Below are 111,925 nucleotides of genomic sequence, written 5' to 3' on the forward strand. Positions count from 1 at the left end.
CGCGCCGGAGTGACGCCGCGCGGGACCGGCCGGGTCCGGCGGCGGTTCACTCCAGTCCGTACCGCCGGGCCGACTCCTCCTCCTGGGCCAGCCGGTGCAGCGCCTTCAGCACCGGCTGGAACAGGATGGTCGCCGCCACGGCGGTCTCGGCCTTCTCCGCCTCCGTGGCGAAGGTCTCGACGAAGTCCAGGTCCCGTACGGCCACTTGGTGCATCAGGCGCGCGTACGGGGCCATGAGCGCGGCGTCCCACGAGTAGCCGAGCCGCGTCAGCGTGGCCACCGCCGACACGAGCGAACGGTGAACCGGGGAGAACTCCCCCAACTCCCGTGCGGTGGACCAGCCCAGCGTCCTCAGCAGCTGGTCGACCTCGGCGCGCGCGGCGGCCGTGGCCTCGTCCTCGCCGCCGTCGCCGCCCCCACCGTCGCCCCCGCCGCCTTCGCCGTCGGCCGGTTCGGGCTCGTGGGGCAGGGCCCACAGGGCCGCGCCCAGGCGCATCGTCCGGCCCAGGGACTCGTCGTCCACGTGCCCGAGCACCATCCGGACCCGGGCCACCGGCACCTGGCCGACCTGGATCATCGCGCGCACCAGCCGGAGTCTGCGCAGATGGCCCTCGTCGTAGTCGGCGGTCGTCGCGCTGACGCGCCGCCCCGGCGGCAACAGGCCTTCGCGCAGGTAGTACTTGATGGTGGCGATGGAAACGCCGCTCCGCTCACTCAGTTCCGCGAGCCGCAATCTCTTGAACCTCCCCTTGGCGAGTGTCACTATCCAATCATGTGACGGTTGGACAGCAGTGCTATCCAACAAGGCGATCGGGAGGTCGTGCATGTTCGCGAAACCCTTACCGGGCCGCACCACCGCAGCCGCCGAGGGGGACGTCGTCGTCCTGCTCATCGGAATGCGCATCAACCACTTCTGGGCCGTGCACCACTGGGTCCCGGTGATCACGGCCATGCCGCGCATGCTGCGGGAGCTCGCCAAGGATCCCGCCCGGGGGCTGCTCGGCCACGTCCTGCTCACCGCCTCGCCCCGCACGTACTACGTGGTCCAGTACTGGGAGTCCAAGGAGAAGCTCTACGCGTACGCCGCGGCCCCGGACATGCTCCACCACAAGGCCTGGTCGATCATCAACCGCAAGGACCGCGCGGGGCAGTTGCGCCGGCACGTGGGGCTCTGGCACGAGTCCTACATCGTGCCCGAGGGCTCGTACGAGTCGATCTACTTCGACATGCCGCCCTTCGGGCTGGCCGCGGCCACCGGGGTACTTCCCCTGGAGAGCCGCGGGCGGCGCGCGGCCGACCGGTTCGCGCACCGCCCGTCCGCGGCCGGGCCGGATCGGTGAACGGGGCCCGCGGTCAGCTCACCGCCGGGGCCGGGTCGCGACGGTGGCCGCGACGGTGACGGTCCGGGTGCACGTACCGTCGGGGTAGTGGTCCCGCAGGGCCCGGCGCAGCTCGGACTCGAAGGCGTCCTTCCGGTCGCCGAACAGGGCCGGGCCGGAGCAGGCGCGGGAGAACTGCAGGCCGATCACCTGGTCCGGCGTGCAGCGCGTGGACCGCTCCCACGTGGTGGTCACGACGCGGGAGAACGCCGACTTCGCGAGATGGTCCTCCACGTCCCGCGCCTCCTCCATTTCCGCCGGTCCGTCCGCCGGCCGCGTCGCCGCTGCGCGCGCCGCCGTGCCGCGGTCGGGTCCGAGGAAGCGCTCGCGCACCTCGTCGACGACGGCCGGCCAGGCCGCCGCCAGGGAGGTGACGACGGCGATCCCGCCGCGTGGTGCCAGCATGGCGTCCAGGTCGGCCGGCACCCGCGTCCGGTCCATCCGGTGGAACGCCCCGCCGATGACGCACAGGTCGATCCGGGGCAGGCACAGCCGGCCGATGCCGGCGGCGTCGCCGCGCAGCCAGGAGATGTTCCGGTGGCCGTGCTCCTCGGCGAGTGCGCACCCTTCGGCGAGCATGGCCGGCTCCGGGTCGACGGCGTAGACGTGCTCGGCCAGCGGCGCCAGCGGCAGGCTCAGCGTGCCCGGTCCGGCGCCGAGGTCCAGTACGGTCTGGGAGCCGTCGAGCGCGAACCGGTCCACGAGGAGCGCGTAGAGCTCCGCCGGATACGGCGGCCGGTAGCGGGCGTAGTAGGGGGCGGCGGACGCGTACGGGGTGCTCATGGGGTCCTCCCTGGCCGGGGTCGCATCCGCCGATGGTGGAGCACAACCCGGCCCTCGGCAGCTACTGACCCCGCAAATCCCCCGTACGGATGCCTGCCGTTCACGTACGACGCGGTGTCCGATCAGTTCCGCGGGGTCAGCCGCTCCCACAGGAAGGTGTGGACGAGGGCCTCGTTGAAGGCCGTCTGCCGGTGGTCGGTGGCGCCGGCGTGGCCGCCCCCGAGGTGCTCGTGGAAGAGGACGGGATGCCCGTGCTCGCGCAGCCGCGCGGCCATTTTGCGGGCGTGGCCCGGATGTACCCGGTCGTCGCGGGTCGAGGTGAGCAGGAGCAGCGGCGGGTACGCGGGCCCGTCCGTCCGGATCCGGTGGTACGGGGAGATCCGCTCCAGGTGCGGCCGGTCGGCCGGGCTGTCGGGATCCCCGTACTCGGCGATCCAGCTGGCCCCGGCCAGCAGCTTGTGGAAGCGCAGCATGTCCAGCAGCGGCACGTGCGCGACGACCGCGCCGAACAGCTCCGGGTCGCGGGTGAGCATGGCGCCCATGAGCAGCCCGCCGTTGCTGCCGCCCTCGATGCCCAGCTGGGCGGGGGTGGTGATGTCCCGGGCGGTGAGGTCCCGGGCGACCGCCGCGAAGTCCTCGTAGGCCCGGACCCGGTTCGCGCCGAGGGCCGCCTTGTGCCAGCCGGGCCCGTACTCGTGCCCGCCCCGGATGCCGGCGACGACGTACGTGCCGCCGCGTGCGAGCCAGGCCCGTCCGGTGACCGCGCTGTACTGCGGGACCATGGAGATCTCGAAGCCGCCGTACCCGTAGAGCAGGGTGGGGCCGGGTCCCGGGCGGTCCTCGGGTCCGACGACGAAGTACGGCACCCTCGTGCCGTCCGCGGAGGTCGCGAAGTACTGGCGTACGGCGAGACCGGCGGTGTCGAAGAGCGCCGGGCTCTGCTTGAGGCTCTCGCTCTCGCCGTCGTCGCCGGCCGTGCCCCGGTAGAGGGTGGCGGGCTGGAGGAAACCGGAGACCTGGTGGAAGTACTCGTCGCCGACGTCCGGGTCCGTGTCGGTGACCGAGGCGGTGGACAGCGGCGGCAGGCCCGGCAGCGGTGCGCGGTGCCAGCCGCCCTCGCCCGGGGTGAGCAGCTCCATCCGGGAGGAGACGTCGGCGCGGGTGCTGAGGATGAGGTGGTTGCGGGTCCAGCTGTACCCGGCGAGCGCGGTGCGCTCGTCCGGTGTGAACAGCACCTCGGCCTCGCGCTCCCCCGCCAGGAAGGCGTCGAGGTCGAAGGCGAGCAGACTGCCCGCGCCATGGCCGAGCCACGGCGACTTGGTGGTGACGGTCAGCCACCGGCGGTGGACGGAGGCGCCGGCGTCGTCCGGGACGTCGATCTTCAGCGGCGGGCCGGCGGCGTCCTCCCGGAGCAGGAAGAGCTCCTGGTTCCAGAAGTCGATCTGCCGGTGGACGAAGTCCCGTTCGAAGCCGGGGGTGTCGTCGTGCCATCCGGAGGCGGACAGGTCCGTCGGCCGGCCCTCGTAGACCAGCTCGGCGTCCGCGAGGGGCGTGCCGCGCCGCCAGCGGCGTACCTGGAGGGGGTAGCCGGACGCGGACATCGAGCCGGCGCCGAAGTCCGTGCCGATCCAGACCCGGTCGTGGTCGATCCACCCGATCCGGGTCTTGGCCTCGGCGACGGTGAACCCGTCCTCGACGAATTCCAGGGTCTCCAGGTCGAACTCGCGCACCACGCAGGCGTCCGCGCCGTCCCGGGACAGCAGGACGAGGGCGTGCCGGTGTTCGGGGGCCAGGACCCGGCTGCCGGCCCAGGCCCACTTCTCGCCCTCGGCCTCGGCGAGCGCGTCGAGGTCCAGGAGCACCTCCCAGGCCGGCCGGTCCGTCCGGTACTCCTCCAGCGTGGTCCGCCGCCACAGTCCGCGTACGTGGTCGGCGTCCTGCCAGAAGTTGTAGAGGTGGCCGCCCCGGCGGACGGTGTAGGGGATCCGGCCGTCGTCGTCCAGCACCTCGCGCATCTCCTGCTCGAGGACCTTGAACCCGGGTGAACCGGTCAGCTCGTCCACGGTCTCGGCATTGCGCTCCCGCACCCAGGCGAGGGCGGCGTCGCCGGATACGTCTTCCAGCCACAGGTAGGGATCTACTACATCGCTCATCAGGCGATTGTGCAGGAAGCGGGGGCGGGTGTCCGCCGTCCGGCCCCTCTCAGCCGTCGTCGGCCGCGCCGCCGTCGCCGGACGTCGGGCCGTCGGCCGTGCGGCGGGCGTCGCGCAGTGCCGAGTGCACCGACCAGGTCACCGAGACCAGCGGGACCGCGACCACCGCGCCGACCACCCCGGCGGCGATGGCTCCCGCGACCACCGAGATCGCCACCACCAGCGGGTGCAGACTCACCGCCCGGCTCATCACCAGCGGGTGCAGCAGATGGCCCTCGATCTGGCCGATGACCACGATCAGCGCGACCACCAGGGCCGCAACGAACGGCCCCTTCGCGGCCAGCGCGACCACCGCGGCGACCGCCAGCGCGACCGGCGATCCGACGAGCGGGATGAATGCGGCGAAGAACTCCAGCAGGGCCAGCGGCACGGCCAGCGGGACCCCGAGGAAGTACAGCGCCAGCCCGACCAGGACCGCGTTGGTCGCCGCGACGAGGACGATCCCGCGGGTGTAGCCGGTGAACGTGCGCCAGGCCGCGCCGCCGGCGATGCCCACGCGGGCGCGCACCGACGGGGGCAGCTGCGCACAGAACCAGGACCACTGCCGGTCACCGCCGTGCAGGAAGAAGAAGGAGGAGAAGGCCGCGAGGGCGAGCACGGTCAGAACCTGCACCAGCCGCCCGGCTCCGCTGAGCGCCTGGCTGAGCAGCGTGGCGCGGTGGCTCGACAGGTACTTGCCGAGGCGGGACTGGAGGTCGGTGAGCGCGTTCGGGTTCAGCCGGAAGGGTGGTCGCTCCAGGTACTCCTCGATGCTGCCGAGTCCCTCGCGGAACTCCCGGGCCAAGGTGGTGCTCTCCCCGGCCACCGCCGTGCCGACCAGGGCCAGCACGCCCAGCAGGAGCAGCGCGCTGCCGAGGAGGGTGACGGCGACGGCGACCGACCGGGGCAGGACGCGCGCGAGGCGCCGGGTGGGCCACCACAGCAGGGCTGTGACGACGAGCCCGAGGAAGAGTGCCACGGTGATCTCATGGAAGCGGCCGAGCACGGCGAAGACCGCATAGACGGCGGCGCCGACCACCAGCAGGCGCCAGGCGTACGACGCTGCCGTACGCAGGAACGCTGACACCGGCGGCATGACCCATGGGTGCCACACCGGGCCCGGGAAGCCACGCGCCGGACCCCGGATTCGCCCGTCCGTGATCGATGGTCCGTGATCGATACGGGGCCGATGCGAGGAAAATCCGTTGCCCCGGCCGGGACGTCCACGGACGATGGCCTCTCGTGAGCACTTCCCGATGGACCGCCGTACTGCCCGATTTCGGCCCGTTCCGTTCCGGGCGTGACTTCAGGCTGCTCTTCTACCAGGGCACGGTGACGTACTTCGGCTCGTTCATGGCGATGATCGCGCTGCCGCTGCAGATCAAGCACCTGACGGGCTCGCCGCTGGCGGTCGGTGCGATGGGGGCGGTGGAGCTCGTTCCGCTGGTGGTCTTCGGGCTGTACGGGGGCGCCCTCGCCGACGCGGTCGACCGGCGGCGGATGATCCTGCTGACCGAGGCCGGGCTCGGGGTGCTCGCCCTGGTGCTCCTGGTGAACGCGCTGCTGCCGGATCCGCTGCTGTGGCCGCTGTACGTGGTCGCGGCGGGGGTGTCGGCCCTGAGCGGGCTCCAGCGGCCGGCCCTGGACTCGCTGATGGCGCGGATCGTGCCGCACGAGCAGCTGGCGGCCGCCGCCGCGCTGGGCGGGCTGCGCTACCAGTTCGGGGCGATCGCCGGTCCGGCGCTGGCCGGTGTGGTCGTCGCGTTCGCCGGTCACGCGGCGGCCTACTCCGTGACCGTGCTCGGGTTCCTCGCCTCCGTGCTGCTGTGCCTGCGGCTCAGTCCGGCGCCCCCGGTGAAGGGGGCCGAGCGTCCGTCGCTGCGCGGGATCGCCGAGGGCGCGCGCTACGCGTGGAGCCGGCCCGTACTGCTGGGGACGTACGCCGTGGACCTGGCCGCGATGTTCTTCGCCTTCCCGAACGCGATCTACCCCTTCCTCGCGGACGAGCTCGACGCGGTCTGGGCGCTGGGGCTGATGTACGCGGCGGGGGCGGTGGGCTCGCTGGTGCTCGGCATGACCAGCGGCTGGACGTCCCGGATACGCCGGCACGGGCTGCTGGTGGTGTTCGGTGCGGCGGTGTGGGGCCTGGCGATCGCCGGGGCGGGCGCGTCCTCCGGCATCTGGCTCGTGCTGCTGTGCCTCGCGGTGGCGGGCGCCGGCGACATGGCGAGCGGGCTGGGCCGGGCGACGATCTGGAACCAGACGATCCCGGAGGAGCTGCGGGGCCGGCTCGCGGGCATCGAGGTGCTCTCGTACAGCGTGGGCCCGCAGCTCGGGCAGGTCCGGGCGGGCACGATGGCCGGCTGGACCGGTACCCGTTCGGCCTTCTGGGGCGGCGGGCTGGCCTGTGTGGCGTCGGTGGCGGTGCTGGCGGCCCTGCTGCCGAAGCTGATCTCCTACGACGCCGACACCGACGAGGACGCGCTGCGCCGCCGGGCGGCCCGGGAGGCGGAGCGGGCCGGCGCGCCGGCCTGAGTCCGGGACCGGTTCAGACCCCGCTGGTGGCGGTGATCCTCCCGTCGGCGACGGCGGCGGTCAGCAGCGCGTGATCGGCGCGGGTCCGGTCCGCGTAGCGGAGCGCGAAGGCGGCCACGGCGCGGTCGAAGGTGTCGGAGCCGCCGAGGTAGCCCGCGATGGCGATGCGGTCGCCGGTGCGGGCGTGGGCGCGGGCCAGGGCCCGGCCGCACAGCTCGGCGTACCGGTCGAGCAGGCCCGGAGGCATGCCGGCGACATCGGCCGACCCCTTCATGTCGCGCAGCTGCCGCCCGTAGAAGTGGCGCCCGGCAGGTCCGGTCGTCCAGCCGAGGAAGATGTCGCTCGCGGCCTGCATACGACGCTGGCCCGCGACCACCCGGTGCCCCTGGTGCCCGTACCCGTCGTCCGGGAGGTGGTCCTGCAGGACGGACGGCACGGCTTCCTTGATCTGCAGGAAGAGCGGGTCGTCGGCATCGCGCCCGAGGAGCAGCACGATGAAGCAGCGGGTCCCCACGCTCCCGACGCCGACCACCTTGCGCGCCGCGTCGGCGAATCGGAAGCGGTCCAGCAGGAGGCGGCGTTCCTCGGGGAGGGTGCTGCGGTACTTGGCGAAGATCTGGTCGACCTCCCGTGAGTCCGCCCGGGCGAGCGGCTCCAGCAGCGGCGGATCGTGGATGATCCGCCGGCGCCCGCCCTGGACCTCGGTGAGTTTGTCGAGCGCGCGCAGGCTGGTACGGCGGCGGGCGCGCGCCAGGTTGGCCTCCACCCGCTCGCGCAGTTCGCGCTTGCGGATGAGGGGCAGCAGCTCGGCGGTGTCGATCCGGTGGTACCAGACGTCCAGCTCGCGGTGTCCGGCGAGCTCCCGGATCGTCTGCCGGTAGGCCCGGGCCGCGCCGAGGGCCGCCCGCGCGGCGCGGTCGTCGCCGTGCCCGTTGTCGCGGGCGGCCACCGCGACGCTCGCGGCGAGCCGTTTGACGTCCCATTCGAAGGGGCCGGGGAAGGTCTCGTCGAAGTCGTTGAGGTCGAAGAGCAGGGCGCGTTCCGGGGAGGCGAACATGCCGAAGTTCAGCAGATGTGCGTCCCCGCACAGCTGGACGGTCAGCCCGGTCTGCGGTGCGGCGGCCAGGTCGGCGGCCATCACGGAGGCCGCGCCGCGCAGGAAGGCGAGCGGCGATGCCGCCATCCGGCCGTAGCGGATCGGCAGCAGCTCGGGCACGCGGTCGGTGCCCTGGCGCTGCAGTACCCCGATGGGGTCGGGCCGGTCCGGCGAAGCGGTCCACCGCCCGTGCGCGGCACGGCCGGTGATCTTGCGGACGGCCCGTCCGCGCCGGAGCCGCTCAGCTGGACTGGTCATGCGCCGCTCCTCCTCGCCGGTCCCTCCTCATCCTCGCCGCACGGGTCCGGTCCCGCATGTCGCCGTCCCCGGAGCGGTCCGGGACGGCTCGGTCAGCTCTCGTTCTCGGCGAGGATCCGGTCGGCCGCGTAGTGCGGGCAGTTGAGGACGTGCCAGGTCACCGAGAGTGACCCCGCTCCGGTCCGCAGGGTCCGCACCACTCCGTCGGCGGCGGTGGCCTTGCAGAAGGGGCACATGACGGTCTCCGGGCGCAGTAGATCGAACATGCCGTGTCCTTCCCGCAGCTTTCTCACACCGGACCAGTCCAGAACTATCAAATCCGGCGCCATTCGGCCGCAGTACCCACAAGTACGGATGGATATCCGGGGCCATGACCGCACGGAAAGTGCGGTGGGGCGGGAAACGGGAGGCATCCGCGGGCGGCCGCCCCGGTCGGCGAGGAGCCTTGTGGCGGACCGGAGTTCAGCCTCGGAGCGGGAGCGGGGCGGCCCGGTGCGCCGTCACCCCGGCGAGGCGGGTGAGTCGTACGGGTTGCGCGGGGCCGGGTCGGTGACGGGGCGCTGCGCGGTGGGTCAGCCGGATCCACCGCACGTCGGCGGGACCGATCACCGAGCCGAGCGCGTCGAGGAAGCCCCGGTCGGGCAGGCCGAGGCCGGTGTCGACGGCCACCGGCTGCGCCCGCGCGGGCGGCGGTGGCGGTGGCGGTACGGGCGCGACCGGCTCAGTTCGGGCAGTCCGTGTCCCGGGCCGGACGGCGGCCGCTCGTGAGGAACTCGGTGACGGCGCGGTCGCCGCACGCGTTGCCGTTGCCGAGGTAGAGCCCGTGGCCGCCCTGCTCGACGGTCACCAGCCGGGCCCGGTCGCCCAGCGCCTCGCGCATCTTCAGGCCTCCGGAGAGCGGGGTGGCCGGGTCCCGGCGGCTCTGGATCATGAGGATGTTGGACGGGCCGTCGTCGGTGATCCGGACCGGCTTCTGCGCGGGGGTCTGCCAGAAGGAGCAGGGCAGTACGTTCACCGGCATGCCGGCCGTGAGCGGGTACCGGGCGCGGTCCGCGTCGACCGCCCGCCGGTACGAGGCCGTGGACGTGTCCGGCCACGCCACGTCGTTGCAGATGACGCCGACCATGAGCGCGGCGTCCTCGTTCCGGATGGGCGCGGCGAGCTCCCTGGGGAGCACCGGGATGCCCGCCGGGTCCTGCGCCGCCCGTACGAGCCGGGCGAAGGAGGCGAAGGCGGCGTCGGCGTAGAGCGCGTTCTGCAGGGCCTGGCGCAGGCCGTTGCCGGTCAGCGGCACGCCGGGGGTCGTCGTCGTCTTCGGCTCGCGGTCCAGCCGGGCCGCGAGCGAGACGACGAGCGGCTCCACCTCCTGCGCCGCCGCGGCCAGTCGCAGGCCGTCCCGGTCCCGGTCGGGGTGGGTCGCCCAGGCCGCGAAGTCGGGGAAGCGGTCCGCCGCGCCCTGCGACATGTTCGCCAGCCAGCCGCGGGCGACCCGCTTCGGGTCGGGGTCGCCGCTGCTGTCGAGGACCCAGCGGTCGGTGTGCCGGGGGTACTTCTGCGCGTACACGGCGCCCACGTACGTCCCGTACGAGGTGCCCCAGGCGGAGAGCTTGCGCTCGCCGAGCGCCTCACGGAAGCGGTCCATGTCGCGGACCTGGTTGGCCGTGGTGAAACTGCGCAGCTCGGGGCCGCCGTTGCGGGCGCAGGCCGCGGCGATGCGCCGGGACCGGTCGATGTTCTCGGTGATCTCGCCGTTCGGGCCCGGCCAGGACCGCAGGCTGGTCAGGTACCGGTCCTCGGGGGCGAGGTCGCAGCTGGCGGTGGTACTGGCGCCCACTCCGCGCGGATCGAAGGCGACGAGGTCGTAGGCCCCGGCGAGTTCCCGCCGCAGGGCGTCGCCCTTCTGCGTCAGGCGCTGCACACCGGATCCGCCCGGTCCGCCGGGTATCACGACCAGCGTGCCGCGCCGGGCCTCGGGGCGGTCGCTGCGGATCCGGGAGACGGCGATGGTGAGCTGCCGGCCGTCGGGGTCGTCGTAGTCGAGCGGGACGGGCAGCTCGGCGCACTCCTGGGCGGCGAGCGCGTCCGGCTGGGTGCAGCGGTGCCAGTCGAGCCGCGGAGCGGCGGGGGCGGGCCGGGCCGCGGCCGGGGCGGCGGTGGCGGTGGCGGTCAGAGAGGCCGCCACGGTGGCCGTGGCGAGGGCGAGGAGCAGGGCCTTGTGCGGGTAAGTCGTCATGGCGCAAGCCTTGTTGATCTCACCTCGGGGTCCCATCCGGCTTGCCGGTCGGCCGCCGGTGGGGCTACCCCCCGCTCCCCGCCACGGCCTAGGCCGTGTCCGCAAAGTCCCGCCTGCCCCGCGACGCCTGGCACCGCACCTCGCCGCGTTGTCGGGCCGCCCGAGTACGTCCAGTACACGGGCGCCCCTCCGCCTTGCGATGCACGGCACCAGACGCCGCGGGGCCCGCCCTCCGGGCGGCCGGCGCTACTTTGCGGACACGGCCTAGGGCAGCGGCGCGCCCCGGGCCGTGATCCAGAGGTCGTACCACTCCTCGTGCGTGAGCTCGGGCTCGCGCAGCGCCGCGTCGCGGCAGGCGCGGATCCGCTCGGGGCGCGCGCTGCCGATGACCGGCGCGATGGCGGCGGGGTGCCGCATCAGCCACCACAGCAGGACCGACTCGGGCGTGGTGTCCTTCTGCCGGGCCAGCTCGGCCAGCAGCCTCGCGGTGGCCCGCTCGGCGGGCGTCTCCTCGCGGCCGGTGAAGCGGCCCTGCGCCAGCGCGCCCCAGGCCTGGAGGCGGATGCCGTGGTCGCGGCAGTGCTCCAGCGTGCCGAACGGGAACCCGTTCCGAGCGGATTCCGGTGTGTTGAGCAGGACTCCGGCCTCGACCCAGGCACGGCCGTGCAGGCTCATCTCCAGCTGGTTCGCCACCAGCGGTACGCCGAGCCGGGCCTGGAGGTGGGCGATCTGCGCGGCGCCCATGTTGGACACGCCGAAGCCCCGTACGAGGCCCTGGCGGTGCAGGGAGGTCAGCGCGGCGGCGATCGAGTCCACGTCCGCCAGCGGGTCGGGGCGGTGCAGCAGGAGGACGTCGATGACATCGGTCCGCAGCCGGGTCAGGCTCTCCTCGACGCGCCGCGTGATGCTCTCCCCGCGCAGGTCGTACATCCCCGGGCGGTCCTTGTCGCCCAGCCGGATCCCGCACTTGGTCTGGAGGGTGATGCGCTCGCGCAGCCCCGGGGCGCGGGCGAGCACCTCGCCGAAGACGGCCTCGGCCTTCCCGTGCCGGTAGATGTCTGCGTGGTCGAAGGCGGTGATGCCGATGTCGAGGGCGGCGGCGACCGCCGCCTCGGCGGCGTCGATGTCCGCGGGCCCGTACGGGTCGGGGTCCCAGCTCCCGCCCAGGCCCATGCACCCGTACAGCACCCGGTCGCCGCTCAAGCTCGTACTCGCGTTCGTCACCACCCCACCCTAGGGGGTGTCGCTCACGGCGTGCGGACGGTTCGCACCGGGCCCGATGCATGCTCTGACCGGCTCATACCCAATGATGTCCGAATGCAGAGACACACGGAGACCGGGCGGTGGTCGCGGCGGCGGTCGCTCCGCCGCCGGTTCGGCCGCACGGCGGCGGCCCTGAGCCTGTTGACCGCGGTGGCGTGCACGTCGGCGCAGACACCGGGTTCGGCCACGGGCGGCGGTCTGGGTGCCGGAAAGGCCGACGAGGTCTCCGTGGCCACCTGGAACATGTGCGGGGTGCGGCAGTGGGGCTGTGAGAAGACCGGGGGGCCGAAGGAGAAGCTCCAGCAGCTGCGCGCCCTGATCGGCGATTCCGGCGTCCAGGTCGTGCTCCTGCAGGAGGTGTGCTCCGAGGACCTGCAATCGTTCGCCCGCAGCCTCGGCCCGGAGTGGCACTCGGCCTTCGAACCGTACGCGGAGGTCGACTCGGCGGGCGGCCGCAAGCCGGTCGGCTGCACCGGCCAGGGCCGGGGCGAGGCGGGCTACGGCCTGCTGGCCGGCTCCCCGCTCACCGACGTGGAGGCGATACCGACCGAGCAGCCGACGGTGGGCCTGCACCGCGGGATCCTGTGCGCGCGGGTCCCGGCCCAGCGGCTGCGGGTGTGCAACGCGCACCTCTCGCTGCGGGAGAGCGACGACGAACACCCGGACTGGGATTTCCGGGACGACCAGCTGAGCTCGCTGGTCGCCGCCGCGTCGACGGACGCCGCCACGGTCTTCGGCGGGGACTTCAACACCCCGCCGCCGGTGGGCGACCGGAACACCTCCGCCTGGATCTGGCCCTCGGAGGCGTACACCACGTACCGCGAGTGCGACCAGAAGGGCAGCTCGAAGAAGGGGCGCGCCACCCTCGAGGACGGCACGAAGATCGACTACCTGTTCACCCAGCTCCCCCGCACCGCCTGCGAGGTGGTGGGCACCAAGGCGTCCGACCACCGGCCGCTGGTGTTGCGGGTGACCCGTCCCGAGGACCCGGCCACGATCAGTACCGTGCGTTGAAGTAGGCCTCCTGGGCGGGGACGGTGTAGGTGTTGACGACGGTGAAGGCGGCCGTGGTCCATGCGGCCGCGTTGCCCATGGCGTCCACCGCGACGGCATCGACCACGTGTGGGCCCTCGGGCCAGGCCCAGCCCGCGTCCCAGCTCCAGCTGCCGTCGGCCATCACCGCGGTCGCCCCCAGGCCGGTACCGTCCTTGTGGAACTCGACGCGCACGGCGCCGGGCGCATAGCCCATGAAGCCGACCGAGGGTCCCGCTACCTGCTGTTGCGGTGACGGCGCCGTCACCGTCAGCACAGTGGGCTGGACCGACACGGGCATCTGGGCCGGTCCCGATGTCGGCGCCTGCCCCGGTGCCGGTTCGTGCGCGGTACTCGCCTCCAAGGCCGTGAAAATCACTTCGGTGCGCTTGGAGTGGTAGTTGTTCGCATCCGCCGCGAAGAGCCTCACCACATGCCGCCCGCGGGCCCAGGGCTTCTCGCGCTGCCAGGTCCAACTGCCGTCGGCGGCGACGGGTGCCGCACCCTGGTACTTGCCGTCCTCCCAGACGCTGACCCGGACCGCGCCGACCGGAGCGGTCCCGACGAAACGGACGGCGTTCCGGGGCATCTGCGTGTTCGCTGCGGGGGCGACGACCACCGGTCGGGGGAAGGAGTCCCCCTTCACCTGTGAGGTGTCGGCGAGATAGGCGTCGATGGCGGAGGTGTTCCGGTCCGGCTGCTCGTAGCCGTTGCTGACCATGCCGATCCGGGGCGTGATTCCGTCGACGAGGAGGTTGAGCAGACCCGTCACGGCCGGCAGATTCCGCAGCGGCACCCTCCCGTGGGGAGCGATCAGGGGAGAGTCGTTGTAGACGAAGTTGAAGTTCTCGTACCCCTGGAACAGGCCGAGGAGCGGTTCCACCTGGCGCGTGTAGTGCTCGTCCCTGGGTGAGGAGATGAGATAGACGTTTGCCGGGCGGCGCGAGCCGCCGCGCACCACTTCCGGCAGGACCGAGTCGAGGGTGCGGATGTTCGACCCTGCCCGCTCAGCCTGCGGCAACCCGGTGGCGCCCAGCAGGTCCTGTCCGACGTGCGTGCCGGTCAGGAAGCGGGGCATGCTGGCGACGATGTTCTTGAACCCGTACTTCAGCCCGAAGTACAGGGCAGCGCCGGCTCCCCTCGAGGTACCGAACGCGGTGCAGTCGTCCGGAGTCAGGGACAGCGCGTTCACGATGCGTGAGATGAGGCCGGCAACCGACTCGTCGAGCGCGAAGTCCATCCCGTTGCACAGGTAGTGGCTGTTCTCCCCGTCGAACAGGTCGCGGACCCACAGGACGTTGGCCCGAAGATCGTGAAGTGGTCCGTTCGATCCGCCGTATTCACCGGGCACGGCATGGTTGGCGAAGACCACGATCAGATGACGGTTGCCGTTCTTCGCGTGCGAGAAGCGGTACTCGATGGGCACCGGACCGGAGGACTCCACGCCTGTGAAGACGCGGCGCGCTTTCTGGGCTGCCTCAGACATGCTCGGAATCCATTCTTCTCACCGGCTGGCCCGGCACCCGGCCGAGGGTGTTCGCCTGCCGGGACACCGACTGGCGCGCGATGTGGCTGTCGGCCCTGCCGACGGCCGGCGCCTGAGCATGCACCGGGTCGAGGTCCCCTCCGGCGATCAGGATGCGGTCGGTGAGCCTGGCCGAGGCGTAGCCGTCGTCGAGGTCGCAGAACTCCTGCTGGAACCAGCGGTAGCGGGCGGCGTAGCCGTGCTGGATGCGGTCGATGTTGCGGATCGCCCCGATCAGCTCCGGGGAGGAGTACACGAGCGGGCCGGGGGCGGACTGCTCGAAGTCGAAGTAGAAGCCGCGCAGGGTGTCGCGGTAGTGATCGAGGTCGTAGGTGAAGAAGAGGATCGGCCGCCCGGTGTTGACGAAGTCGAACATCAGGGAGGAGTAGTCCGTGATCATCACGTCCGCGATGAGCGAGAGGTCCGCCATGTCCGGGTAGTCGGACACGTCGAAGACGAAGCCGTCGCCGGCGCCCGGTACGGGGTCCACCACGTTGGGGTGGCGCCGCACGAGCAGGACGTGGTCGTGGCCCAGCTGCGCCTTGGCCTCGTCGAGGTCGATGCGGAAGTCGAGCTTGTACTTTCCGGGCGCGTAGAACTGGTCGTCGCGCCAGGTCGGCGCGTACATGATGGCCTTCTTGCCGGGCGGCAGGCCGATCCGGCGGCGCACTTCGGCCGCCCGCTGCCCGGAGTCCGCGCGGCGCAGGATGTCGTTGCGGGGATAGCCGCTCTCGACCATCTCGCCGGGGAACTGGAAGGCCCGCTTGAGAATCGGGGTGCTGAAGCTGTTCGGGGACACCAGCATGTCCCAGTTCTGCACCTCCTTCTCCACGCGCTCCAGGTACCGCTTGTCCGCGAAGTGCACGGCTTCGATGTCGTGTCCGATGCGCTTGAGCGGGGTGCCGTGCCAGGTCTGCACGACGATCTGCCCGTCGCGCTTCTCGAACCAGTCCGGCATGTGGTTGTTGGCCACGATGTACTTGGACCGGGCCATGGCCTCGTACCAGTCGGGGGACCACATGCGCACGGGACGCGCGGTGGGGGGAACCTCCACCTGGTCGTCGCGCACCACCCACAGGTGTTCGAGGTCCAGGCCCCGGCGGACCATCTCCTCGTGCAGCGCGCGCGGGCTGTCGGAGTACTGGGTCCCCTTGAAGGCGTCGAAGAGCACGGCTCTGTTCAGCGGCTGGCGGCGGGCGGCCGGGTACGCCTTGGTACGCATCAGCTTCTGCCGGTACGGGCCGCGTGCCTCGTCCGGCATCGCCGAGTGGACCAGGAGCGAGAGGCGGTCGTAGGCCTCCGCCTGGAGTTCGTAGCGCCGGTCGTTGCTCGTCATCTCGCTGGGGAAGGTGGGGATCAGACCCTGCGTCATCTTGACCATGAGGTCGCTGGACCGGTTCTCCCGGGTGACCGCGGAGGGGTCCTGGCGGCGAAGGAAGAAGTCCCAGCGGCCGGCGGCGAGCGGGATGTCCCCGGCGAGGGTCCGCACGGCTGCGGGCGAGATGACGAAACGGAACTCCCGGCCGTTCCAGGCGATGGGCACGACACGCTCTGCCCCGTGGGCACGGGAGCGCACGACGATGTGCGCGGCGGCGAACTCGGAAGCACTCAGGCGGTCTTCGGCCGCGTAGCTGACAGTGACTTCGAGAGAACCGTCCTGGAGCCAGGTGGTCGACGTCGCCATCGGAAGGGTGTCCCGCTCGAACAGCACCACGTATCCGGAACCGTTGCGGTGCACGAAGACCTCGCGGTCCGCGTCCTCGGTCTGCAGGACGGCCGGGAGCCGGTAGTGACCGTCCTCGGCTTCCTCCGCCATGACCGGGTAGATGGCCGCCTTGCGGCCCTCGACGTGGAAGGTGGTCTTCCAGCCGTTGCTGCCGGTGTTCCAGGTCTGCGGAACTCCGCCGTCAGCCGCTCCGCGGTGTCCCGGGACCAAGGCCTTGAGCGGAACCCGGGTGACGAAGGTGCACCAGCCCTCGCCGCCGTACTTGAAGTGGACCCAGGAGTCGTGGCGACCGGCACCGCCCATGCTGGTGACCCGGAACTTGCCCCACTCCGGGATCTTGTCACCGAGGTAGACGCCGCCGAGCTCGAGGTGGTCACCGACGACCCGGTGCCGGGTGATGCGGCAACGGACCCGCTCCACGCGGAGCTTGAGCTTGCCCTGCATGAAGAGCGGCACCACTCGGGTGTTCTTCTCCACGTAGCGGTAGGGCGGGTTGGCCGCGCTGCCGGCGCCGCCCCTGGCTATGCCCTTGTAGCGGAACAGGCCGCGGCTCAGGACACCGGCGGCGACGTCCCACGTGCCCTCGACCCACTCGCCCTTGTGCTTGAGCCGGCTGGTGTCGAAGCTGACCTGGAATCCGGACCAGTCGTAGCAATAGCGGTTCTGGTTGGAGTGCTCGGTGGCCTGCGGGTAGTAGGTGGTCTTCGCCTTGGCGACCACCACTCGGCCCTGCTTCTTGTTGCGCAGCGCGATCGCCTTCATCGACATGTGCCGCTTGTGCACGTTGATGAAGCGGACGTACGCGGACCCTTCCAGCATCAGGTGATCGGAGTCGCCCCACTGCGCCCGCATCAGCGAGCCGTGCAGCGAGAGTTCCTTGTCGAGCCGGTAGGCGCTCTTGTCGAGGCCGATCGAACGGTCGCCGAGGTAGGGGTAGTTGAGGTAGCGGCGGAAGCGGCGCTGAACGGGCATGGGCCCGCCCTTGCGCTCGAACTCGACGACGTCGAGCAGTTCCTTCAGGCGCCCCTCGCGAACCAGCAGCCACTTGACGCGGGCGTCGGCGGGAAGCTCCTGGATGATGTCCGCGTCGGCCTCGTCCAGGAACTCGTTCGCCCATTGCATGAAGGCGTCCTGGTACTCCTCGTCGGCGTCGGGCAGCACCTTCAGATGCAGCATCAGGTCCGACTTCAGGCAGGCCAGGTCGTACTTGCGCTTGTGGTCCGAGTAGGACCGCGCACGGTGGCCGGCGAGGAAACGGCTGACCGACTGGACCGCGGAGACACGGTCCTGGAGATTGCTGAACTCGGTGTGCCGCTGGGTGATGGAGGGGGCCGCGCCGCCTTCGCGCCGACGCCAGAAGTAGACGATGTCCGTGAGGATGTCGACCTTGGCGGCCCGGAAGTGGGCGAACATGTTGACCCAGGAGTCCTCGTACATGACCCCTTCGGGGAACGCGATGTAGTGGTAGTCCCAGAAGGACCGCCGAAACAGCTTGTTCCACACGGTGCGGTCGTAGATGAGGTCGGGCAACTTGGTGATGTGCGTGCCGCGCCTGCTCTTCTGCATGGGCGCCTTGTGCAGGGGGGACTGCCACCTCTTGGTGGAGTTCATCATCTGCACGTTGCCCGACACGAAATCGGAACCGGAGCTTTCGAGGGTCTGCACGAGCAGCTCGTAGGCGTACTCGGGTATGACGTCGTCGCCGTCGACGAACGCGAGGAATTCGGCCTGCGGATGAGCGGCTCGAATGCCGACATTGCGGGCATGCCCCGGCCCCATCGACTCCTGGCGCAGGAGCTTGAACCTGGGGTCGCGGCGGGCGAAGTCGGCGGCTATGGCCGTCGAGGAGTCGGTCGAGCCGTCATCGACCATGATCACTTCGAGCGCCGAGAACGTCTGCCTGGCTATCGATTCCAGACATTCCTGGAGGTATATCTCAACGTCCTGGAAGGGCACGACAACACTCAGGCGGGGCATACCTGCCACTCAGAAAGCTCCTCGATAGACACTCTTCTCACGGCACGCCGGAAGGTGCCGGGACACACCGCCAGACCCGCCCCTGAATCTGGTCACGCACCGCTCCCCGAACACTCGACCCGCCCCACCATCCTCGGCCGCACACTTATGCGACCTTGACAGCGCGTGAGCAGCGTAGGGCAATCACTTAATGGCGAGCAAGTGTTCACGAACGCTTCACCTGCTCAGGACTTCACGTATGCGAATGAGGGGCGACTTCCCGCACCTGTAGAGCGAGTCAACGCCCGGTAGGCCCAGGGGGCGACACACCGAAGCGTTGCTCCGTTCGCCACAGGAAGGGCATTCGGGTGAGGTGGATCACCCGACCCGACACCACGGGCCGAACGCGAGACCAGGGTCCGTCAGATCCTGCCGGGCGATGAGCAGGCCGCCATCCAAGTCGATCATCGCGATTGCGACCGAGCCCCGGGCGTCGAGCGAGAGGGCCGGGAGCCCCGCGCACCGGCTCCCCACCGGGGCCCACCAAGTGCCGTACTGCTCGCCCTCCGTCGGATACGCGGCGATTTCCGGGTAGCCCTCGGATCCCCGCTGCAGCAGGACGGTGCAGTCGTACCCGCCGATGCGCGTACGGGTGACATCCACCGGGCCGACCCCGCCCGCACCCCCCAGCGGCATGAGCACGGGCGAGGCGCCGGCGGGAGCCTGCGGGCGATGGGCGACGACACCGCCGTCCGCGGGGTGGCGCCAGAAATAGGTGCCGACGCCCGGGCCCGTTTCACAGGAGCTGTACGTTCCCTCGACAGCGTCGGCCTCGATGCGCCCGAGCCACCTGAAGTCGCTTCCCGGCGCGTCCTGACCCCAGTACGAGGCCCCGCCCCGGAAAGGAGCCAGGAATTCGGCCCGCCCCTGGGCCGTCACAAGGGGCACGACGGCCCCACGAACCCATTTGCCCTGATAGTCGACCCAATTGCCCCATTTACCGTCGGCGCGCCGGGTTCGGCCGCCGACTCCCGCACCGAACCGGGTGGCGAGGATGTGGAGCGACCCGGTGCCGTCGGGGAGCACGATCGGATCCCCCGGCGGGGGTGGGGGCTCCTCGCCCTCGCGCTTGCGCTCCGGGAACGGGTTGCCCACCGCGCGCCAGTCTCCGAGGGGGCGGCCGGTCTGGTACTGGGTGGCGATGATCAGCTCCCGGCCGCCCGGCGCACCGTCCCGGTAGCGGGTGCCGGCGAACCAGACGAACCCGTTGGAGTCCTGCGCGAGGGTGAAGCGCCCCGCCCATCCCTCGACGGGGAACAGCTCGGGGCCCTGCCAGATGTCGGAGCCGGGCGCGGACTCGGTCCAGCGCACCAGGCCTTCGGCGCAGCTCGCGTAGGCGGTGAGCCGGCCGTCCCGTCCCAGTCGGAGCCAGCCCCGGGCCGCGCTCCCGCCGTCGGCCGCCGCGGCTATCTCGGAGCCCGGCACCGCGGGCGCGGCGGAGGTGGCACCTCGGTCCGCTTCCATACGTCCGCGTCGTGCCATGTCCTGCTCACACCTGCCCCAACTCGTACCTTTTGCCCGGCCTTCCCCGCCGGGCCGTTGGACAATTTACGGCAGTGGGACAGCCGGCGGATGCCGGGGGCGGATGTCCACGACAGCCTCCGCTTCCGTGCAACCTAGCCTGATCCGCCCGCCTCCACCAGCCGCTGCCGGTCACACCCCGCCACCGGCCGGACCGTCGTCCGCGGGGCCGAAAAGTCGGGTACGGGTACTACGTGGGGAGTACGCCTGAAACGCTACGCCGGGGTGACGCGGGTGACGGGGGAGGCCGTCTAGCGTGGCTGTATGGAAGAGCTGCGCGAGCGCCCGGGTCCCCCGTGGCGGCGGTGGGTGGAGCGGACCGGGCGGGGCCCGGCCTGGCGCTCGGCGCTGCTCGTGGCCGTCTTCACCCAGATCGGCGCGGGGTGGGCCGCGCACGCGCAGAGCGGGCGGGCGGCACTGGACGGCTTCGCCCGGCTCCTGCTGCTGATCGGGCCCGCTCTGCTCGTGGTGCGGCACCGGTACCCGGTGGCCGTGGCGTACGGGGTCGCCGTCGTCACCCTGGTCTATGTGGGTGCCGGTTACCCGTACGGCCCGGTGTTCCTCAGTCTCGCCCTGGCCTGCTTCGCCGCCGTCGTCGCCGGACACCGGCGGGCCGCCTGGGGCGCCGTCGGCCTGTTCTGGGCCGGGCACCTGCTCATCGGGCACTGGCTCTACCGGTGGCTCCCGCCCGCCGGGGACGGCCCGACGCCCTGGGCGCAGGAGGTGGGCGTCACCGCTTGGGTGCTCGCGGTGCTCGCCGTCGCGGAGCTGGTGCGCGTACGGCGGGAGCAGTGGGCCCGGGACCGGGCCGAGCGGGCGGCGGCCGAGCGGCGCCGGGTGGACGAGGAGCGGCTGCGGATCGCGCGGGAACTGCACGACGTCCTCGCCCACAGCATCTCGGTGATCAACGTCCAGGCGGGAGTCGGACTGGCCCTGCTCGACTCCGATCCCGAGCAGGCCCGTACCGCGCTCGCCACCATCAAGGCGGCGAGCAAGGAGGCGCTGGGCGAGGTCCGGCAGGTCCTCGACACCCTGCGCTCCCCCGGCGAGGCGCCGCGCTCCCCCGCGCCGGGTCTGGACCGCCTCCCCGAGCTCGTGGAGCAGGCCGCGGCGGCCGGGTTGACCGTGGAGGTCTCGGCCGAGGGGGAGCCCAGGGCGCTGCCTCCCGGTGTGGACCTCGCCGCCTTCCGCATCCTGCAGGAGGCGCTGACCAATGTGATGCGCCACTCCGGATCGCGCACCGCCCGTATCCGCCTCACCTGGCGGCCGCACGCCCTGGAGCTAGGGGTGGACGACGACGGCCCTGCCACGGGCGGCGCGCCGGGCGGCAGCGGCAACGGCCTCGTCGGGATGCGCGAGCGGGCCTCGGCCCTGGGCGGCACCGTCGAGGCCGGACCGCGACCGGACGGCGGCTTCCGGGTGACCGCCGTACTCCCGCCGAAGGCCGACGCGTTCCAGGAGGACCCGTGATCCGCGTACTGCTCGCCGACGACCAGCTGCTGGTGCGGGCCGGGTTCCGGGCACTGCTCGACGCCCAGCCCGACATCGAGGTGGCGGGCGAGGCCGCCGACGGCGAGGAGGCGGTACGGCTGGTCCGGGAGCTGAGCCCCGACGTCGTGCTCATGGACATCCGGATGCCGGTGCTGGACGGACTCGCCGCGACCCGCCGGATCGGCGAGGACGGGTCCCTGGCCGCCGTGCGGGTGGTCATGCTCACCACCTTCGAGCTCGACGAGTACGTCTTCGAGGCGATCCGGTCGGGCGCCTCCGGCTTCCTGGTCAAGGACACCGAGCCGGAGGAACTGCTGCGGGCGGTCCGGGCGGTGGTCGCGGGTGACGCCCTCCTGTCCCCCGGTGTCACCCGCCGCCTGATCTCGGAGTTCGCGGCCCGTTCGAAACAGCCCGCCACGGCGGCCGGGCTGGGCCGGCTCACCGACCGGGAACGGGAGGTGATGGCCCTGGTCGGCATGGGCCTGTCCAACGAGGAGATCGCCCGCCGCCTGGTCGTCAGCCCCCTCACGGCCAAGACGCACGTCAGCCGCACCATGGTCAAACTGGGCGCCCGGGACCGCGCCCAACTGGTCGTCCTGGCCTACGAATCCGGCCTGGTCCGCCCGGGCTGGCTCGGCTGAGGCGGTCATGGCGTCGTCCAGTAGGGTCGGGGCCGTGGAGACCACACATCGGCCCGCCGTGCGGGTGATCTGCCTGGACGCCGCCCACCGCCTGCTCCTGCTGCACTGGCGTGACCCGTTCGACGGTGTGCTGCTCTGGGAGCCGCCTGGCGGCGGCATCGAGCCGGGCGAGACACCGCTGATCGCGGCCCGTCGGGAACTGGCCGAGGAGACCGGCCTGGACCCCGCCGCCGTCCTCGACCGCTCGGTGCCGGTCGAACGCGACGTCCGGTGGAACGGGAAGCGGTATGTCGGGGCGGAGGATTTCTTCGTGGCCCGATTCGCCGAGGAGCGGCCGGCTTTGAGTGCGACGGGGCTCCTCCCCGATGAGCGGGTCAACTTCCACGCATACGCGTGGATCGACTGGTCCGACCTGACCACGCTGCCGGATCGGGTCGAGCCGCCGGCGTTGATGTCCGTTCTCGCCGCCCTGGTACCGGACTGCCCCTGGCACGACCCGGATGCCTCGCCTGTTCTGAGTTCAGATCACTGGCGGGTTGCTTCGGCTCCCGGGAGGCTTCCGGCTGCTGCAGGAACGATCTGTGACGCGTGGTGATGTGACCGATGCCGATGGGAGTTGATCGAGCCGCATCTGCCGTTGGGCGAACGTGGGCCGATCCCTGACCTGCGCAGCTACCTGCTTCAATGCGGTGATGTGGAGGTTCCGTTCGGGGAGCCCCGGCACGACGTTCCGCGCCGGTACGGATGCTGGTCGACGATCTACGACCGGTTCCGGGTTCGAGAGGATTGACCTTCACGGTTCGACATCGAGGCGGGGCGACGTCAGCTGGTTGAGGGGGACCCTGCCGTCCAGTACGTCCAACGGTGTGGTGATCACGGGCAGGCGCCGGACGATGTCGTCGTTCAGCAACTGCGTCTGCGCGAGCACCGCCGTTTGATCCCAGTAGATGCGCTCGCTCCGCACACGCGGGCCTCGGAAGTCCACGACGGCGATGACGGGTATACGGACCTGCTGCCCGGTGGGTGCCAATCCAGGCAGAACCCAGGGCACCTCGATGTCGTGGGTGAACGACACGATCATTTCGTCTACGAGGCTGTCGTCTCCCACCGTGCGGGATATCGAACGCACAGTGAAATCGTCCGGGTTCCGTCCAATGAACCAGCGTGCGTAGAAGTCCTTGACGCCGTCGTACCCACTACCGCCCATGGCGGTCGGCACATGGACGACGATGGGGTCGTCGTCCATCGTGGCCATCGTAGCCTCCACGTCCTGCGCCACGAACTCGCCGGCGGTGTGGGCTTCCCAGACACGCTCCATCGTTGCGCGATCAGCCATGCCCGCTCCTGACAGTAGGCGTCTCGGCTGTGCGGGTGTCTCGGGTCTCGGGATAGCCATACGCCGCTGCCCATTGCGCCGCATCCCCTTCTTCTGGACGCGAGTAAGACACCGCAGATACAGGATAGGCAGGTGTGGGTCCGCGCGCACTCTTGGGCGTTTACCGGGATCACGAGTCTGGACGTTCTGCTGCCCTGGCTGGATCCGGGGCGGTAGACAGGCGGGATGGCTCGGGGTGATCTCACGGACGACGAGTGGGCGGTGATTGAGCCGTTGCTGCCGCTGGGCGAGCGCGGTCCGATTCCTGACCTGCGGCGACTGGTGAACGGCGTGATGTGGCGGTTCCGTACGGGCAGTCCGTGGCGGGACATGCCCCAGCAATACGGGTCCTGGTCCACCGTCTACGGGCGGTTCCACCTATGGGCCGGTGCGGGGGTCTTCCAGGCGCTGATGGAAGCGGTGATCGCTGAGGCGGCCGCCCGGGGGCAGGCGGAGCTCGGGCTGGTGAGCGTGGACCCCACGTCTGCCCGGGCTCACCACCACGCCGCCGGGATGATGCTGGACCCGGAACTGCTGGAGACGCTGGAGAACGCCGTCGCCGAGGAAAAGGGGCTTCTCCAAAGGGGCAAAACGCCTCGATAGTCGACCGGGACGAGGCCCGTGAGGAGCGTCGGCGTCTGCGCCGGCGTCGCAAGGCCCGTCTCCGCGCTGCCAAACCGGGCCGTTCCCGTGGCGGGTTGACCAGCAAGGTGCACCAGTCGGCGGACCGCCGCTGCCGTCCGCTGTCCTTCGTCCTCACGCCCGGCCAGGCCGCCGACAGTCCCCGTTTCACCGCCGTTCTGGAACGCATCAAGGTGCGCGGGCCGGTGGGCCGCCCCCGCACCCGCCCCGACGCGGTCGCCGCGGACAAGGCGTACTCGTCCCGCGCCAACCGCGCCTACCTGCGCCGACGCAAGATCCAGGCAGTGATCCCGGAGAAGACCGACCAGGCCGCCAACCGCAAGAAGCGCGGCTCACGTTGCGGACGCCCCGTCAGCCACGATGCGGCCTTGTACAAGGAGCGCAACACGGCCGAACGCTGCATCAACAAGATCAAGGAATGGCGCGGGCTCGCCACCCGCTACGACAAGACCCCGGCCAGCTACCTGGCCGGACTCCACTTACACGGAGCCGTCATCTGGCTCCGCAGCCTCCAGCCCGTCTAAAGATCTGAACTCGGCACACGCCCTAGCTCTTCTGCAGGGTGCGGGTGACACCGGCGATGACGGCGGTCGTCAGCACCCAGCCGAAGGCGATCAGCAGGTAGGCCAGCCACTGGAGGCCGCCTTGCGTCCAGTACCAGGCCGTGCGCTGGCCCAGGCCGCCGATGGGGATCAAGAGGTCCAGCGTGTAGACGAGGGGCTGGAACGGGGCACCTTCGTCCGGTTTGACCGGTTGGGGAGAGTGGGTTCCGAAGGCCAGGGTGCCCACCAGGGTCAGGGCAAGGAGCCAGACACCGGCCAGCCAGGGGCGGTATCCGTAGCCGACGGTCACGTCCAGCAGGTGCCCCCACACGCGCGCGGCCAGGGGCAGGGTCCGGCGGCGATGGCGGTGCTTGGCCAGGAGCACGCGGCGGGCGTCGTCGTCATGGCCGGCCTTCCGGTACCAGCCGGCCAACTGCTCGTAGGGCTGGGGGTTGTAGCCCGGGCTGCGTCGCAGCCACCCCACGCGGCGGGCCACGGAGTCCCGCCGTCCGCCCGCCTCGCCCGCCCCGCCCGCCTTGACGGAGCCGTAGACGAAACCGTCCAGCTCCACCACCTCCGGCCAGCTCCGGTCGCTGTCGTGGAGGTAGGACACCTGCGCGCCCCGCAGGTCCACCATGCCGGACGGTGGCCGGGCGAGGGTGAGGTCGAAGTCGACGGCGTGCATCAGCGGGGCGGCCAGGGCCGGGCCGCGGCCGTCCGCCGGCCCGTTCAGAACCGCCCCGTCGAAGGTCAGGTCGCCCGAGATCCGGGCTCCCCGCAGCCGTACGGTCCCGTTCGCCGTGAACCCGTCCGAGAAATCGAGTGTCGAGGCCACCGCATTGTCCAGGGCGAGCAGCACCCCGCGCGGACCGGGGCTCTCCAGCAGGGCGCCCCGCATGTGCAGCCCACCGGGCAGTTGCGCCCCCATCAGACGGACCTCGCCGTGGGCGACGAATCCGTCCAGGCAGTAGACACCGCCCTCCGCGACCAGTCCCCCGGCGGACACCGCCCATTCCCCGGGTGCGGTGATCTCGGCGGCGCTCAGGTTCACGGCGCCGCTCACATGGGCGTTGATCAGCGACAAGGCGGTGAGCCTGCGGTGGAAGGGCGAGGCAGGACCCTTCACCACGCGGGAACGCCGCAGGTCGAACCGTCCCTCGACCCGGATCAGGCCGGCCTCCACGCCCGGTACTCGGCAGCCCACGAGCCCGATCGACCGGGTCGACGCCCCGGAGAGGTCCACACCCTCCTCGAACCAGCAGTCCGTGAGCCGGAAGGCGTGGGCGATCTGGGCGCCCGCCAGGTCGAGGTGCCCCGATATCCGCGCCCCGGCAAGCCTCAGGCTCGCGATACCGCCTGGCTGCGCGGTATTCGCGCCCTGGAGCAGCGCCACGATCACCGCGGCCCGTACCGTCCGCTCGGGGCCCCACCGCCCGCCCTCGGCGACCGGGACGTCCTGCGCCGCGCCGGCGGCCAGGTCGACGCGGCCTCCCTCGGGGAACGCGTCCCACAACTCACGCTCCGGTGAGGTCAACTCGTCGTATGAGAGCACCCGTACAGAGTAGTGATCTTCCGCGTACGGCATGGGGTGTCAGGGACGGCGCGACGGCGCCCGTCCGATCGTCACGTCCGCCCCGGTGGCAGATGGTGGTGTCCGAGCGACAGCACCGGCACGCTGTTCCCGTTGAAGAACCACAGCGCACTCGTGTACCAGAGGACCACCACCACGACCACCAGTGCGCCCCCCGCCAGCGGCAGGGCCCAGCCCGGCAGGCGCCGGCTCCGCACCAGCAGGACCTTGGCGGCGAAGGCCCCGTAAAAGAAGCAGCCCGCGATCGAGTGCACTGCCGCACGCGAGCCGTTCAGCTGCACGCCGTACGCCTGGATGCAGTGCACCGTGATCGGGATGCTGAGGGCGAACAGGACCACGCCGACGATCCGGTGGGTGAGGGGCACCGGGCCCGGCACCCGGCGCACCCCGGGCAGCCTGCCGTACATCCACAGCGCCAGCACCAGCTGGAGGGCGGCCAGCGCCAGGACGCCGGTGGCGAGCTGTGCCTTGAGACGCATGGCATCGGTGTCCGCCTGGCCGAACAGGGTCGCGGTGTAGTCCGGCGTGTTCGCCCGGCCGACCAGGAAGACGGCGAAGAAGACCGCGACGGCCGCCGCGAACGCCAGTGCGAGAGCGAGTCCGGCTTCCGGGCGGCGCAGTGCGGGCCGGGCGTGCGACATGGTGCTCCTCGTCTCGGAACGCTGAGGACGTGCGCTTCGCCATCCCTTGTACCCGCCCGGTGCGGCGGATGGCGGCCGACGCGGCCGTAGCGGCCACGACTCCCTTCCCTCCATCCGGGTGTCTAGGGTGACGGCACTCCCAGAGGGCGGTGGAAGCGGACTTCCGGGAAACCTGCCGTGGGGCCGTCCAGCAGCCGGGGGTCCCGTCCTCGCAGGTGGGTGTCGACGAACGCCGTCACGTAGGTCCTGGTGATGGCGTCGGCGCGGTCACCGTCCAGTCGTTGGAGCGGCATGCCGAACTGCTTGGCCAGGGGCGCCAGGTCGGTGAAGGACAGGTGCCCGATGTCGTCGACGCTCAGCCAGCGCTTCCATCCGGTCAGTTCGTTCCAGGTCTCGTCCCAGGTCGGATCGATGCCGCCGGGTACGTGGCTGGGCTGGCCGAGCATCAGGAACGGGCGGTCCAGCGGGGTGTCGTTCGGGAACCGGAAGTTGCCGTCCATGTTGACCGCCGCCTTGACGCGCGGGTCGCGCAGCATGGCCGGGATCGTGCTGAAACCGCCGGCCGAGTGCCCCACGACGGCTACGCGGCCGGTGTCGACGGGTGCGCCGTGCTTCCAGGCCGACCGGGCGCCGGTGAGCTCGTCGAGCACGAAGGAGATGTCCTCGGCCCGGACGGCGCCGACCTTGGGGTAGTCCCTGTTCACGCACGCCACGCAGGAGGTGGTGCGCCCGTCGGGGAACGAGATGCCGTCCGCCTCGTAGTTGTGTCCGATGCCGGCTACGGCGTAGCCCCGGGCCGCTAACTCCTCGGCGAGGCCGGTGAGGGTGGCGCGAGGCATGCCGAAGCCCGGTGACAGGACGACCAGTGGCAGTCCGCCGCGGGCCTTCGCCGGCTTGGCGTCGACCGTCGAGTGGGTCCTCACGCCGGCGAACAGGTCGGCCGGCAGGTTCAGTCCGGTGGCTGCCGCGTACTGCCTGGATTCCTCTGCTGTCATATAGGGCGCGGGTGTGTCCGAAGGCCTGACGGCCGGGTACCAGAGGGAGACCATCAGCTCCCGCTGCTCCGAGGGGACCCAGGGGTCGGCCCGGCTCTCGTCCTTCAGGTGGACGACGGTCCTGCCGACCGGGTGGTGCCCGGACGGCGCGGGCAGCACGAGTGCGGTCCCGGGCGGCTCTACGGGGCGGGTGCCGGCCTGGGCGGTCGTGGTGGACAAGGTGCTCGCCAGAGCCGTGGCAACAGCGGCACCGACCAGGAACAAGCGTCGTCGCATCGAATCGTCTCCATCGATGTGTCTCGTGGCATACGGCCCGGTGCGGGCCGGCCTCGAACGCTATGCGGGGCGCGTGCGGCTGCCATCGGCCCGGGGATGTACCTCGACGGCACCCGTACATCCCCGGATTGACATCTCAAGCCGCGCCCAGCGCGCATCGGTCAACGGCACAACGAGAAGCGGGCCTAGCATCCCCCCGTGAACACAGTGATCTTGACCGTCGGCTTGGCCTTCGCCGGCTACCTGGCGACGTACCTCAATGGGCTGAGGCTCGCGCAGCGACAGGCCCGGCTCGCGCGGGTGAACCAGCAGCTGAGCGACTTCTACGGCCCGCTCTTCGCACTCATGGAGGCCAACAGCCGTGCCTACGAGGCATTTTGCCAGAGATATGTCCGCCCTGACGGGGTCCACCCCTTCGACCACGACATACCCCCCACCGAGGAGGAGATCGCCGAGTGGCGCACCTGGGCCACGACCGTCTTCCTACCCAACATCCGGACAATGCGCGACGTCGTCGTCACCAAGGCCGACCTCCTCATCGAGGAGGAGATGCCGCCGGTCCTGCTCGACCTGTGCGCCCACGTCTCCGGCTACGAGATCACCGCAGCGCGCTGGGCACGTGGCGAGTTCGGCGCGTACAAGTCCGTCATCCAGTTCCCGGGACCGGAGCTGAAGGAGTACACGACGACGCGCTTCGCGCGACTCAAGAAGGAGCAGGCCGCCCTTCTCGGCCGACGCCGGTGAAGCCCTCGCGAGGACCGGCCGGATTCAGCGGCCGATGACCTTGTCCGCGCGGTCCGATTGCGGTCCCAACTGCTTCAGTTCGGCCAGGAGTTCGCTCTGGCCCGTCAGGAGCTCGGTCAGGATGCGGCGCGCCGCGCGCAGGAGGTCGGCCACGTCGCCGCCGGCCAGGGCGTAGCTGACGGTCGCTCCGTCGCGGATGGAAACGACGATGCCGGACCGGCGCAGGACCGCCAACTGCTGGGAGAGGTTCGATGCCTCGACGTCGATCGCGGCGAGGAGGTCGCGTACCGGTACGGGGCCGTTCTGCAGGAGTTCCAGGACGCGGATGCGGACGGGGTGTCCGAGCATGCGGAAGAACTCGGCCTTCGCCTGGTAGAGGGGGACCTGCATTCCCATGAGTGCTCCTGCTGTTGCTTCAAACCTTGCTTGGGGGCGCGGGGCTTCCAGTCGACCGACCACCCATACATTCGTACGGACGGGCCCACGCACGCCCGGGGATTACCTGTTTCAGATGTGCCGAGTTGAAGAATTCTTCAACTCGTGGGCATGCGTGGGCGCAAAAATGCAGGACTCAGAGCTCCAGGGCGGCCTCGACTCGCTTGAGCTGGTGCCGGGCCATGGCCAGGTTGGACTGGGACTTGTCCAGTACGACGTACAGGAACAGCCCGCTGTGCCCCCGGCCCTTGAGCAGCCGGATCAGGTGGTACTGGCCGCCGAGGGTGATCAGGACGTCCTCGATCTCGTCCTTCAGGCCCAGCATCTCCATCGTGCGGACCTTCGCCCGGATCACGTCCGTGTTGCCCGCGGCGGCGACCGTGAGGTCCAGATCCTTGCCACCGCCGAGGGTCCCCAGCGCCATACCGCTGGTGTAGTCCACCAACGCGGCTCCCATCGCACCCTCGATCGAGGTCATCGTCTCCTTCAAAGAGACCTCAACGTTCGCCATAGGTATTCGCTCCCTTGCCTTCTGCAGACTGCGCCCGGTGCTCGGTTGCCGACGGCACCGGACTGCTTGTGATCCAGACGCTACCGAGCGTGCGCGTCGGCGTACGGGGAACGGGGGATTGCGTGAAATGTGCGCATTGCCCCCTGCTGTCCCACGCGTACCGGCTCGTGCGGCCGCACCCCGCGGGTACTCCCGCGGAAGTACTCGCGGTGCCGCCGGCCGTACGACGACCGGAGGGGGCTTTCCGAGGAGTCTCGGGATGAGACGAAACGTCCGTGCTTCCGAGGAGATGAATCGAGATGGACACCTTCACCACCCTGGCCTACGACGGGCCCGGCCCGTGGATCCTGTTCGTTCCGCTGATCTGGGCGGCGGTCGTCGTCGGTGTCGTCACCGTGCTGCGCCGTACCGTCCGGCACGGGCGCCGCGGGGCAGCGGCGTACGGTGAGCGGTCGCCGATCGCGATCCTGGGGCGGCGCTTCGCCGCCGGGGAGATCGACGAGGACGAGTACTGGCGGCGGCTGTCCGTCCTGGACGAGCAGTTCGGCCGGTCGTCCCTCAAGGACGGGACTGCGTGACCCCGCCGAGGCAGGCCGCGAGCCGGGCCGTGCCGAGCCGCACGGTCAGCAGGGTGTCCCGCCCGGTGATCGTCCCCGCTCCACGCCCGGGGTGTGGGCGACGAGGAGGGCCTCGGCGACGGCGGTGCGGGCATAGAGCACGGAGCGGCCGGCCCGGTGGGCGCTGACCAGGCCCGCCGCACGCAGCGCGGTCAGGTACTGGGACACTCCGGCGGCCGAGAGCCCCGTACGGCGGGCCAGTTCGGTGGTGGAGGCCGGGGATTCCAGCTCGGTCAGCAGCCGGGTGCGGGAGCGGCCGAGTACGGCGGCCAGGGCTTCGGTCCGGCCGGCGGGCCGGGGCTCCCACAGTGAGCCGGTACCGCGCGCCGGATAGGCGAGTTGCGGCGGTTCCGGGGGCGTCACCCGGGTGAAGGGGACCGGTCCGATGAAGACCGAGGGGATCAGAAGCAGCCCGGCGCCCGCCGTCCCGCGGGACAGCGGCCGACTCCGGCGGGACAGCCGAAGCGCGTCGTCGCCCCAGCTCACCGAGGGGTGGAGGTCGTTGAAGAGGCGGCCCGCGCCGTGCTCGGCGGCGTGCCGGGCCCGGTGGAAGACATCGGCGTCGAGCACCGCGCGGATCCGTGCCCAGTAGGGCGCCAGAGCCAGCTCCCAGTAGGTCCCGATCTCTTCCGCGACCTGGACCAGGCGGTCCCGCGGGTCGGCGTACAGGGTCCGGGTGCGCGGGCCGAGGCGTCCCTGTTCCTGCCGCAGCCGGTCGAGGTCCTGGCGGACCCGGGAGGCGGGCGCGGCCCGGATCCCGGCCAGTTCCTCCGTCAGGGAGGGAGCCGCACCGGCGGGCGCCGGGTTGAGGAAGTCGGGTACGTACCCCGAGGGAGGGATCAGTTCGGCCAGCCAGCCCCGGTCGAGGCCGGCGGCCGCCAGCCGCGGCCGCACCTGCCCGGTCCAGGGCCGGTGCACGGGGGACGCGGCTCCGGAGGCCAGCAGCCGGTAGCTGGGCCCGACCTCCCACATCGGTGAGACGGCGAACCGCATCTGCGCGAGATCGCTCACGGAGAACGCCAGCTCCGCCTGCACGGCCGCTCCAAGGATTCAGTCATGCCTTAATCAATGGCCTGGCAGCCTACCGGGTGGCGATCATCCGGGCATGACCTCACAGACGACGCCCGCGGACGCGGCGGGCACGTGGAACCTCGGCGACCTGAAGATCAACCGGATCGGCTTCGGCGCGATGCGCCTGCCCCAGACGGGCGAGGCCTTCGCGGACGACGCCGTGCCCCGGGACCGCGGCCGGGCGATCGGCGTGCTGCGCCGGGCGATCGAGCTCGGGGTGAACCACATCGACACGGCCGCGTTCTACTTCTCGCCGCTGCGCTCCGCCAACGAGCTGATCAACACCGCGCTGTCCCCCTACCCCGAGGACCTCGTGATCACCACCAAGGTCGGACCGGGCCGGGACCCGTCCGGGGCGTGGAGCCACGCCACCCCGGAGCGGCTGCGCGGCCAGGTCGAGGAGAACCTGCGCCAGCTCGGCCGCGACCACCTCGACGTGGTGAACCTGCGGATCGTCGGGACCGATTCCATCGCCGAGCGCTTCGGCGCGCTGGCCGAACTCCGCACGGCGGGCCTCATCCGCCACCTCGGCATCTCCAACGTCACCCCCGAGCACCTCGCCGAGGCCCGGGCCATCGCGCCGGTGGTCTGCGTGCAGAACATGTACGGGATCGGGGTGCGGCCCGAGCACGACGGGTTCGTGCGCGCCTGCGGTGAGCAGGGCATCGCGTTCGTCCCCTTCTACTCCATCGCCGGGACCGGACGGCAGGCCGGCGCGATCGGGGCCGAGCACGAGGGGGTGCGTGCCGTCGCCCGGGCGCACGGCGCGAGCCCGGCGCAGGTACGGCTGGCGTGGACGCTCCGGCGGGGACGACACGTTCTGGCCATTCCCGGCACGGGCGACCCGGATCACCTGGACGCGAACGTGGCCGCCGGGGCCCTGCGCCTGTCCGAGGAGGATCTGGCGGTCCTGGAGGCCGTGCACCACGGCTGACCGGACCGGCCGGCTGGCCTTCCTCACAGGTCGTCGGTCGGCGGGTCGGCCTCGTACACGTGGGGGGTGTCCCACTCCCAGTCCAGCAGCTCGGTGCCGCCGAGGACCACTTCGTCGGGGTCCGGCATGCCGGCCCGGCGCAGGAACTCGATGACGTCCTCGTCGGAGCGGGCCAGGCCCAGGCGCTCCTCCCCGTTCGAGGTCCGCAGGGTCACCTGCCGGCCCCCCGACGGGAAGATCCGGTGCACGACGACGGGTGCGTGATGCATACCACCAGCCTCGCCCCGTCGGCCGGGACCGGCACCTCAGGGGGTGCGGCCTGCCGTGGCGGCGCGGTCGCCGCGCGTGGGGATGCGGAACGTGGAGGGGTCCGGGTAGGTGGCCTTCTCGGCGTGTACGACGTCCTCGATCGCGGCCTTGAAGGCGGGCTCGAAGAAGTCGACGGCCAGCAGCAGCCGCAGTCCCTCCAGGGTCGGATCGAGCAGCGGGCGGGCCATACGGGCACCGCCGCCCGAGATGCCGGGGAAGCCGGCCCGGGCGGTCTCCGGTCTCTCTCCGGCGCGCTCCCCGAGGCCGGCGGCCGCGTAGCCGGCGATCAGCGCGAGTTCGGCGAGGTACTTGCGGGCCCCGAGGGCCATCTCCTCGGCGCCCTGCAGGGTCTGGACCGAGCCGCCCGCCACTTTGAAGTCGTCGCTGATCCTCTTGAGGCCGCGCGCCTCGTACACGGCGCGCGCCTCCTCGAAGAGCCGCCCCGCCTCGTCGACCGCCTTCATCGCCGTCACCAGCTGGTCGATGTCGATCTCGCGCTTCACATTGCCTCCTGGTCTGGAACTGTGCTGCCCCGACCGTAGGAGGCAAAGCCACCGGTGCGGAACACCTGTGCACGGTCCGTTATATGCGCACTCCGTGCCGCCCGGGCCCCCTCTCCCGGCACCGGCTTCAACTCGCCACGCGGTCTTGCGACTTGAAGCCGGTATACCAACAATGCGCATGACAACCGGAGGATCTTCGGTCGCATTGTCATCAGAGGGGAACCCCCACATGAACAAGCCTCTCACCGGCGCCTTACTCTCCCTGCTCCTGCTGGGAGCGGCGGCCACCCCCGCCGTGGCCGCGCCCACCGCCCCGTCCACCACCACCGCACCCACCGCCACATCCACCGCCCCCGAGGCCACCGCCCTGGCGGTCGACTTCGCGGGCACCGTGGCCCTCAGCAACTGTTCCGGCTCCGTCGTCCGCGCGCCCGGCTCCCAGCCGAACGACCTCGCGCTGGTCCTGTCCAACGGGCACTGCCTGGAGTCGGGCTTCCCGGCGGCCGGCGAGGTCGTCAAGGACCGCCCGTCCAGCCGCTCGTTCTCGCTGCTCAACTCGGCGGGATCGAAGGTCGGTACGCTCCGCGCCAGCAAGATCGCATACGCGACGATGACCGACACCGACATCTCGATCTACCAGCTCACCCGGACCTACGCCCAGATCCAGAGCCAGTACGGCATCACCGCGCTGACCCTCGACGGCGCACGCCCGGCCCAGGGCTCGGCGATCAAGGTGGTCTCCGGCTACTGGAAGCGGATCTACAGCTGCAACGTGGACGGCTTCGCCTACCGCCTCAAGGAGGGCGACTGGACCTGGAAGGACTCGGTCCGCTACACCTCCGCCTGCAACACCATCGGCGGCACCTCCGGGTCACCGGTGGTCGACACGGCGACCGGCAAGGTCGTCGCCGTCAACAACACGGGCAACGAGGACGGCGCCCGCTGCACGGTGAACAACCCGTGCGAGGTCGACCAGAACGGCAACGTGACGGTCCGCCAGGGCATCAACTACGCGCAGCAGACGTACATCGTCGTCCCGTGCATAGCGCCCGGCAACAAGATCGACCTGAACCGCCCCGGCTGCGTGCTGCCCAAGCCGTAATCCCGCGCGCGTCCCCGCCCGACCGGAAAAGCCCCACGGCCGGGCCCCGGGCGGGGATACTCGGAGGCGTGGAACTGCACATCGATCACCGCTGGCTGCTGGAGCGGCAGGAGGCGCTGTTCAAGGACGTGGCGGTGGCCGACCACTCCGCCCTGGTCGCCGCCGTGGCCCGGCACCGGGTGAACACGCCCAGCCTGGAAGTGGACGCCCCCGACGCCTACTGGCGCGCGGCCGCGCTGCTCGACGCGATCGTGCTGCTCCGGCCCCTGCCCGACTCCAACGAGTACTTCGCCTACGGGGTCGCCGTCGCGTACATCGAGGCCTCCGGCAAGGCCGTGGACGCCACCTACGAGCAGTGGCGCGACCTCATCACCGACATCCGCATGCTGCGCGCCACCGTCTTCGACGTGGCCGCCCGGCTCCGTTCCTGGCAGCCGACCCAGACGGTGTAGGGCGTCGCGGTCAGCGCCTGCGCTGGGCGGGGGTGCCGACGAGGAGCGCGTCGGACACGAGGCGTGCACCGCGGGCGAGCCGGCCCAGCTGCTCCAGCTCGACGGCGTACATCCTGATCGAGTTCTCGATGACCGACTCGGCGATGCCCATGGTGGGCAGCTCGGCGCGGCTGGTCTGCAGTGCCGTCCGCACCGCGCGCATCTCGTGCTGCAGCTGGAGCTGGACGTGCCGGGCCAGGAGGGCGTGGTGGCGGGTGAGGGTCAGGTAGCCGCCGTAGCGGGCCGGGAGCAGATCCCGCAGCCAGCGCGTGGCGGTGCGCTCCCAGTCGTGCGTCCCGGGTGCCTTGACCTGCATGGGCCAGTCAGGGCTGAGGGTAAACGTGGCCGTCTGAGGCATTCTCGTCACTTCCGAGTGGTGTCGAACTCTGATCGAGACGTTCTTGGGGGGCGGCCTCGGCCCAGGGGTTGACCGAGGCCGCCATGGGCGCTCTGCGGGGATCCAAAGCCTGGACCCGACGCGCGGTCGCGACCTGAGGAGGTTCGTCGTACCGCGAGTACGTTCGGGAGGACATGGGGGTCCTCCTTGGCATCTGGTGGATCCGGAGCGCCGTCGCCAGTAAACATATATACCGTCGAGTAAGCAAGCGTATGAAAAATTTCATGCACCGCGAGGGCTGAATATCGCCTGGTGAAGCAGACCGGTACGGGCTAGAGGAAGAAGCCGTGCTGGTCGGCCACGTGCTCGTAGCTCTCCAGCCGTGCCTGCGTCCGCTCCGGGTCCGCGTCGGCCATCGCCTGCAACAGGGCCGCGGACAGCATCCCGGGCGCCGCGTACGAGTCGAAAACCAGCCGGGACCCGGTGCCCGCCGTCAAGGCCACGTCCGCCTCGTCCACCAGCGGCCCCAGGGTGGGGTCCGTGATCAGGACCACACGCAGCCCCGTACTGCGGGCGGCGCGGATGGCGGCCAGGGTCTCCTTGGCGTGCCGCGGCATGGCGAAGGCCAGCACCCACGTCCCGCCGGCCGCCCTGGACTGCAGCAGCGCGTCGAAGGCGACGCTGCCGCCGCGGGTCACCAGGCGCACGTCGGGGTGGATGCGCCGGGCCGCGTACGCGAAGTACTCCGCGAGCGAGACCGAGATGCGCAGGCCCAGGATGGTCAGGGGCACGGAGGCGGCCAGCTCTCGGCCGATGTCCAGCACCTGGTCGGTGTCGGCGAGCAGCCTCCGCACGTTCTCCAGGTTCTCGATCTCGGCGTCGACGGCCTCCTGCAGCTCGTTGCGGCGGATCTGCGCCCTGGTGTCCGCGGCGCCGGCGACGGCGCTGAGCGCGATCGGCTGCAGCACGTCACGCAGGGCGGGGTAGCCGCTGAAGCCGAGGGAGGCGGCGAAGCGGGTCACCGAGGGCTGGCTCACGCCCACCCGTTCGGCCAGTTCGGTGATCGAGAGGAACGCGGCCTCGGTGAGGTGGTCGATCAGGTATTGGGCGATGCGGCGCTGGCCCGGTGACAGGCGGCGTCCGTCGAAGAGCGCGAGGAGCCGGTCGGCCGGAGGACGGACCTCTTCGGACGACTGCCCCCCTGGTGTGATCGCAGCCGCTTGTGCGCGTGCCTGCTGCCCCGATGACACTCGAGGGCCTCCCTAACTCATGTCACTCGCGCTCCAACATAGCTCACCCCCTGTGGCCGATGATGATCAGTCCTGGGCGCGCGAGGTCACGGGGGCGTCGGTGCGGTCGCCCAGGAACTCGTACCAGCGGCGCTGCAGGCACAGGTAGCGGGTGTCGGCCTCGACGAGGTCGAGGAAGGAGCCGATCGTACTGGTGAGGCGCTCGCCGAGGCCCGGGTCGGCGAGGGCGCCGTCCTCGGTGAACGCCTGGTGGGCGCCCGCCAGGCTGAACATGTCCGGGTAGACGCGCGCGCCGAGGTGTTCCAGCGGAACGCGCAGGGCCCACAGCCCGCGGTTGCCGCCGACCATCGAGGGCGAGGCCGACACGAGCAGCGTCTGCTTGTCCTTGAAGGGCTGCGGGCGGTAGCGGGAGACCCAGTCGATGGCGTTCTTGAGCACGCCCGGGACGGAGGCGTTGTACTCGGGGGAGGCGATGATCAGCGCCTGCGCGGCCTCGATCCGGGCGCACAGGGCCAGGGCCCCTTCGGGCAGTCCCTCGTCGGCCTCCACGTCACCGTCGTACGGCGGCATCGGGAAGTCGCCGAGGGTGGCGGCCCGTGCGGTGGCGCCGGCCCGGGACACCAGGGCGGCGACCAGGGAGCCGAGGCGGGCGTTGACCGATCCGGTGCGGGAGGAACCGGACAGGACGAGCACGTGCAGGGAGGTGCGGGCGGGCTCGCCGTCGTGCGGACGGGCCGGATCCGCCGGGAAGTGGTCGCTGTCGGTCGGGTTCATACCGTCTTCTCCTGCTTTCTTCCTGCTCTCTTCCTGCTCTCTGCTGTGATCGGCCGCACGCGGCGGGACCCGCACACTTCGGTGTGCGGGTCCCGTCCGGGCCGCGGGTCACTTCGCGCCGGGGTTCTCCCAGCGGTAGAACTCGTGGGCCATGGCGTCCTTCGGGCTGCGCCAGGTGTCCGGGTTGTGTGGGCTGATGTAGGCGGTCAACCGCTCGCTGAGGTCCTGGAACTCCGGGTGCTCGGTGACCTTCGCGATGGCCGGGCCGGGGGGCCGGTCCGACTCGATCAGGTGCAGGTAGACGTCGCCGAACTGGAACAGGCTGCGGCGCGTGACCCCTACCAGGTGCGGGAGTTCACCCGCGTCCGAGCCCCTGAAGAGGTCGGCGATGTCGGGCGCCGATCCCGGCGCCATCCGGGCGACGATGAGAGCGCGGTGCGTCTGGTTCATCCGGGTGCTCGCCTTTCGTCTCAGACTCGGCTGACGGCGGGGGCGCGGCCCTCGCGCTGACGCTTCTCGATCTTGTCCCGGATGAGCGCCATCTGGATCGGGGAGTTGCGGTTGATGTTGTCGGTCATCCACGCGTCGTCGACGGGGGCGTCCGGCTTCATCGCGAAGTCCTGGGTCCACTTCATCCGGGTACCGCCGGGCACCTTGAAGTACTGCCAGTGGATGTCCATGTGCGCGAACGGACCGGTCTCCACCCGCCGGGCACGGACCGTGAGGCCCTTGCGGTCGACGGTCCGCTCCGAGACCCAGCTCCACACCTTGCCGTTCTCGTCGGGGTGCATGGTCAGGCGGAAGCGGGTGGTGTCGCCCTTCTCCTCGAGGATCTCCAGAGAGGCGTACTCGCTGAACAGCTCCGGCCAGCTCGGGAGATCGTTGGTCATCTCCCAGACGACGTCCACGGGCGCGTTGACCGTGATCTCGTTCTCGGTGTGTCCCGGCATGTCAGACTCCTGTCATCAGACTGTGGTTGACGAGTTCGGGGAATTCCCCGGGGGTCTTGCAGCGGTCGGCGTGGGTGGGCAGGGCCCGCCCCCGCCGGTTCTCCCTTCGTCCTACGAGCCCTTGCGGACGACGAGCGCGGAGTTCGAGCCCATCCGGCCGCGGCTGAGCACCAGCGCGGTGCGCAGCTCCGCCGCGCGGGCGCTGCCGGTCACCACGTCGAGGTCGTGGCAGACGTCGTAGACGTTCGGGGTCGGTGGGACGATGCCGTGCTCCAAGGCCAGGACCGCGGCCGCGGTGTCGAGGGCCGGGGCCGCGCAGTACGCCCTGCCGGTACCGGACTTGGGCGCCGTGACCGGCACCTTCCGCCCGTACGCGCCGAGGGCGTCGGCGATGGCGGCCGCCTCGGCGGCGTCGGCCTCCTGGGTCCCGATGGCGTCGGCGAAGACCACGTCGATCTCCTCGGGCGCGCAGTCGGCCTCCCGGAGGGCGCCGCGGATGGCGTGGGCCAGGCCCTCGCCGGACGTGTCGCGTCGCCGGGTGCCGGTGAAGGTCGCGCCGTGGCCGGCCAGGACGGCCCGTACGGTGGCGCCGCGGCGGCGGGCCTCGGCCTCGTCCTCCACGACGAACATCGCGCCGCCCTCGGCGGGGACGAATCCGCAGGCCTTGTCGGTGAACGGCCGGTAGGCGCGCTCGGGGTCCTCCCCCGTGCTCAGCCCCTCGTACTCCAGCTGGCAGACGATGGAGTACGGCGCCAGCGGTGCCTCCGTCGCCCCGACCAGCATGGCCCGGCTGCCCTGGCGGATCCCGCGGACTGCGTGCGCGAAGGCGTCCAGTCCGCCCGCCTCGTCGCTGGCCACGACCCCGCAGGGGCCCTTCAGCCCGCGCCGGATGGAGATCTGGCCGGTGCTCGCCGCGTAGAACCAGGCGATCGACTGGTACGGGCCCACGAAGCGCGGCCCCTGCTCCCAGAGGTGCTGGAGCTCGCGCTGGCCGAACTCGCCGCCGCCGGATCCGGCGGCGGTGACGACTCCCACGGAGAAGGGGTCGCCCTCGTAGTCGGCCCGGCCGAGCCGGGCGTCCTCCAGGGCGAGGTCGGCCGCGGCGAGGGCGTGATGGGTGAAGCGGTCGGTCTGGACGAGGAAGCGGTCCTCGACCATGGCGCCGGGGTCGAAGCCCCGGACCTCGCCCGCGACGCGCAGCGGCAGGTGTTCGCAGCCCGCCCTGGTGACCCGGTCCAGGACGCTGAGTCCGGACTGGGTCGCCTTCCAGAAGGCGTCGGCGCCCACGCCGTTGGGCGCGACGACTCCGATGCCCGTGATGACCGTACGGCTGGTCACGAGACCTCCTCCTTCGGCCGGGTCATGACCACGGCGGACTGGAATCCGCCGAAGCCGCTGCCCACCGAGAGCACGCTGCGCAGCTTCCGGCCGCGGGCGACGCGGGGTACGTAGTCCAGGTCGCACTCGGGGTCGGGCGTCTCGTAGTTCGCCGTCGGCGGTACCACCTGGTGGGTCATGGCGAGTACGCAGGCCGCGAGTTCGATGGCGCCGATCGCGCCGAGGGAGTGCCCCACCATGGATTTGATGGAGGTCATCGGCGTCTTGTAGGCGTGGTCGCCCAGGACCCGCTTGACCGCCGCGGTCTCGTGACGGTCGTTCTGCTTGGTGCCGGAGCCGTGCGCGTTGACGTAGTCGATCTCGTCGGCGGCGACGCCGGCCTCGGCGAGGGCGGTTTCGATGGCCCGGGCCATCTCCAGGCCCTCGGTGGTCAGCCCGGTCATGTGGTGGGCGTTGCCGAAGGTGGCGTAGCCGCCGATCTCGCAGTAGACGGTCGCACCGCGGGCGCGGGCGTGTTCCAGCTCTTCGAGTACGAGGACGGCGCCGCCCTCGCCGAGGACGAACCCGTCCCGGTCGGCGTCGAACGGCCGCGATGCATGGGCCGGGTCGTCGTTGTTCGGCGAGGTCGCCTTGATGGCGTCGAAGCAGGCCACGGTGATGGGCGATATGGGTGAGTCGGAGGCGCCCGCGATGCACACGTCCATCCGGCCCTCCGCGATGGAGTGCACGGCGTACCCGATGGCGTCGAGTCCCGAGGTGCAGCCGGTGGAGACCGTCTGGACCGGGCCCCGCGCACCCGTCTGCTCCGCGACGGCGGAGGCGAGGGTGGCGGGGGTGAACGCCCGGTGCAGGAACGGACCGGCCCGCTTGTGGTCCACGTCCCACCAGGAGCCGGACTGGCTGACGGCCACGTAGTCGTGCTCCAGCCGGGTGGTGCCGCCGACGGCCGTGCCGAGGGAGACTCCGGTCCGCCAGGCCTCGTCCGTGGTGAGGTCGAGTCCCGCGTCCTTCACCGCCTCCCGGGCGGCCACCAGGGCGAACTGGATGTAGCGGTCCGCCCGGTCCGCCTCGCCCGGTTCGAGGCCGTGCGCGGCGGGGTCGAAGTCGACCTCGGCGGCTATCCGGGAGCGGAACCCGGCCGGGTCGAAAAGGCTGATCCCACGTGTCGCCGTACGGCCGTTGGAGAGCAGGTCCCAGAAGTCGCGGACGCCGATCCCGCCGGGCGCGACGACACCGACTCCGGTGACGGCCACCCGCCGGCGGGTCACGAGACCGCTCCCGTGCGGTCCGGCGGCTGCTCCCACGCGGTGCTCTCCGGGTGCGGGGCCTGTTCGGTGTCCACGTGGCCGAGCTCGGGGCGCGGGGCCAGCGGGCCGAGGTGGAAGACCATGCGGGCCTCGGTGTCCCCTACGTTCCGGAAGCGGTGGCGCGTGTTGAGCGGGACGAGGAGTCCCTGGTCGGTGCGCAGCGGGTGGGCCTCGCCGTCGAGGTCGACCTCCAGCCGGCCGCTGACCACGTAGACGAACTCCTCGGAGTACGGGTGGTAGTGCTCCGCGATCGACTCCCCGGGGGCCATGATCGCCAGGCCCATGAAGCCGCTGGTGGAACCCACCGAGGTCGGGGTGAGCACCGCCCTCAGGTCACCGCCGCGCCGACGGTTGGGGGGCGTCTCGTTGAGGTCCACGATGCGTGGGCGCTGTTGGGTCATGGCGGGTTCCTCCTGCGTGTGGGGAGAGCCTGGGTACGGATGGGTCGGGATCGGGGGGTGGAGCGGTGGGCCGGACGGCCGGGGAGGATCAGGAATCCGCGGGTGCCCGGCGGTCCGTGATCAGGTTCATGGTGTGGCCGGCGGTGCGGACCCGCCTGCCGGCCCGGGCCGTCAGCCGGTCGAGCACCGCCGCCTTGCGCGGTCCCGAGACGCCGAACGTGGTGTCGGGCTCGGCGTCGAGCGGGCCCCGGACGTCGATGAGCCGGACGACGATGTCGTCACGCTGGAAGATGCTGCTGCTCCGAACGGGGCTGCCGGGGTGGTGTGCGGCCGCCTCGTCCTGGCGCGCCAGGAACTTGGCGAGCGCCGCGCCGCAGCCGGGCTTGGCCGGGTAGAAGAGCGCGTGCCGCTGGACCTCGGCGGACTCGGGCTCGGGTGCGGCGATGTGGTGGACCGCCGGGAGCGCCGCCCGCATGAAGAACATCCTCGCGGACTCCGGGTCGTTCAGGTTCCGGTTCTGTTCGAGGTAGGGGTTGATGGCCTCCTCGACGGCCCGTACCTCGGGCTGTTCGGAGACGTGGCGCAGGGCCGCCATCAGGTCTCCCTGGACCTCCACCGTCCGTACGACCCGGTTGCCGTGCATGAACAGGGACGTGCGGCACAGGCGGGTGTGGTCGTCGACCCGGGCCGCCGGGGAGGCGTAGCTGGAGAGGATGGCGGCGACGTCCCGCTCGCTTCCCGGCTTGACGGTGAAGGTGAGGGCGTGGCGCACGATGCCGGCACCCAGCCGGGGGGTCTTCTGCAGGCGCGCCGTGGCCGGGCGGGAATCCTGGCCGTAGCCGCGGCCGGTCTCCCGCAGGACGGTGAACTTGAGCGGGCGCATGGCGCGGGCGCACGCGCCGAGCGGCTTCACCTGTTCGGCGTGATGCTCGCTGTTGACCCATGCGAGGTACTGCGGGGCGCTTTCCCACTCGCTCGTGATGAGCCATTGGGAGGGATTCTCGAAGGACTGGCACAGCTGGTCGCTGATGTGGCCCGGAACCGACGCGATGTCGTGGCGGAGCTGTTCGTACGCCTCGAAGAACTGCTGCTGGGTCCCCTCGTGGAGATCCATCAGCAGGACGACCCGGAGCATGGAGCCGTCGAAGGCTGACTGCGACACCCGTTCGGACAGGGTGGTTGTCATCTACTCACTCCTTCATGAGGGGGTGGAGATCCATCGCGTACGGACCCCTCGTCCGTCACCGGTGGCGTCCGCCCGGGCCGGCGGCCGCCTCGGTGGGGAACGGCAGGCCGGCGCGTCTCAGGGGGAGCCGCTGTCGCTCATCGTCATCCGGGTGGGGACGTACCGCTACATGTCCGGATCAAGCGGGTGACAACCGGCGAATCAACTGGGCCTGATCCCGGATCGGGGGCATAAAGAGTCCACTCCCCCACACAGAAAACAGGAGCCCGCAGCTGATGGAAGACAACGCCGATGTTCGCGTACCGGTTCTCGTCGTGGGCGGCTCCCTCGTGGGCCTGTCCACCTCGCTTTTCCTGAGCCGCCACGGAGTGAGGCACCTGCTGGTCGAGAAGCACTCCGGCACCTCCGCACACCCGCGGGGCCGTGGCATCAACGCCCGGACGATGGAGCTGTTCCGCACGGCAGGGGCGGAGCGCGCGATCCGCCGGGCGGCGTCCGTACTGGAGGGAAATCAGGGCATTCTGCAGGCCCGGTCGCTGACCGACGGCGACCACAACTGGCTGGTCAAGTCGATCGATCCGGCGGGTGCGCTGGCCCGGTTCAGCCCGACCGGCTGGTGTCTGTGCAGCCAGAACAACATCGAGCCGGTGCTGGCCGAACAGAGCCGTGAGCTGGGCGCGGACATCCGTTTCGCCACCGAGCTGATGAGCTTCGACCAGGACCCCACGGGGGTGAACGCCGTGGTGAAGGACCGGGAGACGGGCGAGCACATCACCGTGCGCGCCGACTTCCTGATCGCCGCGGACGGGCCGCGCAGTCCCGTCCGGGAACAGCTGCGGATCCCCCAGACGGGCAACGGCGAGCTGTTCCACAACGTGAGCGTCACGTTCCGCTCGGAGAAGCTCGTCGAGGTGCTGGGCGACCTGCGCTTCATCGTCTGCTACCTGATCCGCCCGGGGGCCGACGGAGCACTGCTGCCCGTGGACAACAAGACGCAGTGGGTCTTCCACGCCCCGTGGCACCCGGAGCAGGGCGAGACCCTGGAGGACTTCACCGACGAGCGGTGCGTGGACCAGATCCGCGACGCGATCGGCGTACCCGACCTGGACGTGCAGATCGGCGGCAAGGCCCCGTGGCATGCGGCCGAACGGGTGGCGCAGCGGTATTCGTCCGGACGGGTGTTCCTGGCCGGGGACGCGGCCCACGAGATGTCCCCCACCGGGGCGTTCGGCTCCAACACGGGGATCCAGGACGCGCACAACCTGGCGTGGAAGATCGCCGCGGTACTGGACGGCTCGGCCGGCATCGGACTGCTCGACACCTACGAGGCCGAGCGGCTGCCGGTGGCGAGGGCCACCAGCGAGCGGGCGTCGGCCCGTTCGGCGGAACACAGCCACCCGGGGTACGCGCCGCCGCCCACCATGGGCGGCGGGCCGGGCAGCGGGGTCCTGACCACCGCCATGGGCTACTGCTACCCGAAGGGCGCGCTCGTCGGCGGCGAGCCCGGACGGCCCGTCATCCCGGAGACCCTGCGACTGGCCGGCGACACCGGGACCCGGGCTCCGCACCTGTGGGTGACCCGGTCGGGTGAGCGGATCTCCACCCTGGACCTGTACGAGCGCTCCTTCGTGCTGCTCAGCGGTGCGGGGACGCCGTGGCAGGAGGCCGCGCAGCGGGTGGCCGGGCAACTGCGGGTGCGGCTGGAGGCCTACACCATCGGCTCCGGGCCGGGTGCGGACCTGGTCCAAGAGGGGCGCTCCGACTGGACCGAGGTGCACGCGATGAGCGCCGAGGGCGCCGTGCTCGTACGGCCGGACGGATTCGTGGCCTGGCGCTCGGAGGGAGCCGTGGCCGATGCCCCGGCGACGCTGCGCGAGGTCCTCTCGACGGTGCTGCGCCGGGCGTGACCACCTCGTCAACGGTTCCGCCGGCCGTGCGTGCGGCCGGCGGAATCGGTTCAGCGGCAGGCCCAGCAACCTGCCCAGCAGCCCGCGGCCGGCACGGCGGTGCGCCGGCGGCCGGGCCCGGCGCCTCCGGCCTCGTCGCCGCCGCCGGAGGTCCGCCCGGCGTAACACGCGACGACGACCGCGATCGCGGCCAGTTCCTCGGGGGCGGCGACGCCCCGCTCCACACGCAGCAGGCTCGCTATCGGGACATCCTTCGACATCGGCACGGCCTCTCTCACGGGGGCTGCGCGTGCGCCCGGTCGCATCGCGAGGGGCGGACCGGCTCGGCCCGGGCGGCACACGGGTGGCTCGGTGCGCCGACGGGACGTGTTCCGCGTGAGCGAACCGGCCTGCGGACTCCGGTGGAATCACCTGGAATCCTGTCGCGACCGACGCTACAAGAGCGTGCCGGGCACGGCATTCCGGACCGGCCGTGGTGACCGGCCACCGGCCGCTGCTGTGCCGGGGCTGCGCCGGCAACCTGTACGCCGTCTGCACCATGGACCACGCGGGCGGGAAGGCGGGCCGGGACCCGGTCGGGCAGTGGGAGGTCGACCACGAGACGCCCGTGCCGTGCCCGCTGTCCGCTCTGCTGCCGCTGACCGGGACGGCGGCCTCCGTGCACGACCTGCCCGGCGCCGAGGAGGTGCTCGGTCCGCCGGTGTGACCGGCGTACGGCGAGTTGGCCCGTACGGGTGAACGTCCCGCCGCCGGCCGTCGACCGGCGGCGGCAGGGGCCCGGTCGGCGGCCGTAGCGTCGCCCGGGCCCGGTCGCGTTCACTGATTGAACTCGCCCTGCCCGTAAATGCTGTGCCGGTTCAATCTCTTGACGGCCCGTGAGGGCGCGGAGGACAGTGTCCAGCGGCGTCGGCTTGAGAGCGCTCTCAATTCGCCTGACGCGCTGACCCTTCCCCCCGCACCGCGCCTCGGCGCGCTTCAGAGAGGGCACCCATGCACGAGATATCCGGCAGGAAGCGGCCGACGGTCCGGCGGGCCGTCTTAGCCGCGCTCAGCACGATCGCCGTGGTCGCGACGGCGGCCGCGGCCATCGTCCTGCCCGCGAACGCCGCGGCTCCCCCCGCACCGACCGGCTGGTCCCGGGTGTTCCTCGACGACTTCGACGGCCCTGCGGGGTCCGGGGTGAACACCGCCGACTGGCAGTACACCACCGGCACCTCCTACCCGGGCGGACCCGCCAACTTCGGTACCGGCGAGATCGAGACGATGACCGCCGACCCCGCCAACGTCTCCCTCGACGGCACGGGCAACCTGCGCATCACCCCGCGCCGGGACGCCGCCGGCCACTGGACGTCCGGCCGCGTCGAGACCCGGCGGGCCGACTTCGAACCCCCGGCGGGCGGCAAGCTCCGCTCGGAGGCCCGCATCCAGATGCCGAACGTGACGGGCCCGGCCGCCAAGGGCTACTGGCCGGCCTTCTGGATGCTCGGCGCCCCCTACCGGGGCAACTGGTGGAACTGGCCGGGCATCGGCGAGATCGACATCATGGAGAACGTCCAGGGCCTCAACAACGTCTGGGCGACCGTGCATTGCGGCACGAGTCCGGGCGGCCCCTGCAACGAGACCTCCGGGATCGGCGGCCAGCGCGTCTGCCCCGGCGCCACCTGCCAGGCGGGATTCCACACGTACGCCGTCGAGTGGGACCGCTCGACCGCGGTCGAGGAGATGCGCTTCTACGTCGACGGGTTCAACTTCCATACGGTGCGCGCCGATCAGGTCGACGCGACGACCTGGACCAATGCCACGAACCACGGCTACTACATCATCCTGAACGTCGCCATGGGCGGCGGGTTCCCGGACGCCTTCGGCGGCGGCCCCGACGCGGGCACCCAGCCCGGACACGCGATGGTCGTCGACTACGTGACCGTCCTGCGGTCGACCGGCGGCACCACCCCGCCCACCACTCCCCCGACGACCCCGCCCACCACCCCGCCCACCACTCCGCCGACCACGCCGCCCGGTCACCGCGACGCGTACGCGGCGATCCAGGCCGAGTCGTACGACGCCCAGTCGGGCGTGATCAAGGAGAGCACCACGGACAGCGGCGGCGGCCAGAACCTCGCGGCGATCGGGAACGGCGACTGGGCGCTGTTCCGGGGTGTCGACTTCGGTTCCACCCCGGCCAGGCAGTTCTACGGGCGCGTGGCCGGCGGTGCGGCCGGCGGGGTCAGCGGGCTGGTCGAGGTACGGCTCGACGACCCGGCCTCGGCCCCGGTCGGCAGCTTCTCGGTCGCGTCCACCGGCGGCTGGCAGAGCTGGCGCACGGTACCGGCGAACATCACCGCGGTCACGGGGACGCACGACGTCTACCTGACTTTCACCAGCGGCCAGCCCGCCGACTTCGTGAACGTCAACTGGTTCGACTTCGGCCATTGACACGCGGCGGCGCCGTCCCCGAGGAACTCCGCGCGGACGGCGCCGGGCGCGGCCCCGGTGGACGGCCGGGGCGCGCCGGGACAGGCTGGTGACCGACCGCAGCAGGAGGCCGCACCAGGAGGACAGCCATGCCCGACGAGGAACCCCGCGAGGAACCCCGCGCCGAGCTGGACGCCCGGTACAGCGACGAGCGGGCGACGGCCGTGCCCTGGCGGGAGGCCGTCACCCGGCTGGCCGCGGCGGAGCTGTACTGGCTGACGACCGTGCGCCCCGACGCCCGGCCGCACGTCACCCCGCTGATCGGGGTCTGGGCGGACGGCGCGCTGCACTTCTGCACCGGGCCCCAGGAACGCAAGGCCAAGAACCTCCGCGCCAACCCGCACGTCGTCCTCACCACCGGCACCAACACCCTCCACGAGGGATTCGACCTGGTCGTCGAGGGTGAGGCGGCCCGGGTCACGGATCCCGACCGGCTGCGCCGGCTCGCCGCCGCCTGGGAGGCGAAGTACGGCGCCGAGTGGCATTTCGAGGTGGGGAACGGTGTGTTCGTGAATCCCGACGCGGGCGAGGCGGTGGTCTTCGCGGTGCGCCCGGGCACCGCCTTCGGTTTCGGCAAGGGCGGCTACAGCCAGACGCGCTGGCTCTTCTCCTGACCCGCGGCCGCCGCGGACGGCCTGTCCCGCGAGAACCCCGACGTCGGCGGGGTTAGGCTCGGAGCAGGTCGCGAAGGGGATGGTGCGCATGTGTCGCTGGCTCGCCTACTCGGGTTCGCCCATGCTCCTCGACACCGTGCTCTACCGGCCTGAGCACTCCCTGATCAACCAGAGCCTGCGGGCCAAGATGGGTGCCGAACCGACCAATGGCGACGGTTTCGGCATCGGCTGGTACAGCGCGGACGGCGACGGCACCCCCGCGGTCTTCCGGGACGTCGGCCCGGCGTGGAGCAGCCGCAATCTGCAGGAGCTCGCCGCGCACGTCCGTTCGCCGCTGTTCTTCGCGCACGTCCGCGCCTCGACGGGGTCGGCCGTCCAGCAGTCCAACTGCCACCCTTTCCGCCACGGACGCTGGCTGTGGATGCACAACGGTGCCATCGCGGACTTCCACCGGCTGCAGCGCGATCTGTGCATGGCCGTCGACCCGGCACTGTTCCCGTCCATCGAGGGTTCCACGGATTCCGAGGTGATGTTCTACCTGGCGGTGACGTTCGGTCTCGACCAGGACGCCCCGGGTGCGGTGGCCAGGATGGCGGGGTTCGTGGAGCGCCTCGGCAAGGAGCACGGCGTGGCGGAACCGCTCCAGATGACGGTGGCGGTGAGTGACGGCGTGCACGTGTGGGCCTTCCGCTACTCCAGCCAGGGAAAGTCCCGCTCGCTCTTCTACAGTTCCCGGGCCGAGACCGTGCGGCATCTGCACCCGGAGGTGCCCTACCTGCGGGAGGTCTCGGACGAGACCCGCCTCGTGGTGTCCGAGCCGCTCGGTGACCTGCCCGGCGTGTGGAACGAACTCCCGGAGAGCAGTTACGCGGTGATCCCCTCCGGCCCCGACGGGGACTACCTCCCCTTCGTCCCCGAACTCTGACCGCCGCCCGCCCTCCGGGTCATGCGTCCAGGGGGCGCCAGGCCGGGCCGTCCCCGTCCTGCCGGACGTGTCCGAACACCACGTCGGCGAAGTGGACGCCGAAGCCGATGGTGCCGGGCTCCGCCAGCTCGGCGACGAGGCGGTGGCGGTGGCCGGCAGTGCGGTCGCCGTCGTGGTCGAAGCCCGAGGACCATGCGGGGTGGTCGATCTGGAGGGGCGAGTGCACGGCGTCCCCGAAGGCGATCAGACGGCGCCCGCCGCCGGTGATGACGTACTCGGCGTGTCCGACGGTGTGGCCGGGGGTGATCCGTACGCGCACGCCGGGGAAGACCTCCTCACCGTCCGTGACCGTACGTACGCGCGGTGCCAGGGCCGCGACCTGCTCGGCCATGCCCTGGGCCACCAGGAGGTCGCGGCGCTCCCATTCGGGCTCGGACACCAGGTACGCGGCGTGGGCGAAGGCCGGCCGGTCACCGCCGGGCGCGGGGTGACAGGCCCAGCCGAGGTGGTCGGCGTGGAGGTGGGTGAAGGCCACCGCCTCGACGTCCTCGGGGCTGCGACCGAGTTCGGCCAGACTGCGCAGGAGCGCGCCGCCCTGGATCGTGGCGAGCGGGCCGTCCGGGGCCTCGTGCGCCTGCGGGCCGAAGCCCGCGTCGATCAGCAGGGCGCGGCCGCCGTGCTCCACGAGCAGTCCGCCGACGCTCCCCACCAGGTGGCCCGCGGGGTCCAGGTACTCGGGGTGCGCGGCCCACACCTCGTCGGTGCTGTCCTGGAGCAGCGACAGCGGTCGCAGCCGCACGTCGCCGTCCGGCACGTAGGACACCTTGGTGTCGCCCAGCCGTATCGAGCGGATTCCCGCCGGACGGCGCAGTCGTACGTCCTGAGCCACTGTCATGTCGGCCATGGGTCATCTCCTGTGGATTGCCATCGGATCGCCGCGGTCCGCCGCGACGGTGATCACCATAAGCATCAAGTTCGAATCATTCAAGCTGTAAATATTTCGGCTTCACGGACTTGCTAGGGTGGTGGCATGACGACGCCCCCGGAGCTGCAGGCCATCGCCGAGCGACAGCTGTGCGGCCTGGTGAACGGACTGGCCCAGCGGATCGCCGAGCACGTACGCGAGCGCGCCGCCACCCTGGGCCTCACCGCGTCACAGGCGACCGCGCTGCGGGAGATGAGCGGGCCGATGACCATGCGCGAGCTCGCCGAACGCATGAGCTGCGAGCCCTCCAACACCACCTTCGTCGTCGACAAGCTGGAGAAGCAGAGCCTGATCGAGCGCCATCCGCACCCCACCGACCGCCGCGCGAAGCAGCTCGTCCTCACCGCCGGGGGCGTCGCGCTGCGCGAGCGTCTCCTCGCGCTCCTCGCCGTGGACTCCCCGCTGTCGGGCCTCGCGCCGGACGAACAGCGCGTCCTGCGGGGCCTGCTGGAGCGGGCCGCCATCCGGCCGTAACCCGCCGGTGGGGCAGCGACCCGGGGCGATCACCGGTTACCCTGCTGCCCGTCTAGGCCACCGCCCGTGGACACCGTGGAGGAACATCCGTGACCGAGCCGCGTCCCGACAGCCGCCCCACCCTGGAGGCCGTCGCGGCGCACGCCGGGGTGTCCCGGGCCACCGCGTCCCGCGTGGTCAACGGCGGCGACGGGGTCCGCGCGCATCTGGTGGACCGGGTCCGTACGGCGATCCGCGTACTGGGGTACGTCCCCAACCACGCGGCCCGCACCCTCGTGACCCGGCGCACCGGAGCCGTCGCGGTGATCATCGCCGAGCCGGAGGTCCGGATCTTCTCGGACCCCTTCTTCTCGCGCCAGGTCCGCGGCATCGCCAAGGAGTTGACCGCGCACGACACCCAGCTCGTCCTGCTCCTGGTCGAGGACCGCGGCGACTACGAGCGGATCGAGCGCTACCTGGCGGGCGGTCACGTCGACGGGGCCCTCGCCTTCTCCCTGCACACCGACGACCCGCTGCCCGCCATCACCCGCCGCATCGGCATGCCCACGGTCTACGGCGGCCGGCCCGGCTGGACCACCCGGACCGGGGAAGACGAGGGCGAGGGCGTGGCCTACGTGGACGCCGACAACCGCGGGGGCGCGCGGGAGGCCGTGCGCTATCTGCTGGCGCAGGGCCGGAGGCGGATCGCGCACATCTCCGGCCCGCTCGACCAGACCTCGGCGGCCGACCGGCTGAGCGGCTACCGGGACGCGCTGGCGGCCGTCGGCCCGGAGCTGTTCGCCGAGGGGGACTTCACCCCGGCGGGCGGGGCCCGCGCGATGGCGGAACTGCTGGACCGGGACGCCGGTATCGACGCCGTCTTCGCCGGGAACGACCTGATGGCGACCGGCGCCCTGCGCGTGCTGCGCGAGAGCGGCCGCACGGTGCCCGGGGACGTGGCGCTGGTCGGCTTCGACGACGCCGAACCGGTGGCGGAGAGCGCCGACCCGCCGCTGACGACCGTACGCCAGGACATAGAGGGCATGGGCCGCCTGATGGCACGGCTGCTGATGCGCCGGCTGAACGGCGGTCCGGACGGGCGGCCGGCCGCGCCCGATCCGGTGATCACCGCCACGGCGCTGGTGCGGCGCGCCTCGGCCTGACCGGCACCGGACGCACCGCGGGGGCCCGCCGGTCGGCGGGCCCCTCAGAACGGGGAGTGGGCGCTGGGCGCTCCCGGATCAGTGCCGGACCGGGCACTGCTTCCAGGAGAAGTGGTACACGCTGTTGATGCTGCCGTCCGTCGAGTCGAGCGCCATGAAGCTGGTGTGCTCCGGGTCCGAGGTGCCCACCTCGGCGCGCAGCTCGGTGTTGATGTTGAAGTTGCGCTGCTCACCGCAGGGTGCGAAGACCAGGGCCTCGACGCCCGTGGTGTCGGTCGCCTGCCAGTTGTCGACGAGCTCGCCGTTGAACTTGTGGGTGCGGTACGCGGTCTGGCTCATGCCCTGGAAGTAGTAGCTGGCCTTCTGCGTGCCGACCGCGCCCGGTGCGAGGCTGCCGAAGCCGCGGTAGTCGACCTTGGCCACGGCGTACGTGTACCCCTGGGGGACGTGGACGTCGAGGGAGAGGAGGCAGTTCTTGCGGCCCTCGACGGCGGAGACACCGCCGCCGGCCTGGGCCAGGTATTCGCTGTAGGTGACGGTGAAGGCCGAGTTGTCCGGCGATACCGAGACGGCGGCGCTGCCCGGACGGCAGCCCGATCCGTTCACGGAGGCGACGTCCACGGTCACCTGGTCGGTGGGGGCCGAGGGCACCGAGGACGAGGCGCCGGCGGCGGGGGTGAGCGCGACGAAGGTCGCGGTCACGGCGGCTGCGGTGAATGCAGTGCGGAGGGGCTTGATCACATCGCCATGGATAGCGGTCCGCGGCGGCCCCGGCCGGCCGACGGGCACGAGGTCTCACCTCGTTGGCCGAAGCCCATCACCGCAGAAACGATAAATCTACTCAAACCACTCCGCCGGATGGCCCCAGGTGGCGCGGAGCACCGCGTCGCACGGGTCACTCGCTGCGATTTTTCCTAATATCGGCGAGGTCCTTCAGGCAACCAGCGGGTTCTGGAGCCGGCCGGGGCGCCGGGCCCTCCTGCGGTGAGGAGTCCCATGTCCCGCCCATCACACACGTCTCGCGCACCACGCTGGTCCCGCGCACCCCGGCCACGCCCCACCGCCCTGTCGGCCCTGGCGCTCGCCACCGCCCTGGCCATCGCCCTCGCCGGGCCCGCCCCGGCCTTCGCCGCGGCCCACCACGCCGGCGACGAGGCCGGGGTGCTCGGCGAGGAGCACTCCCGCGCCCACGCGCGGCTGCGCGAGGCGGCCCGGGGCAATCAGGGCTATCCGCAGTCGAAGCGGACGTCGAGCCTGGCCGCCCTGGAGGCGTCCCAGCGCACGGGCAACGCGGCGTTCGGCGCGGCCCGGTTCGGCCGGTTCACCCAGTTCTTCCCCTCCCCCGATTTCGGCGTCCACGTGGCCCAGCTGCCGACGGGCAAGGTGCTGCTCTTCTCCTTCGAACGCGTGGAAGCCGATCCCACCAAGGAGACCGGGCCCACCAACACGGTCGGCCGGACCAACGCGGGCCGCGCCTATCTCTGGGACCCCGCCAGGGGGACCGGGGCCAAGGCCTTCAAGAACGTGCCGCCACCGGTGGTGCTGATGCCCGACGGCGCCTACGCCCCGCGCCCGGCGCCGTTCTTCTGCGCCGGGCACTCCTACCTCCCCAACGGCATGGTGGGGGTGTTCGGCGGCAACGTCGGCGGGAAGGGCGGCAGCGGCGCCAAGCTGTCCTTCGTGTTCGACCCGTGGACCGAGAAGTGGTTCCGCAACCGCGACATGTCCGTGGGCCGCTGGTACCCCTCGGTGGTGACCGGGCCGGACGGCCGCCAGATCATCATGTCCGGCCAGTCCGAGCGCGGTACGGGCACACCCACTCCGGTGGTGGAGCGCTTCCCCGCGCTCGGGCGGCCCGTGCCGTGGCGTTCGTACGACATCCCGGCGAACGTCCCGGCCGAGCGGCTCCGGTCACGGGCCCCCTTCCGCAACGACTATCCGCACCTCTTCTCGCTGCGGGACGGGAAGATCTACGGGCTCGGCCGCGACGCCGACCAGCAGTGGCTGTTCGATCCGGTCGAGGACACCCGCACCGACCTGCCCCGGCGGCCCGCCGATTTCCGGGGCTACGGTTCGGCCGTGCCGCTGCCGGCCGGTTTCCGCGGTCCGGACTCCGTCCTGGTGCTCGGCGGCGACCCGCGCGACCCGCTCACCTACCGGCTGTCCGGCGGCCGCTGGAGCATCGAGGAGCCGAGGGCCTTCGGCCGCACCCAGGACGGGACCCTGATCCTGCCCGACGGGACCCTGATCACGGTGAACGGCGCCCTGGACACCCGCGACTACGGCAACGGGCCCTTCAACCCGAAGGCCGACCTGAAGTACCGGCAGATCGAACTGCGCGACGCGCACGGCCACTGGAAGCTGGGGCCGGCCCAGCGGCTGCCCCGCGGCTACCACTCCAACGCCCTGGTCCTGCCGGACGGCCGGATGATGGTCACCGGGGACGAGCTCCAGCAGATCGCCAACGACCCCGACATCAAGGACGGGATGGACGGCAGCATCGAGCTGTACGAGCCCGCCTACCTGCACCGGGGCGCCCGGCCGGCGCTCGACCGGGCCCCGGCGGGCGACCTCGGCCACGACACGGCCTTCCAGGTCACGAGCTCGACGGCGAAGGACGTCACACGGGCCGTACTGCTGGCGCCGACGACCGTCACCCACTCGGTGAACACCAGCCAGCGCCACCTGGACCTGCGGATCACCGGTGTCCACGGCTCCACGATCGGGCTGCGCACGCCGCCGGGTGCGGCCGACGCCCCGCCCGGGTACTACATGCTCTTCCTGCTCGACGCGAAGGGCGTGCCCAGCACCGCGAAGTGGATCAAGCTGGGCACCCGCAACCGCTAGGCCGTCTCTTTCGGATCTTGCCGGGCCCGCGACGCCCGGCACCGCACCTGGCCGCGTTGTCGGGGCACCCGAGTACGTCCAGTACACGGGCGCCCCTCCGCCTTGCCAAGCACGGCACCGGACGCCGCGGGCTCGGCCGACAAGATCCGAAAGAGACGGCCTAGACCTGGTCCGGGGCCGGGGCCGGCGCGAACCGTACGACGGCCGCGCGCCCGGCCGTGCGGACCCGGCAGTCGAGCGGTCCGGTCAGCAGGGCCGCGTCGTAGGGGAGCAGCTCCGCGCGGTCGCCGGCCCGTTCGAGCACCGCCGCTCCTTCCAGCGCGGCCACCAGCAGCGTCCCGCCCGGCGGGACCGCGACGGCGAGCACGCCCCGTACGACGGCGGTCTGCGCCTCCACCGCGCCCCTGCGGTACATCACGTTGAAGTTCACGACGGGGCCGGAGAGCAGCCGGCAGTCGGTCGGCTCGTCCCCTGGGAAGTCCTGCGGCGCGAACCGCTCGTCCACGAGCCGGCGTACGCCCGCCACCGAGAGGTCCATGCCCGCGCCCTCGGCGAGGGTCAGGGTGCGACCGATGCCGGGGAAGGCCGAGAACGGGCCGTCGGCGGCGACCTCGGCCAGGCTCACGCGCCAGCCGAAATCGTCCATGCCCGCCCCCTCGGGCCAGGCCGCGATCTCCCGGGTGACTCCCCCGCCGTTCTTCCAGACGGTGGCGGTCCGGTCGGACGCCCGCAGGATCCGGATCCCGCTGCCGCTCGGCGCGTCCATGGCGATCAGGCCTTCTCCATCGAGGGACGCAGGCGGCCCAGCAAGGCGTAGAGCGTCGCGCTCTCGGCCTCGTCAAGGGTGTCGAGCGCGCCGTGCATGGCCTGCATCTCCTCGCGCACGCGGCGGATGACGTCACGGCCCGCGTCCGTCGCGACGACGTTCTTGACGCGGCGGTCGGCGGGGTCGGGCTCCCGGCGCACCAGCTCGCGGGCCTCCAGCCGGTCCACGATGCCGGTCACGTTGGAGGCGTCGCACACCAGCAGGGTGGCGAGGCCGCGCATGGGCACCGGGCCGTCGAGCTGGGCGAGGACCCGGGCCTGGGTGGAGGTCAGGCCGTGCTGGGCCGCGGCGGCCGCGAACTCGCGCCATTGGGCGGTGCCGATCGCGGCGAGCAGCTCCAGCAGCTGGAGCTTGGTGGGGGTCTGCGTGGCGGTGTCGCTCATACCTGGAGCGTACTCAGGATGCTTCACATTATCAATTGTTTACTTGACCACCTTAACTATCGACGTCTACCGTCGGTCGAGTTACTTGAGAAGGTCAAACATCGCCGTTCCGAAGCTCTTCAGCTCCGAAACACGAAGAAGGTCACCCCCAGCCATGAGCACCCCCTCCCCCGCCACCCCGGCCTCCGGGCACCGGAACGAGACGGTCATCGTCTTCGCCCTAAGCCTGGCCGCCATGGTCGTGTCGATGATGCAGACCCTGCCGGTCCCGATCCTCGGCCTCATCCGTCAGGACCTCGGCACCACCACGGCCAACGTGAGCTGGGTGACCACCGCCACCCTCCTGTCGGCCGCCGTCTTCACCCCGCTGCTGGGCCGCTTCGGCGACCAGCACGGCAAGAAGCCCACCCTGGTCGCCGTGCTCGGCGTCATGGTCGCCGGCTCCGTCATCGCCGCGCTGGCGACCTCGCTGCCGCTGCTGATCCTGGGCCGGGTGCTCCAGGGGGCCGCCACCGCGATCTTCCCGCTGGCCCTGTCCGTCCTGCGCGAAGAGGTCCGGCCGCAGAAGCTGCCGGGTGCGATGGCCCTGGTCAGCGGCACGCTCGCGTTCGGCAGCGGGCTCGCGCTGGTCGCGACCGGACTGCTCACCTCCGGCTCCGGCGCGGACTACCGCAACGCCTTCTGGATGGCGACCGGCTTCGCGCTCCTCGCCCTGCTCGCGGTGGTCTTCCTGGTCCCAGCGACCCGCCACAAGACCGGCGGTCGCACCGACTTCCTCGGCGCGCTGACCCTCGGCATCGCGCTGCTCCTGCTCCTGCTGCCGATCTCCCAGGGCCACGAGTGGGGCTGGGGCTCCGCCCGTACGCTGGGCAGCTTCGCCGGCGCCGCCGTCATGGCCGCCGTCTGGGTGCTCGTCGAGCGCAAGGTCCGCGAGCCGCTCGTCGACATGAAGATGTTCGTCCACCGCCCGGTGCTCATGGCCAACCTGGCCGGCGTCCTCGTCGGCTTCGGCATGTTCGCGAACTTCCTGGGCGTCTCGTACCTCGTCCAGATGCCCGAGGCCCTCACCGGCTACGGCTTCGACGCATCCATCCTGCGCGCCTCCGTGCAGTTCCTGCTGCCCGGCGCGATCGTCTCGCTGCTCGCCTCGCCCGTGGGCGGCCAGATCGTGCGCCACCGGGGGCCGCGTACGGCGCTGGCCCTGGCCGCGGCCCTCGGCGCGGCCGGCTTCGCCTGGCTGGTCCTGGACCACCAGCACAGCCTCTCGGTGATCGGCGCCGGGCTCGTCGTCGGTGCGGCCGTCAGCTTCGGCTACGCCGCCATGCCCGCCGTGATCATGTCCAGCGTCCCGCACCACCAGAGCGGCATCGCCAACGGCATCAACTCGATCTCCCGCTCCACGGGCAGTGCGATCGGAAGCGCCGTCGTCACCACGATCCTGGCCTCCAAGACCATCGAGCACCTGCCGGCGGGGGTCCCCCCGCTGCCCGCCGAGTCCGGGTTCACCCTCACCTTCGGGATCGGTGCGGTGGCCTTCGCGCTGGTCGCGCTGATCAGCTGGATCGGTCTGCGGAGCGGGCAGGGCACCGTGGCCGCGGCCGCCGACCGGCCCGCGGCGGCGACCGGGAAGACGGAGCAGGCCGAGAAGGCCGACGCCACCCTCTGACGTCACCCGCTGACGTCCCGACCCGCCGGCCCGGCGGTCCGGCCTTCCGCGTGTCGTTCGCGGCGGTCGGGCCGCCGGGCCTTGCATGGTGGGTGCATGAAGGCTACGGACGTCATCGCCGACGGTTTCGGACGCATCCGGGAGATCGTGCACGAGGTCGTGGAAGGGGTCCCGCCGGAGCTGCTCAACGCGCGCGTGGACCCGGCGGCGAACTCGGTCACCTGGCTCGTCTGGCACCTGACCCGGATCCAGGACGACCACATCGCGGACGCGGCCGGCACCGAGCAGGTCTGGGACTCCGACGGCTGGGCGGACCGGTTCGCGCTGCCCCTGCCCGCCGGGTCGACCGGGTACGGGCACTCGCCGCAGGACGTCTACACCGTACGGGTCGACTCGGGCGAGCTGCTGCTGGGGTACTTCGACGCGGTGCACGAGCGGACCGCCCGGTTCGTGCACGGGCTCGCCGCCACCGACCTGGACCGGGTGGTCGACGAACGCTGGGATCCACCGGTCACCCTCGGGGTACGCCTGGTCAGCGTACTCGGGGACGATCTCCAGCACGCCGGGCAGGCGGCCTTCGTACGGGGCGTCCTGGAGCGGGAACGGGGTCTCTGACGCGGTCCTTGCGGCCACCGGCCGCCACGGGTGGGCCCGGATCGCAGTGGAGCCGACCGGGGCGTCCGGGGCGATCCCGCCGGCGGCACGGGCACGGTCAGCACCGGCGATGCCACCACGCCAGCTCCGGATCCGCCATGGGCTCGTGGTGCGTTCGCCTGAGCAGCACCTCGTCCAGGCGCTCGACCCGCCCCCGCAGTTCGGCGGCGGCCCTCGGCGGCAGCATGAACAGGGCCTCTTGCAGCGTGTCCCGGGCCCAGCCTTCGCCACAGCACGGGCAGGTGAACTCGGCCTCCCACCGCCGCCACCGGCGTCCGGTGCCGTGGACGCGGACCGACCACACGCTCAGCGCGACGGACACCTTGCCCGGAGCCAGTCGAGCCCGCTCGAGTGCGCGGACGGCGGCGTTCGCCGCCCCCGACAGGCCGGGGACATCGCGGTATCGCACCCAGGGGCTGCTCCAGCGACGTTCCCGCGGCCGGAGTGAAGCCGGCGTTCTACGCGGCACGACCCCTTCGGATCTTCATCATGGACGGCATCTTCCCACAGCCGGGACCGGCCGGACGGAACCCGGTCCCGTTGCCCGGACGGCGGCGCCACCGGTCGCGCCACAAGACATGCGGCGGGCCGGGACCCGTCCGGGTCCCGGCCCTCTCGTGCTACGCGCCGCTCGCCTCGAGCATGCCCTCGCGCTCGACGATCTTCACGCGCTCGCGGCCCTGGGGCTCACCGAGGGCCTTCTCGGCCGCGTCCAGCTTGTACCAGCCCTCCCACGTCGTGTAGCGGACGCTGCGCTCGGCGAGGAAGGCCTCCACGGCCTCCGGGGCCGGGGCGGCCGGCTCGCTCAGGCGGCCCTCCGCGTGGTCGGCGAGCAGGTTCGCGACGGTCTCGTTCGCGTCACCCTTGGTGTGGCCGATCAAGCCGACCGGACCGCGCCGGATCCATCCGGTGACGTAGGTCGACTGCAGGTGGCCACCGGCTTCGATCACGCGGCCGCCCTCGTCCGGGACGGTGCCGGACTCGACGTCCCAGGGGAGCTTGGGCAGCTCGTCGGAGAGGTAGCCGACGGCCCGGTAGACGGACTGGATGTCCCAGTCGGTGAAGTTGCCCGTGCCCTTGACGTTGCCCGTGCCGTCGAGCTCGGTGCGCTCGGTGCGCAGTCCGACGACCTTGCCGTCCTCGCCGAGGATCTCGACGGGCGACTCGAAGAAGTGCAGGAACAGCTTGTGCGGGCGCTCGCCGATGTCGCGGATCGCCCAGTTCTCCAGGGTCTTGGCGACCATGTCGGCCTGCTTGTTGCCGCGGCGGGTGGCTATGGAGCCCTCGTCGTAGTCGATGTCCTCGGGGTTGACGATGACTTCGATGTTGGGCGAGTGGTCCAGCTCCCGGAGCTCCATGGGGCTGAACTTGGCCTGCGCCGGACCGCGGCGGCCGAAGACGTGCACCTCGAGGGCCTTGTTCGCCTTGAGCCCGTCGTAGACGTTCGCCGGGATCTCGGTCGGCAGCAGCTCGTCGGCGGTCTTCGCGAGGATGCGCGCGACGTCGAGGGCGACGTTGCCGACACCGAGCACGGCGACCTTCTCGGCCTCCAGCGGCCAGGTGCGCGGGACGTCCGGGTGGCCGTCGTACCAGGAGACGAAGTCGGCGGCGCCGTAGGAGCCGTCGAGGTCGACGCCCGGGATGGCCAGCGCGCGGTCGGCCGTGGCACCGGTGGAGAAGATCACGGCGTCGTAGAAGGACTGCAGCTCGTCGAGGCTGATGTCGTTCGGGTAGTCGACGTTCCCGAAGAGGCGCACCTGGGGCTTGTCGAGGACCTGGTGAAGGGCGGTGATGATGCCCTTGATCCGGGGGTGGTCGGGGGCGACGCCGTACCGGATCAGGCCGAAGGGCGCGGGCATCCGCTCGAAGAGGTCGATGGACACACCGGGCTCGACGGCTGCCTCGGACTTCAGCAGCGCGTCGGCGGCGTAGATACCGGCGGGGCCGGCACCGACGATTGCTACCCGCAGAGGGCGAGGCATGGCAGAGGTTCCCTTCGAGCGACGGCAAGGTGGATCAAAGGGAACCCTAAACGAAGGTAAACCTAACTCAGCACCCGGTGTCCGTTTATGGCCCCATAATCAAAGCTTATGACCTCCCCAAGCAGTCCTTGGGGCCTAGGCGAACTCGCTGGTCAGCACGGACGTCACCTGACAGACTGAAACCGCTTGATCACCCCAGGAGGACAAAATGGCTGACGAAACCGACACCCCGCAGGACGAGTCCCCGGCCGACGCGGCCAAGCGCAAGTTCCGCGAGGCGCTGGACCGCAACGCCGCGAACGCCCAGTCCCAGCAGGCCCACCAGAGCCGGGCGAAGGTCCAGGGTGCCAGCAGCGGCCCCGGCGGCAAGAACAAGAAGGTCCGCCGCAAGACCGGCTGACCCTCGGGCCCGAGGAGCTCGCCCCCGCCACCGCGGCCGGGGGTGGCTCGATCCCGCATTGGGCCACTCGGGTGAGTGGGGATAACCCCGAGCGCCGTCGACAGTTGATCAGCACGTCCCGCCGAGGGCAGCCATCACACGCGACAGTGCGACCAGAAGGATCCCCACATGCTCAAGAAGTTCATGGCCACCGCAGCCGCCACCGCCGCCGTGCTCGGCGCGGGTGCCGCAGTCGCCTCCCCCGCGATGGCGATCGGCAACGACAACGGCGTGAACACCGTCAACGGCAACGGTTCGGCCCAGATCTACGGCAACCAGGAGACCCACGGCAAGATGAGCCCGCAGCTCGGCGCCATCCAGGGCTCGCTCAACAAGCTCTGCGTCGGCCTGCCGGCCAAGGTCAACGCCCAGTCCCTGCTCGCGGTCCTCGCCAACGTCGGCGTCCAGGACGTCAACGTTCTCGCCAGCCCGCAGAACCAGCAGTGCACCGAGAACTCCACCCAGGCCAAGGGCGACGAGGCCCTCTCGCACATCGCCAGCAACATCCCGATCCTCTCCGGAAACCTCTCCGCGGGCAGCTGATCGGTTCGATTCCGCGCCGGCGTCACGCGTGATGCCGGCGCGTTTCATTTGGTCTAGACCTTGACAGGTTCAGACCATTTTCGCTTCAGTGGGCATGCCTTGCCCCACGGCAAGTCCCCCCACTGAAGGAGCAGTTACGTGATACGTGCGCTTCGCCTCCGCGCCCTCGCCCTCACCGCCGCCTCGGCCCTCACGGCCGGCCTCGCCCTCACCCTCCCCTCCTCCCCCGCCGCCGCCGCGGCTCCCTGCGCCGGAGCCTGGGCCTCCTCCGCCGTCTACACGGGCGGCATGAGCGCCTCGTACGGCGGCCACAACTGGCAGGCGAAGTGGTGGACCCAGGGCGAGACGCCCGGCACCACCGGCCAGTGGGGCGTCTGGTCGGACCAGGGCGCCTGCGGCGGCGGGGGCCAGGACCCGGATCCGGGCAACCCCACCGGATTCGTGGTCTCCGAGGCCCAGTTCAACCAGATGTTCCCGAACCGGAACCCCTTCTACACCTACAACGGCCTGGTCTCGGCGCTCTCCGCCTACCCCGGGTTCGCCAAGACCGGCGACGACACCACCAAGCGGCGCGAGGCCGCGGCCTTCCTCGCGAACGTCTCCCACGAGACGGGCGGACTCGTGTACATCGTGGAGCAGAACACCGCCAACTACCCCCACTACTGCGACGCGAGCCAGCCCTACGGCTGTCCCGCCGGACAGGCCGCCTACTACGGCCGCGGCCCCATCCAGCTCAGTTGGAACTTCAACTACAAGGCCGCAGGTGACGCCCTGGGAATCAACCTGCTCGCCAACCCGTACCTCGTGGAGCAGGATCCGGCCGTCGCCATGAAGACGGCCCTCTGGTACTGGAACACCCAGAACGGCCCGGGCACGATGACCGCCCACGCCGCCATGGTGAACGGCGCGGGCTTCGGCGAGACCATCCGCTCGATCAACGGCTCCCTGGAGTGCAACGGCGGCAACCCCGCCCAGGTCCAGAGCCGCATCTCGAAGTACCAGAGCTTCACGCAGCTGCTCGGGGTGACTCCCGGGAACAACCTCGGCTGCTGAGCAACGGTGCCGTGGCGGTCACCGCGTGCGCAGCGCGGTGGCCAGCTGGGCCCGTGAGCGGACGTCGAGCTTCTGGTAGATGCGGGTCAGCCGGGCCTCGACCGTCTTGACGCTGAGGAACAGCTTCGCCGCGGCCTCCTGGTTGCTGGCGCCCTGGCTGACCAGCAGCGCGAGCCGGGTCTCGGCCTCGGTCAGGGTCGCGGCCGCCGGTACCCGCGCACCGGCGCCGTCGCCGGGGGCCGGTTCCCTGGCGAGTTCCGTCCAGGGGGCGGCCCCGGCCCGGTCGAAGACCTCGGCCGCGGCCCGGAGCGCCGCGCGGGCCGGTGCGCGCCGGCGTCTGCGGCGCTCCACCCGGGCGAGGGCGAGCAGCGTACGGCCGCGTTCCAGCGGCAGCCTCAGGGCGTCGAAGCGCTGGGCGGTGGCCTCCAGCAGGTGCACGGCCGCATCGGCGTCGCCCTGCGCGGACAGGCACAGCCCGCGGGCCCGGTCGAGGGCCGCGACCACCCCGGTCCGACCGAGGCCGACGGCGACCGTGCGGACGGAGGACAGCAGCCGGGCCGCCTCCTCGGGCGCGTCGGCGGCGATCAGGGCCTCGGCGAGCTCCCCGTGCCAGCGCAGGATCGAGGGGTCCACCACCTGCTGGGCGGCCTCCAGTTCGGCGACGCGGCGCAGGGTGGCGACGGCCTTCGCCGCCTCTCCCGTGGCGAGTTCGACGAGACCGAGCGCGTGCAGGCTGCGGGAGAGGAAGACCTGGTCCTGCTCCTCCTGCGAGGCCTGGATGCCGCGCCGGGCGTAGCCGGCGGCCCGGGCGAAGCTGCCGCCCATGGCCTCGGCCATAGCGGCGACGTACCAGGCGGGGCCGGGCGAGAGCCCCGCGTCGATCGTGAGCTCCAGGGCCCGGCGGGCGTGGGCGGAGGCGGCCTCGCACCGGCCGCTGCGCAGTTCGACCTCGGTGAGGCTGCGCAGGACCTCGAAGACGTCCTCGGCGGAGCCGGTGCGCTGGACCGCGGGCAGCAGGACCATCAGCTGGCGGCGGGCGTCGTCGAGGCCGTCGTCGAAGAGGGCGTGCCGGACGGCGAGGTACTGGGGTGCGTTGCGCATGCCGAGCGGCACCTCGGGGGCGGGCAGGGCGAGGGCCTCGGCGAGGATCGCCTCCGCTCCCGGGTCGCCGAGGATGCGGCCCATGCGGGCCCGTACGGTCAGGGCCATGGCCTCGGCGACCTGGTCGCCGCCGAGTGCGGCGAGCGCCCCGGCGCGGGCCGCGGCGTCGCGGGAGCGGACCGGGTCGCCGTCGCTGAGGTTGTGCTTCCAGGCGATCCGCAGCTGGACGGCGGCCTGGAGCGAGGGGTCGCCGGCGGCCTCGTCCATGGCGTACGCGATGGTCTCGTCGAGGGCGCCCAGGGCCTGCCCGGCGGCGTCGATCACGGCGAGCCGGGCCCGTACCCGGTCGGCGGGCGAGGCGTCGCGGGCCAGGACGGCCCCGGTGGCGCGGCGGGCGAGGTCGGCGCGGCCGGACCAGCCGGCGTCCTCGGCGGCCGTGACCAGGCGGGCCAGTTCCTCGCCGGCCAGCCAGGACGGCGTGCGTTCGGCGGCGAGCAGGCCCAGTTCGGCGGCGAGGGCGCGCTGGCCCCGGCGGCGGCAGGCCGCGGCGGCCTCGCTGATCTCCTCGGCGAGCCACTGGTCGGGGGTGTCCACGGCCAGCGCGCGGTGGCGTACGGCCTGGACGGGATCGTCGACGGCGGCGGCCAGGGCCGCGTGCCCGGCGGCGCGTTCGGGCCACCCGGCGTCGGCGGCGAGGGCGGTGGGCAGGGCGCCGGCGGTGAACTCCACGGAACCGTCCTCGCCCACCCTGACCAGCGCGGCCCGTTCCGCCTCGGCCAGTTCGGCCTCGGCGTCGGGGCGGCCGGCGCGGCGCAGCAGGGAGATGGTGGGCCGGGTGGCGAGGGCGGCGAGCAGCAGGGTGCGGCGGGCCTGGGCGGGGGCTCCGGCGAGGAGCCGGCGGGCCACCTCGCGGGCCTGTCCGGAGACGGGCAGGGGGTCGGCGTGGTGGGCGCTGCCGTCGCGGGCCTCGGCGGCCTCGGCGAGGGAGTGGCCGAGGGCGAGGGCGAGGCGCGGGTTGCCGCCGCTGGCCTGGTGGATCCGGCCGGCGAGGCGCGCCGGGAGGCCGTGGCGGACGAGGAGTTCGGCGACCTCGTCGGCGCCGAGCGGGGGTACCCGGATGGCGGGCACGCCGGGGCCGCAGAGGGGTTCGCCCACCGGGACCCCGCCCTGGACGCATTCGGCGACCAGGACCCGTACGCGGGGCGGGGTGAGGCGCAGGGCGAAGCGGAGCAGGTCGGTGCTCTCGGCGTCGAGCCACTGGGCGTTGTCGAGGACGAGCAGGACGGGGTCGCGGTCGGCGAGCGTACGCAGCACCTCGACCACGGCGAGGCGCAGGGCGATGTGGTCGCGGCCGGCCCGGGGGGCGTCGGCCTCGCGGCGCAGGAGGGCGATGGCGGTGCGCTGGGGGCCGGAGAGCTGTTCCAGGGCGCCGCCGGGTACGGAGGCGAGGAGGGCGGCGGCGGACGCCTCGGGTATCCATTGGTCGGCGGCCTCGGGGGCGAGGCGCAGCACGGTCTCGCGGCGCGCTTCGGCCGCGGCCGCGACGGCGCGCACGACCTCGGTCTTGCCCGCGCCGGCGGGTCCGGTCAGGAGCGCCCGGCCGTGCGCGGTCAGCGCGCGGTCGACCGCCTTGATCAGTTCTCCGTGTCCGACCCTTGTGTCAGCGTGCCCCGTCGCCGCCACCACGCACAGCCACCAGCCTCTCGGTCCCAGCTCCGGCGCCCTTCCTGTGAGAGGCGACAATACGAGGTCGAGTGGCGGGCGGACACGGATTGTGACGCAGAAATCAGTCGTGTGCCGGGAAAACCCGTCGGACCTGCCGATACGAGGCGCATCAGCAGGTCCGCGGGCTTGCTTTGGTCCGTACTATCTGGCCGTCAGGCCGAGTTGGCTCCTGATCAGAAGGTCAGGTTCCAGGAGTCGATCTTGCCGGTGTCGCCGCCGGCGTTGTCGTTGACCCGCAGCTTCCAGGTGCCGTTCGCGACCTCGGAGGAGGCGTTCACGGTGTAGACCTGGTTGATGTTGGCCGTGCTGCCGCCCGAGCGGTTGTGCAGGTTGTAGACGCTGCCGTCCGGGGCGACCAGGTCGACCTTGAGGTCGCCGATGTAGCTGTGGACGATGTTCACGCCCACCTTGAGGGCGGCCGGGGCGTTGCCGGTCACACCGGTGACGGTGATCGGGCTCTCCACCGTGGCGTTGTCCGCGATGGCGTAGTCCGTGGTGTTCTCGCGGCCCGAGGTGGGCGGGGTCGAGGTCACGGCGGCGACGGTGGCGGCCGCGTCGGCGAGGCCGGCGCCGCAGCCACCGGTGCAGGTACCGGCCAGCGGGCGGGCGTTGGTCTTGATCGCCGACTCGATCTGGGCCGGGGTCAGCGAGGTGTTCGCCGACTTCAGCAGGGCGGCGAGGCCCGCGATGTGCGGGGCGGCCATGCTGGTGCCCTGGTAGGGCTTGTAGATCTCGGCACCGGGGGTGGTGGTGCCGGCGTTCAGGGTGGAGAGGATCGCGTTCTCGGGGGTGGTGACGGTGCCGGGCGTGTCGGTGGCGCGGCGGGTCTCACCGCCCGGGGCGGCGATGTCGATGATCGAGCCGAAGTTCGAGTAGTACGAGCGCTCGCCGGCGCGGTTGGTCGACGCCACGTTGATCACGTTGTTGCAGCTGGCGGGCGAGTAGCCGGACGCGTTGGCGTTGCTGTTGCCGGCGGCGACCACGACGGTCGTACCGCGGGCGACGGCGGCGTTGATGGCGTTCTGGTAGCTCGTGCCGCAGGCACCCGGGCCGCCGAGGCTCATGTTGATGACCTTGGCGGGGGTGGCGTTGGCCGGGACGCCCGCGACGGAGCCGCCGGACGCCCAGGTGATGGCGTCGACGATGTCCGAGGTGGCGCCGCCGCACTTGCCGAGCACGCGGACGGGCTGGATCTTCGCGCCGTAGGCGATGCCGGCGACACCCTTGGAGTTGTTCGTGGCCGCGGCGATGGTGCCCGCGACGTGGGTGCCGTGCCAGGAGGAGTTGCTGGCCTTGGAGCCGGTGCCGCACTCGCCGTCGGTGGCGTTCCAGTCGCCCTCGTCGGCCGGGTTGCCGTCACGGCCGTTGCCGTCGCGGGCCTCGGAGGCGGTGGAGATGAAGTCGTAGCCGGAGACGATGTTCGGCGCGACGTCCGAGTGGGCGACGTAGCCGGTGTCGATCACGGCGACGGTGACGCCGGAGCCCGTGGTCTTGTCCCAGGCACCGGGGACGTTCATGCCGGCGGTGGACTCGAAGAGGTCCCACTGCTTGGCGTACTCGGTGTCGTTCGGGGTGACGGCCATGGCGTAGGCGCGGGTGTCCGGCTCGACGTAGGCGACGTCCGGGTCGGCGCGGAACTGGGCGATCACGTCGGCCGCGGCGGCCGGGGCCACCGTCCCCCCGAGGTTGACCAGCGCGGCTCCGGTGCCGAGGCGACGGTCGAACTTCGCCTTCTTGCCGGCCTTCTTGCCCTTGGCGGCGGCGTCGTCGGCCGCGGCGGTGTTGGAGCTGGCCTCGGTGGCCGAGGACTTGTATCCGACGATGAGGTTCTCCACCGGCGCGGTCGGGACGACCGTGGCGGCGGGGGCCGCGGCGGGGTTCTCGGTGGCCAGGGCCACGGAGGCGGTCGCGGAGCCGGCGAGCAGGGTGACGGACATGGCCACCACGGATATGAGCCTACGTCTGGAAGCGTGCACGTGTTCCCCTTAAAGGGCCGTTTCCGGGCAGGCCGGAGCGGCCGGTCAGTGCAGTGTGGGAGGTTCCGGCGGCCGCGGGACCGGGAGCGAGTTGGTCGAGCTCGCCCCGGCTCCGCCGCGCGCCACGTCGCCCGAGCCGCAACGGCGGGGCCGGGCAACGGCGGTCCCGGCTCTCCCCCCGACCGGTACGGCCTTCACGCCATGTGGGGTTGGCGTGTGTGCCGTAGGGTCAGGGGAAGATCGCCGGTGGGCAGACAGTAGGCAACACGGGGATGAACTCGATACGGGGAAAACCCTTGTCCGCCCCCTGCGGCTCCCCCCGAGGGTCCCTCGGCAGGGGCCCTGACCTGGCATGTTCGGCGTCCGCCCGGTCGCCGCGCAGGACCGGGGCGGCAGGCGGGGACACGGACTAGCGCGGCGGGAACAGCTTGCGGAAGTACGTCCAGCTGGTCTCGTTCGGCTCGCTCCACTTCTCCGGTGCGTGGGCGAATTCAGGCTGTTTTTCGGCGATGTAGGCGCGGGTGCGCTCCGGAACCTGCGCGTACGAGTCCAGCTTGCGGCCGCGGCAGTGGAAGGTGAGGCCGCCGGGGCGCTGCCCCTGTTCCATCCAGGGCAGCCACGGGGACATCCGGGTCCAGGACATCGTGGCGGGGACGCTCACCGCGTCGGTGGTCAGGGTGGCCGCGGGCGCGAAGAACTGGAACAGCTCCAGGGCGCGGTAGGTGTCGTCGGCGGACTGGGCCGGGTACTCCGCGACCGGCAGGGGCGAGGGGTAGGCCAGCGGGATCTCCAGGCTGAAGCAGACCTGGTCGCCCAGTTCCGTCAGGGGCACCGGGAAGGGCCGCCACTTCTGGTTGGCCGGATCGTTCCAGACGTGGACCACCGGCTTGTCCTGCCAGGTCTCCAGGATCTCCCGGGTCACGGGGTCGAGGTAGAAGGCGGCTTCCCTGGACAGGAGCTGGTAGCCGCCGAGCTCCTCGTCCGCCACGAGGCGCGCGACGTTGAGCCCTTCGAAGCCGAAGACGCGACGGTAGGGCTCGCCGGGGGCCCAGGAGTGGACGTCCCCGGTCCACCGGTAGGTGACCTCGGCGCCGTCGAGCGAGGCACGGGTGCGGGCGAATGCTTGCAGGAGCTCGGCGGGTGTCAGCTCTGTTGTCATACGCCCCACTGTGCGCGGTCGCCGCACGGCCGGACAAGCGGCCCCACGGACAACCTCGACCCCGCCGGTGACGCCTCAGGCAGCCGCGCGACGCACGTGCAGATGGCCGTCGAGGGGGTAGGCGGGAGGCGCGGACGCCAGTGTCCTGTCGTACGTGTAGCCGCATTTGGCCGCGACGCGGCAGGATGCGGGGTTGTCCACCTGGTGGAGCAGTTCGAGGCGCTCCAGGCCGTCGGCACGAAAGGCGTCCAGGGACCAGACGGTGAGGGCTTCCAGGGCTCGCGGAGCCACACCCCGGCCCCGCGCCTGGGCCGCCGTCCAGTAGCCGACCTCGGCGGAGGCCTTGCAGGACGCGACCTCCTTGAGGACGACGTTGCCCACCAACCGCGCCGGCGCCGCGCCCCGGGCCGCCTCCAGGACGGCGAAGCCGAACCGGACCCCCGCCGCCCAGCCCCGCTCCTGGGCCCGCACCCACCTCAGTCCGTCGTCCTCGCGCTCCAGGCCGGGATCCGGCGAGGCCGCGACCAGTGCGGAGACGTCCTCCACGCACCAGGGCCGAAGAACGAGAGCGGGAGCGGTCGGTGTCGCGGCGGCCTCGAGCATGACGGAAGTGATCATCAGCCGATCGTAGCCGCCGCGGCCGGGCGCGCGGGGTTCGCACGAAGCCCGCGCGGCCGGCGGCGGGCGACAAGGACGGCCCTGAGCGTCGCCGGTGACGATCCGGAATCAAGCACCTCGGGGTCGCCGGGAACGGGGTCGTACGCCGCCCCGGCGGGCCCGCGGCCGCGATGCGGCCGCGATGCGCGGCCCTGGGGCCGACCTGCACCGGACAGCCGCTCACCCACCCGCCCAGTCGCTCGACAAACCGGCTCTGACCTGGTGTTTTCCTTGGATTCACCTAGGCTGGAGAGATCTGCCGGACACCATCGGAGGGGACTTCATGAGTGACGAAGCGATCACGTACGACGCCAGCCGCATCCAGGTGCTGGAGGGTGCCGAAGCCGTGCGCAAGCGGCCCGGGATGTACATCGGCTCGCTCGGCGAACGCGGCCTGCACCAGATGCTCTTCGAGGTCGCCGACCGGGCGGTGAACGAGGCCCTGACCGGCCGCGCCTGCTCCGTCGGCGTGACCCTGATGGCCGACGGCGCCGTGCGGGTCACCGACGACGGTCCGGGCATCCCCTTCGGGGCCGCCGAGGACACCGACGGCCCCGGTCTCGAAGCCCTGTTGACCGACCTGTCGGCCGGGACGAGGCCCCGTGACCGCCACACCGTGACCATGACCCTCGTCGGCCTGGGGCCCGCCGTCACCAACGCACTGTCCAGCCAGCTGACGGCCGAGGTGCGGCGCGAGGGGGTCCGCTGGGTCCAGGAGTACGCGCGCGGCGTCGCCATCGCGCCGCCCAGCGCCGCGGGTCCGGCGACGGGAAACGGGACCACCATCACCTTCCGGCCCGACGCCACCCTCTTCGAGACGACGGAGTGCTCGTTCGCCGTGCTGGCGGAGCACTTCAGGGAGCTGGCCTTCCTCAACCGGGGCCTGGACGTCTCGCTGACCGACGAACGCCCTCCGGGCGGCGCCCAGACCGCGCGTTTCCGGTTCCTGGGCGGGGTGAGGGACTTCGTCGTATCCCTCCGGGCTCGGGCGGGGACGCCCGTGCACACGAACGTCATCGGTTTCGAGCGGGAGGACCCGCGGATGGCGGGGACGATGGAGGTGGCCCTGCGGTGGTGCGGCTCCCGTGAGGAGCGGGTCCGGAGCTTCGTCAACAGCATGGCCACCCCCTACGGCGGCACCCACGAGGCGGGCTTGCGCGAGGGGGTGGCGGCCGCGCTCGACGCGTACGCGCGGGCGCGGGGGCTGTTGACGGCGGTGGAGCCCGGCCTCGGCGCCGACCGCATCGGCCGAGGCCTGACGGCGGTCGTGTCGGTCAAGCTGGACCACCCCGAGTTCGTCGGCGCGACACGCGGAGCACTGGGCAACGGCCCCGTGCGCGCCTGTGTCGGGGAGGCCGTGCGGGAGCACCTCGGTGACTGGCTGGAGCAGAACCCGGGGCAGGCGGTGGCCGTCATCACCGAGATGCTCCGGGCCGACGCCCTCGACTGAGTGCCGGTCGCGTCCCGGCCGGCAGGCCAGCGGGTCGGCCGGGAGGTGAGGATTCAGGCATACCTGTCGAAGAGGGCCTGGAGGTAGTCCTCCAGCCTCTGCGTCAGGGCACGGGCCGTCAGGTCGGCGCGGCCCAGTTCGCGCCAGGGCACGGCGACCTTCTCCGCTTCCGGAGCGAAGCCCAGCGCGTCCAGGAGGCGCCAGTGGAGGTGGGCGGTGCGGTCCTCCGTCAGGGTTCCTCCCGCGGCGGCGTAGCGGTCCGCGAAGCCCATCCCCGCGGGAACACCGTGCAGCAGGGCGAGGGCCGTCGAGCAGTGCGCCACGTCCAGGTCGGCGGGTCCCCAGGAGGTCTCCACCCAGTCGACGACACCGCTGATCCGAAGATCCTCGTCCGTGCCGGTGAAGAGGACGTTCCCGGGATGGAAGTCCCGGTGCAGGAAGCGGCCCCGATAGGCCGGGGGTTCGCGGCGGATGACGTCGACCGCCCGCTGCCAGAGTTCGGGCCGCCCGGTGGCCGCGGGCGGGCTCACCCGCTCGGGAGAGGCCCAGGCCTGATAGGTGCGGGGCCGCTGGTCCGCGGCTGTCGGCAGCTGATGGATGCGCACCAGCTGGCGGGCCAGCAGTTCGGCGCGGTCGTCGGCGTTCCGGTCGTCCAGGCGGATCGTTCCCGGCAGCAGGGACATCAGCAGGGAGGGGTGGTCGCAGTGCTGCGCGGTCGCGTCCACCGCCACCAGCGTGGCCGCCGGTACGTCCGTGTCACCGAGCAGCCGCAGGATCTCCGCCTCACGGGTCAGCAGGCCCTCCGCGTGGCGGACGTAGAAGGGCGCGACGAAGGACCGCAGGACGAGCGAGCGCCGGCCGTCGGGGCCGCGGAGGTCCAGGCGCCGCATCTGCGAGGTCCAGCCGCCGCGCAGCCGCACGACCTGCTCGATGCGCTCCCCCGCCGACAGCGCCTTCTCCACCCAGGAGCGCGTGGCATCCCAGCCCGCACCGTCACCGTCGAGATCCGCGCCCATGCCCTCGGCCCCCTCGCCCGAACTCATGCAGGCACACTATCCGTCGCGGTGAACCGTCGGCCGCACCACCCCGAAACGCACAAGCGACGGCGCCCCGCCCGTCATATGGATGACCAGTTGACGGCGGGGGCGCCACCGGCAACCGTGACCGCCATGGGGAACGAACGCCGGCTGCTCACTCTCGCCATCTGCCTGGTCCTGGGCGGCGGGCTGATCGCAGCGGTACTGGGGGCGTCGCGGGCGGCCGGTCCGCACGCCGGGGCGGCGGACGGGCGGCCGGTGGCGTCCGACTACGTGGACATACGCGATGTCCTGCGCCTCCCGGCGGCCGCTCCCGCCCCCGGGTCCGAGGGATCCGCCGGGTCGATGGTGGTCGATTGCGGCCGCAACGAGCAGGGCCACTACAACGAGGACAACCTCGTGGTCTCGCCCGGGCTGCTGGGCGGCGCCCATCACACGCACGCCTACGTGGGGAACCTCTCCACCGACGCGCTGTCGACGGAGGCCTCGCTGGACGCGGCCGCGACGAGCTGTGCCGGCGGCGACCGGTCCACGTACTACTGGCCCGTCCTGCGTCGCCCGGACCGCCCGGGCACGCGCCCGCACGAGGATTCGGCGGGGCACGGGAACGTCGGCGAGATCGTGCCGGAGTCCTCGGTCCTCGTGGAGTTCCGCGGCAATCCCGTGAGCAAGGTGGTGCCGATGCCGCGCTTCCTGCGCGCGATGACCGGCGACGCCGTCGCGTACACCGCGGCCGACGAGTCCGACGTCCGGGCCCGCTGGGGGTGTTCGGGCTCCCCGGACCGGGCGACCACCCGCTACCCGCGCTGCCCCGCGGGCGAGCGCGTCACCCGCACCCTGGTCTTCCCGAGCTGCTGGAACGGACTCGACACCGTCGGCGTCACGCACCGCTCGCACCTGCTCTTCACCGCCGCGAACGGCGTCTGCCCGAAGGACACGTTCCCGGTGCCCGAACTGCGCGTCTCCCTCGCCTACGAGATCCCCCCGGGGCTGAACGTGGCCCTCGACTCCTTCCCCGAGCAGCGGCACAGCCCGAAGACCGATCACGCGATGTTCGTGAACGCCATGACCGACCGGCAGATGGCCGCGGTCGTCGACTGCATCAACGAAGGCCGCGTCTGCCGGACCTGAGTGACGCAGGTCACGTGAACCGAATCCGTCCCGGTGGCGTGTTCCGACCGCACCACATATGCGAGGAAGACGGAGAGGGTGAGATGGCCGGACCACTGTGGCCCCGCACTCGGCGGGGCTCGACCGATGAGGCACTGATCAAGTCGGTGTACGAGGAGCACGGTCACGCCCTGCTCGCGTACGCCACCCGGCTGACCGGAGACCGGGCCGCCGCCGAGGATGTCGTACAGGAGACGCTGATCCGGGCCTGGCGCCACTCCGAGGTGCTGGTCAACGGAAAGGGCTCGGTGCGCGGCTGGCTGCTCACGGTGGCCCGCAACATCGTCACCGACCGCTACCGGGCCAAGGCCGCCCGGCCGCCCGAGGTCTCGGGAGCCTCGTCCGCTCCCCCGGTGGAGGCGGACCACGCCGATTCCGTGGTGGACAGCATGACGGTCCTGGGGGCCCTCGATCAGCTGTCGCCGGAACACCGCGACGTCCTGAAGGAGTTGTACTACCGACAGCTCAGCGTCGCGGAGGCGGCCGACAGCCTCGGCATCCCGGCGGGTACGGTCAAATCTCGCTCGCACTACGCCCTCAAGGCGCTGCGCGACGTCTTCAAGAGCGACGGATTCAGGGACATCGGTTCCAGAGAAGGAAAGCGATCGGGCAGGCCGCCCCAGCAGCCCGCCGGACTGCGTGAGGTGGTGGCATGAACCGGCAGAGGCACGAGGAGGAACTGCTCGGCCCCTACGTACTCGGCGTCCTGGACACCGAGGAGATCCGCCGGGTCGAGGAACACACGAGCGGTTGCGTGCAGTGCCGGGAGGAGGTGGCCGCGTTGCGCGAGATGGAGGCGGCTCTGGGCGAGGTGCCCGACGAGGCGTTCCTCGACGGACCGCCGCAGGGCGGTGACCTGCTGCTCCAGCGCACCCTGCGGCAGATGCGCGGGGAGCGGGCCGGTGATTCGCGCAGGCGCGCGGGGCTCGCGGGACTGGCGGTGGCCGCTTCGCTGGCCGCCGTGTTCTGGGCCGGTACCCAGCTGGGTACGGGCGATCCGGATGCCGTCGCGCTGCCGGTGCCGCCGTCCCCGACGGCCACGGCGAACCCTTCGCCGCCGCCCGCCGGGACCAAGACGCTCTCGGCGACCGATCAGGCCTCGGGGGCGCGGATGACCGTGCAGATGACGCCCGCCATGAAGTGGGTGCGGGTGCGCGCGGCGGTCACGGGAGTGCCGCCGGGTGAACGGTGCAGGCTGATCGTGGTCTCCAAGAACGGCACGCGCACCACAGCCGGCGGCTGGGTCGTGGGCGGCCAGGAGAACGGCGAGGGCAAGGGCGCGGCGCTGGACGGATCGGCTGCCGTGGACCCGGCGGACGTCAAGGCGATCCTGGTCGAGAACGAGTCGGGCCGGATGTTCGTGTCCGTACCCGTCTGACCGGAGCGCGGGCGGGAACGTGACGGAGCCCGGGAGCATATCCAGCTCCCGGGCTCCTGTGTGCCACCCAATTGCGCACACCGGCACGTTTAAGAGTCGCGGATCATTCTTAGATCGACGTGTTCTACCTTTGAACTACCGCGCCATGAGGAGAGGCACAGAGGGGACTTGAACCCCTATCCATCGATGATCGTCCACGCTCGGTCGATCCGGTGTTCGGCGGCGAATACTGAGACTGGAGCGATAATCTGAGATTGAAGGGCCGCCTCTACCAGCTTGGGCCACCCCGGCTCGGTAATGCCGGGGGAGGGATTCGAACCCCCAACTGACACCCTCGTTCAGCTTCAACATCAGTTTCAGCTTGCGCTCTCGCGCACCCCCTGCAGACATACAGAGGGAGTCTTCGGGGCTACTTGAACAAGTAGCCGAACACCGCGTCGCCGACCCGCTGGTCGGTGACCTCGGCGCTGTTGGCCTCCTCGCGGGCGAACTTGACGGCCTGCTGGAGCTTCTCCACGCGGTCGATCAGCTCGTTGACCCGTCGGGCGGGCAGCGCACCGGAGAACTTCACGGTCGTCCAGTACCCGACCGGAACGTCCTCGTAGTACACCTCGACCTGCGCCGGGTGCTTCTCGGTGGCCTCGGCCTTCACGTGGTTGCGCGGCACCTTCTTGGTACGGATCGTGCGCACCGGGTCCGTCTTCCAGGAGTCCGTGGACGGGTCCAGGTTCCAGGATTCGGAGGCGTCCAGCACCGGCAGCTTCCGCACGAAGGTGTGCATGTCGGTGAGCTGCTTCTCCAGGAAGAGCAGGTAGGGCACGGGCACCTGCGCCAGCAGGACCGTCCCGTCCACGACGACATCGGCGGCCGCGGTGCGGTTGGCCCAGTCCTTGGTGGCCGTCACGTCGAACAGCCGCGTCAGGGTCCCCGCCGTCGCCCGCAGCACGTCCTCGGCCTTGACCTGCACCCGGGTGGACTCGGGCGGCAGCTGCTCGCCCTCCTCGTCCTTGGGCTGGTAGGTCCGGGAGATTCCGGCCAGCAGGGCGGGCTTCTGGACGTCGTGGTGAGCCTGGGTGAGCTCCTGGAGGGACTTGGACTTGACGCCCTTTTCCACTGCGATGATCTGATTCAGCTTCGGCACGTGATCAACCTAGCAGCCGATTGTCCGATCATTCACCGGGATTTCCGGCACGTGCGCCCGGTCCAGCAGCCGGCGCATGTCCTGCGGCGGAAGCGCGGGGTTGGCGGCCGCGGCCGCCGCGGTGTGCGGGTCGGCGAGCAGTTCGCGGATCCGGGCCACGGGGAGCCGGGGGTCCCGGGCGGCAGCCCCGCGCGTATCGGGGTCCCGGCTGAGGCGGTCGAGGAGTTCCGGTTTCATGCCGGGGTCGCGCAGGGCCAGCCGCCGGCGTTCCGGGTCGGGCGAGTCGCCGAAGCGGGCGGCGAGCCCGGCGGCGGGGAAGCCCGGCCGGGTGACGAGCATGCCCACGGCGCGGTGGGTGCCGTTCAGGTAGAGGTCGAGGAGCAGCTCGGGCGGCGGTTCCGGGTGGAACTCCGCGAGCAGCAGGCGTACGGCGAAGTCCGGGTCCCGCGCCAGCAGTTCGACGGCGTCGGCCGGCAGGCCGGGGCAGACCGCGGCGCTGCGCCGCAGCCAGGTGTGCGCCGAGCGGGCACACCGCCGCAGGAACTCGGCGTCCTCGCGGCGCTCCCACACCCAGTCGAGGGCGGGCAGCCGCTCCTCGGCGTCCACGGTGTAATCGATGGCGGCGCGCTCGGACTCGCTCAGCTCGGGACGGGCGGAGACCCGGAGCCGGACCTGCGGATCCGGATCGACTGCCAGGCGCGCCACCAGGTCGGGCGGCAGGGTGGGGTTGGCGGCGACCGCCGCGAGCCGTCCGCCCTCGGCGACCACGCGTTCGGCGAGCTCCCGGGTGAGCCGGCCGGTCTCCAGGATGTCGATCACCTGCCACGAGTCGCCCAGTTCCCCGACCAGCCAGGTGGTCGCTTCTTCGTCCTCGTGGCAGATGCGCGCGGCGGCTTCCCGCCGGACGCCGGGATCCTCGTCGTGCAGGAGCCGTTCGCGGGTCTGCCGCGCGAGCCGGTCCCAGGCACGGCAGGACGCCCGGCGGAACAGGGGGTCCTCATGGTCCGCGAGGGGCGCCAGGATGTGGTGGGGCGTCGCGCCCGACGCGACCAGTTCGTAGGGCACCAGGGGGTGCGGGTGGGCCAGCAGCCGTGCGTACGCGTGGTCGGGCAGGGGTTCCGCCCGCCGTCGGTACGCTTCGGGACCCATGGCGAGCGCGAGGACGATGCGCGGATCGGGATCGTCGAGCAGCCGGGCGCGCTGGCCGGGGTCGGCCTCGGCGTTCTCCGCGAAGGCGCACCGCACCCGGCGGTCCGGGTGCACGAGGATCGCGTCGACCACCTCCGGCGGCAGGACGGTCCGCCGGGGAACCACCCATCGCACCCACTCGTCTTCGAGGCCGAGCAGCCGGAGCAGCACGTCCGGCGGTGCCGCTGTGTTCAGCAGGAGCCCGTGCAGCAGCCCCGTCCACGGGTCGTCCATGCCCGGCCCCTCCCCCGTTGATCCGAAGCGGGCAGCGTAACAAGGAAGCCCACAGCCGGACCGATCATCACATTGCGGTCCATGACATCCTGTGACGTCATGACTCGCCGGACGTATCGGCGGACGTCCGGGGAATTTGGGGAAGGTCCATGAGGCTCTGCTTCCTGGTGGAGGAGCACTACCGCCACGACGGCATGCCGAACGAGGTGATCCGGCAGCTGACCGCGTGGGGGCACAGCGTGGACGTCGTGCGGCCGGGCGGCTCGCTGCTGCGCATGACCGAGGTGGTGGACGCGGGTGCGCACGACGCGTGGGTCCTCAAGACGGTCTCGGGCGGCCCGGGTCTGACGCTGCTCGAAGCGGCCGCCGCGGCCGGGACGACCACCGTCAACGACGCCCGGTCGATCCGGGGCGTACGGGACAAGGCGCTGGCCGCCGCCCTCGGGCGGGGCCGGGGGCTCCCGCTGCCGCCGACGTACGCCGTGGCCCGCCCCGAGCTGCTCAGGGAGATACCGGCGGCGGAGTACCCGCTCGTCGTCAAGCCCGCCGACGGCAGTTCGGGGCGGGCCGTGCACCTGGTGTCCTCGCCGGAGCGGCTGGAGTCGCTGCTGCCCGTGCTCGCGGGCGAGGGCCTGCTCATCGCCCAGCCGTACGTGCCCAACTCGGGCACGGACATCAAGGTGTACGCGGTCGGCGGGGAGCTGTTCGCGACCGAGCGGTGCTCGCCGCTGCACCCGGACCCCTCGGTACGGGAGCGCCGCGTGCCGCTGTCGGCCGAGGTGGCGGCGATCGCCGCCCAGGTGGGGGCGGTCTACGGGCTGGACCTGTACGGCGTGGACGTACTGCTGGGCCCGGACGGGCCGGTGGTCGTCGACGTGAACGACTTCCCGAGCTTCCGCCAGGTGCCGGACGCGGCCGCGCGGGTGGCGCGGGCGGTCCTGGAGCTGGCGCGGGCGGGCGGCTCCACGCAGCCGCCGGCGCCCGTGGCGCTGCCGTACCCGCTGCCCCTGTCGATCCCGGCGCAGGTCTCGGCCGTGGGGGGCGACGGCGCGTGAAGATCGGCCTGATCACCCCGGAACCCGGGCATCCGCTGCTGGCGGACACCACGGCCCTGCTCGCCCCGGAACACGAGGTCGAAGCCCTCGATCCGGTCACCCTCGGGGACGTGCCGCTGCCGCTCGCCGAGGTGTACCTGCTGAAGTCGCGGACACCGCACGCCCTGGGCCTCGCGCGCTACCTGGAACGGCGGGGAGCGATCGTGGTGAACTCCGCCTCCGCCACCGCGCTGTGCCAGGACCGCACGGCGATGGCCGAGCTCGCCCTGCGGGCCGGACTGCCCTTCGCCGCGACCCGTACGCACGACTCCTTCGGGGTGTGGGCGGCCGGGGCCCGGCTCGACGCCCCCGTGGTGGTCAAGAGCCGGTACAGCCGGCGGGGCGACCTCGTCGCCCGCGTCGACGACGTGGCACGCCTGCGGGAGTTGGCGCGGGACCGGCCGCACGAGCCGGTCGTGGTGCAGGAGTACGCGCCCAACAGCGGCTGGGACCACAAGCTGTGGGCCATAGGGGACCAGGTCTTCTCGGCCCTGCGCCGGTCCGAGCTGTCCCCCGGGGGCCGCGGCCCCACCCGTCCCCTGCCCCTGGCGGAACTGCCGTCCGGCTGGGCCGATCTGGTGCGCGAGGCGGGCGCGGTGTTCGCACTGGAGGTCTACGGCGTGGACATCATCGACACCGGCGGCGGAACACCGCTGATCGTGGACATCAACGCCTTCCCCGGTGTCCGGGGCCAGGCCGGCGCCCCGGAGGCCCTCGCGGCACTGGCCCTGCGCCGGGCCGCGGGGCGTGTCTAGGGGGTGTCCTGCCGGTCGGGCACGTCCGGACGGGGGAATGCGCCAGGCGTGACGGCCGTGGCCCGGTGTCGTGGCACGGAGGGGCGGCGGGCGCCGTGAGGATCGGGGCATGGGCGTCGTACTGCCGGTCCTCTTCGCGCTGTTCGCGGCGTTCAGCAACGCGCTCGCCACCGTGCTCCAGCGGCGCGCCGCGCTCACCGTGCCGCAGAGCGACGGCTTCCGCCTCGGTCTGGTCCTCGATCTGCTGCGGCGCCCGCTGTGGATCGGCGGCATCCTGGCCGTGATCGCGGCGGGGGTCGGGCAGGCCCTCGCGCTGGCCACCGGCGCGCTGGCGCTCGTACAGCCGCTGTTCGTGCTGGAGCTGCCGCTCGCACTGCTGATCGCCTCACTGATGACGCGCCGGCGGCTGCCGCGGGCGATGTGGCTGGCCGTGGCGGGGGTGGTGGCGGGGCTCGGGGTCGCGCTCGTGGCCGCCTCGCCCATGGGCAACCGGACGCACGTGCCGCCGGAGCGCTGGGTGGTGGCCCTGTCGGCGTGCGCGGTCGTCGTGGCCGCCCTGGCAGTGGCCGGGCTGCGCCTGCCGCCCGGCCGTGCCCGGGCCGGCTGCCTCGGTGCCGCCACCGCCGTCTGCTACGCGCTCACCGCCGCGCTGATGAAGTCCGCCGTGCACGTCCTCGACGACGACGGCTTCGTCGCCTTCCTGACGACCTGGGAGACGTACGCCTTCGGGGCGAGCGGCATCTGCGCCCTGCTCCTGCTGGAACACGCCATGCAGGGCGGCCCGCTGGTCGCCTCGCAGCCCGCGCTGACCCTGGGCGACGCGAGCATCAGCATCGCGCTCGGGGTGGTGCTGTACGAGGAGCACCTGCGGTCGGGCTGGTGGCTGCTCCCCCAGCTGCTGGGCATCGCCCTGATCTGTGCGGGCGTCCTGGCACTGGCCCGGGCCGGGGAGGGCGCGCCGTGAGGCCCGGTAGCCTGCGGGTCGGTCGAGCGGAGGGCGGGATCCATGCGAGCGGTGGTCTTCGAGCGGTACGGCGAGCAGGCCGAGGTGCGGGAGGTGGCGGAGCCGGCTCCGCCGGCGGGCGGGGTGGTGGTGCGGGTGGAGGCCACCGGGCTGTGCCGCAGCGACTGGCACGGCTGGATGGGGCACGACCCGGACATCGTGCTGCCGCACGTCCCCGGGCACGAACTCGCGGGTGTGGTCGAGGCCGTGGGGACCGGCGTCGTGAACTGGCGGGTCGGCGACCGGGTCACGGCGCCGTTCGTGTGCGCCTGCGGCAGCTGCGCCGACTGCGCGGCCGGTGACCACCAGGTGTGCGCGCGGCAGACGCAGCCGGGGTTCACGCACTGGGGGTCCTTCGCCGAGTACGTGGCCCTGGACCATGCCGACGTGAACCTGGTGGCCGTGCCGGAGGAGCTCTCGTACGCGACGGCGGCCGGTCTCGGCTGCCGTTTCGCGACGGCGTTCCGGGCGGTGGTGGCGCGGGGCCGGGTGGCGGCGGGCGAATGGGTGGCCGTGCACGGCTGCGGCGGGGTCGGGCTCTCCGCCGTGATGATCGCGACGGCGGCCGGGGCCCGAGTGGTCGCCGTGGACACGGCGCCGGGGGCGCTGGATCTGGCACGGAAGTTCGGCGCCGTGCACTGCGTGGACGCCCGGGACGGCGCCGACACCGCGCGGGCCGTCCGGGAGGCGACCGGCGGGGGCGCGCACCTGTCCCTCGACGCGCTGGGCTCACCGGCGACGGCGGCGTCCTCGGTGGCCGGGCTGCGGCGGCGCGGGCGGCACGTACAGGTGGGACTGCTGCCGGCGGCGGCCGGCGCGGCGGCCCTGCCGATGGACCGGGTGATCGGCTGGGAGCTGGAGGTCCTCGGGAGCCACGGCATGGCGGCGCACGCCTACCCGCCGATGATGGAGATGGTCCGCGGCGGGGTACTGCGGCCGGACCTGCTGGTCACCTCGACGATCCCGCTCGACGCGGCCCCGGCGGCGCTGGCCGCGATGGGCACGGCGGCCGGGCGCGGGGTCACGATCATCCTCCCCGGCTCCTAGGCCGGGGGCCTCGGTGGTGCGGGCGGTGCGACCCCGGCGGATCCGGGGAGGCCGGGGCCGGGGCCGGCGCCGCGTGCTCGGCTCCGGGAGCCGCCCCACCGCGCCCGACCCCGGCCCCGCCGGGTCAGGCCGACGGCAGCGGGGTCCGCGCGTACGCGCCCGACAGCAGGTGGCCCGCCCCCGGTGCCACCGCGTCCAGGTCCAGGGACCGCAGCATCTGGTGGGCCGTACAGACCGCCGCGGACACCACCGGCTTGCCCAGGAGCTGCTCGGCCTCCTCGATGGCGCCGAGCGAGGGCATCTGCACGCACGCCGAGAGCACGACCGCGTCGGCGTCGGCGTAGTCCAGGGCCCGCGCGAGACCCGGCAGCCGGGCCGGGTCGTGGGCGGCCACGTCGAGGTTGTCGGGGATCTCGAGGGCCTGGTGGTCGAGTACCTCGATGCCCTCGTGCGTCAGGTAGTCCACGACGGTCCGCGTGAGCGGGCGCATGTAGGGGGCCAGCAGCACGATCTTCCGGGCACCGATGGTGTGCAGCCCGTGGACGAGGGCTCCGGCGCTGGTGACGACCGGGGCGGGCGCGCCGTTCTCGGCGGTCCGGGTGTGCAGGCGCTTCTCCGAGGTGCGGTGGTAGCCGAGGCCCATGCTCATGATGGCCACCAGGCAGGCGTAGCCCAGTACGTCGACCCGGGCGTCGGAGAGTTCCGCGGCGCAGCGGTCGGAGTCGGCGTCCATGGCCTTCAGTTGTTCCGGGGTCACATGGGTCATGCGCATCCGGCTGGAGTGGAAGGTGAAGCGCTCGTCGGGTACGACGGCCTGGCGGGCCCGGAGGATGGCCGGGACCTCCGTTTCCATGGTGACGTTGGAACTCGGCACGATCTGGCCGATGCGGTAGGTGCGGGGTGACACGGGTACTCCTTGTGGGCCGGGCGGATCAGCGGGCGTCGACGACGGGGTTGGTGAGGGTGCCGATGCCTTCGACGGTGGCCTCGACGGTGTCACCGGGGCGCAGGAACTCGGGCGGGACCATGCCGGCGCCGACGCCGGACGGTGAGCCGGTCGCGATGACGTCGCCGGGCTCCAGGGTCATGCCGGAGCTGATGTCGGCGATGAGGCGGGCGATCGGGAAGAGCATGTGCCGGGTGTTCGACTTCTGCTTGGTGACGCCGTTGACGCGCAGCGAGAGGTCGAGGGCCATCGGGTCGGGGATCGCGTCGCGGGTGACGACCACCGGGCCGAAGGGGGCGTAGGAGTCCTGCCCCTTGGAGAAGAACCACTGGCCGGAGCGGCGCTGGTCGCGGGCGCTGATGTCGTTGACGATGCTGAAGCCGAAGATGTGGTCGTACGCGTCCTCCTCGTCCACCCGGAAGGCGGGGCGGCCGATGACGACGGCGAGTTCGCACTCCCAGTCGAGCTGGGTGGTCAGGTCGGCGTTGTGCAGGATCGGCTGTCCGGGGCCGGTGACGGCGGTGGCGGGCTTGCCGAAGAGGACGGGGCGCGGCGGGAGGTCCTTGTCGGTGTCGAGGCTGCGGCTGGACTCCTCGACGTGCTCGACGTAGTTGAGTCCGACACCGATGATCTTGCCGGGGCGCAGCGGGGCCCGCAGGGACACGGCCTCGATCCGGTGGACCGCCTCGGCGGGCCAGGCCGCGGGTCCGGCGGCCAGCAGTCCGCGCGCGGCCTCCTGGGCCGCAGCGCCGGCTCGGATGAAGGACAGCAGGTCCGGGGGCAGTTGCACGCCGGCCCGCCGGGCCAGGGTGGTGAGGTCCACGACGAGGTCGTCGACCTGCGCGCCGAGACGCACGGAAGTGTCGTCGAGGGTGTAGCTGACCAACCGCATGGGGGCTCCTTGCGTATGAGGGGAGGGTGCGCGGGGGTGGGTCGGTGGCGGCGCTCGGCCGGTGCCGCCACCGACCCGGTCCGGGCGGTGCGCCGCACCCGGCCGGTGCTCCGCCGCACCGGGGCCGGTGTCAGGGCCGGCGGCGTCCGGTGCGGCGGAGCGGTTCAGGGGGAGGGCTGGTGGCCGCCGTTGTCGGTGTACGCCTCTTCCCGGTGGAAGCCGAGCGAGCGCATGACGGGGAAGTCGTTGAAGGAGAAGAGGCAGGCGTCCTCGGCCGGGTCGAGGTTGTGGTGCTCGTGCCAGGCCCAGGACGGGACGCAGAAGATGTCGCCCTGCCTCCACTCGAAGCGCTGTCCCGCGATCACCGAGACGCCGTGGCCCTTGGCCGCCGTGTAGATCACCGAGCCGGTGTGGCGGTGGGCGAGGGTGGCCTGGCCGGGCCGCAGCAGCTGCATGTGGGCGCCCATGGTGGGCATGACCGGGCCGCCCGTCACCGGGTTGGTGTACTCGGCGATGACCCCGTCGTACGGGGAGCCCTCGGTCGCCTTCGCGAGGCCCCGCAGGGCCTCGTAGGTGGGCTCCCAGGGATAGGCGAGCAGCGGCGAGTAGGGCCGGGTCCACTTCTCCACGCCGTAGGGCAGCAGGTTCGCCGCGTAGGTCAGGACCGAGGAGTTGATGACCTTTCCGGGGGTCTGGTACAGCTCGGGGTGGACCTCGTAGAAGCCGGCGTCCAGGGCGTTGACCAGGGGGATGTCGAGTCCGTCCTGCCAGATGACGGGGGCGTCGTCGGCGTCGTTGCCGTGCTCGTGCCAGGTGCCGTTGGGGGTGATGGCGAAGTCGCGCGGGCCGACCTTCAGCTTCTGGCCGTCGACGATGGTCCAGGCCCCGGTGCCCTCGTGGACGAAGCGCAGGGCCGCGGCCTGGTGGCGGTGGGCGGTCATGGCCTCGCCGGGGCCCATGATCTGGAGCCCGGTGTAGAGGAGTCCGGCGGCGGCGCTGACCTCCTTGCGGCCCGGGTTGACGAGCATGACGACGCGGCGGCCGGCGTCGTCGCCCTTGACGAGGCCGAGGGCCTTGTGGACCAGGGGGCGCAGGTCGGCGTAGCGCCACAGCACGGGCACGGACCGGGGCTGCGGGTACCAGGGCTCGATGTCGTTGGCGACGGTCCACAGGGCGCCCGCGTCGAGGGTGCCGAGCTCCTCGTAGTACGCGGTGAGCTCGGGGGTGTCGGACACCCGGGCGCGGCCGAGCACGGTGTCGTCCTGCTCGATGGTCATACGTCCTCCTCGGGAGCGGCGGGTGCGGTGGGCGCCGCGGTGGGCGCGGTGAAGGTGACCGGCGGCCTGGGACGGTTGTCCACTTCGAGGCGGAAGACGTCGAAGCGGTTGTAGTGGCCGACGATGTCGTGCATCTGCTTGGGCTGGATGCACCGGGCGAGGTCGATCTCGCCGTAGACGATGCCCTCGTCGTCGACGAGGGGTTCGGTGACCGGGCGGCCGTCGGGGCCGAAGATCCCGGACAGGGCGCTGCGCGGGCGGGTGAACTGCTTCCGCAGCTCCTCGTCGTCCCCGGCGATGGCGTCCACGATCTCCGGGGAGACGGTGGAGCAGGCGACGACGGAGAAGACCTTGCCCTCGAAGCTGTGGGCGGCGGTGCGGACGGCGATCGCGTCGGCCATGTCGTAGTCGGCGGGGGCGACGGGCAGGGCGATGTAGCAGGAGGCGTGGACGAGTTCGCCCTGCGCGAGGAGGGCGAAGCGGGCGAGGGTGTTGGTGTTCTCGCCGCAGGCCAGCGCACCGAGCGGGCCGACGGGGGTGTCGTGGACGACCAGCGAGCTGCCGTCGCCGCCGGTCCAGGTGAGCTTCTCGGCCCAGGTCGGCACCAGCTTGCGGTGCACGCCGAGGAGTTCGCCGTCGGGTCCGATGGTGAGCAGGGTGTTGTAGAGGACGCCGAGGCTGTGCGCGGCCCGCTCGTTGACCCCGATGACGAGGACGACGCCGTGCCGGCGGGCCGCCGCGCGCAGGGTGTCGACGTGCGGGCCGGGGACGTCGACGGAGGTGCGCTGGAGCCGCTCGAACCAGGGCGAGCCCTGGACCGGGTTCATCGTCCAGTTCCAGTAGGGGTAGCCGGGGACGAACACCTCCGGGAAGACGACGAGTTCGGCGCCGCCGGCCGCGGCCTCGGCGATCAGGGCGACGGCCTTGTCGACGGTGGCGGCGGGATCGAGGTAGACGGGCGCGGCCTGGACGGCCGCGGCCGTGAAGCGGGGCAGGTGGTCCCTGTCCATGGGCGTGGGTACCTCCGGCTCATCGGTGGGCGGGCACGGCCGCGCGGGGCAGCCAGCGGCGGTGGGCGGACTCGGCGGGCTGCCGCAGGAGTTCGAGGCGCGGCGGGATCCGGTCGGTCCGTGCGGACGGGGGCCGCCCGCTGCCCGCCCGCCAGGCGCGGGCCCAGGGCGCGGCCGGGCCCTGGTAGCCCTGGGCGGCCGCGGCGTGCAGGGTCCACAGGGGGTCGTGGAGCTGGGCGCGGCCGACGCCGCACAGGTCCGCCCGGCCGGCCAGGATGATCGAGTTCACGTCGTCGTACGTGGAGATCGCACCGACGGCGATGGTGGGGACCCCGGTGGCGTTGCGGATGAGGTCGGCGTACGGGGTCTGGTAGCTGCGTCCGTAGCGGGGCCGCTCGTGGGCGACGACCTCGCCGGTGGAGACGTCGATGGCGTCGGCGCCGGCCTCGGCGAGCGCGCCCGCGATCCGGACGGCGTCGGCCTCGGTGGTGCCGCCCTCGGCCCAGTCCGCGGCGGAGATCCGCACGAGGAGCGCCTTGCCGGCCGGCCACACCTCCCGTACGGCGCGCAGCACTTCCAGGGGGAGCCGCAGCCTTCCGTCCAGATCGCCGCCGTACTCGTCGGTGCGCAGGTTGGTCAGCGGCGACAGGAAGCCCGACAGCAGGTGCCCGTGCCCGTACTGGAGTTCCAGCGCGTCGAAGCCCGCCCGGTCGGCCCGCCGGGCCGCGGCCGCGAAGTCCCGTACGAGCGCGTCCATGTCGGCCCGGTCGGCCTCGCGCGGCACCGGGCCGCGCTCGTCCCAGGGCAGCGCCGAGGCGGCGACCGGCTGCCCGCCGCCGTGGGTGGCCGCGCGGCGTCCGGCGTGGGTGAGCTGGATGCCGAGGCAGGTGTCGGACTGGCCGTGGACGAAGTCGGTGAGGCGTCGCCAGGCCGCCTCCTGTTCGTCGTTCCACAGGCCGGGGCAGCCGGGGGTGGCCCGGCCGTCGGCGCTGACGGCCGTCATTCCGGCGAGGACCAGCCCGGCGCCGCCGATGGCCTGCGTGCTGAGGTGGACGAGGTCGAAGTCGCCGGGGATCCCGTCGCGCGCGGTGTGCAGGGCGGTGGGCGGTACGACGACCCGGTTGCGCAGCAGCAGGCCGCCCAGCGGGTAGGGGCGGAACATCGGCGGCACGGCCGAGGAGCGGTTGACCGCCGTGGTGAAGCCCTCGTCGCGCACGCGCAGGTTGTCGTAGGTGACGCGGCGGCTGCGGGTGAGGAGGTTGAAGGCGAACTGGTGCGGGTCCTGGCCGGTGTACCGGTCGATGTGCTCGAACCACTCCAGGCTGGCCTGGGCGGCGCGCTGGGTGGATTCCACGACCGGCCTGCGCTCCTGCTCGTAGGCGGCGAGGGCGGTCGGCACGTCGGGGTGCTCGTGCAGGCTGGCCGCGAGCACGAGGGCGTCCTCCATGGCGAGCCTGGTGCCGGAGCCGATGGAGAAGTGCGCGGTGTGGGCGGCGTCGCCGAGCAGGACGACGTTCTCGTGCCGCCAGGTCTTGTTGCGGACCGTGGTGAAGCGCAGCCACTTGGAGTTGTTGGGGATCAGGCGGTGGCCGTCGAGGTGGTCGGCGAGGAGTTCCTCGCAGCGCCGGATGCTGTCCTCGTCGCTGGTGCCGGGCGGATGGTCGCGGTCGGCGAACTCCTCGAAGCCGGCGCGCCGCCACGCGTCCTCCGCCATCTCGACGATGAAGGTGGAGCGGGTGGAGTCGTAGGGGTACGCGTGCACCTGGAGGGTGCCGAAGTCCTGCTCGTCGACGATGAAGGTGAAGGCCTCGAAGACCTTGTCGGTGCCGAGCCACATGTAGCGGCCGGAGCGCTCGTCGAGGTCGGGGACGAAGGTGTCGGCGTAGGCGGCGCGGGTGGCCGACCGGACACCGTCGCACGCCACCACCAGGTCGTATCCGGCGGCGAGTTCGGCCGCGGGCGGGGACTGGGTGCGGTAGCGGACGTCCACCTCCAGGTCGGCGCAGCGCTGCTGGAGGATCCGCAGGAGGTGCTGCCGGCCGAGGGCGGCGAAGCCGTGTCCGCCCGAGGTGAGGGTGCTCCCCCGGTGGCGGACGTCGATGTCGGCCCAGCGGGCGAACTCGGCCGACATCGCCTCGTAGATCTCGCGGTCGGCCTGGGCGATGCCGTCGAGCGTCTCGTCGGAGAAGACGACCCCGAAGCCGAAGGTGTCGTCGGGGGCGTTGCGTTCCCAGACGGTGACCTCCCAGTGCGGGGAGAGCTGCTTGGTGAGGGCCGCGAAGTACAGTCCGCCGGGCCCTCCTCCTATGACTGCGACGCGCACGGCGTGCCTCCTGCCGATGGTGCGGTGGTGAGTAGTTCCGGTTGCTGTGGTCCGGCCGTGCCGAGCAGGTCCCGTACGCCGTCGGGCCAGGGGGTCGACCCGGTGGCGTGGGCGGCCGAGTGGGCGATGACCATGCGGCCGGTGGCCGCCTCGCCGCCCTGCGCGCCCCGTACGGTGAAGGAGTAGTGCAGGGAGGCCGTGCCGACCTTGGTGACCTTGAGCTCGGTGCGCACGGCGTCCCCGAACCAGAGGCGGGCCCGGTAGTCGGCCTCGAAGTGGACCCGGGGCGTGCTGCCGAACAGGTGCGAGAGGCCCAGGCGGTGGAGGAGGACGGCCTCGGCCGCCTCGACCCAGCGCACGACGGTGGAGTGGTGGTAGTGGCCGGCGGCGTCGGTGTCGGTCCACTCGACGCGGCGTTCGACGACGACGCCGGCCGGCTCGGCGGACGCCGGGGCGGACACCGGGCCGGGCGCGGCATCGGGGGCGGGGGCGGCTTCGGTGCGGGCGCGTTCGCGCAGTTCACCGCGCCGGAGCTTGCCGGTGCCGGTGCGCGGGAGCGCGGTGACGAACTCGACGGCACGCGGGTACTTGTACGGGGCGATGGTCTCCTTGACGTGGGTCTGGAGCTCGCGGACGGTCGCCCCGTCGGCCGGGACACCGGCGCCCAGGACGACGTACGCCTTCACGAGCATGCCGCGCCGGGTGTCCGGGGCCCCGACCACCGCGCACTCCTCGACGTGCGGGTGGGTGAGGAGGGCCTTCTCGACCTCGGGGCCCGCGATGTTGTAGCCCGAGGAGACGATCATGTCGTCGCTGCGGGCGACGTACCAGAAGTAGCCCTCCGCGTCGCGGATGTAGGTGTCGCCGGTGATGTTCCAGCCGTTCCTGACGTACGAGGCCTGGCGCGGGTCCTCCAGGTAACGGCACCCGGTGGGACCGGTGACCGCGAGCAGGCCGGGCTGCCCGTCGGGGACGGGGTCGCCGTTCTCGTCGACCACGGCGGCGCGGTAGCCCGGAACGGGGCGGCCGGTGGAACCGGGGCGGATGTCGTCGTCGGCCGCGGAGATGAAGACGTGCAGCATCTCGGTGGCGCCGATGCCGTCGATGATGCGCAGGCCCGTGGCGGCGTGGAACTCGTGCCACACCGCTGCCGGGAGCGGTTCGCCGGCAGACACGCAGCGGCGGAGCCCGGCCAGCCGGTCCACCGCCCCCGCCTCCATGATCGCGCGGTAGGCCGTGGGTGCGGTGAACAGCACGGTCACACCGTGCTCCGCGACGAGGTCGGCCAGCTGCAGCGGGGCCGCCTGCTCGATCAGCAGGGTCGCGGCCCCGGCGTGGAGGGGGAAGACCACCAGCCCGCCGAGCCCGAAGGTGAAGGCGAGCGGCGGTGTGCCGGTGAAGACGTCGTCCGGGCGGGGCTTGAGGACGTGCCGGGAGAACGTGTCGGCGTTGGCCAGGACGTCGCGGTGGAAGTGCAGGGTCGCCTTCGGCCGGCCGGTGGTACCGGAGGTGAAGGCGATCAGTGCCACGTCGTCCGCGGCCGTGACCACGGTGGTGAACCGGCCGTCCTTGGCGGCGCAGCGCGCGGCCAGGTCCTCCGGTCCGGGCCCGCCGTAGGTGAGGACCGGCAGGGCGGGCAGGCCGGGGCGGCGGCCCGGGTCGAGCTCGTCGGCGTAGCGGTGGTCGCACAGGGCGAGCGAGGGCCGGCTGATGTCGGTGAGCTCGGCGAGTTCTCCGGCGCGCAGCAGCGGCATGGTGGTGACGGCGACCCCGCCTGCCTTCAGGACGCCGAACCAGGCGGCGACGAGCCAGGGGTTGTTGGGGCCGCGCAGCAGGACGCGGTTGCCGGGCCGGAGGCCGAAGTCCTCGGTGAGGACCTGGGCGACCTGGTTGGCGCGCTGCTGCAGTTCGCCGTAGGTCCAGCGCTCGGTCGGGGTGAGCAGACAGGGACGGTCGGGGCCGTGCCGCTCGACGGCGTCGTCGAGCAGGCGCCGGGCGCAGTTGAGGCGGTCCGGGTACTCCAACTCCGGTAGTTCGAAGTGGAGTTCGGGCCAGAGGGGGAAAGGCGGAAGCCGATCACGACAGAAGGAATCGGCGTACGCGGAAGGGGAGAGCTCCATGGGGCGGCACCTCGATCAGGGAGCAGCGGGGAGACGGGTGCACCGTATGTCGAATATTTGGCGCTCGTCAACATCTCGCGATATAGCATGGGGCGCGGGAGGCCTTCGGGGCGCCTTCCGGGCCCTCCGGGCACCCGTGACGCGCCTCAGGAGGCGGGGACGCGGACCCGGACGGACTTGCCGGACTCGTGGGCCACGACGGAGAGTTCGCCGCCCAGCTCGGCCGTCAGCAGGTGGACCATCAGCAGCCCGCGCCCACCCTCGGACTCCGGGTCGACCTCCGCACGGGGCGCAGGGAGCCTCGGCAGCCCGGAGCCCCGGTCGGCGACCTCCAGCCGGAGCCAGCCGCCACCCTCCGCGACGGTGACGCGCATCCGTCCGGCGCCGCCCGCATGCCGGACGACGTTCCCGACGAGTTCACTGACGGCCACCAGCAGGGCGTCCGCCACGTCGGCGGGGACCCGCCAGCCGTCGAGGGCGGCGCGCACCCGGGACCTGACCTGCGGAACGCTCGCGGCGACGGGGTCGGAGACCCAGTGGACGAAGCTTCGGACCGCGGGAACCGCAGAGGGGTCGGCGATGGTGAGCATGAGGCGCTCCCGAAGGGGGAAGGCGGCGCCGCCACTGCAGTAGCTCGTGTAACTGATCCCGAATCCGGATCGTCCATGGGCTTGTGGTCAGCGGAAACGCGTCGCTAGAGTCCTTGATTACACGTGTAACACGCTACGCCTCCCCCGGTGACTCGCGCAAGCATTCCGGACAAACGACGCGAAGCCTGCGTCCGCCCCACCGGCCACAGAGCCACAGAGCCACCCGGAATCCGGGACACGAGGACACCGGGACACGAGGACACCGGGACACCGGGACACCGGGACACCGCCGACATTGGAAGGGCCGCAATGACACAATCTCCCCCCGCCGAGATCGACATCGCCGACATGACCTGGCCACCCCCGCCGTACCGGTCCCCCGTACCGCCCGTGACGGGCGCGGACGGCGTCCGCCGCTTCGACGGGATCACCTACGCCACCACGCCCGGCTACCGCCCCCGGCTGCTCGACGTCCAGGTGCCCGCCGGCGAACGCCCGTTCCCGGCGGTCGTCTGGATCCACGGCGGCGGCTGGCTGGACGGCGACCGCCGCTACCCGCCGCCGACCGTCCCCGCCGGCCTGCTGCACGGGGCGGTACTGGCGGCCGGCCTCGCACTCGTCTCGATCGACTACCGGCACAGCCTCGAGGCGCCCTTCCCGGCCCAGCTGCACGATGCGAAGGCCGCGATCCGCTACGTCCGCGCGTTCGCCGGCGACCTCGGCATCGACCCGGACCGGATCGGCGTCTGGGGCGAGTCCGCAGGCGGTCACCTGGCCGCGCTGGCCGGCCTCGTCGGCCCCGACAGCCCGCGGGGCGCGGCGCTGGAGGGCGCGGAGGGCGTCGGCTCCGGCGAGACCGGGGTCCGTGCCGTCGTCGACTGGTACGGCGTCGCCGACCTCGTCACCCTGGCCGAGCACCCCATGCCGGCGATGCCCGGTACGGAGTTCCCCGATCCCTACGAGGCCCTGCTCGGTGCCACCGTCGCCGAACGGCCGGACCTGGCGCGGGCCGCGAGCCCGGTGACGTACGCGGAGGGCTCGAAGCCGCCGCCGTTCCTGCTCGTGCACGGCACGGCCGACGGCCTGGTCCCGTACAGCCAGAGCGAAGCCCTCGCCGCGGCCCTGAAGAGCGCCGGGGGCGAGGTCACCCTGCAGCCCGTGGAGGGCGCCGACCACATCTTCCTCGGCTCCTGCGACATCCCCGGCATCGTCGAGGGGGGCGTGGCCTTCCTGGCCCGGCACCTCGGCGCGGGAGCCTGACGGCGCCGGTCCCGCACCCCTGTTCCGCCGCGGGGGCGCGGCGACGGCCGCGCCCCCGCGTTCCCTTCACAGCACACCCGGCCGCGAGCCCCCGCCGCGGCCACGAGAGGCAGCCATGTCCGCCAACCCGACCACCACCACCCCGCACGGCAGACCCCGCGGACCGCACCGCTGCGGTGGCACCGGCCGACGCGCCGGGGCCGGGGCCCCGCGCGACCGCGGCGTCCTCGTCGCGGGCCTCCTGCTCCTGGGTGCCGCCGTACTGCCGGCCCTCGTCGTCCGCGCCGACGTCGCGCATCCGCCCTTCCAGGGGTTGGACGACCGGTGGCTGATCCGGATGGGCGGCCCGCACGAGGGGATCTACCAGGCCGCCGCCACGATCCTGGACCTGATCGGCGGTCCGGTCGGCTCCCTGATACCGCTGTCGGTACTGCTCCTGCTGCTCGTCCGGAGGCGCTGGGTGTCGGCCGGCTTCCTGCTCGCCGCCACCATCGGCGGCAACATGCTCGTCGTCCAGGGCCTCAAGCACCTGGTGGACCGGCCGCGCCCGGCGCATCCGCTGGTCCGCGTCGACCACGGCTCCTTCCCGTCGGGCCACGCGGCCACGGCGGCGCTCCTGGTCGTCGTCCTCGGGGCCCTGCTGGTCCCGGCCGCCCGGCGGCGGGCGTGGTGGACCGGGGGCGCCGTCTTCACGCTGGCCATGATGTGGAGCCGTACCTGGCTGCACGCGCACTGGCTCAGCGACACGGTGGCCGGGGCCGCGGCGGGCGCGGGGGCGGGACTGCTGACGTGGTGGCTGTTCGGTCCGGCACTCGCCCGTGAACGTGCCCGCGCCCACGACCGCCGGGGGGCGGCCGCAGGCGCGGGTACGGCCTGACCGTCACTGGTACGGGATGTCGATACCGGCGGCGCGCAGGTTCGCCTCGACCAGTGCGTTCAGCCGGGCGATGGCCGGCGCCCGGTCCTCGCGGTGGTGGTTGACCAGTCCGTACCGGGAGGCGGTGTCGGACCGGCCCCGGGACCCCGTCGGCATCGTCAGCAGCGCCCGGTCCGCCAGCAGCTTGCCGGTCAGCAGGGACGCCAGCTCCTCGATCCGCGGGTCGTCGGGATCCCAGGACGCGGCGTCCGCGCCGCGCTTGGTCAGTTCGACGTACTCGGGATCGTCGAGCGAGTGGTGGAGCCGGGTCAGGAAGCTGTCGAAGACCTCCGGGATCAGCGCCCGGGCCAGCACCAGGGCCTCTCGTTGCGTGGCCACGTAGTCGGGGCCGAACCCGAGGTCGGTGAGTCGGTCCAGGGCGGCGCAGGCCCGGTCGGGCAGCAGGGCGCGGTCGCCGTCGGTGAGTCGGTGCAGCGTGTCCCGGCGTGCGCTCAGGTCCTCGATCCGTTCGGTGAGCCGGCTGCGTACGTCGTCCAGGGCCGCGGCGAACTTCTCGGGATCGGCGGCGAGCAGCTCGACCGTCTCGGCCAGCGGCACGCCGGCCGAGGCGAGGGTCCGGACCTGGACCAGCCGGAGCAGGTCGGCCGATCGGTAGCGCCGATAGCCGGAGCCGTCGCGTCCCGGCTCGGCGACCAGGCCGAGCCGGTGGTAGTGCCGCACGGTCTTGACCGTGACGCCGGCGAACGCGGCCGCCTGACCGATCGTGAGCCCGTCTGTCATCGGCTCGGCACACCTCTCGCTCGTGGGGGTTCCGGGCGATCACCGCGGCGATCACCGGGGCGAGGGTAGCTCGCGTCGGCCCATGTCCGCGACGGGTGTTGACCTTGACCTCGGGTCAGGGTGGAAGGTCGGTGCACGGCCGCCTCGACGGGGTCGTGGAGCCGCCGGGACCACCGGGGCTGCCGGGGGTCCGACACCGTGCACGAGGGGAATCATGAGGCGAACGAGCGACAGCGGCCTGGCCGGAGCAGGGCTGAGCAGACTGCGCGAGGTACTGACACGACACGTCGAGTCCAAGCGGATTCCCGGGCTCGTCGCCCTCGTCGGCCACGGCGGCCGGACGTTCGTCGAAGCGATCGGGACGATGCGCCACGACGGTGGCGCGCCGATGCGCCGGGACACGATCTTCCGGATGGCGTCCGCGTCCAAGCCGGTCACGATGGCGGCGGCGATGGTCCTGCTCGACGAGTGCCGGCTGCGCCTGGACGACCCGGTGGACCCGTGGCTGCCCGAACTCGCCGGCCGACGGGTGCTGAAGCGGCCCGACGGCCCGCTGGAGGACACCGCCCCGGCACGGCGTCCGATCACCGTACGGGATCTGCTGACCTCCACGTTCGGGCTCGGAGTGGACTTCGACCTGCTGGACACCCCGATCCGGGCCGCCACCTTCGCGCGGACCGACTACGGCGTGGCCTCGGGGCCGGCGCCCGGGCCGGACGAGTGGATGCGCCGCCTGGGCGAGCTGCCGCTGTCGTACCAGCCCGGCGAGCGATGGCAGTACGACCTCAGCAACGAGGTGGTCGGCGTGCTGGTCGCCAGGGTCGCGGGCCGCCCGTTGGAGGCGTTCCTGCGCGAACGCGTCCTCGATCCGCTGGGGATGAAGGACACCGGCTTCCACGTACCCGCCGACGGCATCGACCGGCTGCCGCCCCTGTACGGGCCCGATCCGCAGACCGGAGAGTTCCTCGTCTGGGACGAGGCGGCCGGGGGAAGGTCCAGCCGGCCCCCGGCGTTCCAGGGCGCCGGCGGCGGGCTGGTCTCCACCGTCGACGACTACCACGCCTACTTCCGGATGCTGCTGAACCACGGCGTGCACGGCGGCGAACGGATCCTGTCCCGGGCCGCCGTCGAGCTGATGACCACCAACCGCCTCACGTCCGGGCAGCAGGCCGCCCGGGACGCCATGTACGGGAACGTCGCCCACATGACGGCCGGACAGGGACTGCTCGGCGGCTGGGGCTTCGGAATGGCGGTACGCACGCACCGCGACGGCTACGCGCCCGTCGGCCAGTTCGGCTGGGACGGCGGTACCGGCACCACCGCCTACGCCGACCCGCACCATCGGCTCACCGGGATCCTGCTCACCCAGGTCGGGATGTCCACCCCCGATTCCTCACGGCTCGTCCACGACTTCTGGACCACCCTCTACCAGGCCGTCGAGGACTGACGGAGGCCGGCGGACCAGCAGGGCAGGAGGCCGGCAGGCCAGGAACTCAGGAGGTCAGGCGGTGGACCAGGACCGGCTTCACGGCCGGCACCGGGGCCGCCGTGCCGGTCTCGATCAGCTCGTGCACCGCGTCCGCGATCTGCGCGGCCGACGGCATGTCCAGCCGGACCGTGGTGAGCGGGGGCTGCTGGAGCGTCGAGAGGACCAGGTCGTCACAGCCGACCAGGGCGACCTCGTCCGGGACGGAGATGCCCTCGGCCCGCAGCGCGTGCAGCAGCAGGGCGGCGTACTCGTCGTTGTAGGTGAAGGCGGCGTCCAGGCCGAGGCTGCGCCAGCGCCTGGCGAGCTCGCTCGCGGACTCCCGGGTGTAGGACAGTTCCAACGGGGTGACGGTGGCCGGGTGCCGGGCCGCCACCGACTCGGCGCCCGCGAGGCGGGGCTCGGCGAAGGCGCCGAGGCCGCGTTCCCGGGGCATCACCACGCCGATCCGGGTCCGGCCGCGCGCGATGAGGTGCTCGGCCGCGGTGGCACCGATCCGGGTGTGGTCGAAGCCGACGGTGTACACCCCCTCGACGGGGTGGGACGCGAAGGCCAGCAGGCCGCGCACTCCCGCGCGGGCCAGTACCTCGGCCGCCTGGGCGGTGAAGCGGTCTCCGTCCAGGGCGACGACGGCCGCGGGGCGCAGTTCGGCCCAGGCCCGGGCGGCGTCGAGGGGGTCGGCGAACCGGCCCGCGTGCAGGACGGCCGTGTAGCCGAAGCGGTCGAGCTCGCTGTGCAGATCGTCGACCCAGTCGCTGACGAGGCGGCCGATCGCGGAGATCGACGAGGGCATCAGGACGAGGTTGCTGCGGCCGGCGCGCAGGGAACGGGCGGCCGCGTGCGGTACGTAGCCGAGCTGTTTGGCCGCGTCGAGCACGCGGGCACGGGTGCCGGCGCTCACCCGGTGGCCCTGGGTGTCGTTCAGGACGAAGGAGACCGTGGCACGTGACACCCCGGCGAGGCGGGCCACGTCGGCGCTGGTGATGGACGCGGGGACGTGCGTGTCTCTGGTCATGACGTCCCTCGACGCTCCTTCTGCTCGGACCGGCATCCCATCAGGCACCGATACGGGCACCGGCACGAGCACCGGCACGGGCACCGGTTTCGCTCGGGTGACTCCTTCCTTCTCAGGTTACACGAGTCAAATCAAGGGGGCGGGGGTGTGCAGGAGCCTGGAGGCTCCCGCGAGGTCGTCGAGTGCGGTCACGACCGAGTCGAAGCGCATCGTGGTGCGGTTGCGCGTGTCGTACGGCCGCCACTGCGGCAGGTCGGGGTGGTTGGGGTCGCCGGTGCGGACGAAGGCGATCCAGGCCCGGTGCATGGCGTACGCGAGGCCGTCACGGACGGCGGGGGCGAGGCCGGCCAGGAAGGGCGCGTGCGCCCACTGGTCGAAGTTGTCGAAGACGAAGGGGAGTTCGAGGCAGTGCGCGGCGCCGAGACGACCCTCGTACGCGGGGGTCGGCAGGTCGAACTGGTAGGCCCATACCGGACTGCCCGTCTCGGCGCGCGCTTCGGCCAGCCGTACCGCCGGGATCCGGAAGAGCTCGTCCGTGATGAGGTCCATCAGGACGTCGGCGGGCCGGGCTCCGGGCCGGGCCCGCTCGTACGCCGCGTACACGCCCGCCGCGGCTTCGCTCCCGAAGGTGTCCGCGATCCGATCGGTCACCTGCTCCCGGGTGGCGGCGGCGTACCCCTCGTCGAGGGCGAAGCCGAAGTTGGCCTCCTCCCGTGTCCAGCCGATCATGACGTCGACATCGGCCGCGGCCCCGCCCAGCAGGGCCTCCGCAGGGTGGCCGGAGAGGGTGACTCCGTCGATCACGGGCAGGAAGGGCGTCGGCCAGTACCCCCAGCGCATGGTCTGCGCGAACAGCCCGGCGCCCGCTCCGATCAGCTCGGGCCAGGGCAGCGCGCGCAGCTCCGCCAGGTCCTTGGCGCCGGCCAGCTCCAGGTAGGCGGCGGTGCGCTCCAGATACGCCGCCGGGCCGGGGAGGTCCAGGCCGAAGGGCGGGCTCTGCAGGATCACCCGCCGGATCAGGCCCTCGGTCTGCGGGTGGCCGGCGAGGGCGGCGGTGGACACCGCGCCGCCGGACTGCCCGGCGACCGTGATGCACTCCGGATCGCCGCCGAAGGAGGCGACGTTCTCCTTCACCCACTGCAGGGCGGCGAGCTGGTCGGTGAGCCAGAAGTTGCCGCCCTCGTCCCCCGCACCGCCTTCCCCGTCACCGGGGTAGAGGTAACCCAGCGGACCGATGCGGTAGTTGATGCTCACGACGACGAGGTCGCCGTCGCGCGCGAAGGTCTCGCCGGAGTAGCCGGGCAGCGAGCCGGAGCCGGACACGAAGCCGCCGCCGTGGATCCAGACCAGGACCGGGCGCCGGGCGTCGTCGACGGCGGGTGTCCAGAGGTTCAGGGTCAGGCAGTCCTCGTCGAAGGGGGGTGACCCGTGCCCGCCGAGCACCGGATCTCCGCCCTCCATGTACATCTGCGGCGCGCTCGGGCCGTCGGCGGTGGCGTCCCGCGTACCGCTCCAGCCGGTGTGCGGCCGGGCGGGCCTCCAGCGCAGGTCACCGACCGGCGGGGCGGCGTAGGGCACGGCCCGGAAGACCGTGACCCCGCCCTCGTTCGCGCCGCGCAGGCGTCCTGCGGGCAGGTCCACCACCGTCCGGTCCTCGCCTGGGGGGTGAGACATGAGCCGTTCCTTCCTCGCTGCCGCGCGCTGGGTGCGCGCCGCCGATCGAAAATATGGCGGAAATTTGTCGAACGTCAATGAGTCTCAATATCGAGAGCTCCGGGGCGCGCGCCTCACAGCCACAGGCTGTTCGAGGCCATCCGCTCCGACTCCGTCTCCAGCAGCGGAGCGAAGGCCCGCCACAGGACGAGGCAGGCCCCGGCGCCGACGAGGACGCCGGCGACGGTGTCGCTGAGCCACTGGGCGTGGAGCCAGGTCCGGCTGCCCATCATGGCGAGGACGTACACGGCTCCGAACGCCCACCACCAGCGTCGCGCACGCGGCGGGAACAGCACCACCGCAACGGAGACCACCAGCGTCACCGCGCCGAACACCTGCCCGGAGGGGTACGAGCCGTCGCTGACCAGCACCCACGGGTGCGGCGGACGCGGCCGGTCGGCCAGCTGCTTGAGGGGCAGCAGCACGACGAGGTTGGCGACGACGGTCACCGTGAAGACGAACAGCCCCGAGCGCCAGCGCCCGTAGACGCACAGGCAGCCGACCACCAGCAGCGGCAGCACCGTGCCGAGCGGGCCGCCGAGCCGGTCGAGGACGGTGGTGAGGCCGCCGAGGCCGTCACCGCCGGCGCCGGCGGATCCCGCGGCGGCAGAGTCGTTCACCGAGGCCGCCCAGCGGTCGTCGAACTCCTGGAAGAAGGGCCGCCGGTCCAGCCGGAGCAACAGCCCGGTCAGCAGCGCGAGGACCAGGAGGGCGATGCCGAGGCCGAGCGCATGACGCGGCGGGGCCGCCGGAAGGTGGTGCCGGGGCGGAGGGACCGGCAGGGGCGGCCGGGACGGCGGCACGAAGGAGGGCGAGGGGAACATGGCGGGCCTTTCACGGTCGTCTCCCCAAGCGGTGGGGGCACGCGGAGAGCAGGCACGGGACGGTGGAGCGCACGGGAGGGCGTCGGGGGGCGCCACGGGGGAACGCGGTCGGGGAACGGCAGCCGGTCACACGACATCGGGATACGGCATCGGGGTGCGGCCGGAAGCCACGGGAACGCGGCGGCGGGCGCACGGCACCCGGCGACGCCGGGGCGGGCGGGAAGCCCGCCGGCGACAGGATCGCCACGGTGCGGCACGGAGTATTGCCGATGCGTCACGACCGCCACAAGAGCAAGAGGGTTTCTCGACACATCTGCGGTGCCGGGTGGCCGCCACCGGGTGGTTACACGTCATGGCATGCCGACTCCTCCGACGGTCACGATCTGCACAACGACCGGCCGCAGGACCTGGCGGAGCCCGGAAATGGGTGCTACACAGTGTCCACCGCACTTGGTGACACGTGTAACAACATCACGTTACGAACGGCGTCCGCCATCGCACGCCCCGACGGCTACGCCGTCCCGCGCCCCTTCCCGGGCCGCCCCCTCTCGCACGTCACCTCTCGTCACCTCTCCCCCGCACGCCACCTCCCCGCTCCGTCCCCCGAGGAGTCGTCATGGCCACGCCCGAAGTCGTCGAACCGTCCGTACCCCCGACCGGGGAGCCCGCCGCCCGGCGTGGTCTCCTGTCGCTCCTGCTGGTCGCCAACTCGGCGATGATGGCGCTCTACATGGGCGTCGGCTCCGTCCTGCTGCCCACCCAGGTCGCCGCGATCGCCCCCGACGACAAGGTCGCCGTACTCGGCCTGATCGGCGGCGTCAGCGCGGTCTTCGCCACCGCCTTCAACCCCATCGCCGGCGCCCTCTCCGACCGCAGCGGGCGCCGCAACCCGTGGATCGTGGGCGGCGGCCTGGCCTCGCTCGTCCTCCTCGCCGCCCTCGGCAGCGCGACCACGGCGCTGCTCGTCGGCATCGGCTGGTGTCTCATCCAGGCGACGATGAACGTCTTCCAGGCCGCGGTCACCGCGATCGTGCCCGACCGGATCCCCGCGGCCCGCCGGGGCACCGCGTCCGCACTGGTCGGGCTCGGCCTGCCGATCGGCGGTACGGTCGGCGTGCTCATCGCCTCCTGGACCGCGGACCAGCTGCGCACCGGCTACCTCGTCCTCGGCGCCGTCGTCGCCGGGTCCGCCCTGCTGCTCAGCGCCTTCTGCCGGGACGTCCCGCGCACCGAGCCGGCCACCGCGGCGCCCGCCCGGCCCAAGGGCGCCCAACTGGCCGCCTTCCTCTCGGCCCTGGCCAACCACGACTTCCGGTGGGCCTTCATCGGCCGGGCCCTGATGGTCCTCGGCTACTTCTCCGTCGTCGGCTACCAGCTGTACATCCTCGGCGACCACATCACGCTGCCCGACGGGCTGACGCCGCCGGCCGCGATGGCCGTCCTCACCCCGGTGTCGATGGTCGCGATGGCCGTCTCCACCGTGGTGGGCGGTCTGCTGTCCGACCGCTGGAACCGCCGCAAGGTGTTCGTCGGCGTATCGGCGGCCCTCGCCGGGCTCGTCATGGTGGTCCCCGTGGTCAGCCCGACCTGGACCGGCATGCTCGTCTTCAGCGCGCTCAACGGGCTCGCCTTCGGCTGCTTCATGGCCGTCGACACCGCGCTCGTCACCCTGGTCCTCCCGCGGGCCGAGGACGCCGCCCGCGACATGGGCGTCCTCAACATCGCGAACGCCGGGCCGCAGATCATCGCCCCGTTCGTGGCCTCGGCCGTCGTCACCGGCCTGGGCGGCTACACCCCGCTCTTCCTCGTCGGCGGGGCCCTCTCGCTGGTCGGCGCGCTCGCCATCCTCCCGATCCGCAGCGTGCGCTGACCCCTTTGCCGGGTCGCCCGTCCGCAGCTCCGGCGGGCGCACGCCGAGGGTCGTGCGCCCGCCGGTCCCCACCCCTGCTCACCCTCGACTTCCTCCCCTCCCAAGGAGCACCCTGTGAGACGCAAGCGAGTTCTGCCGCTGGCCGCGCTGCTGCTGTGCACGCCGGCCCTGGCCGGCACGGCCCCGGCGGTCGCCGCGCCGCAGACCGCGCCCGCCGGCCCGTTGCGGATCCTGCTCACGAACGACGACGGCTACAACGCCCCCGGCATCCGCAAGGCCTTCGAGCGGCTGACCGCCGCCGGGCACGACGTCACGATCGTCGCCCCGCTCACCAACCAGAGCGGCACCGGCACGAAGATGATGAGCGCCCCGACGATCGCCGTGAAGCACCCCGAGCCGAAGGTCTGGGCCGTCGACGGCACCCCGGGCGACTCCGTCGCCTTCGGGCTGGCCGAGGTGTTCGCGGGCGACGCCCCCGACCTGGTCGTCTCCGGTACCAACTTCGGCCCGAACGTCGCCGGTCTCGCCACCCACTCCGGTACGGTCGGCGGCGCCGTCGCCGGGCTGGAGCACGGCGTACCGGCCATCGCGCTGAGCACCGGGGGCGTCACCGCGCCCGACCCGGTCACCACGGTCAACGCGATGGGGCCGACGCTCGACTTCGCGGTCAAGCTGATCGACCGGCTGCGGACACGGGCCCGGTCCGGGCCGCTGCTGCCCAAGGGCGTCGGCCTGAACGTCAACCACCCGGTGGTCGGCGCGGACGGCAAGGGGACGGCCGCGGGGGTGTCCTCGACCTTCCAGGACCCGCAGACCCTGCTCGAACCGGACTTCACCGACGCGGGCGACGGCACCTGGAAGATGACCGTCAAGGTCGACCTGCGGCCCGCAGCCAAGGGCGGTGACATCGAGGCCGTGACCGCCGACCGGATCGCCGTCAGCCCGATGAACGCCGACTGGAACACCGGGCCGGTCGACCAGGCCCTGACCTCCGCACTGATCGCCGGGCTCCGCCCCTGACGGTCCCGGCCGGGGCGGAGCCCGCACGCCGCTCCGCCCCGGCCGGCCGGGCCCCGGATCCAGGCCCGGCACGACCGCGGCCGCACCACGGCCCGGCAACGGCCCGACAACGGCTCGACATCGGCACGCACCCGGTGACATTTCCAGGAGGACGGATGAAAAGGCCCGGAACACGGCTGCCCTCGGCAAGGTCCCTGCTCGGTACCGCACTCACCCTGGTGGCGCTGCTCGCCGGCGCACCACCCTCGGCGGCGGCGTCACCGTCCGGCGGATCACCGCACCCGGTGGTCACCGTCGCGCAGGGCGCCCTGCGCGGCCAGTCCCGCGACGGCGCGCAGGAGTTCCTCGGCGTCCCCTACGCCGCTCCCCCGGTCGGGGACGCCCGGCTGCGGGCCCCCGCGCCCGCGCCCCGGTGGCACGGGGTGCGGGAGGCCACCCGGCAGTCCCCCGCGTGCCTGCAGTTCTCGCCCTTCGGCCTGAGCGATCCGTCGGCCGTCAGTGAGGACTGCCTGTACCTGGACGTGTACCGGCCCGGGACCGCCCGGCCCGGAGCCCGGCTCCCGGTGATCGTCTGGATGCACGGGGGCGCGTACAGCCAGGGAACGGGTACCCAGTTCGGCGGGCGGACCATGGCCGACCTCACCGGGAGCGTGGTGGTCAGCATCAACTACCGGCTGGGGCAGCTCGGTTATCTGGCGCTGCCCGAGCTCGGCCGGGAGAACGCCCTGCGCTCCGGGTCGTTCGGGCTGATGGACCAGCTCGCGGCGCTGCGCTGGACCCGGGAGAACATCGGCGCGTTCGGCGGGAATCCGGGCAGCGTGACGATCTCCGGGCAGTCGGCGGGCAGCGGTTCCGTCTGCGCGCTGCTGGCCGCGCCGTCGGCCGCCGGCCTGTTCCACCGGGCCGTGCTGCAGAGCGGTCCGTGCACGCTGCTGGGTACGCCGGACAGTGCGGACGCCGAGGAACAGGCGCGGTCCTTCGCCGCGCGGGCGGGCTGCACCGCTTCCGCCGAGGTGGCCGCGTGCCTGCGCGCCGCCTCCGGGGCGGCGCTGGTGGAGGCGGCCCGTACGCTGCCCACGCGCGGTCCGGCCGCCGGTGACGGGCTGCTGCCGGTCGCTCCCGCGCGGGCCATCGGGAGCGGTGCGTGGAACAAGGTGCCGGTGCTGATCGGGAGCACCCGCTCCGAGGCCCGCTTCTTCGTCGCCCTGACCCAGCCGAACCTGACCGCCGAGCAGTACACGGCGCAGATCCTGGCCGGTCACGGGGCGGCCGGGCCCGAGGTGCTCGCGCGCTATCCGGTCGCGAAGTACGGCTCGCCGTATCTGGCGCTGTCCGCGGTCATGACGGACTCGACCTTCGCGTGCCACACCGCGTGGACGGCGCAGCTGTTCGCGGCCCAGGTGCCGACGTACGTCTACGAGTTCGACGACCCGGCGTCGCCGACGCTCGCGGGCGCGCAGGTGCCGGGCCTGGACCAGTCGAACGCGCACAGTGCGGAGCTGGCCTATCTGCACGACTTCACCATGGGCGAGCGCCCTCTGACGCCGGTGCAGGTCGCGCTCGGGAACCGGATGAAGCGCTACTGGGCGGCGTTCGCCCGCTTCGGCGCCCCTGTGGTGCCGGGCCAGACCCCGTGGCCGCCGGCCGGTGCCGGAGCCGGATCCGGATCCGCCACTGTGCTCGTCCTCGACCCGGCGGCGACGCGCACCAGCACCTCCTTCGGGGCGGAGCACAGTTGCGCGTTCTGGCGGACCCAGCCTCCCCGGCCGCTCTGAGATCCGGCCCCGACCGACCGGTCGGGGAGTAGAATTGGATCATCAGGGGAGGGGGCCGGATGGACCGGAACATACGCACGGTCGAGGACGTACTGAAGCTGCTGGACGGCCTCTTCGCACCGGAGGCCGACCGGTGGACGGACGACGGGGCGTCCTGGTGGGACGGTTTCTACGCGGACCGCTCCAAGCCGGTCCCGTTCTTCGTGCCGAAGCCGGACGAGAACCTGGTCTCGTACCTCGACCGGGGCCTGATCGCCCCGGGCCGCGCCCTCGACCTGGGCTGCGGTCCGGGCCGCAACGCGCTGCACCTCGCCTCCGTGGGCTTCGAGGTGGATGCCGTCGATCTGTCCCCGGCGGCCCTCGCCTGGGGCGAGGAGCGGGCCCGCGAGGCGGGGGCCGAGATCAGGTTCCACCGCGGGAACGCCTTCGACCTCGCCGCGACCGCGCTGAGCGGCCCGTACGACCTGATCTACGACTCGGGCTGCTTCCACCACCTGCCGCCGCACCGCCGCATCAGCTATCTCGCCCTCCTCGAACGGTCCCTCGCGCCCGGCGGCCATCTCGCGCTCACCTGTTTCGCGGCCGGCGCGATGGGATCCGAGATCCCCGACGAGGAGTTCTACCGCGAGGCGGGCCTCCAGGGTGGACTCGCCTACACCCCGGAGTCCCTGCGGGCGATCTTCAGCGACCTGACCGAGGTCGAACTGCGCCGGATGCGGGACGAGCCCGCCGAGTCCCCGCTGTTCGGCGAGCCCTTCCTCTGGACGGCCCTGCTCCGCCGCCCCGCCGGGTCGTAGCCCCCGGGGCGTGTCCTGTCGTCAGGCGGACGGGGGCCGGGGGCGTCGCTGCGCCCACGGTCGGACCTCCTCCAGTTGTGCCGCGACCCGCAGGACGGTCGCCTCGTCGTCCCGGCGGCCTACCAGTTGCACGGCGAGCGGCAGACCGTCCTCGCCGAGGCCCGCCGGGACGGAGGCGGCCGGGTGCCCTGTCACGTTCCACAGTGCGGTGTAGGCGACCATCGGGCGCGAGCGCGCCAGCGCCGTCAGCAGCCCGGCACCGTCCAGCGCGCCCACCGGGCGCGGGCGCTCGGCGACGACCGGGGTCAGCAGCAGGTCCATGGTGGTGAACATGCGGTCGGCGCGCTCCGCCAGCCGCTCCCCCGCCCGGATCCCGCGCTCCACGGCGGACTCGGGGACCAGCCGGGCGAGCGCCAGGGTCTGCCGGGTGCGCCGTTCCAGCAGGTCGGGACGCTCGACGGCGTCGGCCTCGGCCCGCACGCCACCGCAGAACTGCGCGGCGAACGGGGCCGTCGCGTCGGGGTAGCGGGGGTCGACCTCCCGTACGTCGTGGCCCAGTTCGCGCAGCGCCCGTACGGACTCCAGGACGGCCCCGACGTGTTCGGGATGCGGGCGCACCCCGGGCACGGCCGGCTTGACCGCATAGCCGATGCGCAGCCGGCCGGGCGGGGTCTCCAGGGCTTCCACCCAACGGGTGGCGGCGGGTCGGGCGCTCCAGCGGTCGGTGGGGGTGGTGCCGGCGAGCACGTCGTAGAGCAGGGCGGCGTCGCCCACGCTGCGGGTCAGCGGCCCCACGGTGCCGAGGGCGTACCAGAGGTGCGGGTTCGGGGCGGTGGAGACCCGGCCGCGCTGGGGTTTGAGGCCGAACAGACCGCAGCAGGCGGCCGGTATGCGGATGGATCCGCCGCCGTCGCCGCCGAGGGCCGCCCCGACCAGTCCGGCCGCGACGGCGGCGGCGCTGCCGCCGCTGGAGCCGCCGGGGGTGCGGGTGGTGTCCCAGGGGTTGCGGGTGTGACCGTGGGCGGCGGACTCGGTGAAGGGCCACTGGCCGAACTCGGGCATCGTCGTCTTGCCGATGACGACGGCTCCGGCGGCGCGCAGGCGGCGTACCGCTTCGGAATCGGCGGTGACGGGGGTCCGGTTGGCGGAGCCGCCGAAGGTGGTGACCTGGCCCGCGACGTCCAGTTCGTCCTTGACGGCGATGGGGACGCCGTGCAGCGGACCGGTCGGCTCCGCCGCGTCCCGGGCATCGGCCTCGGCGAGGGCCTGCCCGGCGAGGACGACGCGGAAGGCTCCGAGGACGGCATCGGTCCGGGCGATGCGGCGCAGGGCGGCCTCGACGAGGGCGCGTGAGGTGGTCTTGCCGGTGCGCACCAGCTCGGCCTGGCGCGCGACCCCCTGGAACATCAACTCCGCGTCGTCCCGGTCCTGTTCGTAACGTCGTACGCCGTCCTCGTCCATGGACACCACCCTTTTCCCCTTACCTCTCGGTAACTCCGGTGCAAGGCTGGTGTCCATGCGCTCGCGCGTCAACCCCGTTCGGAGCCCGGGGGTGACGCCCGCCGGTCAGGAGGCCGCAGCCGGGCCGGGGCGACGGCGGTCGCGGATCCGGAGCACCGCGACGGACGTGGCCGTCAGCGCCACCGCGGCGCCCGCCAGCGTCAGGAGCCAGGCGGGGACGCCGCCCACCGTGAGCAGCTTGTCGTGGTAGATCGCCCTGCGGTACGGGGTGTCCTCGGCGGTGACGCGCAGTTCGTGGTCGGCGTCGATGCTGCCCGGCACGGGGAACCGCTGGTCGATGGCGGTGAGGAAGACGGGCTCGGCTCCGGCCAGTTCGGCGAGCGCGCCGGTCTCGGGGTGGATGGTCCCTGCGAAGGTCACCTCGGGTGCGGCGCCGCCGATCGGGGAGGCGGGCTCCATGCGGTGGTCGGCGAGGACGTACAGGCCGAGGGACTGCGGTGTCTTCGCCATCCGGGAGAGCCGCATCGGGTAGACCAGCCGTTCGCTGTCGAAGCGGATCCGCAGCGGGTCCAGGTCGCCGCGCAGCGGCTTGCCGCCCGCGCGCGGGGCGAGTCGTACCGCCACGTACTCCCAGTGCTGGTCCACGTACGGTTCGACCTCGGTGGCGAGGCGGTCGGGAAGCTTGAAGCCGTTGCTCTCCAGCCAGTTCTTCAGGGCGTCCGGGTCGGTGGCGGTGAGCCGTGCGACGTCGAAGTCACCGAGCTGCTCGCGGCCGACGACGCCGACCGGTGGCGCCGCGGCGCCGGGTGCCGGGGCTCCGGCGCCGTCCCCCGTGCCCGAGGAGAAGGGCCAGTCGTGGTTGCGCGGCCAGAAGTAGCTGCGGTTCTTGTGCTCGGGCAGGGTGAGCCGGCCCAGTTCGTCGAACATCCTGCCGTCGCCCAGCTCCACCGTGGCCCGGCGCGGTACCGGCATGATCCAGGCGGCCCGGTGGGCGTCCCCGCCGACGGTGAACCGCATGACGATCTGTTCCGTACGGCCGTCCCAGCGCAGGACGGAGGTCTCCCGGTCGACGCCGATCCGGGACTGGCCGTCGGGAATCATGGCCCCGCACCCGCACGCGTAGGCGGGGTTGACCAGTGCGCCCAGCTGGGTCGCGAGCAGGGCGAACAGCAGTGCCACAATTCTTCGTTTCATCCTCACGGGGTCTGTGACGAAGGCCCCGCAGATCCGGTTCCGACCCCCCTCGCCGACCGCTGCGACCTGGCCTCATACTGTGCCCCATGACGGGGAGCGAGAAGCGGCAGCAGGCTCTGCTGCGCCGGTCCGCGGTGCTGCGCAGCCCGCTGGTTCCGGATGCCGTGGTGGCGGAGATCGCACGGCACGACTGGGAGTCCATCGAGTGCGGCTGCGGCCGCTCGGCGGGCCATCTGGTGGACGCCGTGCGGGATGCCGCCGAGGGGCATCCGTCCGCGTTCCACGCGCTGGAGGGGCACGTCTTCTTCGCGGAGCACCTGAAGCCGCCCGCCCCGGCGGTGTGCGGTGTCCTGATGGCCGTGTGGGCCGTGCACCCGCCCCGGCGGGCGACCCGCGAGGCCCTGCTGTGGACCCTGCTGGCCCTGCTGTGCACGGTGGACGACGGCGGCACCCACGAGGCCGGACTGCACGGGCAGTGCGCCGCCTTCATCCGTACGGGTGTCGACGGCTTCCGCCGTGAGATCGCCGCCGACCCGGGTTCCGGGAGCGCCGCCTACGCGGAGGGCATCCTGGACATCCTCGGCCTGCCCGCCTGAGTCCGGGGATCAGCCGGCCGCCGTCAGGCACCGCCGCAGCCGCGCCACCGTGACGTCCTCCAGGGACTCGGCGAAGGTCCGCGGCGGTGACGCCGGTACCGCCAGCAGGGACGGGACCACCAGGACCGCGCAGCCGGCCGCCTCCGCGGAGGCGGCGCCGTCCGGCGAGTCCTCCACCGCGACGCAGGCACCCGGTGCGATGCCGAGGCGTCCGGCGGCGGCCCGGTAGGGGTCCGGGTGCGGCTTCGTGCGGGCGGTGTCGTCGGCGGACAGGGTGAAGGCGAAGGGGACGTGCGCCAGGGAGCCTCCGACCACCGAGTCGACGACCACCCGCGGTGACGCGCTGACCAGGGCGAAGGGCACGCCCTCCGCCTCCAGTGCGGTCAGCAGCCGCTGGGCGCCGGGCCGCATCGGTGCCCCGGCCTCCACCGCGCGGAAGAAGTGCTCGGTGAGCGCCGCCGCCACCTCGGCCGGGTCTCCTCCTCCGGAGACCCGTACGAGGTGGGCGGCGGTGTCCTCCACCGCCCGGCCGACGACTTCCGGCGCGTCCGCGCCGGTGAGCCGGTGGCCGAGGCCGCCGGCTATCTCCTCGGTGGTGCGCCACCACAGCACCTCGGTGTCGACGAGGGTGCCGTCCATGTCGAACAGGACCGCGGCGAGGGTGCTCACGCGGACCCGGCCACGACGAGCACCGGCCGCCGGGCCAGTCCCACGGCGGCGCGCGCTCCCGGCACCAGGGCTCCGGCGTCCCGCGAGGCCAGGTCCGCCTTCACGCTCACCCCGCCCGGCAGTTCCAGGTGGAGCCGGGTCACGGAGCCGAGGAAGGAGGCGGAGACCACGGTGGCCGTGCCCTCGGCGTCGGCGTCGACGGTGACGTTCTCGGGCCGTACGAGGACCTGTACCTGCGGGGTCGTGGGGACCGGGCCGTCGACGGGCAGGCGGGTGCCCGCCACCTCCACCAGGCCGGCATCGGTGAGCCGGCCGGGCAGCCGGTTCATGGTGCCGACGAACTCGGCGACGAAGGGGGTGGCCGGGCGGTCGTACAGCTCGGCCGGGGCGGCGCACTGCTCCAGCTTCCCGGCGTTCAGGACGGCGACCCGGTCGGCCATCGACAGGGCTTCCTCCTGGTCGTGGGTGACGAAGACGGTGGTGATGCCGAGGGAGAGCTGCAGGCGCCGGATCTCCTCGCGCAGGTTCGCCCGTACCTTGGCGTCGAGCGCGGAGAGCGGCTCGTCGAGCAGGAGTACGCGCGGGCGCAGGGCGAGGGCGCGGGCGAGGGCGACGCGCTGCTGCTGCCCGCCGGACATCTGGTGCGGGTAGCGGTCGCCGTGGTCGGGCAGGCCCACCAGGTCGAGGAGTTCGGCGGCGCGTTCGCGGCGCTCGGCCGCGCCGACCCCCCGTACCCGCAGACCGAAGGCGACGTTGTCGCGGGCGTTGAGGTTCGGGAAGAGGCTGTAGGACTGGAAGACCATGCCGGCGTCGCGGCGGTTGGCCGGAACCCGGGTGATGTCCTGTCCGTCGACGAGGACCTCGCCGGAGTCGGGTTGTTCGAAACCGGCGACGACGCGCAGGGCGGTGGTCTTCCCGCAGCCGGACGGGCCGAGCAGGGCGAGGAGTTCACCGGGTTCGACGGTGAGGTCGAGCCCGTCGAGGGCGACGGTGGACCCGAACGCCCGGCGCAGGCCGCGGAACTCGACGCGCGCGCCCGCGGGCCGGTCGGGATCCGCCTGCTTCCTGGCCGCGGGAAGGGTGGTGGGCGTGGTGGACATGGGCTCAGGACTCCTTGCGGGAGGTGGTGGCGGGTGCGGCCGCGCCCGTGGAGGGGGCGGTCCCGGCCCGGGAGAGGGCGATCAGCAGCAGCCAGGTGATCAGGAGGCTGAGGATGGAGACGGCCACCGACATCCGGGCCTGTGCTCCGGAGATCGAGACGATCCACACCGCGAAGGGCCGGAACCCGAGGAGGGAGGCGATGGTGAACTCGCCGAGCACCAGGGCCAGGGTGAGGAAGGCGGCGCCGGCGAGGGAGGCCCGCAGGTTGGGCAGCAGCACGCGCAGGACGAGGTACGGCCAGCTCGCGCCGCAGCTGCGGGCGGCCTCGACCAGGGTCGGTACGTCGACGGCGCGCAGGCCCGCGTCGAGCGAGCGGTAGACGAAGGGGAGCGCCAGGACCGTGTAGGCGAGGACCAGGACGACGGGGAACTTCTCGTTCTGGACGGCGATGAAGGTCTGGTAGAGCGGGGTCCGCGACAGGTGTTCGGGGCCCCAGCGCAGCACGGTGGTGATGCCGGTGACCAGCGCGATCGGCGGCACCACCAGCGGCAGCATGCACATGACCTCGACGACCGGGCGCAGCCGCGGGGAGCCGATGCGTACGGCCACCAGCGCGGGTACGGCGAGCAGCAGCGACAGGGCGATGGTCGCGGCGGCGAGGCCGAGGGAGAGCAGCAGGCTCTCGGTGAAGCCGTCTGCGGAGAGCAGTTCGGTGTACGCCTCGAAGGTGATGCCGTGGCCGGGCACGTGCACGGTGAAGACGAACGAGGCGACGAGCGGGACGAGGAAGTAGGCGCCGGCGAGGCCGAGGACGGCTCCGCGCCAGATCCTGGGGCGGGGGCGGCGGGGGCGGCGGGCCGGGGTCCGTGCCGGGGCTCCGTCCTCCGGTGCTTCCGTGTCCCGGGCGCTGTCGGAGTACCGGGTGGTCGGGGTCATCGCAGCCATCGGGCGCTCCGTCGCTGGAGGGGCAGGTAGACCGCCATGACCAGGCCGGCGATCAGGATCATGTCGAGGCCGAGGGCGAGCGCCACGTTCTCCTGGCCGGTGAGCACGTTCCCGGACAGCGCGTCCGCGATCTTGAGCGTGACCAGGGGGACGGAGCCGCCGACGAGGGCCGCGGCCGTGGCGTGGGCGGCGAAGGCGGTCCCGAAGAGCAGCACGAACCCGCCGAGCAGGGAGGGCGCGAGCACGGGCAGGCCGACGTGGCGCCAGAACTGCCGGCCGGTGGCCCCGCTGCTCTGGGCGGCCTCACGCCATTGGGGGCGCAGTCCGTCCAGCGCGGGGGCGATCACCAGCACCATCAGCGGGATCAGGAAGTACAGGTAGACCACGGCGAGGCCGGTGAAGGAGTACAGGTTCCAGCCGAAGGCGGTGAGGTCGGCGAGCTGGGTGACGACGCCGGAGATCCCGACGGTGGCGATGAAGGCGAACGCCAGCGGTACGCCGCCGAAGTTGGCGAGCACCCCGGAGGCGGTCAGCGCGGCGCTGCGCAGGCCCGCGGAGCGGGAGGTGACCACGGCCTGGGCGATCACCACGCCCAGGACCCCGCCGACGAGTGCGGTGAGGGCGGAGAGCTGGACGCTGCCGATGAGGGAGTCGAGGTAGGGGCCCTGGAGGGAGCGCGCGAGGTGCTCACCGGTCAGCCGGGTGGCGCCGTTCGCCGGTTCGGTGCGGGTGACCGCGCCGTAGGCCATGGCGCCGAGGGGTATGCCGAAGCAGAGCCCGGTGAAGGTGAGCAGCGGGAGGGTCGCGAGCCAGGTGCGCGGGCCGCGCCGCCGGCGGCGGGTGCCGCCGGCGACGCGGGGGTCGGTGGTGGAGGACATCAGGAGAGGGCCTTGTCCCACTTCTCGGCGAGGGTGGCCTTGGCCTTGTCGAGCTCCTCGGAGGCGGGGAAGGCCGGGGTGCCCTGCACCTGCGGGAGCTTGGCGACGGCGGCCTGGTCGGCGGTGCCGTCCTGGGTCATGCCGGGGAGCAGGACCGGGCGGGCGTATCCCTTGAGCCACAGGTTCTGGCCCTCGGCGCTGTAGAGGAACTCCAGCCACAGGCGGGCGGCCGCCGGGTTCGGGGCCTCCTTGTTGACGGCCTGCGAGTAGTACTGGGCGTAGACGCCGTCGGTGGGGACGGCGACCTTCCAGTCGACGCCCTTGCCCTTGAACTGGTCGGCGTAGCCGGCGTTCAGGTAGTCCCAGTCGATGGAGATGGGCGTCTCGCCCTTCTCCACGGTGGCCGGGGTGGACTCGACCGGGATGAAGTTCCCGCTCTTCTTCAGCTGGCCGAAGAAGTCGATGCCGGGCTGGATGTCGGCGAAGGAGCCCTTGTTGGCGAGGGCGGCCGCGTAGACGCCGCCGAAGGCCGAGCCGGACTTGGTGGGGTTGCCGTTGAGGGCGACCTTGCCCTTGTACTCGGGCTTGAGCAGATCGGCGAAGGTCTGCGGGCAGGTGGGGATGCGGGCGGCGTCGCAGCCGATGGAGACGTAGCCGCCGTAGTCGTTGGTCCAGCGGCCGTCGGCGTCCTTCTGGGCGGCGGGGATCTTGTCCCAGCCGGTGACCTTGTACGGGGCGAAGAGGTTCTCGGCCGCGCCGCTGCGGGCGAAGGCGATGCCGAGGTCCAGGACGTCGGGGGCGCGCTTCTGGCCCTTGCGGGACTTGACGGCGGCGATCTCGTCGGAGCTGGAGGCGTCCGGGTTCTCGCCGTTCACCTTGATCTTGTACTTGGCCTCGAAGGCCTTGATGATCTCGCCGTAGTTCGCCCAGTCCGGCGGCAGCGCGATCACGTTGAGCTCGCCCTCCTTCTGCGCGGCGGCGGCGAGGGCCTCCAAGGAGCCGAAGTCGGCGACCGAGGTCGCGGCGCCCGGCTGCACGCTCTTGGCGCCGTCGGCGCCGCCGGACTTCTGGTCGGGGGCGGCACCGCAGGCGCTGAGCGTGGTGAGTACGGCGGCGCTGAGCAGAACGGCCGCACCGCGACGGGCGGAGGAACTGAGCACGGTCTCTCCCGGAGACGAAGGTGGGTTCACTTGTCTGAACAAGTTGGCTCCAGTTCGCCCGGGCCCGCTGTACGGACGGTGAACGCCGCCTGTCGCCCGGAGCACGTCTCGACGAAGAGAGAAGAATGACCGGAAGGAGTCGTGACAGAACCTGTTGGAATGATCATGGGAGACCGGTGCACAGCGATTCCGGTACGGCACCGCCGGAACACGGTGATCAGGGGGCGAAGGGCATGAGTACGAGCGCGGGCACGGCCAGGTACCTGGAGATCGCCGAGGCGCTGCGCCGGGAGATCCTCTCGGGCGAACTCCCGGTGGGGGCGCACCTGCCCTCGGAGAGCGACCTGGCGGCGCGCTGGTCCGCATCGCGCGGGACGGTCCGCCAGGCGGTGGCCACCCTCGCCGCGGAGGGGCTGATCGGCTCCCGCCAGGGCGCGCGGCGCATCGTCCTGCGCCGGGAGCGCCGGCACAGCTTCGGCGAGCTCAACAGCTTCGCCCAGTGGGCCGAGGGACTCGGGCACCGGGCCGCCAGCCGCTTCCTGTCGCGCACCCGCAGGCCCGCCACGGCCGAGGAGGCGGACCGGCTCGCGCTGGCCCCCGGTACGGAGGTCCTGGCCGTGCTGCGGCTGCGGCTGCTCGACGGGGAGCCCACCATGGTGGAGCGGACCGCGTACGCCGACTGGGTCGCGGCGGCCGTCGAGGCGCTGCCGGTGGACTGCCGTTCCGTCATGGACAGCCTGGCCGAGGGTTCCGGGGTCACCGCCCACTACGGCGAGCACCTCATCGACGCGCTTCCGGCCGGCAGCGAGGACGCCCGGCTGCTGGAGATCCGGCGCGGCAGCCCGCTGCTGCGCCAGCGGCACGTCTCCGCGACGGCCACCGGCCGCCCGATCGAGTGGTCCGACGACCGTTACCGGGCCGGCAGCGTGACCTTCAGTGTGAGCAACTCGTCGGTAGCAACTCCCTTGGAGCGGCGCGTCGGAGACCAGTGACCGCGTCAGCCGGCGGTGCGCGGGGTCTCGGCGATCGCCCCGGGCAGCCAGTCGGCGACGCGGCCGAAGCCGAAGCCCAGGGCCGAGGCCCGGCCGTTGTCCATGGCGTAGGCGCGGTCGAAGGAGAAGGGCGAGGCGGCGGCGCCCGGCCCGACCACCCGGTACCGCGGCCGGCGCCCGACCCGCTCCGCCACCGCCTCGCAGAGCGCGATCACGTCGGGCGCGCCGTGGGAGGCCGCGTTGACGGGCCCGGTGAAGGACTGTTCCGCCGTCCAGTACAGAAATTCGGCCATTTCGTGGTGATGGATGAACGAGGTGGCGTACGGGGCTTCGTGGACGTCGACGGGGGTCCCGGCGCCGATCCGCTCGACGTAGTGCGCGAGCCGCCCGGTGAACTCCGCCGGGCCGCCGCCGAGGACGTGCGCGGCGCGCACGCTGACGTAGGGGAAGGCCGCATCCCGCAGGAAGACGGCCTCGGCCTGCCGCTTCCCCTCGGCGTAGACGTACGCGGGCCAGGGCCCGGGCGCGCGGCCCGCCTCCCCCGCGAGCGGAAGCCGCACCGGGTCGAGCGACGCCTCGGCGACCGGGGCGGGGTCGACGGGGGCGGGGCCGGCGGGGAGCGTGGCCGGGTCGTAGACCTCCATCGTCGAGGTCATGACGTAGCGTCCGGTCCGCCCGGCGAACACCCTTCGGGCGATGGCGGCCTGGAGGGGCGTGTAGCAGACCTGGTCCACGACCACGTCGAAGTCGCGCGCGCCCAACGCCGCCCGCAGCGCTTCCTCGTCGTCGCGGTCGGCGACGAGACGGTCAACGCCGTGCGGTGGTGCGCCGGAGCCCCGGTTGAGGACGGTCACCTCGTCGCCCGCCTCACGCGCCCGGGTGACCAGGGTCTTTCCGAAATACCGGCTGCCGCCGATGACAAGAATCCGCTTCATGCGTTCGACTCTGCCGTTGTATCGTCCCCAGCGGTACTGACCAGCTGCTGAACGCGTCGTAAGGAAAACTGATGATCGATGTGCAGCGGCTGCGGGTCCTGCGGGCGGTGGCCGAGCACGGCAGCTTCAACCGGGCCGCCGGCGCCCTGCTGTTGACCCCGTCGGCCGTCTCGCAGCACATCGCGGCGCTGGAGCGCGCGGTCGGCCACCCGGTGGCGGTGCGCAGCACGCGCGGGGTCACCCTCACCGAGCCCGGCCGACTGCTGGTGGAGGCCGCCGAGTCGATCTCCGCCGAGCTGGACCAGGTCCGCCACGCGATCGACCGGCTCACGGCGCAGCGGCCGCGCCTCACCGTCGCCACCTTCACCAGCGGGGGCCG

The 111,925-nt window shown here is 72.3% G+C and carries 106 protein-coding genes and 2 pseudogenes (2 of these 108 cut by a window edge); 44 read left to right on the plus strand and 64 right to left on the minus strand.

Annotation, left to right across the window (positions count from 1 at the left end):
• Positions 1-13, plus strand: partial view of an NAD-dependent epimerase/dehydratase family protein gene (locus JYK04_RS05225; RefSeq protein ID WP_189742309.1) — the end only. 986 nt of this gene lie to the left of the window's left edge; 13 of the gene's 999 nt are visible here — the last part of the coding sequence; the start codon falls outside the window, past its left edge; the stop codon is at positions 11-13.
• 33 nt (positions 14-46) lie between these two features.
• Here JYK04_RS05225 and JYK04_RS05230 read toward each other — a convergent pair whose 3' ends face one another.
• The gene (locus JYK04_RS05230; protein ID WP_189742756.1) at positions 47-733 is read right to left on the minus strand and encodes a MerR family transcriptional regulator; all 687 of its coding nucleotides are present in this window, start codon (positions 731-733) and stop codon (positions 47-49) included.
• Positions 734-824: 91 nt separating this feature from the next.
• On the opposite strand from JYK04_RS05230, the gene JYK04_RS05235 reads away from it, so the two are divergent.
• A complete protein-coding gene (locus tag JYK04_RS05235; protein ID WP_189742313.1) occupies positions 825-1,340 on the plus strand; it encodes a DUF4188 domain-containing protein in 516 nt (171 codons plus the stop codon).
• An 18-nt stretch (positions 1,341-1,358) separates the two neighbouring features.
• On the opposite strand, the gene JYK04_RS05240 is transcribed toward JYK04_RS05235, so the two are convergent.
• From JYK04_RS05240 to JYK04_RS05250, 3 genes are all read right to left on the minus strand, one after another.
• Positions 1,359-2,162: a class I SAM-dependent methyltransferase gene (locus JYK04_RS05240; protein WP_189742316.1), complete on the minus strand. Its 804-nt coding sequence runs from the start codon at positions 2,160-2,162 to the stop codon at positions 1,359-1,361.
• Positions 2,163-2,284: 122 nt separating this feature from the next.
• A complete protein-coding gene (locus JYK04_RS05245; RefSeq protein ID WP_341875308.1) occupies positions 2,285-4,318 on the minus strand; it encodes a prolyl oligopeptidase family serine peptidase in 2,034 nt (677 codons plus the stop codon).
• Positions 4,319-4,364: 46 nt separating this feature from the next.
• Positions 4,365-5,450, minus strand: a complete 1,086-nt coding sequence (locus JYK04_RS05250) for an AI-2E family transporter (protein ID WP_189742322.1) — start codon at positions 5,448-5,450, stop codon at positions 4,365-4,367.
• Positions 5,451-5,596: 146 nt separating this feature from the next.
• Between JYK04_RS05250 and JYK04_RS05255 the strand changes: the two genes are divergently transcribed.
• The gene (locus tag JYK04_RS05255; RefSeq protein WP_229876218.1) at positions 5,597-6,889 is read left to right on the plus strand and encodes an MFS transporter; all 1,293 of its coding nucleotides are present in this window, start codon (positions 5,597-5,599) and stop codon (positions 6,887-6,889) included.
• Between the two features lie 13 nt (positions 6,890-6,902).
• Here the strand turns inward: JYK04_RS05255 and JYK04_RS05260 are convergent, their stop codons facing one another.
• From JYK04_RS05260 to JYK04_RS05280, 5 genes are all read right to left on the minus strand, one after another.
• Positions 6,903-8,243 (minus strand): DUF2252 domain-containing protein, encoded by a 1,341-nt coding sequence (locus tag JYK04_RS05260; RefSeq protein WP_189742328.1) that lies wholly within the window; start codon positions 8,241-8,243, stop codon positions 6,903-6,905.
• Between the two features lie 92 nt (positions 8,244-8,335).
• On the minus strand, positions 8,336-8,509 hold the full coding sequence (locus JYK04_RS05265; RefSeq protein ID WP_189742331.1) for a hypothetical protein: 174 nt from the start codon (positions 8,507-8,509) through the stop codon (positions 8,336-8,338).
• A gap of 196 nt (positions 8,510-8,705) precedes the next feature.
• Positions 8,706-8,912, minus strand: a complete 207-nt coding sequence (locus JYK04_RS42095) for a hypothetical protein (protein ID WP_308431079.1) — start codon at positions 8,910-8,912, stop codon at positions 8,706-8,708.
• Between the two features lie 52 nt (positions 8,913-8,964).
• The gene (locus tag JYK04_RS05275) at positions 8,965-10,476 is read right to left on the minus strand and encodes an alpha/beta hydrolase (protein WP_189742334.1); all 1,512 of its coding nucleotides are present in this window, start codon (positions 10,474-10,476) and stop codon (positions 8,965-8,967) included.
• A 264-nt stretch (positions 10,477-10,740) separates the two neighbouring features.
• Positions 10,741-11,700, minus strand: coding sequence for an aldo/keto reductase (locus tag JYK04_RS05280; RefSeq protein WP_229876226.1), 960 nt, complete (start codon positions 11,698-11,700; stop codon positions 10,741-10,743).
• Positions 11,701-11,793: 93 nt separating this feature from the next.
• Here JYK04_RS05280 and JYK04_RS05285 point away from each other — a divergent pair, with 93 nt between their 5' ends.
• On the plus strand, positions 11,794-12,753 hold the full coding sequence (locus JYK04_RS05285) for an endonuclease/exonuclease/phosphatase family protein (RefSeq protein ID WP_189742337.1): 960 nt from the start codon (positions 11,794-11,796) through the stop codon (positions 12,751-12,753).
• On the opposite strand, the gene JYK04_RS05290 is transcribed toward JYK04_RS05285, so the two are convergent.
• The 3 genes from JYK04_RS05290 to JYK04_RS05300 form a co-directional block, all read right to left on the minus strand.
• Positions 12,737-14,257 (minus strand): hypothetical protein, encoded by a 1,521-nt coding sequence (locus JYK04_RS05290; RefSeq protein ID WP_189742340.1) that lies wholly within the window; start codon positions 14,255-14,257, stop codon positions 12,737-12,739. The two genes, JYK04_RS05285 and JYK04_RS05290, sit on opposite strands and share 17 nt — an antisense overlap.
• Complete coding sequence (locus JYK04_RS05295; RefSeq protein ID WP_189742760.1) at positions 14,250-17,999, minus strand: bifunctional glycosyltransferase/CDP-glycerol:glycerophosphate glycerophosphotransferase; 3,750 nt, start codon at positions 17,997-17,999, stop codon at positions 14,250-14,252. Before JYK04_RS05295 ends, JYK04_RS05290 begins: the two co-directional genes overlap by 8 nt.
• A gap of 357 nt (positions 18,000-18,356) precedes the next feature.
• On the minus strand, positions 18,357-19,502 hold the full coding sequence (locus JYK04_RS05300; protein ID WP_189742343.1) for a hypothetical protein: 1,146 nt from the start codon (positions 19,500-19,502) through the stop codon (positions 18,357-18,359).
• A 321-nt stretch (positions 19,503-19,823) separates the two neighbouring features.
• On the opposite strand from JYK04_RS05300, the gene JYK04_RS05305 reads away from it, so the two are divergent.
• Genes JYK04_RS05305 through JYK04_RS05315 form a run of 3 tightly spaced genes read left to right on the plus strand, consistent with a single transcriptional unit; the run spans position 19,824 to position 22,286 of the window.
• On the plus strand, positions 19,824-21,029 hold the full coding sequence (locus tag JYK04_RS05305) for a sensor histidine kinase (RefSeq protein ID WP_189742346.1): 1,206 nt from the start codon (positions 19,824-19,826) through the stop codon (positions 21,027-21,029).
• Positions 21,026-21,691 (plus strand): response regulator, encoded by a 666-nt coding sequence (locus JYK04_RS05310; RefSeq protein ID WP_189742349.1) that lies wholly within the window; start codon positions 21,026-21,028, stop codon positions 21,689-21,691. Before JYK04_RS05305 ends, JYK04_RS05310 begins: the two co-directional genes overlap by 4 nt.
• A gap of 34 nt (positions 21,692-21,725) precedes the next feature.
• Positions 21,726-22,286, plus strand: a complete 561-nt coding sequence (locus JYK04_RS05315) for an NUDIX hydrolase (RefSeq protein ID WP_272933161.1) — start codon at positions 21,726-21,728, stop codon at positions 22,284-22,286.
• Between the two features lie 198 nt (positions 22,287-22,484).
• On the opposite strand, the gene JYK04_RS05320 is transcribed toward JYK04_RS05315, so the two are convergent.
• Positions 22,485-23,027 (minus strand): nuclear transport factor 2 family protein, encoded by a 543-nt coding sequence (locus JYK04_RS05320; protein WP_229876229.1) that lies wholly within the window; start codon positions 23,025-23,027, stop codon positions 22,485-22,487.
• A 225-nt stretch (positions 23,028-23,252) separates the two neighbouring features.
• On the opposite strand from JYK04_RS05320, the pseudogene JYK04_RS05325 reads away from it, so the two are divergent.
• Positions 23,253-24,232 (plus strand): annotated as a pseudogene (locus tag JYK04_RS05325) (IS5 family transposase).
• A 22-nt stretch (positions 24,233-24,254) separates the two neighbouring features.
• Here JYK04_RS05325 and JYK04_RS05330 read toward each other — a convergent pair.
• From JYK04_RS05330 to JYK04_RS05340, 3 genes are all read right to left on the minus strand, one after another.
• A complete protein-coding gene (locus tag JYK04_RS05330; protein ID WP_189742354.1) occupies positions 24,255-25,802 on the minus strand; it encodes an oxidoreductase in 1,548 nt (515 codons plus the stop codon).
• A 71-nt stretch (positions 25,803-25,873) separates the two neighbouring features.
• Positions 25,874-26,482, minus strand: a complete 609-nt coding sequence (locus tag JYK04_RS05335) for a DUF6529 family protein (protein ID WP_229876243.1) — start codon at positions 26,480-26,482, stop codon at positions 25,874-25,876.
• 122 nt (positions 26,483-26,604) lie between these two features.
• A complete protein-coding gene (locus tag JYK04_RS05340; RefSeq protein ID WP_189742357.1) occupies positions 26,605-27,753 on the minus strand; it encodes an alpha/beta hydrolase family protein in 1,149 nt (382 codons plus the stop codon).
• Between the two features lie 198 nt (positions 27,754-27,951).
• Here JYK04_RS05340 and JYK04_RS05345 point away from each other — a divergent pair, with 198 nt between their 5' ends.
• Positions 27,952-28,497: a hypothetical protein gene (locus tag JYK04_RS05345; RefSeq protein WP_189742360.1), complete on the plus strand. Its 546-nt coding sequence runs from the start codon at positions 27,952-27,954 to the stop codon at positions 28,495-28,497.
• A 24-nt stretch (positions 28,498-28,521) separates the two neighbouring features.
• On the opposite strand, the gene JYK04_RS05350 is transcribed toward JYK04_RS05345, so the two are convergent.
• Positions 28,522-28,887, minus strand: a complete 366-nt coding sequence (locus JYK04_RS05350) for an ArsR/SmtB family transcription factor (protein ID WP_189742766.1) — start codon at positions 28,885-28,887, stop codon at positions 28,522-28,524.
• A gap of 181 nt (positions 28,888-29,068) precedes the next feature.
• Positions 29,069-29,443, minus strand: a complete 375-nt coding sequence (locus JYK04_RS05355; RefSeq protein ID WP_189742363.1) for a hypothetical protein — start codon at positions 29,441-29,443, stop codon at positions 29,069-29,071.
• 299 nt (positions 29,444-29,742) lie between these two features.
• Between JYK04_RS05355 and JYK04_RS05360 the strand changes: the two genes are divergently transcribed.
• The gene (locus tag JYK04_RS05360; protein WP_189742367.1) at positions 29,743-30,021 is read left to right on the plus strand and encodes an SHOCT domain-containing protein; all 279 of its coding nucleotides are present in this window, start codon (positions 29,743-29,745) and stop codon (positions 30,019-30,021) included.
• 45 nt (positions 30,022-30,066) lie between these two features.
• Here the strand turns inward: JYK04_RS05360 and JYK04_RS05365 are convergent, their stop codons facing one another.
• Positions 30,067-31,095 (minus strand): ArsR/SmtB family transcription factor, encoded by a 1,029-nt coding sequence (locus JYK04_RS05365; protein ID WP_229876245.1) that lies wholly within the window; start codon positions 31,093-31,095, stop codon positions 30,067-30,069.
• 70 nt (positions 31,096-31,165) lie between these two features.
• Between JYK04_RS05365 and JYK04_RS05370 the strand changes: the two genes are divergently transcribed.
• On the plus strand, positions 31,166-32,065 hold the full coding sequence (locus JYK04_RS05370; protein ID WP_189742370.1) for an aldo/keto reductase: 900 nt from the start codon (positions 31,166-31,168) through the stop codon (positions 32,063-32,065).
• A gap of 23 nt (positions 32,066-32,088) precedes the next feature.
• Here the strand turns inward: JYK04_RS05370 and JYK04_RS05375 are convergent, their stop codons facing one another.
• Entirely contained in the window at positions 32,089-32,334 is a 246-nt protein-coding gene (locus JYK04_RS05375; RefSeq protein ID WP_189742372.1) for a hypothetical protein, read from the minus strand.
• A 36-nt stretch (positions 32,335-32,370) separates the two neighbouring features.
• A complete protein-coding gene (locus JYK04_RS05380; RefSeq protein WP_189742374.1) occupies positions 32,371-32,877 on the minus strand; it encodes a hypothetical protein in 507 nt (168 codons plus the stop codon).
• Positions 32,878-33,106: 229 nt separating this feature from the next.
• On the opposite strand from JYK04_RS05380, the gene JYK04_RS05385 reads away from it, so the two are divergent.
• The gene (locus tag JYK04_RS05385; RefSeq protein WP_189742377.1) at positions 33,107-33,979 is read left to right on the plus strand and encodes a S1 family peptidase; all 873 of its coding nucleotides are present in this window, start codon (positions 33,107-33,109) and stop codon (positions 33,977-33,979) included.
• A gap of 68 nt (positions 33,980-34,047) precedes the next feature.
• Entirely contained in the window at positions 34,048-34,431 is a 384-nt protein-coding gene (locus JYK04_RS05390; RefSeq protein ID WP_189742380.1) for a toxin Doc, read from the plus strand.
• A 10-nt stretch (positions 34,432-34,441) separates the two neighbouring features.
• Here JYK04_RS05390 and JYK04_RS05395 read toward each other — a convergent pair whose 3' ends face one another.
• The 9 genes from JYK04_RS05395 to JYK04_RS05435 all read right to left on the minus strand — a co-directional run bounded on the left by JYK04_RS05395 (position 34,442) and on the right by JYK04_RS05435 (position 42,013).
• Positions 34,442-34,828: a hypothetical protein gene (locus JYK04_RS05395; protein WP_189742770.1), complete on the minus strand. Its 387-nt coding sequence runs from the start codon at positions 34,826-34,828 to the stop codon at positions 34,442-34,444.
• A 311-nt stretch (positions 34,829-35,139) separates the two neighbouring features.
• Positions 35,140-36,057 carry a MurR/RpiR family transcriptional regulator gene (locus JYK04_RS05400; RefSeq protein ID WP_189742383.1) on the minus strand — a complete coding sequence of 306 codons (918 nt, stop codon included), beginning with the start codon at positions 36,055-36,057 and terminating at the stop codon, positions 35,140-35,142.
• A gap of 66 nt (positions 36,058-36,123) precedes the next feature.
• The gene (locus JYK04_RS05405) at positions 36,124-36,831 is read right to left on the minus strand and encodes an NADPH-dependent FMN reductase (RefSeq protein WP_189742387.1); all 708 of its coding nucleotides are present in this window, start codon (positions 36,829-36,831) and stop codon (positions 36,124-36,126) included.
• 108 nt (positions 36,832-36,939) lie between these two features.
• Positions 36,940-37,281, minus strand: coding sequence for a TcmI family type II polyketide cyclase (locus JYK04_RS05410; RefSeq protein ID WP_189742390.1), 342 nt, complete (start codon positions 37,279-37,281; stop codon positions 36,940-36,942).
• Between the two features lie 20 nt (positions 37,282-37,301).
• Complete coding sequence (locus JYK04_RS05415; protein WP_189742392.1) at positions 37,302-37,781, minus strand: SRPBCC family protein; 480 nt, start codon at positions 37,779-37,781, stop codon at positions 37,302-37,304.
• Positions 37,782-37,892: 111 nt separating this feature from the next.
• A complete protein-coding gene (locus JYK04_RS05420; RefSeq protein WP_189742395.1) occupies positions 37,893-39,119 on the minus strand; it encodes a beta-ketoacyl synthase N-terminal-like domain-containing protein in 1,227 nt (408 codons plus the stop codon).
• Positions 39,116-40,387 (minus strand): beta-ketoacyl-[acyl-carrier-protein] synthase family protein, encoded by a 1,272-nt coding sequence (locus JYK04_RS05425; RefSeq protein WP_189742398.1) that lies wholly within the window; start codon positions 40,385-40,387, stop codon positions 39,116-39,118. The genes JYK04_RS05420 and JYK04_RS05425 overlap by 4 nt, the downstream gene beginning before the upstream one ends.
• Positions 40,384-40,827, minus strand: coding sequence for a cupin domain-containing protein (locus tag JYK04_RS05430; RefSeq protein WP_189742402.1), 444 nt, complete (start codon positions 40,825-40,827; stop codon positions 40,384-40,386). Before JYK04_RS05430 ends, JYK04_RS05425 begins: the two co-directional genes overlap by 4 nt.
• Before the next feature lie 88 nt (positions 40,828-40,915).
• On the minus strand, positions 40,916-42,013 hold the full coding sequence (locus JYK04_RS05435) for a SchA/CurD-like domain-containing protein (protein ID WP_189742405.1): 1,098 nt from the start codon (positions 42,011-42,013) through the stop codon (positions 40,916-40,918).
• Between the two features lie 275 nt (positions 42,014-42,288).
• Here JYK04_RS05435 and JYK04_RS05440 point away from each other — a divergent pair, with 275 nt between their 5' ends.
• Entirely contained in the window at positions 42,289-43,920 is a 1,632-nt protein-coding gene (locus tag JYK04_RS05440; protein WP_189742408.1) for an FAD-dependent oxidoreductase, read from the plus strand.
• Positions 43,921-43,970: 50 nt separating this feature from the next.
• Here JYK04_RS05440 and JYK04_RS05445 read toward each other — a convergent pair whose 3' ends face one another.
• Positions 43,971-44,180, minus strand: a complete 210-nt coding sequence (locus JYK04_RS05445; RefSeq protein ID WP_189742411.1) for an acyl-CoA carboxylase epsilon subunit — start codon at positions 44,178-44,180, stop codon at positions 43,971-43,973.
• Positions 44,181-44,392: 212 nt separating this feature from the next.
• Here JYK04_RS05445 and JYK04_RS05450 point away from each other — a divergent pair, with 212 nt between their 5' ends.
• From JYK04_RS05450 to JYK04_RS05465, 4 genes are all read left to right on the plus strand, one after another.
• Positions 44,393-44,626 carry a hypothetical protein gene (locus tag JYK04_RS05450; protein WP_189742413.1) on the plus strand — a complete coding sequence of 78 codons (234 nt, stop codon included), beginning with the start codon at positions 44,393-44,395 and terminating at the stop codon, positions 44,624-44,626.
• Between the two features lie 284 nt (positions 44,627-44,910).
• Positions 44,911-46,353 (plus strand): glycoside hydrolase family 16 protein, encoded by a 1,443-nt coding sequence (locus JYK04_RS05455; protein ID WP_189742416.1) that lies wholly within the window; start codon positions 44,911-44,913, stop codon positions 46,351-46,353.
• A gap of 128 nt (positions 46,354-46,481) precedes the next feature.
• Positions 46,482-47,006, plus strand: coding sequence for a pyridoxamine 5'-phosphate oxidase family protein (locus JYK04_RS05460; RefSeq protein ID WP_189742419.1), 525 nt, complete (start codon positions 46,482-46,484; stop codon positions 47,004-47,006).
• Between the two features lie 88 nt (positions 47,007-47,094).
• Positions 47,095-47,931, plus strand: coding sequence for a class II glutamine amidotransferase (locus JYK04_RS05465; RefSeq protein ID WP_189742422.1), 837 nt, complete (start codon positions 47,095-47,097; stop codon positions 47,929-47,931).
• Between the two features lie 19 nt (positions 47,932-47,950).
• On the opposite strand, the gene JYK04_RS05470 is transcribed toward JYK04_RS05465, so the two are convergent.
• The gene (locus JYK04_RS05470; protein WP_189742425.1) at positions 47,951-48,835 is read right to left on the minus strand and encodes an MBL fold metallo-hydrolase; all 885 of its coding nucleotides are present in this window, start codon (positions 48,833-48,835) and stop codon (positions 47,951-47,953) included.
• Positions 48,836-48,961: 126 nt separating this feature from the next.
• Here JYK04_RS05470 and JYK04_RS05475 point away from each other — a divergent pair, with 126 nt between their 5' ends.
• Together JYK04_RS05475 and JYK04_RS05480 are read left to right on the plus strand one after the other, a co-directional pair.
• Positions 48,962-49,390 carry a MarR family winged helix-turn-helix transcriptional regulator gene (locus tag JYK04_RS05475; protein ID WP_189742428.1) on the plus strand — a complete coding sequence of 143 codons (429 nt, stop codon included), beginning with the start codon at positions 48,962-48,964 and terminating at the stop codon, positions 49,388-49,390.
• An 89-nt stretch (positions 49,391-49,479) separates the two neighbouring features.
• Entirely contained in the window at positions 49,480-50,532 is a 1,053-nt protein-coding gene (locus tag JYK04_RS05480) for a LacI family DNA-binding transcriptional regulator (protein ID WP_189742431.1), read from the plus strand.
• A 78-nt stretch (positions 50,533-50,610) separates the two neighbouring features.
• Here JYK04_RS05480 and JYK04_RS05485 read toward each other — a convergent pair whose 3' ends face one another.
• A complete protein-coding gene (locus tag JYK04_RS05485; RefSeq protein WP_189742434.1) occupies positions 50,611-51,273 on the minus strand; it encodes a DUF4360 domain-containing protein in 663 nt (220 codons plus the stop codon).
• A 255-nt stretch (positions 51,274-51,528) separates the two neighbouring features.
• Between JYK04_RS05485 and JYK04_RS05490 the strand changes: the two genes are divergently transcribed.
• Positions 51,529-53,379 carry a galactose oxidase early set domain-containing protein gene (locus tag JYK04_RS05490; RefSeq protein WP_189742436.1) on the plus strand — a complete coding sequence of 617 codons (1,851 nt, stop codon included), beginning with the start codon at positions 51,529-51,531 and terminating at the stop codon, positions 53,377-53,379.
• A 160-nt stretch (positions 53,380-53,539) separates the two neighbouring features.
• Here JYK04_RS05490 and JYK04_RS05495 read toward each other — a convergent pair whose 3' ends face one another.
• Together JYK04_RS05495 and JYK04_RS05500 are read right to left on the minus strand one after the other, a co-directional pair.
• Complete coding sequence (locus tag JYK04_RS05495; RefSeq protein WP_189742438.1) at positions 53,540-54,145, minus strand: HutD/Ves family protein; 606 nt, start codon at positions 54,143-54,145, stop codon at positions 53,540-53,542.
• A 5-nt stretch (positions 54,146-54,150) separates the two neighbouring features.
• Positions 54,151-54,588, minus strand: a complete 438-nt coding sequence (locus tag JYK04_RS05500; RefSeq protein ID WP_189742441.1) for a MarR family winged helix-turn-helix transcriptional regulator — start codon at positions 54,586-54,588, stop codon at positions 54,151-54,153.
• A 154-nt stretch (positions 54,589-54,742) separates the two neighbouring features.
• Between JYK04_RS05500 and JYK04_RS05505 the strand changes: the two genes are divergently transcribed.
• Both JYK04_RS05505 and JYK04_RS05510 read left to right on the plus strand, forming a co-directional pair.
• Complete coding sequence (locus JYK04_RS05505) at positions 54,743-56,254, plus strand: MFS transporter (protein ID WP_189742444.1); 1,512 nt, start codon at positions 54,743-54,745, stop codon at positions 56,252-56,254.
• A 96-nt stretch (positions 56,255-56,350) separates the two neighbouring features.
• Positions 56,351-56,869 (plus strand): mycothiol transferase, encoded by a 519-nt coding sequence (locus JYK04_RS05510; protein WP_189742447.1) that lies wholly within the window; start codon positions 56,351-56,353, stop codon positions 56,867-56,869.
• 97 nt (positions 56,870-56,966) lie between these two features.
• Here the strand turns inward: JYK04_RS05510 and JYK04_RS05515 are convergent, their stop codons facing one another.
• Both JYK04_RS05515 and JYK04_RS05520 read right to left on the minus strand, forming a co-directional pair.
• Positions 56,967-57,317 carry a hypothetical protein gene (locus JYK04_RS05515; RefSeq protein ID WP_189742449.1) on the minus strand — a complete coding sequence of 117 codons (351 nt, stop codon included), beginning with the start codon at positions 57,315-57,317 and terminating at the stop codon, positions 56,967-56,969.
• 211 nt (positions 57,318-57,528) lie between these two features.
• The gene (locus JYK04_RS05520; RefSeq protein ID WP_189742452.1) at positions 57,529-58,890 is read right to left on the minus strand and encodes an FAD-dependent oxidoreductase; all 1,362 of its coding nucleotides are present in this window, start codon (positions 58,888-58,890) and stop codon (positions 57,529-57,531) included.
• Between the two features lie 208 nt (positions 58,891-59,098).
• On the opposite strand from JYK04_RS05520, the gene JYK04_RS05525 reads away from it, so the two are divergent.
• From JYK04_RS05525 to JYK04_RS05535, 3 genes are all read left to right on the plus strand, one after another.
• Positions 59,099-59,290, plus strand: coding sequence for a DUF5302 domain-containing protein (locus JYK04_RS05525; protein WP_030384532.1), 192 nt, complete (start codon positions 59,099-59,101; stop codon positions 59,288-59,290).
• Positions 59,291-59,458: 168 nt separating this feature from the next.
• Positions 59,459-59,872 carry a rodlin gene (locus JYK04_RS05530; protein WP_189742455.1) on the plus strand — a complete coding sequence of 138 codons (414 nt, stop codon included), beginning with the start codon at positions 59,459-59,461 and terminating at the stop codon, positions 59,870-59,872.
• Between the two features lie 138 nt (positions 59,873-60,010).
• Positions 60,011-60,925: a glycoside hydrolase family 19 protein gene (locus JYK04_RS05535; protein ID WP_189742457.1), complete on the plus strand. Its 915-nt coding sequence runs from the start codon at positions 60,011-60,013 to the stop codon at positions 60,923-60,925.
• Positions 60,926-60,943: 18 nt separating this feature from the next.
• Here the strand turns inward: JYK04_RS05535 and JYK04_RS05540 are convergent, their stop codons facing one another.
• The 4 genes from JYK04_RS05540 to JYK04_RS05555 all read right to left on the minus strand — a co-directional run bounded on the left by JYK04_RS05540 (position 60,944) and on the right by JYK04_RS05555 (position 67,504).
• Complete coding sequence (locus tag JYK04_RS05540) at positions 60,944-63,712, minus strand: LuxR family transcriptional regulator (RefSeq protein ID WP_229876247.1); 2,769 nt, start codon at positions 63,710-63,712, stop codon at positions 60,944-60,946.
• Positions 63,713-63,924: 212 nt separating this feature from the next.
• Positions 63,925-65,688 carry a S8 family peptidase gene (locus JYK04_RS05545; protein ID WP_189742773.1) on the minus strand — a complete coding sequence of 588 codons (1,764 nt, stop codon included), beginning with the start codon at positions 65,686-65,688 and terminating at the stop codon, positions 63,925-63,927.
• Between the two features lie 448 nt (positions 65,689-66,136).
• The gene (locus JYK04_RS05550; protein ID WP_189742460.1) at positions 66,137-66,886 is read right to left on the minus strand and encodes a DUF1838 family protein; all 750 of its coding nucleotides are present in this window, start codon (positions 66,884-66,886) and stop codon (positions 66,137-66,139) included.
• 75 nt (positions 66,887-66,961) lie between these two features.
• On the minus strand, positions 66,962-67,504 hold the full coding sequence (locus tag JYK04_RS05555; protein ID WP_189742463.1) for a GNAT family N-acetyltransferase: 543 nt from the start codon (positions 67,502-67,504) through the stop codon (positions 66,962-66,964).
• A gap of 322 nt (positions 67,505-67,826) precedes the next feature.
• Here JYK04_RS05555 and JYK04_RS05560 point away from each other — a divergent pair, with 322 nt between their 5' ends.
• Positions 67,827-68,993, plus strand: a complete 1,167-nt coding sequence (locus tag JYK04_RS05560; RefSeq protein WP_189742466.1) for an ATP-binding protein — start codon at positions 67,827-67,829, stop codon at positions 68,991-68,993.
• 53 nt (positions 68,994-69,046) lie between these two features.
• Here the strand turns inward: JYK04_RS05560 and JYK04_RS05565 are convergent, their stop codons facing one another.
• Positions 69,047-70,036: a phosphotransferase family protein gene (locus JYK04_RS05565; RefSeq protein WP_189742470.1), complete on the minus strand. Its 990-nt coding sequence runs from the start codon at positions 70,034-70,036 to the stop codon at positions 69,047-69,049.
• Positions 70,037-70,162: 126 nt separating this feature from the next.
• Between JYK04_RS05565 and JYK04_RS05570 the strand changes: the two genes are divergently transcribed.
• The 3 genes from JYK04_RS05570 (at position 70,163) to JYK04_RS05580 (ending at position 72,578) form a co-directional block, all read left to right on the plus strand.
• Complete coding sequence (locus JYK04_RS05570; RefSeq protein ID WP_189742473.1) at positions 70,163-71,161, plus strand: DUF1996 domain-containing protein; 999 nt, start codon at positions 70,163-70,165, stop codon at positions 71,159-71,161.
• A gap of 83 nt (positions 71,162-71,244) precedes the next feature.
• Positions 71,245-71,856, plus strand: a complete 612-nt coding sequence (locus JYK04_RS05575) for a sigma-70 family RNA polymerase sigma factor (protein WP_189742476.1) — start codon at positions 71,245-71,247, stop codon at positions 71,854-71,856.
• Entirely contained in the window at positions 71,853-72,578 is a 726-nt protein-coding gene (locus JYK04_RS05580) for a zf-HC2 domain-containing protein (protein WP_189742479.1), read from the plus strand. The genes JYK04_RS05575 and JYK04_RS05580 overlap by 4 nt, the downstream gene beginning before the upstream one ends.
• A gap of 409 nt (positions 72,579-72,987) precedes the next feature.
• On the opposite strand, the gene JYK04_RS05585 is transcribed toward JYK04_RS05580, so the two are convergent.
• Together JYK04_RS05585 and JYK04_RS05590 are read right to left on the minus strand one after the other, a co-directional pair.
• Entirely contained in the window at positions 72,988-73,719 is a 732-nt protein-coding gene (locus tag JYK04_RS05585; RefSeq protein ID WP_189742481.1) for a DUF7873 family protein, read from the minus strand.
• Positions 73,720-73,728: 9 nt separating this feature from the next.
• Positions 73,729-75,141, minus strand: coding sequence for a hypothetical protein (locus JYK04_RS05590; protein WP_189742484.1), 1,413 nt, complete (start codon positions 75,139-75,141; stop codon positions 73,729-73,731).
• Positions 75,142-75,290: 149 nt separating this feature from the next.
• Between JYK04_RS05590 and JYK04_RS05595 the strand changes: the two genes are divergently transcribed.
• The 4 genes from JYK04_RS05595 (at position 75,291) to JYK04_RS05610 (ending at position 79,040) form a co-directional block, all read left to right on the plus strand.
• On the plus strand, positions 75,291-76,196 hold the full coding sequence (locus JYK04_RS05595) for an ATP-grasp domain-containing protein (RefSeq protein ID WP_189742487.1): 906 nt from the start codon (positions 75,291-75,293) through the stop codon (positions 76,194-76,196).
• The gene (locus JYK04_RS05600; protein ID WP_189742490.1) at positions 76,193-76,990 is read left to right on the plus strand and encodes an ATP-grasp domain-containing protein; all 798 of its coding nucleotides are present in this window, start codon (positions 76,193-76,195) and stop codon (positions 76,988-76,990) included. Before JYK04_RS05595 ends, JYK04_RS05600 begins: the two co-directional genes overlap by 4 nt.
• A gap of 109 nt (positions 76,991-77,099) precedes the next feature.
• Positions 77,100-77,954 (plus strand): DMT family transporter, encoded by an 855-nt coding sequence (locus JYK04_RS05605; RefSeq protein ID WP_189742493.1) that lies wholly within the window; start codon positions 77,100-77,102, stop codon positions 77,952-77,954.
• A 42-nt stretch (positions 77,955-77,996) separates the two neighbouring features.
• On the plus strand, positions 77,997-79,040 hold the full coding sequence (locus tag JYK04_RS05610) for a zinc-dependent alcohol dehydrogenase family protein (protein ID WP_189742495.1): 1,044 nt from the start codon (positions 77,997-77,999) through the stop codon (positions 79,038-79,040).
• Between the two features lie 124 nt (positions 79,041-79,164).
• On the opposite strand, the gene JYK04_RS05615 is transcribed toward JYK04_RS05610, so the two are convergent.
• From JYK04_RS05615 to JYK04_RS05645, 8 genes and pseudogenes are all read right to left on the minus strand, one after another.
• Positions 79,165-79,893 (minus strand): maleate cis-trans isomerase family protein, encoded by a 729-nt coding sequence (locus JYK04_RS05615; protein WP_189742775.1) that lies wholly within the window; start codon positions 79,891-79,893, stop codon positions 79,165-79,167.
• A gap of 79 nt (positions 79,894-79,972) precedes the next feature.
• Entirely contained in the window at positions 79,973-80,878 is a 906-nt protein-coding gene (locus JYK04_RS05620; protein WP_189742497.1) for a fumarylacetoacetate hydrolase family protein, read from the minus strand.
• Positions 80,879-81,042: 164 nt separating this feature from the next.
• On the minus strand, positions 81,043-82,155 hold the full coding sequence (locus JYK04_RS05625) for a cupin domain-containing protein (protein WP_189742500.1): 1,113 nt from the start codon (positions 82,153-82,155) through the stop codon (positions 81,043-81,045).
• Positions 82,152-83,165 (minus strand): carbon-nitrogen hydrolase family protein, encoded by a 1,014-nt coding sequence (locus JYK04_RS05630; protein ID WP_189742502.1) that lies wholly within the window; start codon positions 83,163-83,165, stop codon positions 82,152-82,154. The genes JYK04_RS05625 and JYK04_RS05630 overlap by 4 nt, the downstream gene beginning before the upstream one ends.
• A 19-nt stretch (positions 83,166-83,184) precedes the next feature.
• Positions 83,185-85,488 carry an oxidoreductase gene (locus tag JYK04_RS05635; protein WP_189742505.1) on the minus strand — a complete coding sequence of 768 codons (2,304 nt, stop codon included), beginning with the start codon at positions 85,486-85,488 and terminating at the stop codon, positions 83,185-83,187.
• Positions 85,470-85,949 (minus strand): acyl-CoA thioesterase, encoded by a 480-nt coding sequence (locus JYK04_RS41030; RefSeq protein ID WP_229876311.1) that lies wholly within the window; start codon positions 85,947-85,949, stop codon positions 85,470-85,472. The genes JYK04_RS05635 and JYK04_RS41030 overlap by 19 nt, the downstream gene beginning before the upstream one ends.
• Positions 85,950-85,967: 18 nt before the next feature.
• Positions 85,968-87,608, minus strand: a pseudogene (locus JYK04_RS05640) (AMP-binding protein); the annotation flags it as partial.
• A gap of 146 nt (positions 87,609-87,754) precedes the next feature.
• Positions 87,755-88,198 carry an ATP-binding protein gene (locus JYK04_RS05645; protein WP_189742510.1) on the minus strand — a complete coding sequence of 148 codons (444 nt, stop codon included), beginning with the start codon at positions 88,196-88,198 and terminating at the stop codon, positions 87,755-87,757.
• 309 nt (positions 88,199-88,507) lie between these two features.
• Here JYK04_RS05645 and JYK04_RS05650 point away from each other — a divergent pair, with 309 nt between their 5' ends.
• Both JYK04_RS05650 and JYK04_RS05655 read left to right on the plus strand, forming a co-directional pair.
• Positions 88,508-89,458 carry an alpha/beta hydrolase gene (locus tag JYK04_RS05650; protein ID WP_189742512.1) on the plus strand — a complete coding sequence of 317 codons (951 nt, stop codon included), beginning with the start codon at positions 88,508-88,510 and terminating at the stop codon, positions 89,456-89,458.
• Positions 89,459-89,573: 115 nt separating this feature from the next.
• Positions 89,574-90,335: a phosphatase PAP2 family protein gene (locus JYK04_RS05655; RefSeq protein WP_189742515.1), complete on the plus strand. Its 762-nt coding sequence runs from the start codon at positions 89,574-89,576 to the stop codon at positions 90,333-90,335.
• 3 nt (positions 90,336-90,338) lie between these two features.
• On the opposite strand, the gene JYK04_RS05660 is transcribed toward JYK04_RS05655, so the two are convergent.
• Positions 90,339-91,115, minus strand: a complete 777-nt coding sequence (locus tag JYK04_RS05660; protein WP_189742518.1) for a helix-turn-helix domain-containing protein — start codon at positions 91,113-91,115, stop codon at positions 90,339-90,341.
• Between the two features lie 214 nt (positions 91,116-91,329).
• Here JYK04_RS05660 and JYK04_RS05665 point away from each other — a divergent pair, with 214 nt between their 5' ends.
• The gene (locus tag JYK04_RS05665) at positions 91,330-92,562 is read left to right on the plus strand and encodes a serine hydrolase domain-containing protein (RefSeq protein ID WP_189742521.1); all 1,233 of its coding nucleotides are present in this window, start codon (positions 91,330-91,332) and stop codon (positions 92,560-92,562) included.
• Positions 92,563-92,608: 46 nt separating this feature from the next.
• Here the strand turns inward: JYK04_RS05665 and JYK04_RS05670 are convergent, their stop codons facing one another.
• The 3 genes from JYK04_RS05670 to JYK04_RS05680 all read right to left on the minus strand — a co-directional run bounded on the left by JYK04_RS05670 (position 92,609) and on the right by JYK04_RS05680 (position 96,153).
• Positions 92,609-93,616 (minus strand): LacI family DNA-binding transcriptional regulator, encoded by a 1,008-nt coding sequence (locus JYK04_RS05670; protein ID WP_189742523.1) that lies wholly within the window; start codon positions 93,614-93,616, stop codon positions 92,609-92,611.
• 126 nt (positions 93,617-93,742) lie between these two features.
• Positions 93,743-95,290, minus strand: a complete 1,548-nt coding sequence (locus JYK04_RS05675; protein ID WP_189742525.1) for a carboxylesterase/lipase family protein — start codon at positions 95,288-95,290, stop codon at positions 93,743-93,745.
• 113 nt (positions 95,291-95,403) lie between these two features.
• Positions 95,404-96,153: a phosphatase PAP2 family protein gene (locus JYK04_RS05680; RefSeq protein WP_189742527.1), complete on the minus strand. Its 750-nt coding sequence runs from the start codon at positions 96,151-96,153 to the stop codon at positions 95,404-95,406.
• A 616-nt stretch (positions 96,154-96,769) separates the two neighbouring features.
• On the opposite strand from JYK04_RS05680, the gene JYK04_RS05685 reads away from it, so the two are divergent.
• The 4 genes from JYK04_RS05685 to JYK04_RS05700 all read left to right on the plus strand — a co-directional run bounded on the left by JYK04_RS05685 (position 96,770) and on the right by JYK04_RS05700 (position 101,615).
• Positions 96,770-98,023, plus strand: coding sequence for an MFS transporter (locus tag JYK04_RS05685; RefSeq protein ID WP_189742529.1), 1,254 nt, complete (start codon positions 96,770-96,772; stop codon positions 98,021-98,023).
• Between the two features lie 114 nt (positions 98,024-98,137).
• Complete coding sequence (gene surE / locus JYK04_RS05690; protein WP_189742531.1) at positions 98,138-99,043, plus strand: 5'/3'-nucleotidase SurE; 906 nt, start codon at positions 98,138-98,140, stop codon at positions 99,041-99,043.
• 155 nt (positions 99,044-99,198) lie between these two features.
• Positions 99,199-100,818, plus strand: a complete 1,620-nt coding sequence (locus tag JYK04_RS05695; protein ID WP_189742533.1) for a carboxylesterase/lipase family protein — start codon at positions 99,199-99,201, stop codon at positions 100,816-100,818.
• A 59-nt stretch (positions 100,819-100,877) separates the two neighbouring features.
• A complete protein-coding gene (locus JYK04_RS05700) occupies positions 100,878-101,615 on the plus strand; it encodes a class I SAM-dependent methyltransferase (protein WP_189742535.1) in 738 nt (245 codons plus the stop codon).
• Positions 101,616-101,636: 21 nt separating this feature from the next.
• Here the strand turns inward: JYK04_RS05700 and JYK04_RS05705 are convergent, their stop codons facing one another.
• Positions 101,637-103,076: an amidase gene (locus tag JYK04_RS05705; RefSeq protein WP_189742537.1), complete on the minus strand. Its 1,440-nt coding sequence runs from the start codon at positions 103,074-103,076 to the stop codon at positions 101,637-101,639.
• Positions 103,077-103,181: 105 nt separating this feature from the next.
• Positions 103,182-104,270, minus strand: a complete 1,089-nt coding sequence (locus tag JYK04_RS05710; RefSeq protein ID WP_189742539.1) for a DUF2330 domain-containing protein — start codon at positions 104,268-104,270, stop codon at positions 103,182-103,184.
• Positions 104,271-104,356: 86 nt separating this feature from the next.
• On the opposite strand from JYK04_RS05710, the gene JYK04_RS05715 reads away from it, so the two are divergent.
• Positions 104,357-104,866: a hypothetical protein gene (locus JYK04_RS05715; RefSeq protein WP_189742541.1), complete on the plus strand. Its 510-nt coding sequence runs from the start codon at positions 104,357-104,359 to the stop codon at positions 104,864-104,866.
• 9 nt (positions 104,867-104,875) lie between these two features.
• On the opposite strand, the gene JYK04_RS05720 is transcribed toward JYK04_RS05715, so the two are convergent.
• Genes JYK04_RS05720 through JYK04_RS05740 form a run of 5 tightly spaced genes read right to left on the minus strand, consistent with a single transcriptional unit; the run spans position 104,876 to position 109,619 of the window.
• The gene (locus JYK04_RS05720; protein WP_189742777.1) at positions 104,876-105,505 is read right to left on the minus strand and encodes an HAD family hydrolase; all 630 of its coding nucleotides are present in this window, start codon (positions 105,503-105,505) and stop codon (positions 104,876-104,878) included.
• Between the two features lie 26 nt (positions 105,506-105,531).
• Positions 105,532-106,635, minus strand: a complete 1,104-nt coding sequence (locus JYK04_RS05725) for an ABC transporter ATP-binding protein (protein ID WP_229876258.1) — start codon at positions 106,633-106,635, stop codon at positions 105,532-105,534.
• 4 nt (positions 106,636-106,639) lie between these two features.
• A complete protein-coding gene (locus JYK04_RS05730; RefSeq protein ID WP_229876261.1) occupies positions 106,640-107,581 on the minus strand; it encodes an ABC transporter permease in 942 nt (313 codons plus the stop codon).
• Positions 107,569-108,459, minus strand: coding sequence for an ABC transporter permease (locus JYK04_RS05735; protein WP_189742543.1), 891 nt, complete (start codon positions 108,457-108,459; stop codon positions 107,569-107,571). The genes JYK04_RS05730 and JYK04_RS05735 overlap by 13 nt, the downstream gene beginning before the upstream one ends.
• Positions 108,459-109,619: an ABC transporter substrate-binding protein gene (locus JYK04_RS05740; protein WP_373297472.1), complete on the minus strand. Its 1,161-nt coding sequence runs from the start codon at positions 109,617-109,619 to the stop codon at positions 108,459-108,461. The genes JYK04_RS05735 and JYK04_RS05740 overlap by 1 nt, the downstream gene beginning before the upstream one ends.
• A gap of 233 nt (positions 109,620-109,852) precedes the next feature.
• Here JYK04_RS05740 and JYK04_RS05745 point away from each other — a divergent pair, with 233 nt between their 5' ends.
• Positions 109,853-110,611 (plus strand): GntR family transcriptional regulator, encoded by a 759-nt coding sequence (locus tag JYK04_RS05745; RefSeq protein WP_189742545.1) that lies wholly within the window; start codon positions 109,853-109,855, stop codon positions 110,609-110,611.
• A gap of 5 nt (positions 110,612-110,616) precedes the next feature.
• On the opposite strand, the gene JYK04_RS05750 is transcribed toward JYK04_RS05745, so the two are convergent.
• Positions 110,617-111,546 (minus strand): NAD-dependent epimerase/dehydratase family protein, encoded by a 930-nt coding sequence (locus tag JYK04_RS05750; RefSeq protein WP_189742547.1) that lies wholly within the window; start codon positions 111,544-111,546, stop codon positions 110,617-110,619.
• 71 nt (positions 111,547-111,617) lie between these two features.
• On the opposite strand from JYK04_RS05750, the gene JYK04_RS05755 reads away from it, so the two are divergent.
• Positions 111,618-111,925, plus strand: partial view of a LysR family transcriptional regulator gene (locus tag JYK04_RS05755; protein ID WP_189742549.1) — the start only. The gene runs 616 nt beyond the window's last position; only the first 308 of its 924 coding nucleotides appear in the window; its start codon is at positions 111,618-111,620; its stop codon lies beyond the right edge, outside the window.

The sequence above is a fragment of the Streptomyces nojiriensis genome (assembly GCF_017639205.1).
Taxonomy (GTDB): domain Bacteria; phylum Actinomycetota; class Actinomycetes; order Streptomycetales; family Streptomycetaceae; genus Streptomyces; species Streptomyces nojiriensis.

Coding starts and splice junctions, on each gene's coding strand:
- JYK04_RS05415 (WP_189742392.1), bottom strand. CDS start 37,781: ATGCCGGGACACACCGAGAACGAGATCACGGTCAACGCGCCCGTGGAC.
- JYK04_RS05240 (WP_189742316.1), bottom strand. CDS start 2,162: ATGAGCACCCCGTACGCGTCCGCCGCCCCCTACTACGCCCGCTACCGG.
- JYK04_RS05595 (WP_189742487.1), top strand. CDS start 75,291: ATGAGGCTCTGCTTCCTGGTGGAGGAGCACTACCGCCACGACGGCATG.
- JYK04_RS05495 (WP_189742438.1), bottom strand. CDS start 54,145: ATGGACGCGCCGAGCGGCAGCGGGATCCGGATCCTGCGGGCGTCCGAC.
- JYK04_RS05275 (WP_189742334.1), bottom strand. CDS start 10,476: ATGACGACTTACCCGCACAAGGCCCTGCTCCTCGCCCTCGCCACGGCC.
- JYK04_RS05620 (WP_189742497.1), bottom strand. CDS start 80,878: ATGCGGTTGGTCAGCTACACCCTCGACGACACTTCCGTGCGTCTCGGC.
- JYK04_RS05745 (WP_189742545.1), top strand. CDS start 109,853: ATGAGTACGAGCGCGGGCACGGCCAGGTACCTGGAGATCGCCGAGGCG.
- JYK04_RS05290 (WP_189742340.1), bottom strand. CDS start 14,257: ATGTCTGAGGCAGCCCAGAAAGCGCGCCGCGTCTTCACAGGCGTGGAG.
- JYK04_RS05560 (WP_189742466.1), top strand. CDS start 67,827: ATGAGTGACGAAGCGATCACGTACGACGCCAGCCGCATCCAGGTGCTG.
- JYK04_RS05405 (WP_189742387.1), bottom strand. CDS start 36,831: ATGAACCCGACCGACAGCGACCACTTCCCGGCGGATCCGGCCCGTCCG.
- JYK04_RS05715 (WP_189742541.1), top strand. CDS start 104,357: ATGACGGGGAGCGAGAAGCGGCAGCAGGCTCTGCTGCGCCGGTCCGCG.
- JYK04_RS05710 (WP_189742539.1), bottom strand. CDS start 104,270: ATGAAACGAAGAATTGTGGCACTGCTGTTCGCCCTGCTCGCGACCCAG.
- JYK04_RS05465 (WP_189742422.1), top strand. CDS start 47,095: ATGTGTCGCTGGCTCGCCTACTCGGGTTCGCCCATGCTCCTCGACACC.
- JYK04_RS05685 (WP_189742529.1), top strand. CDS start 96,770: ATGGCCACGCCCGAAGTCGTCGAACCGTCCGTACCCCCGACCGGGGAG.
- JYK04_RS05555 (WP_189742463.1), bottom strand. CDS start 67,504: ATGATCACTTCCGTCATGCTCGAGGCCGCCGCGACACCGACCGCTCCC.
- JYK04_RS05720 (WP_189742777.1), bottom strand. CDS start 105,505: ATGGACGGCACCCTCGTCGACACCGAGGTGCTGTGGTGGCGCACCACC.
- JYK04_RS05395 (WP_189742770.1), bottom strand. CDS start 34,828: ATGCCTCAGACGGCCACGTTTACCCTCAGCCCTGACTGGCCCATGCAG.
- JYK04_RS05455 (WP_189742416.1), top strand. CDS start 44,911: ATGCACGAGATATCCGGCAGGAAGCGGCCGACGGTCCGGCGGGCCGTC.
- JYK04_RS05410 (WP_189742390.1), bottom strand. CDS start 37,281: ATGAACCAGACGCACCGCGCTCTCATCGTCGCCCGGATGGCGCCGGGA.
- JYK04_RS05665 (WP_189742521.1), top strand. CDS start 91,330: ATGAGGCGAACGAGCGACAGCGGCCTGGCCGGAGCAGGGCTGAGCAGA.
- JYK04_RS05645 (WP_189742510.1), bottom strand. CDS start 88,198: ATGCTCACCATCGCCGACCCCTCTGCGGTTCCCGCGGTCCGAAGCTTC.
- JYK04_RS05440 (WP_189742408.1), top strand. CDS start 42,289: ATGGAAGACAACGCCGATGTTCGCGTACCGGTTCTCGTCGTGGGCGGC.
- JYK04_RS05260 (WP_189742328.1), bottom strand. CDS start 8,243: ATGACCAGTCCAGCTGAGCGGCTCCGGCGCGGACGGGCCGTCCGCAAG.
- JYK04_RS05320 (WP_229876229.1), bottom strand. CDS start 23,027: ATGGCTGATCGCGCAACGATGGAGCGTGTCTGGGAAGCCCACACCGCC.
- JYK04_RS05580 (WP_189742479.1), top strand. CDS start 71,853: ATGAACCGGCAGAGGCACGAGGAGGAACTGCTCGGCCCCTACGTACTC.
- JYK04_RS05655 (WP_189742515.1), top strand. CDS start 89,574: ATGTCCGCCAACCCGACCACCACCACCCCGCACGGCAGACCCCGCGGA.
- JYK04_RS05650 (WP_189742512.1), top strand. CDS start 88,508: ATGACACAATCTCCCCCCGCCGAGATCGACATCGCCGACATGACCTGG.
- JYK04_RS05435 (WP_189742405.1), bottom strand. CDS start 42,013: ATGACAACCACCCTGTCCGAACGGGTGTCGCAGTCAGCCTTCGACGGC.
- JYK04_RS05370 (WP_189742370.1), top strand. CDS start 31,166: ATGACCTCACAGACGACGCCCGCGGACGCGGCGGGCACGTGGAACCTC.
- JYK04_RS05250 (WP_189742322.1), bottom strand. CDS start 5,450: ATGCCGCCGGTGTCAGCGTTCCTGCGTACGGCAGCGTCGTACGCCTGG.
- JYK04_RS05550 (WP_189742460.1), bottom strand. CDS start 66,886: ATGACAACAGAGCTGACACCCGCCGAGCTCCTGCAAGCATTCGCCCGC.
- JYK04_RS05295 (WP_189742760.1), bottom strand. CDS start 17,999: ATGCCCCGCCTGAGTGTTGTCGTGCCCTTCCAGGACGTTGAGATATAC.
- JYK04_RS05350 (WP_189742766.1), bottom strand. CDS start 28,887: ATGCAGGTCCCCCTCTACCAGGCGAAGGCCGAGTTCTTCCGCATGCTC.
- JYK04_RS05675 (WP_189742525.1), bottom strand. CDS start 95,290: ATGTCTCACCCCCCAGGCGAGGACCGGACGGTGGTGGACCTGCCCGCA.
- JYK04_RS05695 (WP_189742533.1), top strand. CDS start 99,199: ATGAAAAGGCCCGGAACACGGCTGCCCTCGGCAAGGTCCCTGCTCGGT.
- JYK04_RS05500 (WP_189742441.1), bottom strand. CDS start 54,588: ATGAGCGACACCGCCACGCAGACCCCCACCAAGCTCCAGCTGCTGGAG.
- JYK04_RS05335 (WP_229876243.1), bottom strand. CDS start 26,482: ATGTCGCACGCCCGGCCCGCACTGCGCCGCCCGGAAGCCGGACTCGCT.
- JYK04_RS05475 (WP_189742428.1), top strand. CDS start 48,962: ATGACGACGCCCCCGGAGCTGCAGGCCATCGCCGAGCGACAGCTGTGC.
- JYK04_RS05490 (WP_189742436.1), top strand. CDS start 51,529: ATGTCCCGCCCATCACACACGTCTCGCGCACCACGCTGGTCCCGCGCA.
- JYK04_RS05530 (WP_189742455.1), top strand. CDS start 59,459: ATGCTCAAGAAGTTCATGGCCACCGCAGCCGCCACCGCCGCCGTGCTC.
- JYK04_RS05445 (WP_189742411.1), bottom strand. CDS start 44,180: ATGTCGAAGGATGTCCCGATAGCGAGCCTGCTGCGTGTGGAGCGGGGC.
- JYK04_RS05615 (WP_189742775.1), bottom strand. CDS start 79,893: ATGGAAACGGAGGTCCCGGCCATCCTCCGGGCCCGCCAGGCCGTCGTA.
- JYK04_RS05730 (WP_229876261.1), bottom strand. CDS start 107,581: ATGGCTGCGATGACCCCGACCACCCGGTACTCCGACAGCGCCCGGGAC.
- JYK04_RS05700 (WP_189742535.1), top strand. CDS start 100,878: ATGGACCGGAACATACGCACGGTCGAGGACGTACTGAAGCTGCTGGAC.
- JYK04_RS05510 (WP_189742447.1), top strand. CDS start 56,351: ATGAAGGCTACGGACGTCATCGCCGACGGTTTCGGACGCATCCGGGAG.
- JYK04_RS05265 (WP_189742331.1), bottom strand. CDS start 8,509: ATGTTCGATCTACTGCGCCCGGAGACCGTCATGTGCCCCTTCTGCAAG.
- JYK04_RS05520 (WP_189742452.1), bottom strand. CDS start 58,890: ATGCCTCGCCCTCTGCGGGTAGCAATCGTCGGTGCCGGCCCCGCCGGT.
- JYK04_RS05630 (WP_189742502.1), bottom strand. CDS start 83,165: ATGGACAGGGACCACCTGCCCCGCTTCACGGCCGCGGCCGTCCAGGCC.
- JYK04_RS05570 (WP_189742473.1), top strand. CDS start 70,163: ATGGGGAACGAACGCCGGCTGCTCACTCTCGCCATCTGCCTGGTCCTG.
- JYK04_RS05340 (WP_189742357.1), bottom strand. CDS start 27,753: ATGCGACGACGCTTGTTCCTGGTCGGTGCCGCTGTTGCCACGGCTCTG.
- JYK04_RS05725 (WP_229876258.1), bottom strand. CDS start 106,635: ATGTCCACCACGCCCACCACCCTTCCCGCGGCCAGGAAGCAGGCGGAT.
- JYK04_RS05590 (WP_189742484.1), bottom strand. CDS start 75,141: ATGGACGACCCGTGGACGGGGCTGCTGCACGGGCTCCTGCTGAACACA.
- JYK04_RS05705 (WP_189742537.1), bottom strand. CDS start 103,076: ATGGACGAGGACGGCGTACGACGTTACGAACAGGACCGGGACGACGCG.
- JYK04_RS05305 (WP_189742346.1), top strand. CDS start 19,824: ATGGAAGAGCTGCGCGAGCGCCCGGGTCCCCCGTGGCGGCGGTGGGTG.
- JYK04_RS05750 (WP_189742547.1), bottom strand. CDS start 111,546: ATGAAGCGGATTCTTGTCATCGGCGGCAGCCGGTATTTCGGAAAGACC.
- JYK04_RS05605 (WP_189742493.1), top strand. CDS start 77,100: ATGGGCGTCGTACTGCCGGTCCTCTTCGCGCTGTTCGCGGCGTTCAGC.
- JYK04_RS05235 (WP_189742313.1), top strand. CDS start 825: ATGTTCGCGAAACCCTTACCGGGCCGCACCACCGCAGCCGCCGAGGGG.
- JYK04_RS05565 (WP_189742470.1), bottom strand. CDS start 70,036: ATGAGTTCGGGCGAGGGGGCCGAGGGCATGGGCGCGGATCTCGACGGT.
- JYK04_RS05355 (WP_189742363.1), bottom strand. CDS start 29,443: ATGGCGAACGTTGAGGTCTCTTTGAAGGAGACGATGACCTCGATCGAG.
- JYK04_RS05575 (WP_189742476.1), top strand. CDS start 71,245: ATGGCCGGACCACTGTGGCCCCGCACTCGGCGGGGCTCGACCGATGAG.
- JYK04_RS05525 (WP_030384532.1), top strand. CDS start 59,099: ATGGCTGACGAAACCGACACCCCGCAGGACGAGTCCCCGGCCGACGCG.
- JYK04_RS05680 (WP_189742527.1), bottom strand. CDS start 96,153: ATGTTCCCCTCGCCCTCCTTCGTGCCGCCGTCCCGGCCGCCCCTGCCG.
- JYK04_RS05375 (WP_189742372.1), bottom strand. CDS start 32,334: ATGCATCACGCACCCGTCGTCGTGCACCGGATCTTCCCGTCGGGGGGC.
- JYK04_RS05360 (WP_189742367.1), top strand. CDS start 29,743: ATGGACACCTTCACCACCCTGGCCTACGACGGGCCCGGCCCGTGGATC.
- JYK04_RS05660 (WP_189742518.1), bottom strand. CDS start 91,115: ATGACAGACGGGCTCACGATCGGTCAGGCGGCCGCGTTCGCCGGCGTC.
- JYK04_RS05625 (WP_189742500.1), bottom strand. CDS start 82,155: ATGACCATCGAGCAGGACGACACCGTGCTCGGCCGCGCCCGGGTGTCC.
- JYK04_RS05670 (WP_189742523.1), bottom strand. CDS start 93,616: ATGACCAGAGACACGCACGTCCCCGCGTCCATCACCAGCGCCGACGTG.
- JYK04_RS05460 (WP_189742419.1), top strand. CDS start 46,482: ATGCCCGACGAGGAACCCCGCGAGGAACCCCGCGCCGAGCTGGACGCC.
- JYK04_RS05285 (WP_189742337.1), top strand. CDS start 11,794: ATGCAGAGACACACGGAGACCGGGCGGTGGTCGCGGCGGCGGTCGCTC.
- JYK04_RS05300 (WP_189742343.1), bottom strand. CDS start 19,502: ATGGAAGCGGACCGAGGTGCCACCTCCGCCGCGCCCGCGGTGCCGGGC.
- JYK04_RS05470 (WP_189742425.1), bottom strand. CDS start 48,835: ATGGCCGACATGACAGTGGCTCAGGACGTACGACTGCGCCGTCCGGCG.
- JYK04_RS05735 (WP_189742543.1), bottom strand. CDS start 108,459: ATGTCCTCCACCACCGACCCCCGCGTCGCCGGCGGCACCCGCCGCCGG.
- JYK04_RS05610 (WP_189742495.1), top strand. CDS start 77,997: ATGCGAGCGGTGGTCTTCGAGCGGTACGGCGAGCAGGCCGAGGTGCGG.
- JYK04_RS05385 (WP_189742377.1), top strand. CDS start 33,107: ATGAACAAGCCTCTCACCGGCGCCTTACTCTCCCTGCTCCTGCTGGGA.
- JYK04_RS05545 (WP_189742773.1), bottom strand. CDS start 65,688: ATGTCCGTCACCCTGCTCGCCGGCTCCGCGACCGCCTCCGTGGCCCTG.
- JYK04_RS05430 (WP_189742402.1), bottom strand. CDS start 40,827: ATGACCCAACAGCGCCCACGCATCGTGGACCTCAACGAGACGCCCCCC.
- JYK04_RS05505 (WP_189742444.1), top strand. CDS start 54,743: ATGAGCACCCCCTCCCCCGCCACCCCGGCCTCCGGGCACCGGAACGAG.